This window comes from Mesorhizobium sp. B2-5-7 (genome assembly GCF_006440875.1).
Taxonomy (GTDB): domain Bacteria; phylum Pseudomonadota; class Alphaproteobacteria; order Rhizobiales; family Rhizobiaceae; genus Mesorhizobium; species Mesorhizobium australicum.
Map to the genome: position 1 here is coordinate 555,660 of NZ_VFUO01000002.1, position 111,287 is coordinate 666,946.

110 protein-coding genes, 2 tRNA genes and 1 riboswitch (2 of these 113 cut by a window edge) are annotated in these 111,287 nt (G+C 63.6%); of the genes, 51 read left to right on the forward strand and 61 right to left on the reverse strand.

Annotated features, from left to right (window positions below; all coding sequences use genetic code 11):
* Positions 1–637: the 5' portion of an NmrA family NAD(P)-binding protein gene (locus FJ543_RS10155; RefSeq protein WP_140875542.1), read on the reverse strand. Its footprint begins 233 nt before the window's first position; 637 of the gene's 870 nt are visible here — the first part of the coding sequence; its start codon is at positions 635–637; its stop codon lies off the left edge, out of view.
* Positions 638–740: 103 nt separating this feature from the next.
* Between FJ543_RS10155 and FJ543_RS10160 the strand changes: the two genes are divergently transcribed.
* Positions 741–1,631, forward strand: a complete 891-nt coding sequence (locus FJ543_RS10160) for a LysR family transcriptional regulator (protein ID WP_140874934.1) — start codon at positions 741–743, stop codon at positions 1,629–1,631.
* Positions 1,632–1,695: 64 nt separating this feature from the next.
* Here FJ543_RS10160 and FJ543_RS10165 read toward each other — a convergent pair.
* Positions 1,696–1,772 (reverse strand) — tRNA-Arg (locus FJ543_RS10165).
* 86 nt (positions 1,773–1,858) lie between these two features.
* Positions 1,859–3,022 (reverse strand): M20 aminoacylase family protein, encoded by a 1,164-nt coding sequence (locus tag FJ543_RS10170; protein ID WP_140823995.1) that lies wholly within the window; start codon positions 3,020–3,022, stop codon positions 1,859–1,861.
* A gap of 236 nt (positions 3,023–3,258) precedes the next feature.
* Here FJ543_RS10170 and FJ543_RS10175 point away from each other — a divergent pair, with 236 nt between their 5' ends.
* Together FJ543_RS10175 and FJ543_RS10180 are read left to right on the forward strand one after the other, a co-directional pair.
* On the forward strand, positions 3,259–4,425 hold the full coding sequence (locus FJ543_RS10175) for a D-alanyl-D-alanine carboxypeptidase family protein (RefSeq protein WP_015315489.1): 1,167 nt from the start codon (positions 3,259–3,261) through the stop codon (positions 4,423–4,425).
* Positions 4,426–4,492: 67 nt separating this feature from the next.
* Entirely contained in the window at positions 4,493–5,593 is a 1,101-nt protein-coding gene (locus FJ543_RS10180) for a GTP-binding protein (protein ID WP_140874936.1), read from the forward strand.
* Positions 5,594–5,597: 4 nt separating this feature from the next.
* Here FJ543_RS10180 and FJ543_RS10185 read toward each other — a convergent pair whose 3' ends face one another.
* The 5 genes from FJ543_RS10185 to FJ543_RS10205 form a co-directional block, all read right to left on the reverse strand.
* Positions 5,598–5,840, reverse strand: coding sequence for a sulfurtransferase TusA family protein (locus tag FJ543_RS10185; protein WP_015315491.1), 243 nt, complete (start codon positions 5,838–5,840; stop codon positions 5,598–5,600).
* Positions 5,841–5,850: 10 nt separating this feature from the next.
* Positions 5,851–7,182: a murein L,D-transpeptidase family protein gene (locus tag FJ543_RS10190; protein WP_140874938.1), complete on the reverse strand. Its 1,332-nt coding sequence runs from the start codon at positions 7,180–7,182 to the stop codon at positions 5,851–5,853.
* A 243-nt stretch (positions 7,183–7,425) separates the two neighbouring features.
* A complete protein-coding gene (locus FJ543_RS10195) occupies positions 7,426–8,376 on the reverse strand; it encodes an acetyl-CoA carboxylase carboxyltransferase subunit alpha (protein ID WP_140616795.1) in 951 nt (316 codons plus the stop codon).
* A 98-nt stretch (positions 8,377–8,474) separates the two neighbouring features.
* The gene (locus FJ543_RS10200; protein ID WP_015315494.1) at positions 8,475–9,392 is read right to left on the reverse strand and encodes a site-specific tyrosine recombinase XerD; all 918 of its coding nucleotides are present in this window, start codon (positions 9,390–9,392) and stop codon (positions 8,475–8,477) included.
* A 36-nt stretch (positions 9,393–9,428) separates the two neighbouring features.
* On the reverse strand, positions 9,429–9,581 hold the full coding sequence (locus tag FJ543_RS10205; protein ID WP_015315495.1) for a hypothetical protein: 153 nt from the start codon (positions 9,579–9,581) through the stop codon (positions 9,429–9,431).
* A gap of 211 nt (positions 9,582–9,792) precedes the next feature.
* On the opposite strand from FJ543_RS10205, the gene FJ543_RS10210 reads away from it, so the two are divergent.
* The 4 genes from FJ543_RS10210 to FJ543_RS10225 all read left to right on the forward strand — a co-directional run bounded on the left by FJ543_RS10210 (position 9,793) and on the right by FJ543_RS10225 (position 13,395).
* Positions 9,793–10,404 (forward strand): shikimate kinase, encoded by a 612-nt coding sequence (locus FJ543_RS10210; protein WP_140874940.1) that lies wholly within the window; start codon positions 9,793–9,795, stop codon positions 10,402–10,404.
* Complete coding sequence (gene aroB / locus FJ543_RS10215) at positions 10,401–11,537, forward strand: 3-dehydroquinate synthase (protein WP_140874942.1); 1,137 nt, start codon at positions 10,401–10,403, stop codon at positions 11,535–11,537. Before FJ543_RS10210 ends, aroB begins: the two co-directional genes overlap by 4 nt.
* 1 nt (position 11,538) lies before the next feature.
* A complete protein-coding gene (locus FJ543_RS10220) occupies positions 11,539–12,429 on the forward strand; it encodes an HlyC/CorC family transporter (RefSeq protein ID WP_015315498.1) in 891 nt (296 codons plus the stop codon).
* Between the two features lie 162 nt (positions 12,430–12,591).
* A complete protein-coding gene (locus FJ543_RS10225) occupies positions 12,592–13,395 on the forward strand; it encodes an alpha/beta hydrolase (RefSeq protein ID WP_140874944.1) in 804 nt (267 codons plus the stop codon).
* A gap of 69 nt (positions 13,396–13,464) precedes the next feature.
* On the opposite strand, the gene FJ543_RS10230 is transcribed toward FJ543_RS10225, so the two are convergent.
* Genes FJ543_RS10230 through FJ543_RS10240 form a run of 3 tightly spaced genes read right to left on the reverse strand, consistent with a single transcriptional unit; the run spans position 13,465 to position 18,301 of the window.
* Positions 13,465–15,009, reverse strand: coding sequence for a SpoVR family protein (locus tag FJ543_RS10230; protein ID WP_140874946.1), 1,545 nt, complete (start codon positions 15,007–15,009; stop codon positions 13,465–13,467).
* A 9-nt stretch (positions 15,010–15,018) separates the two neighbouring features.
* Entirely contained in the window at positions 15,019–16,332 is a 1,314-nt protein-coding gene (locus FJ543_RS10235) for a YeaH/YhbH family protein (protein ID WP_015315501.1), read from the reverse strand.
* 19 nt (positions 16,333–16,351) lie between these two features.
* Positions 16,352–18,301: a PrkA family serine protein kinase gene (locus FJ543_RS10240; protein WP_140720200.1), complete on the reverse strand. Its 1,950-nt coding sequence runs from the start codon at positions 18,299–18,301 to the stop codon at positions 16,352–16,354.
* Between the two features lie 291 nt (positions 18,302–18,592).
* Here FJ543_RS10240 and FJ543_RS10245 point away from each other — a divergent pair, with 291 nt between their 5' ends.
* Positions 18,593–20,146 carry an acetolactate synthase large subunit gene (locus FJ543_RS10245; protein WP_140874948.1) on the forward strand — a complete coding sequence of 518 codons (1,554 nt, stop codon included), beginning with the start codon at positions 18,593–18,595 and terminating at the stop codon, positions 20,144–20,146.
* A gap of 41 nt (positions 20,147–20,187) precedes the next feature.
* Here FJ543_RS10245 and FJ543_RS10250 read toward each other — a convergent pair whose 3' ends face one another.
* Positions 20,188–20,490 carry a BolA family protein gene (locus FJ543_RS10250; RefSeq protein ID WP_015315504.1) on the reverse strand — a complete coding sequence of 101 codons (303 nt, stop codon included), beginning with the start codon at positions 20,488–20,490 and terminating at the stop codon, positions 20,188–20,190.
* Positions 20,491–20,669: 179 nt separating this feature from the next.
* Between FJ543_RS10250 and FJ543_RS10255 the strand changes: the two genes are divergently transcribed.
* The 4 genes from FJ543_RS10255 to FJ543_RS10270 all read left to right on the forward strand — a co-directional run bounded on the left by FJ543_RS10255 (position 20,670) and on the right by FJ543_RS10270 (position 25,338).
* Complete coding sequence (locus tag FJ543_RS10255; protein ID WP_015315505.1) at positions 20,670–21,299, forward strand: J domain-containing protein; 630 nt, start codon at positions 20,670–20,672, stop codon at positions 21,297–21,299.
* 123 nt (positions 21,300–21,422) lie between these two features.
* The gene (gene cobS, locus FJ543_RS10260; RefSeq protein WP_015315506.1) at positions 21,423–22,409 is read left to right on the forward strand and encodes a cobaltochelatase subunit CobS; all 987 of its coding nucleotides are present in this window, start codon (positions 21,423–21,425) and stop codon (positions 22,407–22,409) included.
* 11 nt (positions 22,410–22,420) lie between these two features.
* On the forward strand, positions 22,421–24,319 hold the full coding sequence (gene cobT, locus FJ543_RS10265; protein WP_140616805.1) for a cobaltochelatase subunit CobT: 1,899 nt from the start codon (positions 22,421–22,423) through the stop codon (positions 24,317–24,319).
* Positions 24,316–25,338, forward strand: coding sequence for an esterase-like activity of phytase family protein (locus FJ543_RS10270; protein ID WP_140874949.1), 1,023 nt, complete (start codon positions 24,316–24,318; stop codon positions 25,336–25,338). Before cobT ends, FJ543_RS10270 begins: the two co-directional genes overlap by 4 nt.
* Positions 25,339–25,476: 138 nt before the next feature.
* On the opposite strand, the gene FJ543_RS10275 is transcribed toward FJ543_RS10270, so the two are convergent.
* The 3 genes from FJ543_RS10275 to rpmB all read right to left on the reverse strand — a co-directional run bounded on the left by FJ543_RS10275 (position 25,477) and on the right by rpmB (position 27,299).
* Positions 25,477–26,157, reverse strand: coding sequence for a hypothetical protein (locus tag FJ543_RS10275; RefSeq protein WP_140874951.1), 681 nt, complete (start codon positions 26,155–26,157; stop codon positions 25,477–25,479).
* Between the two features lie 3 nt (positions 26,158–26,160).
* On the reverse strand, positions 26,161–26,844 hold the full coding sequence (locus FJ543_RS10280) for a queuosine precursor transporter (protein ID WP_140874952.1): 684 nt from the start codon (positions 26,842–26,844) through the stop codon (positions 26,161–26,163).
* 158 nt (positions 26,845–27,002) lie between these two features.
* Positions 27,003–27,299, reverse strand: coding sequence for a 50S ribosomal protein L28 (gene rpmB / locus FJ543_RS10285; protein WP_010911765.1), 297 nt, complete (start codon positions 27,297–27,299; stop codon positions 27,003–27,005).
* A 257-nt stretch (positions 27,300–27,556) separates the two neighbouring features.
* Between rpmB and FJ543_RS10290 the strand changes: the two genes are divergently transcribed.
* The 3 genes from FJ543_RS10290 to FJ543_RS10300 are packed head-to-tail and all read left to right on the forward strand — an operon-like array spanning position 27,557 to position 29,991.
* Entirely contained in the window at positions 27,557–28,345 is a 789-nt protein-coding gene (locus FJ543_RS10290) for a DUF3108 domain-containing protein (protein ID WP_015315511.1), read from the forward strand.
* A 42-nt stretch (positions 28,346–28,387) separates the two neighbouring features.
* A complete protein-coding gene (locus FJ543_RS10295) occupies positions 28,388–29,320 on the forward strand; it encodes an EamA family transporter (protein ID WP_140874954.1) in 933 nt (310 codons plus the stop codon).
* Complete coding sequence (locus tag FJ543_RS10300) at positions 29,317–29,991, forward strand: lysoplasmalogenase family protein (RefSeq protein WP_140874956.1); 675 nt, start codon at positions 29,317–29,319, stop codon at positions 29,989–29,991. Before FJ543_RS10295 ends, FJ543_RS10300 begins: the two co-directional genes overlap by 4 nt.
* On the opposite strand, the gene FJ543_RS10305 is transcribed toward FJ543_RS10300, so the two are convergent.
* Positions 29,988–30,416 carry a cupin domain-containing protein gene (locus tag FJ543_RS10305; protein ID WP_140874958.1) on the reverse strand — a complete coding sequence of 143 codons (429 nt, stop codon included), beginning with the start codon at positions 30,414–30,416 and terminating at the stop codon, positions 29,988–29,990. The genes FJ543_RS10300 and FJ543_RS10305 overlap by 4 nt on opposite strands.
* Positions 30,417–30,432: 16 nt before the next feature.
* Complete coding sequence (gloB, locus tag FJ543_RS10310; RefSeq protein ID WP_140874960.1) at positions 30,433–31,200, reverse strand: hydroxyacylglutathione hydrolase; 768 nt, start codon at positions 31,198–31,200, stop codon at positions 30,433–30,435.
* A gap of 189 nt (positions 31,201–31,389) precedes the next feature.
* Between gloB and FJ543_RS10315 the strand changes: the two genes are divergently transcribed.
* Together FJ543_RS10315 and FJ543_RS10320 are read left to right on the forward strand one after the other, a co-directional pair.
* Positions 31,390–32,175, forward strand: a complete 786-nt coding sequence (locus FJ543_RS10315; protein ID WP_015315516.1) for a methyltransferase domain-containing protein — start codon at positions 31,390–31,392, stop codon at positions 32,173–32,175.
* Between the two features lie 137 nt (positions 32,176–32,312).
* A complete protein-coding gene (locus tag FJ543_RS10320; RefSeq protein WP_015315517.1) occupies positions 32,313–34,136 on the forward strand; it encodes an ABC transporter ATP-binding protein/permease in 1,824 nt (607 codons plus the stop codon).
* A gap of 123 nt (positions 34,137–34,259) precedes the next feature.
* Here FJ543_RS10320 and FJ543_RS10325 read toward each other — a convergent pair whose 3' ends face one another.
* The 3 genes from FJ543_RS10325 to FJ543_RS10335 all read right to left on the reverse strand — a co-directional run bounded on the left by FJ543_RS10325 (position 34,260) and on the right by FJ543_RS10335 (position 37,384).
* Positions 34,260–35,195, reverse strand: a complete 936-nt coding sequence (locus tag FJ543_RS10325) for a glycosyltransferase family A protein (protein ID WP_140874962.1) — start codon at positions 35,193–35,195, stop codon at positions 34,260–34,262.
* Positions 35,196–35,478: 283 nt separating this feature from the next.
* Positions 35,479–36,093: a methionine biosynthesis protein MetW gene (gene metW, locus FJ543_RS10330; RefSeq protein ID WP_015315519.1), complete on the reverse strand. Its 615-nt coding sequence runs from the start codon at positions 36,091–36,093 to the stop codon at positions 35,479–35,481.
* A 121-nt stretch (positions 36,094–36,214) separates the two neighbouring features.
* Positions 36,215–37,384 carry a homoserine O-acetyltransferase gene (locus FJ543_RS10335; RefSeq protein ID WP_015315520.1) on the reverse strand — a complete coding sequence of 390 codons (1,170 nt, stop codon included), beginning with the start codon at positions 37,382–37,384 and terminating at the stop codon, positions 36,215–36,217.
* Positions 37,385–37,501: 117 nt separating this feature from the next.
* A riboswitch (SAM riboswitch) is annotated at positions 37,502–37,579 on the reverse strand.
* 138 nt (positions 37,580–37,717) lie between these two features.
* On the opposite strand from FJ543_RS10335, the gene hisC reads away from it, so the two are divergent.
* Positions 37,718–38,827, forward strand: coding sequence for a histidinol-phosphate transaminase (hisC, locus tag FJ543_RS10340; protein WP_140874964.1), 1,110 nt, complete (start codon positions 37,718–37,720; stop codon positions 38,825–38,827).
* Between the two features lie 23 nt (positions 38,828–38,850).
* Positions 38,851–39,786 (forward strand): prephenate/arogenate dehydrogenase family protein, encoded by a 936-nt coding sequence (locus tag FJ543_RS10345; protein ID WP_181166418.1) that lies wholly within the window; start codon positions 38,851–38,853, stop codon positions 39,784–39,786.
* Here the strand turns inward: FJ543_RS10345 and FJ543_RS10350 are convergent.
* Entirely contained in the window at positions 39,783–40,715 is a 933-nt protein-coding gene (locus FJ543_RS10350) for a sugar kinase (RefSeq protein WP_140874966.1), read from the reverse strand. The genes FJ543_RS10345 and FJ543_RS10350 overlap by 4 nt on opposite strands.
* Positions 40,716–40,717: 2 nt before the next feature.
* Positions 40,718–41,716: a DUF2125 domain-containing protein gene (locus FJ543_RS10355; RefSeq protein WP_140874968.1), complete on the reverse strand. Its 999-nt coding sequence runs from the start codon at positions 41,714–41,716 to the stop codon at positions 40,718–40,720.
* 135 nt (positions 41,717–41,851) lie between these two features.
* Here FJ543_RS10355 and FJ543_RS10360 point away from each other — a divergent pair, with 135 nt between their 5' ends.
* Both FJ543_RS10360 and FJ543_RS10365 read left to right on the forward strand, forming a co-directional pair.
* Positions 41,852–42,373, forward strand: coding sequence for a gamma-glutamylcyclotransferase (locus tag FJ543_RS10360; protein ID WP_015315525.1), 522 nt, complete (start codon positions 41,852–41,854; stop codon positions 42,371–42,373).
* Between the two features lie 127 nt (positions 42,374–42,500).
* On the forward strand, positions 42,501–43,448 hold the full coding sequence (locus FJ543_RS10365) for an aldo/keto reductase (protein ID WP_140823975.1): 948 nt from the start codon (positions 42,501–42,503) through the stop codon (positions 43,446–43,448).
* 66 nt (positions 43,449–43,514) lie between these two features.
* On the opposite strand, the gene FJ543_RS10370 is transcribed toward FJ543_RS10365, so the two are convergent.
* A complete protein-coding gene (locus tag FJ543_RS10370; protein ID WP_015315527.1) occupies positions 43,515–44,303 on the reverse strand; it encodes a 1-acyl-sn-glycerol-3-phosphate acyltransferase in 789 nt (262 codons plus the stop codon).
* A 77-nt stretch (positions 44,304–44,380) separates the two neighbouring features.
* Complete coding sequence (locus tag FJ543_RS10375; RefSeq protein WP_140823974.1) at positions 44,381–45,286, reverse strand: LysR family transcriptional regulator; 906 nt, start codon at positions 45,284–45,286, stop codon at positions 44,381–44,383.
* 103 nt (positions 45,287–45,389) lie between these two features.
* Between FJ543_RS10375 and FJ543_RS10380 the strand changes: the two genes are divergently transcribed.
* Genes FJ543_RS10380 through FJ543_RS10390 form a run of 3 tightly spaced genes read left to right on the forward strand, consistent with a single transcriptional unit; the run spans position 45,390 to position 47,127 of the window.
* Positions 45,390–45,941 carry a carboxymuconolactone decarboxylase family protein gene (locus FJ543_RS10380; RefSeq protein WP_015315529.1) on the forward strand — a complete coding sequence of 184 codons (552 nt, stop codon included), beginning with the start codon at positions 45,390–45,392 and terminating at the stop codon, positions 45,939–45,941.
* Positions 45,942–45,999: 58 nt separating this feature from the next.
* Positions 46,000–46,470, forward strand: a complete 471-nt coding sequence (locus FJ543_RS10385) for a DUF1348 family protein (RefSeq protein WP_015315530.1) — start codon at positions 46,000–46,002, stop codon at positions 46,468–46,470.
* A gap of 24 nt (positions 46,471–46,494) precedes the next feature.
* A complete protein-coding gene (locus FJ543_RS10390) occupies positions 46,495–47,127 on the forward strand; it encodes a pyridoxamine 5'-phosphate oxidase family protein (RefSeq protein WP_015315531.1) in 633 nt (210 codons plus the stop codon).
* 6 nt (positions 47,128–47,133) lie between these two features.
* Here the strand turns inward: FJ543_RS10390 and FJ543_RS10395 are convergent, their stop codons facing one another.
* From FJ543_RS10395 to ftsE, 3 genes are all read right to left on the reverse strand, one after another.
* Positions 47,134–47,859, reverse strand: coding sequence for a YdcF family protein (locus tag FJ543_RS10395; protein ID WP_140662847.1), 726 nt, complete (start codon positions 47,857–47,859; stop codon positions 47,134–47,136).
* Positions 47,860–47,968: 109 nt separating this feature from the next.
* On the reverse strand, positions 47,969–48,961 hold the full coding sequence (locus FJ543_RS10400; RefSeq protein WP_015315533.1) for an ABC transporter permease: 993 nt from the start codon (positions 48,959–48,961) through the stop codon (positions 47,969–47,971).
* Positions 48,954–49,613 carry a cell division ATP-binding protein FtsE gene (gene ftsE / locus FJ543_RS10405; RefSeq protein WP_010911739.1) on the reverse strand — a complete coding sequence of 220 codons (660 nt, stop codon included), beginning with the start codon at positions 49,611–49,613 and terminating at the stop codon, positions 48,954–48,956. Before ftsE ends, FJ543_RS10400 begins: the two co-directional genes overlap by 8 nt.
* Before the next feature lie 189 nt (positions 49,614–49,802).
* On the opposite strand from ftsE, the gene FJ543_RS10410 reads away from it, so the two are divergent.
* The 3 genes from FJ543_RS10410 to FJ543_RS10420 all read left to right on the forward strand — a co-directional run bounded on the left by FJ543_RS10410 (position 49,803) and on the right by FJ543_RS10420 (position 51,656).
* Positions 49,803–50,447 (forward strand): cadherin-like beta sandwich domain-containing protein, encoded by a 645-nt coding sequence (locus FJ543_RS10410; protein ID WP_015315534.1) that lies wholly within the window; start codon positions 49,803–49,805, stop codon positions 50,445–50,447.
* Positions 50,448–50,622: 175 nt separating this feature from the next.
* The gene (gene hpt, locus FJ543_RS10415; protein ID WP_015315535.1) at positions 50,623–51,165 is read left to right on the forward strand and encodes a hypoxanthine phosphoribosyltransferase; all 543 of its coding nucleotides are present in this window, start codon (positions 50,623–50,625) and stop codon (positions 51,163–51,165) included.
* Positions 51,166–51,284: 119 nt separating this feature from the next.
* Positions 51,285–51,656 (forward strand): response regulator, encoded by a 372-nt coding sequence (locus tag FJ543_RS10420; RefSeq protein WP_015315536.1) that lies wholly within the window; start codon positions 51,285–51,287, stop codon positions 51,654–51,656.
* Here FJ543_RS10420 and FJ543_RS10425 read toward each other — a convergent pair whose 3' ends face one another.
* Positions 51,657–52,604 (reverse strand): DMT family transporter, encoded by a 948-nt coding sequence (locus tag FJ543_RS10425; RefSeq protein ID WP_015315537.1) that lies wholly within the window; start codon positions 52,602–52,604, stop codon positions 51,657–51,659. It abuts the gene before it with no gap.
* Positions 52,605–52,823: 219 nt separating this feature from the next.
* Here FJ543_RS10425 and FJ543_RS10430 point away from each other — a divergent pair, with 219 nt between their 5' ends.
* The gene (locus FJ543_RS10430) at positions 52,824–53,681 is read left to right on the forward strand and encodes a LysR substrate-binding domain-containing protein (RefSeq protein WP_015315538.1); all 858 of its coding nucleotides are present in this window, start codon (positions 52,824–52,826) and stop codon (positions 53,679–53,681) included.
* A gap of 40 nt (positions 53,682–53,721) precedes the next feature.
* Here the strand turns inward: FJ543_RS10430 and FJ543_RS10435 are convergent, their stop codons facing one another.
* Positions 53,722–56,319, reverse strand: a complete 2,598-nt coding sequence (locus FJ543_RS10435) for a TIGR02302 family protein (protein WP_041163661.1) — start codon at positions 56,317–56,319, stop codon at positions 53,722–53,724.
* Between the two features lie 211 nt (positions 56,320–56,530).
* Positions 56,531–57,472, reverse strand: coding sequence for a threonine/serine dehydratase (locus FJ543_RS10440; RefSeq protein ID WP_015315540.1), 942 nt, complete (start codon positions 57,470–57,472; stop codon positions 56,531–56,533).
* 50 nt (positions 57,473–57,522) lie between these two features.
* Here FJ543_RS10440 and FJ543_RS10445 point away from each other — a divergent pair, with 50 nt between their 5' ends.
* Positions 57,523–57,825: a metalloregulator ArsR/SmtB family transcription factor gene (locus tag FJ543_RS10445; RefSeq protein ID WP_015315541.1), complete on the forward strand. Its 303-nt coding sequence runs from the start codon at positions 57,523–57,525 to the stop codon at positions 57,823–57,825.
* A gap of 34 nt (positions 57,826–57,859) precedes the next feature.
* On the opposite strand, the gene lysA is transcribed toward FJ543_RS10445, so the two are convergent.
* The 3 genes from lysA to argH form a co-directional block, all read right to left on the reverse strand.
* Positions 57,860–59,128: a diaminopimelate decarboxylase gene (gene lysA / locus FJ543_RS10450; protein WP_015315542.1), complete on the reverse strand. Its 1,269-nt coding sequence runs from the start codon at positions 59,126–59,128 to the stop codon at positions 57,860–57,862.
* A gap of 69 nt (positions 59,129–59,197) precedes the next feature.
* Positions 59,198–59,404: a lipoprotein gene (locus FJ543_RS10455; RefSeq protein ID WP_015315543.1), complete on the reverse strand. Its 207-nt coding sequence runs from the start codon at positions 59,402–59,404 to the stop codon at positions 59,198–59,200.
* Positions 59,405–59,498: 94 nt separating this feature from the next.
* Complete coding sequence (argH, locus tag FJ543_RS10460; protein WP_015315544.1) at positions 59,499–60,899, reverse strand: argininosuccinate lyase; 1,401 nt, start codon at positions 60,897–60,899, stop codon at positions 59,499–59,501.
* 34 nt (positions 60,900–60,933) lie between these two features.
* On the opposite strand from argH, the gene FJ543_RS10465 reads away from it, so the two are divergent.
* Positions 60,934–61,614, forward strand: coding sequence for a TlpA disulfide reductase family protein (locus FJ543_RS10465; RefSeq protein ID WP_140616834.1), 681 nt, complete (start codon positions 60,934–60,936; stop codon positions 61,612–61,614).
* 65 nt (positions 61,615–61,679) lie between these two features.
* Here the strand turns inward: FJ543_RS10465 and FJ543_RS10470 are convergent, their stop codons facing one another.
* Positions 61,680–64,133, reverse strand: a complete 2,454-nt coding sequence (locus FJ543_RS10470; protein WP_140616835.1) for an EAL domain-containing protein — start codon at positions 64,131–64,133, stop codon at positions 61,680–61,682.
* Positions 64,134–64,295: 162 nt separating this feature from the next.
* Positions 64,296–65,330, reverse strand: coding sequence for an endonuclease/exonuclease/phosphatase family protein (locus FJ543_RS10475; RefSeq protein ID WP_140874969.1), 1,035 nt, complete (start codon positions 65,328–65,330; stop codon positions 64,296–64,298).
* 236 nt (positions 65,331–65,566) lie between these two features.
* Here FJ543_RS10475 and FJ543_RS10480 point away from each other — a divergent pair, with 236 nt between their 5' ends.
* The 5 genes from FJ543_RS10480 (at position 65,567) to FJ543_RS10500 (ending at position 70,837) form a co-directional block, all read left to right on the forward strand.
* Positions 65,567–66,919: an extracellular solute-binding protein gene (locus FJ543_RS10480; RefSeq protein WP_015315548.1), complete on the forward strand. Its 1,353-nt coding sequence runs from the start codon at positions 65,567–65,569 to the stop codon at positions 66,917–66,919.
* A gap of 155 nt (positions 66,920–67,074) precedes the next feature.
* Positions 67,075–67,959: a sugar ABC transporter permease gene (locus FJ543_RS10485; protein ID WP_015315549.1), complete on the forward strand. Its 885-nt coding sequence runs from the start codon at positions 67,075–67,077 to the stop codon at positions 67,957–67,959.
* Positions 67,960–67,966: 7 nt separating this feature from the next.
* Entirely contained in the window at positions 67,967–68,881 is a 915-nt protein-coding gene (locus FJ543_RS10490; RefSeq protein ID WP_140712884.1) for an ABC transporter permease subunit, read from the forward strand.
* 13 nt (positions 68,882–68,894) lie between these two features.
* On the forward strand, positions 68,895–69,995 hold the full coding sequence (locus FJ543_RS10495) for a sn-glycerol-3-phosphate import ATP-binding protein UgpC (protein WP_140874971.1): 1,101 nt from the start codon (positions 68,895–68,897) through the stop codon (positions 69,993–69,995).
* A gap of 32 nt (positions 69,996–70,027) precedes the next feature.
* Entirely contained in the window at positions 70,028–70,837 is an 810-nt protein-coding gene (locus FJ543_RS10500; RefSeq protein WP_140874973.1) for a phosphodiesterase, read from the forward strand.
* Positions 70,838–70,880: 43 nt separating this feature from the next.
* Here the strand turns inward: FJ543_RS10500 and FJ543_RS10505 are convergent, their stop codons facing one another.
* From FJ543_RS10505 to FJ543_RS31435, 6 genes are all read right to left on the reverse strand, one after another.
* The gene (locus FJ543_RS10505; RefSeq protein WP_140712890.1) at positions 70,881–71,963 is read right to left on the reverse strand and encodes an ABC transporter ATP-binding protein; all 1,083 of its coding nucleotides are present in this window, start codon (positions 71,961–71,963) and stop codon (positions 70,881–70,883) included.
* Complete coding sequence (locus FJ543_RS10510; protein WP_181173955.1) at positions 71,960–73,540, reverse strand: iron ABC transporter permease; 1,581 nt, start codon at positions 73,538–73,540, stop codon at positions 71,960–71,962. The genes FJ543_RS10505 and FJ543_RS10510 overlap by 4 nt, the downstream gene beginning before the upstream one ends.
* Before the next feature lie 171 nt (positions 73,541–73,711).
* On the reverse strand, positions 73,712–74,719 hold the full coding sequence (locus FJ543_RS10515) for an iron ABC transporter substrate-binding protein (RefSeq protein ID WP_140874977.1): 1,008 nt from the start codon (positions 74,717–74,719) through the stop codon (positions 73,712–73,714).
* A 121-nt stretch (positions 74,720–74,840) separates the two neighbouring features.
* Complete coding sequence (locus tag FJ543_RS10520; protein WP_140874979.1) at positions 74,841–76,193, reverse strand: hypothetical protein; 1,353 nt, start codon at positions 76,191–76,193, stop codon at positions 74,841–74,843.
* 9 nt (positions 76,194–76,202) lie between these two features.
* Positions 76,203–77,252 (reverse strand): hypothetical protein, encoded by a 1,050-nt coding sequence (locus tag FJ543_RS10525; protein ID WP_140720256.1) that lies wholly within the window; start codon positions 77,250–77,252, stop codon positions 76,203–76,205.
* Positions 77,253–77,327: 75 nt separating this feature from the next.
* Complete coding sequence (locus FJ543_RS31435) at positions 77,328–77,465, reverse strand: hypothetical protein (RefSeq protein ID WP_181166415.1); 138 nt, start codon at positions 77,463–77,465, stop codon at positions 77,328–77,330.
* A gap of 233 nt (positions 77,466–77,698) precedes the next feature.
* Here FJ543_RS31435 and FJ543_RS10530 point away from each other — a divergent pair, with 233 nt between their 5' ends.
* The 3 genes from FJ543_RS10530 to FJ543_RS10540 all read left to right on the forward strand — a co-directional run bounded on the left by FJ543_RS10530 (position 77,699) and on the right by FJ543_RS10540 (position 81,037).
* The gene (locus tag FJ543_RS10530; RefSeq protein ID WP_015315559.1) at positions 77,699–78,250 is read left to right on the forward strand and encodes a sigma-70 family RNA polymerase sigma factor; all 552 of its coding nucleotides are present in this window, start codon (positions 77,699–77,701) and stop codon (positions 78,248–78,250) included.
* Position 78,251: 1 nt separating this feature from the next.
* On the forward strand, positions 78,252–78,890 hold the full coding sequence (locus FJ543_RS10535; protein ID WP_140823960.1) for an NrsF family protein: 639 nt from the start codon (positions 78,252–78,254) through the stop codon (positions 78,888–78,890).
* A 164-nt stretch (positions 78,891–79,054) separates the two neighbouring features.
* Positions 79,055–81,037, forward strand: coding sequence for a PAS domain S-box protein (locus FJ543_RS10540; RefSeq protein ID WP_015315561.1), 1,983 nt, complete (start codon positions 79,055–79,057; stop codon positions 81,035–81,037).
* A 12-nt stretch (positions 81,038–81,049) separates the two neighbouring features.
* On the opposite strand, the gene FJ543_RS10545 is transcribed toward FJ543_RS10540, so the two are convergent.
* From FJ543_RS10545 to FJ543_RS10575, 7 genes are all read right to left on the reverse strand, one after another.
* Complete coding sequence (locus FJ543_RS10545; RefSeq protein ID WP_015315562.1) at positions 81,050–81,928, reverse strand: 3-hydroxybutyryl-CoA dehydrogenase; 879 nt, start codon at positions 81,926–81,928, stop codon at positions 81,050–81,052.
* A 209-nt stretch (positions 81,929–82,137) separates the two neighbouring features.
* The gene (locus tag FJ543_RS10550) at positions 82,138–83,067 is read right to left on the reverse strand and encodes an electron transfer flavoprotein subunit alpha/FixB family protein (RefSeq protein ID WP_140874981.1); all 930 of its coding nucleotides are present in this window, start codon (positions 83,065–83,067) and stop codon (positions 82,138–82,140) included.
* Between the two features lie 20 nt (positions 83,068–83,087).
* Positions 83,088–83,837: an electron transfer flavoprotein subunit beta/FixA family protein gene (locus FJ543_RS10555; RefSeq protein ID WP_140787732.1), complete on the reverse strand. Its 750-nt coding sequence runs from the start codon at positions 83,835–83,837 to the stop codon at positions 83,088–83,090.
* 233 nt (positions 83,838–84,070) lie between these two features.
* Entirely contained in the window at positions 84,071–84,871 is an 801-nt protein-coding gene (locus tag FJ543_RS10560; RefSeq protein WP_015315565.1) for a rhomboid family intramembrane serine protease, read from the reverse strand.
* Positions 84,872–84,902: 31 nt separating this feature from the next.
* A complete protein-coding gene (locus FJ543_RS10565) occupies positions 84,903–85,484 on the reverse strand; it encodes a cob(I)yrinic acid a,c-diamide adenosyltransferase (protein WP_015315566.1) in 582 nt (193 codons plus the stop codon).
* A gap of 18 nt (positions 85,485–85,502) precedes the next feature.
* Entirely contained in the window at positions 85,503–85,694 is a 192-nt protein-coding gene (locus FJ543_RS10570) for a twin transmembrane helix small protein (protein ID WP_015315567.1), read from the reverse strand.
* A 26-nt stretch (positions 85,695–85,720) separates the two neighbouring features.
* Complete coding sequence (locus FJ543_RS10575; RefSeq protein WP_140874983.1) at positions 85,721–86,587, reverse strand: SDR family oxidoreductase; 867 nt, start codon at positions 86,585–86,587, stop codon at positions 85,721–85,723.
* A 58-nt stretch (positions 86,588–86,645) separates the two neighbouring features.
* On the opposite strand from FJ543_RS10575, the gene FJ543_RS10580 reads away from it, so the two are divergent.
* Entirely contained in the window at positions 86,646–87,497 is an 852-nt protein-coding gene (locus FJ543_RS10580) for a YihY/virulence factor BrkB family protein (protein ID WP_015315569.1), read from the forward strand.
* Here FJ543_RS10580 and FJ543_RS10585 read toward each other — a convergent pair.
* Both FJ543_RS10585 and gluQRS read right to left on the reverse strand, forming a co-directional pair.
* Positions 87,467–88,369: a DMT family transporter gene (locus FJ543_RS10585; RefSeq protein ID WP_015315570.1), complete on the reverse strand. Its 903-nt coding sequence runs from the start codon at positions 88,367–88,369 to the stop codon at positions 87,467–87,469. The two genes, FJ543_RS10580 and FJ543_RS10585, sit on opposite strands and share 31 nt — an antisense overlap.
* Before the next feature lie 149 nt (positions 88,370–88,518).
* Positions 88,519–89,394 carry a tRNA glutamyl-Q(34) synthetase GluQRS gene (gene gluQRS / locus FJ543_RS10590; protein ID WP_140874985.1) on the reverse strand — a complete coding sequence of 292 codons (876 nt, stop codon included), beginning with the start codon at positions 89,392–89,394 and terminating at the stop codon, positions 88,519–88,521.
* 75 nt (positions 89,395–89,469) lie between these two features.
* On the opposite strand from gluQRS, the gene FJ543_RS10595 reads away from it, so the two are divergent.
* Positions 89,470–90,111 (forward strand): DNA-3-methyladenine glycosylase, encoded by a 642-nt coding sequence (locus FJ543_RS10595; RefSeq protein ID WP_140874987.1) that lies wholly within the window; start codon positions 89,470–89,472, stop codon positions 90,109–90,111.
* 128 nt (positions 90,112–90,239) lie between these two features.
* Positions 90,240–90,797 (forward strand): HNH endonuclease, encoded by a 558-nt coding sequence (locus tag FJ543_RS10600; RefSeq protein WP_006328497.1) that lies wholly within the window; start codon positions 90,240–90,242, stop codon positions 90,795–90,797.
* Between the two features lie 157 nt (positions 90,798–90,954).
* Here the strand turns inward: FJ543_RS10600 and FJ543_RS10605 are convergent, their stop codons facing one another.
* Positions 90,955–91,473, reverse strand: a complete 519-nt coding sequence (locus FJ543_RS10605) for a disulfide bond formation protein B (protein WP_140874989.1) — start codon at positions 91,471–91,473, stop codon at positions 90,955–90,957.
* 85 nt (positions 91,474–91,558) lie between these two features.
* On the reverse strand, positions 91,559–92,143 hold the full coding sequence (locus FJ543_RS10610) for a YqaA family protein (protein WP_140874991.1): 585 nt from the start codon (positions 92,141–92,143) through the stop codon (positions 91,559–91,561).
* A gap of 179 nt (positions 92,144–92,322) precedes the next feature.
* Between FJ543_RS10610 and FJ543_RS10615 the strand changes: the two genes are divergently transcribed.
* Positions 92,323–92,407: transfer RNA gene (locus FJ543_RS10615), tRNA-Leu, on the forward strand.
* 461 nt (positions 92,408–92,868) lie between these two features.
* On the opposite strand, the gene FJ543_RS10620 is transcribed toward FJ543_RS10615, so the two are convergent.
* On the reverse strand, positions 92,869–93,336 hold the full coding sequence (locus FJ543_RS10620; RefSeq protein WP_015315575.1) for a MarR family transcriptional regulator: 468 nt from the start codon (positions 93,334–93,336) through the stop codon (positions 92,869–92,871).
* Between the two features lie 47 nt (positions 93,337–93,383).
* Here FJ543_RS10620 and FJ543_RS10625 point away from each other — a divergent pair, with 47 nt between their 5' ends.
* Positions 93,384–94,919, forward strand: a complete 1,536-nt coding sequence (locus FJ543_RS10625) for an FAD-dependent oxidoreductase (protein ID WP_140874993.1) — start codon at positions 93,384–93,386, stop codon at positions 94,917–94,919.
* A gap of 200 nt (positions 94,920–95,119) precedes the next feature.
* Here FJ543_RS10625 and FJ543_RS10630 read toward each other — a convergent pair whose 3' ends face one another.
* The 5 genes from FJ543_RS10630 to FJ543_RS10655 all read right to left on the reverse strand — a co-directional run bounded on the left by FJ543_RS10630 (position 95,120) and on the right by FJ543_RS10655 (position 99,420).
* A complete protein-coding gene (locus FJ543_RS10630) occupies positions 95,120–96,400 on the reverse strand; it encodes a GNAT family N-acetyltransferase (protein WP_140874995.1) in 1,281 nt (426 codons plus the stop codon).
* On the reverse strand, positions 96,400–97,800 hold the full coding sequence (locus FJ543_RS10635) for a lipopolysaccharide biosynthesis protein (RefSeq protein WP_015315578.1): 1,401 nt from the start codon (positions 97,798–97,800) through the stop codon (positions 96,400–96,402). Before FJ543_RS10635 ends, FJ543_RS10630 begins: the two co-directional genes overlap by 1 nt.
* A gap of 154 nt (positions 97,801–97,954) precedes the next feature.
* Positions 97,955–98,161 carry a DUF1127 domain-containing protein gene (locus FJ543_RS10640; protein ID WP_015315579.1) on the reverse strand — a complete coding sequence of 69 codons (207 nt, stop codon included), beginning with the start codon at positions 98,159–98,161 and terminating at the stop codon, positions 97,955–97,957.
* A 61-nt stretch (positions 98,162–98,222) separates the two neighbouring features.
* Positions 98,223–98,720, reverse strand: a complete 498-nt coding sequence (locus tag FJ543_RS10645) for a hypothetical protein (RefSeq protein WP_015315580.1) — start codon at positions 98,718–98,720, stop codon at positions 98,223–98,225.
* A 427-nt stretch (positions 98,721–99,147) separates the two neighbouring features.
* On the reverse strand, positions 99,148–99,420 hold the full coding sequence (locus tag FJ543_RS10655) for a DUF4242 domain-containing protein (RefSeq protein WP_023770749.1): 273 nt from the start codon (positions 99,418–99,420) through the stop codon (positions 99,148–99,150).
* A 213-nt stretch (positions 99,421–99,633) separates the two neighbouring features.
* On the opposite strand from FJ543_RS10655, the gene FJ543_RS10660 reads away from it, so the two are divergent.
* Positions 99,634–102,219, forward strand: coding sequence for an AAA family ATPase (locus tag FJ543_RS10660; protein WP_140874997.1), 2,586 nt, complete (start codon positions 99,634–99,636; stop codon positions 102,217–102,219).
* A 55-nt stretch (positions 102,220–102,274) separates the two neighbouring features.
* Here FJ543_RS10660 and secA read toward each other — a convergent pair whose 3' ends face one another.
* A complete protein-coding gene (secA, locus tag FJ543_RS10665; RefSeq protein WP_015315583.1) occupies positions 102,275–105,007 on the reverse strand; it encodes a preprotein translocase subunit SecA in 2,733 nt (910 codons plus the stop codon).
* 261 nt (positions 105,008–105,268) lie between these two features.
* Between secA and FJ543_RS10670 the strand changes: the two genes are divergently transcribed.
* Complete coding sequence (locus FJ543_RS10670) at positions 105,269–106,204, forward strand: peptidylprolyl isomerase (protein WP_140874999.1); 936 nt, start codon at positions 105,269–105,271, stop codon at positions 106,202–106,204.
* Positions 106,205–106,263: 59 nt separating this feature from the next.
* On the opposite strand, the gene FJ543_RS10675 is transcribed toward FJ543_RS10670, so the two are convergent.
* The gene (locus FJ543_RS10675; protein ID WP_140713089.1) at positions 106,264–106,863 is read right to left on the reverse strand and encodes a TetR/AcrR family transcriptional regulator; all 600 of its coding nucleotides are present in this window, start codon (positions 106,861–106,863) and stop codon (positions 106,264–106,266) included.
* Between the two features lie 222 nt (positions 106,864–107,085).
* On the opposite strand from FJ543_RS10675, the gene argJ reads away from it, so the two are divergent.
* The 5 genes from argJ (at position 107,086) to FJ543_RS10700 (ending at position 110,266) form a co-directional block, all read left to right on the forward strand.
* Positions 107,086–108,327 (forward strand): bifunctional glutamate N-acetyltransferase/amino-acid acetyltransferase ArgJ, encoded by a 1,242-nt coding sequence (argJ, locus tag FJ543_RS10680; RefSeq protein ID WP_015315586.1) that lies wholly within the window; start codon positions 107,086–107,088, stop codon positions 108,325–108,327.
* A gap of 29 nt (positions 108,328–108,356) precedes the next feature.
* Positions 108,357–109,109 (forward strand): GNAT family N-acetyltransferase, encoded by a 753-nt coding sequence (locus tag FJ543_RS10685; RefSeq protein ID WP_140787931.1) that lies wholly within the window; start codon positions 108,357–108,359, stop codon positions 109,107–109,109.
* An 8-nt stretch (positions 109,110–109,117) separates the two neighbouring features.
* Positions 109,118–109,540, forward strand: a complete 423-nt coding sequence (locus FJ543_RS10690; RefSeq protein WP_140616862.1) for a (deoxy)nucleoside triphosphate pyrophosphohydrolase — start codon at positions 109,118–109,120, stop codon at positions 109,538–109,540.
* 121 nt (positions 109,541–109,661) lie between these two features.
* The gene (locus FJ543_RS10695) at positions 109,662–109,976 is read left to right on the forward strand and encodes a hypothetical protein (protein WP_015315589.1); all 315 of its coding nucleotides are present in this window, start codon (positions 109,662–109,664) and stop codon (positions 109,974–109,976) included.
* Positions 109,977–110,086: 110 nt separating this feature from the next.
* Complete coding sequence (locus tag FJ543_RS10700) at positions 110,087–110,266, forward strand: Flp family type IVb pilin (RefSeq protein WP_015315590.1); 180 nt, start codon at positions 110,087–110,089, stop codon at positions 110,264–110,266.
* A gap of 20 nt (positions 110,267–110,286) precedes the next feature.
* On the opposite strand, the gene FJ543_RS10705 is transcribed toward FJ543_RS10700, so the two are convergent.
* On the reverse strand, positions 110,287–111,159 hold the full coding sequence (locus FJ543_RS10705) for a methyltransferase domain-containing protein (RefSeq protein WP_140616864.1): 873 nt from the start codon (positions 111,157–111,159) through the stop codon (positions 110,287–110,289).
* Positions 111,160–111,225: 66 nt separating this feature from the next.
* Between FJ543_RS10705 and FJ543_RS10710 the strand changes: the two genes are divergently transcribed.
* Positions 111,226–111,287, forward strand: partial view of a ComF family protein gene (locus FJ543_RS10710; RefSeq protein WP_015315592.1) — the 5' end (the start) only. Its footprint extends 751 nt past the window's final position; 62 of the gene's 813 nt are visible here — the first part of the coding sequence; it begins with the start codon at positions 111,226–111,228; its stop codon lies beyond the right edge, outside the window.

Sequence of the window (111,287 nt, forward strand, 5' to 3'; positions counted from 1 at the left end):
CCGACCAAATCGCCGCTACATCCGAGCCAGTCAGCGTATCGGGGCCGACCAGATTGATGATTTCGATCGGCAGCTTGCCCGGGGCCTGGTCACGACGGACCAGCTCGACGGCTGCGACCTCGGCAATGTCGCGGGCGTCGACCATGGCGATGCCCTTGGCTCCGATCGGCATCGGATAGATCCCATGGTTGAAGATGACATCCTTGATCATGAGTTCATTGTCGATGAAGTAGGCCGGGCGCAGGATAGTGGCGCTGAAGCTCATCTGTTCGATCATCCGCTCCGCGCCGGACTTCACGGCGAAATGCGGCACGTTGACGAAACGATCGCTGTGGATCACCGACAGGTAGACAACCCGCTCGACGCCCGACTCGCGGGCAATGTTCAGGGTGATGAGCGCCTGGGTGAATTCGTCCCCCGACACCGCGTTGAGCAGGAACAGTGTGTTGACGCCGGCAAACGCTTTGCGCAGCGAGTCGATATCGAGCAGCTCGCCTTGCACGACCTCTACAACGGCCGGAAAGTCAGCCTTCGAGATGTCGCGAACGAGGACGCGCACATCGGCGCCGCGCTTGACGAGCTGCTGGACGACTTGCCGGCCGACACGGCCGGTGGCGCCGGTAACGAGGATAGTCATGATTGTTTCTCCGAGTTGGGTTGCTTGACGACCCCAATATGAGTGGTTCACACATGGGCCAATAGGTGTGATATTTGAACGCAGCGTATCACTGGTGGAACACATGGATCTGCTTGCTCTCGCTGATTTCGTCATCGTGGCGCGCCACGGCGGCTTCGGGCGTGCCGCCCGCGCTGCCGCTCGCCCTAAGGCGACGCTGTCGCGTCGGGTCGCGGAGCTTGAGACCAGCCTTGGTCTGCGCCTGTTGGAACGCGGCGCACGCATGCTCAAGCTGACGGAGGAAGGGCGCGCGCTGTACGAACGTGCGGGTCGGCTGCTTACCGAGCTCGACGAGACAGCCGCAGCGATCTCCTCGGGAGGTGAAAGGCCGCGAGGCAGGTTGCGGATCAGCGCGCCACTGGTCTTTTCGCAGACCGCGATGGGAAAGATCGCCGCCGGGTTCGCCCTGAAGTATCCGGAAGTGAGGCTCGATGTGTCGACGGAAGACCGCTCCGTCGACATGATCGAGGAGGGATTTGATCTGGTGATCAGGGTCAATCCCGATTCGGATGACAGCCTCGTCGGACGAGTCTTCCTGCGCGATCGGCTGGTGGTCGTGGCAAGCCCTGACCTCGCGCGGCCGCCCGGACACCACCCCGCTCCCGCGGTCGTGCGCACGGCCGGCGATCGACCGATCTGGGCCGTGAAGACGCCCACTGGCCGGGCAACTATCGCGATCCAGCCAGTTCTGACCCTGTCATCGCTGATCATGGTCCGGGGTGCGGTGCGAGCGGGGGTCGGTGCGGGCCGCCTCCCCGTGTCGCTTGTCAGCCACGACATAGCCGACGGCTCGCTGATCCATTGGGGTGATGTCGAGGGAGGCGACATCACCTTGTGGGCGCTCTACCCGTCCAGGCGGCTGCTAAGCGCTCGGGTGTCCGCGTTCCTCGACTACCTCAAGCAGGCATTCCCGATGGGGACGCCCGATGAATTGGCCGCCTATGTCGGCAAGTGACGTGTAGAAAGCGGGTCGCCAACAGGGCAGCTTACTGCACGTAGCCATCGTAAAATTGAAAGCATGGTGATCCCGACAGGAATCGAACCTGTGACCTACAGATTAGGAATCTGCCGCTCTATCCTACTGAGCTACGGGACCACGCGGCCCGACACATAGCCGCTTCGGATCGTTTCGCCAAGAGGGCCGGCCGAACGCAATTCGGCCGGCGCTTTATAAGACCGGCCTCAGGCGGCTAGCGCCGTCTCCGCCAGTTTCACCCAATAGCTCATGCCGTGCGGGATGGCTTCGTCGTTGAAGTCGTAGGCCGGATTGTGGAGACCGGCGGTCTCGCCATTGCCGATGAAGATGAAGGCTCCAGGCCGGGCTTCCAGCATGTAGGAGAAATCCTCGCCGCCCATCACCGGCTGGATCTCGCGGTGCACCTGGGCATCGCCCGCCACGTCGGCGGCCACATCGCTGGCGAAGACCGTCTCATCCGCATGATTGAATGTCACCGGGTAGTTCGCGTCGTAGTCGACCTCGATCGTCGCGCCATAGGCGGTGGCAAGTCCCGCGCAGATGGCGCGGATCCGCTCTTCCGACTTCCTGGCCACTTCCTTCTTCAGCGTGCGCACGGTGCCGGCGATCTCGGCCGATTCCGGGATGATGTTGTAGGCGTCGCCGGCGTGGAACTTGGTCACCGACACCACCACCGCCTCGACCGGATCGGTGCTGCGCGAGGCGATCGTCTGCAAGGCGCCGACCAACTGGCTGGTGATGACGATCGGATCAATCGTGCCGTGCGGCATCGCCGCATGGCCGCCCCGGCCTTTCACGGTGATAGTGAATTCGGCCGTCGCCGCCATGATCGGGCCCGGACGGATGGCGAACTGGCCGACCGGCAGGCCGGGCATGTTGTGCATGCCGAACACTTTAGCGATGTCGAAACGCTCCATCATGCCGTCCTTGACCATCTCGTTTCCGCCGCCGCCGCCTTCTTCCGCCGGCTGGAAAATCACCGCCACGCAGCCCGTGAAGTTGCGCGTCTCGGCGAGATATTTCGCCGCACCGAGCAGCATCGCGGTGTGGCCGTCATGGCCGCAGGCATGCATCTTGCCCGGAACGGTCGACGCGTAGGGCTTGCCGGTGATCTCCTTGAGCGGCAGTGCATCCATGTCGGCGCGCAACCCGATTGTGGGGCCTTCCCCCTGACGGCCGCGAATGATGCCGACGACGCCCGTCTTGCCGAGGCCGGTCACCACATCGTCGCAGCCGAACTCTTTCAGCTTTTCGGTGACGAAGGCCGCCGTCTTGAAGACATCGAAGTTCAGTTCTGGCGTCTGGTGCAAATGCCGTCGCCAGCCGGCGACTTCGTCCTGCATTTCGGCGGCGCGGTTGAGGATCGGCATGATGGTTCCATTTCGTTGTTGGTGCAGCCGGCTTCAGCCTGGTGGTTTGCAATTGGGCGCGGGGTGCCTTGCAATTGTGATTGTCAGGCGCTTTGCCATGTTGGCGTCACATAGGGTAAATAGCACCGCAATAATGCGGTCCGGTTTTGAGGGTCGGATCCTTATGCTGGCGGTCACGTAATGAAATCTTACGGAGCCAGGGGCAATCAGGGCAAGAGGCGATTTCGGATTCGATCATGCGGTACAGGCATTTCCTCAAACTATTCCCGGCTGGCGCAATCATGCTGTCCGTCCTGGCTGGGCCAGCGCTGGCCAATCCGGTGGTGGTCTTCGACCTGAAGAGCGGCCAGATCCTGCAGCACCAGGATGCCTTCAAACGCTGGTATCCGGCCTCGCTCAGCAAGCTGATGACCGCCTATGTGACCTTCCGGGCGATCGCGGCCGGAGAAGTCCAGCTCGATTCGCCGATCAAGGTGACCAAACATTCCGCCGGCGAACCGCCAAGCAAGATGGGTTTCAAGCCCGGCTCGGTGATGCGGCTCGACAATGCGCTGAAGATGATGCTGGTCAAGTCGGCCAACGACATCGCCATGGCGGTCGGCGAGAATGTCGGCGGCTCGCAGGCCGCCTTCGCTGAAAGGATGAATGCCGAGGCGGCCAGGCTCGGCATGAACGGCACCCATTTCGTCAACCCGAACGGCCTTTACTCGCCCGACCAGTACACGACGGCACGCGACCTTTCGATCCTGGTGATGGCGATCCGCCGCGAGTTCCCGCAATATGCGCCGTGGTTCTCGATCGAGGGGCTCGCGGTCGGCAATAGGGCCATTCCGAACTACAATCTCCTGATCGGCCGGTATCCCGGCGCCGACGGCATGAAGACCGGCTTTGTCTGCCCGTCGGGCTTCAACATGATCGGGTCGGCGACCCGCAACGGACGTACGCTGGTGGCGGTCGTGCTTGGCGAGAAGTCGGCGGTCAGCCGCGCCGAAGCCGCGGCCAAATTGCTCGATCAGGGCTTTGACGCACCTGCCGCCGGGTCCACCACCGTCACCACGCTCGCTCCCTACGGTGATCTGATCTCGCCCAACGACATGCATGACGAAGTCTGCAAGAAGAAGAGGAAGGCGGAGCAGTCCGAGGCGCCGCCGCCGGCCGCCGCCAAGGACCAGCCTAAATCGCCCTATCGGGAGAAGCTCGACCATGTGCCGACACTGGTTGCCGTCGGCCTTGGCGGCGCCACGGGTCCGGCGCCGAAGGCGATCCTTGACGAGGGCGCGCAGGAATATGCCGACGTGCCAATCCCGACCTGGCGGCCCGACAAGCCGGTACCCGCCGGCACGGGCCCGAAAGTCGTGGGTGCCGCCGCCCAAGGCGACCAGCCGGCCAAGGTCGCGAATTAGAGCACGATCTAAAAAGTGAAATCCGGCTTTCGCGAGAGATCATGCCCAAATTAGAAGGCAGAACCAGATGAGCGGTTTCCCGATCCCAGTCTCGGTGCTAACCGGCTTTCTCGGCGCCGGCAAGACGACATTGCTCAACCGGCTCCTGAAGGATCCGGCGCTCGCCGACACCGCGGTCATCATCAACGAGTTCGGTGAGGTGGCGATCGACCACCTGCTGGTCGAGCAGGCCTCCGACGGCATCATCCAGCTTTCCGACGGCTGTCTGTGCTGCACGGTGCGCGGCGAACTTGTCGACACGCTGGCCGACCTGGTCGACCGGCTGCAGACCGGCCGTATCGCCCGGCTTGGCCGCGTCATCGTCGAGACCACGGGATTGGCCGACCCGGCGCCGGTGCTGCAGTCGATCATGGCCCATCCGGCGCTGGTCCAGGCCTTTCGGCTCGACGGCGTCATCACCCTGGTGGATGCGGTCAACGGCAATGCTACGCTCGATGCGCATGTCGAGGCGGTCAAGCAGGTCGCCGTGGCCGACCGCATCGTGCTCTCCAAGGCCGATCTGGCCACCGATCACGGCGACCTCGCCACGCTGCGCGCGCGCTTGCGGCAGATCAATCCCGGGGCGCGACTGCTCGATGCCGGGGAGGCGAAAACCGGGGTGGCCGCATTGTTCGACTGCGGTCTCTACAATCCTGCGACCAAGTCCGCCGACGTGCGGCGCTGGCTCGGCGAAGAAGCCGCGCATGATCACCACCACCATGACCATGACCATGAAGGGCATGACCATGCCCATCGCCACGATCAGCGCGTAAAAACCCATTCGCTGGTGCATGACGGGCCGGTGCCGTTTTCAGCCATCGAGATGTTCCTCGATCTCCTGCGTTCCACACATGGCGAGCACCTGCTGCGGATGAAGGGCGTCATCGAATTGCAGGAGGATCCGTCGCGGCCCTTGGTCGTGCATGGCGTCCAGAAGATCCTGCATCCGCCGGTGCGATTGCCGTTCTGGCCGGACAGCCAGCGCGGCACGCGGCTGGTGCTGATTACGCTCGACATGCCGGAAGACTATGTGCGCCGGCTGTTCGCCGCCTTCACCAACCGGCCGTCGGTCGACACGCCCGACCGCGCGGCGCTGGAAAACAATCCGCTGGCGATCGCCGGACGTTAGCCTCCTACGATTGGTATTCGCCGCGTTCGACCAGAAAGCGATGGCCACCGGACATCGCCGCCGTCTCGATCAATTGATGTCCGCTGTCGGCGCAGAAGGCAGGAATATCGATAACAGCCAGAGGGTCGGTGGTTTCGAGCCAGAGCCTGCTGCCGGGCTGCATCCCGGCCAGGCGCTTTTTCGCCTTGAGGACCGGCAAAGGGCAGTTCAGCCCCTTGAGGTCGTAGATAGCTATCAGTTCGGCCAAGGTGAAAACCTCAGCCGCCGAACATGCCGAGCAGCTTGTTCTTCAGCTTCGTAACCCGGCTTTCGTCGGCGCTCGCAGCCTGCGTCTCGGCTGCCGGCGCGGCCTCCGCCGGAGCCGCGATGGTCGCAGTGGCAACCGGAGCTTCCTTGGCGGCCTTGGCTGCTTCCTTCGCAGCCACGGCTTGCGCCTTGGCAGCTTCCTTTTCGGCCAACGCTTGCGCCTTGGCGGCCTCCTTCGCCGCTTTTGCCGCTTCTATGGCCGCCACCCGCTCTCGCTCGGCCTTCTCCTTGGCGGCCTTTTCGGCCTCGAGCGCGGCCATCTTGCGACCGGCGGGCGAATCGATGCGGCCCATGCGCGCCGTCTCGGTGACCGAACCGTCGGTGTTGAGCGACGGCGGATCGATCGGCACGCGCTCGCCACGCGCCCGGCGCTTGGACCAGTCGGAGACGATGCTGGCTTCCTTGATGCCGGCAATCGTCGGCTTGGGTGGCGGCACGCTGGCCTTGAGCGCGCTATTGAAGGCCGCGTCATAGGTGCTTTGATAGGCGTTATAGGCGCTCTTAAGCGAATCCGGCTGCGTGGTCGCCGGGCAGGGGCCGGTCGGATTGAAGGTCTGCCCATCGGGAGCGACCTGGTTGAAGACGTAGCGCTTCTCGCAGACGTCGACTTTCGGTGGCACCTTGGTGACCTCGAAATTGTCGTAGCCGACCTTGAGCATCTTCCAGAATTCGTAATTCGGGTCGTTGCGGTAGCGCGCCATGTTGGCGGCCGTCATGCGGAACGGAAAAGCCTGGATCTGGAACTCGGTCTGACCACCCTGGAAGGCGTCGCGGCCGAAGGCGTAGATCTGCTCGATCTGGGCGTCGGTCATCGAATAGCACCCCGACGACGAGCAGGCGCCGTGGACCATCAGGTTCTGGCCGGTGCGGCCATTGGCACGATCATAGGCGTTGGGAAAGCCGATGTTGAACGACAGATGGTAATTCGAGCGCGGATTCATCTGCGACGGGCGAACCGTGTAAAAACCTTCCGGCGCCTGGCGGTCGCCTTCGGTGTATTTCGGGCCAAGCTTGCCCGACCATTTGCAGATGTCGTAGCTCGCCACCATGTCGTAGCGGCCGTTGGTCTTGGCCTTCCAGATCTCGAGCTTGCCTTCTTCCTTGAAGATGCGCGCCATCACCGAAGAGGTGCGGACCATGCCCTTGGCTCTCATATCGGCAAGGATCTTGTCGGGCAGCGGCTTGTTGGCTTCCGGGGCAAAGTCCTTCATCGACGAATCGTTACAGCCCGCGACGGCAATCGAAGCGGCAAGAACTCCAGTACGGGCAAGCTTGGCAAACATGGGTAAGGCTATGTCTTTTCTTTCGGGCCAATGGCTTCGAAACGGCCACACCCGGATGCTGAACACTGACGGACCGTAGGCCCGTTAACCTTGAAAATTCCTTACCGCAAGGCTCGGCCAATCTCCCACGGTGATTTCATTGAACCGAATGGGGCGGCATTTTTGTGGCGAAATTGCTCATCGCCGCCACATTGGGCGTGGACAGGCAGCTTCCGTCAGCCCTGTTCCGCCGCCCAAGAGGCGTCAGAGGCTGCGGCCCATCGCCAGATATTTCTCGCGGCGCTGTTCGCGGAAATCGATGTTGGCGCCGGCGAATTCCTTCATCGTCTTGGCGATGAGATCGCCGGTCGCGGCAATCACCGTTTCGGGCGCGCGCTGGGCGCCGCCCATCGGCTCGGGGATGATGGCGTCGATGACCTTCAGTTCCAAAAGATCCTGCGCGGTGATCTTCATGTTGGTCGCCGCGTCCTTGGAGCGCGTCGTGTCGCGCCACAGGATGGAGGCGGCACCCTCGGGCGAAATCACCGAATAGATGGCGTGTTCGAGCATGTAGACGCGGTTGGCGGTGGCAATCGCGATGGCGCCGCCCGAACCGCCTTCGCCGATGACCACCGAGATGGACGGTACTTTCAGGCCAAGGCAGGCCGAGGTCGATCGGGCAATGGCTTCGGCCTGGCCGCGCTCCTCGGCGCCAACGCCGGGATAGGCGCCGGCCGTGTCGACCAGTGTCAAAAGCGGGATCTTGAAACGGTCGGCCAGTTCCATCAGCCGCACCGCCTTGCGATAGCCTTCGGGGCGCACCGAACCGAAATTGTGCTTCAGGCGGCTCGCCGTGTCCGAACCCTTTTCCTGGCCGAGAATCGCGATGGGCTCGCCGCGGAAACGGGCAAAGCCGCCGACGATCGCCTGGTCCTCGCCGAAATTGCGGTCGCCGGCGAGTGGCGTGAAGTCGCTGAACAGGCCCTTGATGTAGTCGATGCAGTGCGGCCGGTCGGAGTGGCGCGCCACCTGCACCTTCTGCCACGGCGTCAGCGCCTTGTAGAGTTCGCGCAGCGCGTCGCGCGAGCGCTTCTCGAGCCTGGTGATCTCATCGGCGACATCGACCGCCTCGCCGTTCTCGGCAAGCTTCTTGAGCTCGAGGATCTTGAGCTCAAGATCCTGCACCGGCTTTTCGAAATCGAGGTAATTGTACATGCTTGGGCGGACCGATACGTCGGAAGGCAATGACCGCGGAACCGTTGAAACCAAGGCTCCGGGCGGTGAAATGTCGTCCTCACATAGCGATATGAGGCCTAGTCGGCAAGCGGATGATGATCGTTGACCAACCGCACCAGCCGCTCTTCCAGCACATGGGTGTAAATCTGTGTCGTCGATATGTCGGCATGGCCAAGCAGTTGCTGAACGGCTCTCAGGTCGGCGCCGTTCTGTAGAAGATGGCTGGCGAAAGCATGGCGCAGCACGTGCGGCGAGATCTTGGCCGAGGCGATGCCGGCGCGCGCGGCCAATCCTTTCAGGTCACGGGCAAAGACCTGGCGCGAGAGATAGCCGCTGTCGGATGCCGCCGGAAACAGGAACGGGCTGTTGGCGAAAGCGGGCAGCTTGGCCCGGGCGTCAAGCCAGCTCCGCATCGCCGCACGCGCCTTGGCCGACAGCGGCACCATGCGTTCCTTGTCGCCCTTGCCGCGTACCATGAAGAAACGGTCATCGCGCTGCGCCACCGTCACCGGCAGGCCGACCAGCTCGGAAACGCGCAGTCCGGTGGCGTAGAGCACTTCGACCAGCGCATGCAGGCGCAAGGCCGCCAGCCTGTCGGCGTGACCGAGCCCGGCATCGCCGGCTTCCTGCGCGGCGCGATCGATCAGCCGGCCGGTTTCGGCCTCGCTCATCGTCTTGGGCAGCGGACGGCCTTTTTTCGGGCTGTCCAGCGTGCCGGTGGGGTCATCCGCGCGCAGGCCCTCGGCGTAGAGGAACTTGAAGAACTGGCGGATCGCCGACAGTTTGCGCGCCTGCGAGGTCGGCGCGAAGCCGCGCGCGGCGATATCGTCAAGATAGGCCCTGATGTCGGCGGCGCCGGCGCGGGCAAGTCCGCCATCGATCCCGCCGGAAGCATCCTCGAGATCGCGGCGATAGGAGGAAAGCGTGTTCTCCGCCGCTCCCCGCTCGGCGCTCATCATTTCCAGGAAGGCCTCGATGCGAGCGGCGCTGTTCATGTCCTTGAGGCGGTTCCGAGTCGGTCTTCTTGGGGTTCAGTTTTTCTTCGGATTGAGCTTTTCCGGCGGAATACGCACGCTCATCTCGGCTTTTTTCGGCTCGACGAACATCACCAGCGCGAACATCGTACCGTAGGCAATGCCGGCCAGAATCGCGAGGGTCACGACAAAGCGAAACAGTGTCGGCATTCAGTTCTCGCCCGTCTTCTTGTTCTGCGTTTCCAAACCCTGTGCCCTTATGGGACGCCTATCCGGCCAATTCAAGGAAGAAGCGGACCCCTGTTAGCAACTTCCGATGCAAGCGTCGCTCTGTCCATATCGGCCCATCGCACTTGGCACGCTTGACGCAAACCGGCTTTTCATGTCGATACGCCGGCAAAGAGGGCCGAAGAAACAGCCGATGAACGCGCTACAGGCAAATCCCCCAGGCGAGACCCATGCCGCGCTGCTTGGCCGGCTGGACAGCCGGTCCATCGTCTTTGTCGGGCTGATGGGCGCTGGCAAGACGGCGATCGGCCGCAAGGTGGCGACCATGCTTTCGCTGCCCTTCATTGACAGCGACCAGGAGATCGAAAGCGTGTCGCGGATGACGGTTCCGGAGCTGTTCGAGCGCTATGGCGAAACCGAGTTCAGGGCCCTGGAACAGCGTGTCATCCTGCGCGTGCTGGAAAACGGCCCGCAGGTTCTGTCGACCGGCGGCGGTGCCTTCATGAACGCGCAGACGCGCGAGGCCATCGCCGCCCATGGCGTCTCGGTTTGGCTGAAGGCCGAGCTCGACCTTCTGATGGACCGCGTTTCCAAGAAGCAGAACCGGCCGCTCTTGAAAAGCGCCGATCCCCGCGCCGTGCTGGAGCGGCTGATGGCGGAACGCTATCCGGTCTATGCCACCTCTGACGTCACCGTGCCGACCCGCGACGATCGCAAGGAGGTCATCGCGGCCGAGGTGATCGAGGCGCTCTGCCGGTATTTCGGCATCGATGCGATAGCCGCGACGGGCGAGGTCGAATCATGAGCGCGGATCAGCCAGTCACAGTCACAGTCGGTCTGGGCGACCGCGCCTACGACATATTGATCGGCTCCGGCCTGCTGTCGCGCGCCGGCGTTGAGATTTCGCGCCGGCTGCCGGGCACGCGCGCCGCTGTGGTGACCGACGAGAACGTCGCCGCCGCGCATCTCGATACGCTGAGGGCCGGGCTCGAGAAGAGTGGCATCCAGCCCGCGATCATCACGATGCCGCCCGGCGAAAAAACCAAGAGCTTTGCCCATCTCGAGGCGGTTGTCGACGGCGTCCTGGCCGCCAGGCTGGAGCGCGGCGACGTCGTCATCGCGCTTGGCGGCGGCGTCATCGGCGATCTCACCGGTTTTGCCGCCGGGATCGTGCGACGCGGCATGAATTTCGTGCAGGTTCCGACATCGCTTCTGGCGCAGGTCGATTCCTCGGTCGGCGGCAAGACCGGCATCAACAGCCCGCGCGGCAAGAACCTCGTCGGCGTCTTCCTCCAGCCCAGGCTGGTGCTGGCCGATACCGAAGTGCTCGACACGCTGCCGATCCGCGAATTTCGTGCCGGCTACGCCGAGCTTGCCAAATACGGGCTGATCGACCGGCCGGATTTCTTCGCCTGGCTGGAAGCGAATTGGGAAAAGGTGTTCGCCGGCGGACCGGAGCGGGTCGAGGCCATTGCCGAAGCCTGCCGTGCCAAGGCCGATGTCGTTGCCCGCGACGAGTTCGAGACCGGCGACCGCGCTCTGCTCAACCTCGGCCATACGTTCGGGCACGCGCTCGAAGCCGCCACGCGGTATGACGGGACGCGCCTCGTCCACGGCGAGGGGGTCGCCATCGGCATGGCGCTAGCGTACCGGTTCTCCTCTCGGCTCAATCTCGCCAGCCCCGACGACGCGGCCCGCGTCGAGGCGCATCTGCGTGCCGTCGGGCTGCCGTGGCGGATGGCCGACATTCCGGGCGACTTGCCCGATGCGGATGCGCTGCTTTCATTCATCACGCAGGACAAGAAAGTGTCGCGCGGCGCGCTGACCTTCATTCTGACGCGCGGCATCGGCGAGGCCTTCATCGCCAAGGATGTGCCGGCCCCGGAAGTGCTGGCGTTCCTCAGGGAAAACCATCCAGGCAACGGGAAAGCCGGCTGAGATGGACACTGGCTGGGTCGTCTTCGCCGTTCTTGCCATCCTCGTCATCCTGGTCGTTGCCGTGCGCACCCGCCTGCTTGCCATGTTCGGCTATGAACTGTCGCGCATCGAGCCGCAGCGGTCGAGCCAGGACGAATTGCGCGGCGCGGTCGACGATTTCCGCCGCGACGGCCAGGTGGTGCGTGAGGATCGCGACCGCATCGGTGGCCTGTTCGACCTCGAAGAGCTCGAAGTTTCCGACGTCATGGTCCACCGCACGAATATGCGCTCGGTCAATGCCGACAATGCGCCGGAAGCGGTGGTGCGCGAGATCCTGCAGAGTCCGCACACCCGCATGCCGCTCTGGAAAGGTTCACTCGACAATATTGTCGGCGTGCTGCACGCCAAGGATCTGCTGCGCGCGCTGAACGAAGTCGGCAATGATTTCTCGCGGATCGACGTGATGAAGATCGCGTCAAAACCGTGGTTCGTGCCCGACACCACGACCTTGCAGGAACAGCTCAACGCCTTCCTGCGCCGCAAGACGCATTTTGCCGTCGTCGTCGACGAATATGGGGAGGTCGAAGGGCTGGTGACGCTGGAGGACATTATCGAGGAGATTGTCGGCGAGATCGCCGACGAGCACGATGTCGACATCCAGGGCGTCAAGCAGGAAGCGGACGGCTCCGTCGTCGTCGAAGGCACGGTGCCGATCCGCGACCTCAACCGGGCGCTCGACTGGAACCTGCCGGACGAAGAGGCGACCACCATCGCCGGCCTCGTCATCCACGAGGCGCAATCGATCCCCGAGGAGAAGCAGGCTTTTACCTTCCACGGCAAGCGCTTCGTCGTAATGAAACGCGACAAGAACCGGATTGCCAGGGTCAGGATCCGGCCGGCCGGCGACAGCTAAAGCGTTTCAGTGTTTGATAGGATCGCCGAGCCGCTCTAACTCTTTGTTCTTACGCAGTTCCAGACGGGAAACCGCTGCGCACTTTTCCTGGAATTGCCATCGAGCCGTCGCCTTGCCAATCCTTCGCTGGAACTCCCGCCCGCCGGGATGCATTCTTCGCCGATGACGATCGATCGGCGAACCTTGCTCCTGGCCTCGGTGGCTGCCTTGTTGCCAACCGGCACGAGAGCGGCGCGAGATACGCCATCCGTCGAAACTGTCGACTACGGTCCGGCCAAGCTCGATATCTACGCGCCCGATGGCGCGAAAGACCTGCCGGTGGTCTTCTTCGTCCATGGCGGCGCCTGGCGGACCGGCAAACGCAGCCAGGTGAACGCCAAGCCGGCCTTCCTGCTTGCCAACGGCTTCTGCTTCGTCTCCATCGACTACCGCATGCTGCCGCAGGCTGATGTCGCCATCCAGGCGGGCGACGTGGAGAGGGCCTATGCCTATGTCAGGACCAACATCGCCCAATATGGCGGCGATCCCGACCGCATCGTCGGCATGGGGCATTCGGCCGGCTGCCATCTGGTTGCCCTGACCGGCATGCGCGGCGGATTGCCCGGCGTCGCTGGCCTGCTTCTCGACGATACAAGGGCCTACGATCTCGCCGCCCTTGCCGGAAGTGGCGGCATGGTAAGGGCCTATTCGCGTGTCTTTTCCGATCCTTCGCAGTGGGCGGCACTGTCACCGGCGAGCTATGTCGACGGCCGCAAGCATCCGCCGACCTTCATCGCCTATTCCCGCGCCGACGGTCGCGGCGAGCAGTCCACGGCCTTTGCCGAGCGCCTGCGCGCCAGCGGAACCGAGGTGACGCTGTTCGACGGCAGCGCCTATACGCACATGTCGATCAACCGCGATTTCGGCGAGGACGGCGACGCGCTGACCGCTGCCGCGCTGGCGTTCCTGAAATCGACGGTCGGTTGAGCGCACCGGCTGTTCGTGGCGTGTTCCACTCGTTGTGCCTGGCAGCCGCCGATGCGGCCGGGCGGAAATTCAACAGTCATTGCTTGACCGTTCGCTGAGCGTCGCACCGGTTTCGGCGTCGACCGAAGCGAGGCTGACCTCATAACCCCAGAGGCTTCGGACATGGCGCAGGGTCGCGTCGCGGCTGCCACTGTCGAGCAGTACGCCCTCCTTCACCTTATGCTGCAGCCGCAAATGCCGGTTACCGAGCAAATCGACATCCACCACCTGGATATCCGGCCGGCTCGCGCCGATGTCGTAGCTCTGGGCCAGCGCGGCACGTATCTTTTGGTAGCCGCGCTCATTGTGGATCGAGGCCACCTCGTAATGTGCGTCGTCGGCCTGATCGGCGAGGACAAACATTCGCCATTTCCGTATCAGGGCAGGGCTGAGGTGCTGGCGGATGAAGGATTCGTCGCGGTGGTTGGCCCAGGCGTCCAGGAGCACATCGCGCCAGTCACCGCGGCCCGCAATGTCGGGAAACCAGTCGCGGTCCTCCGCCGTCGGCGCGGTCGAAATGCGCTGTATGTCCTGCATCATGTCGAGGCCGAGCGCGTATGGGTTGATACCGGAGAACCGGGGGTCGTCGAAGGCCGGCTGGAAGATCACATTGGAATGGTTGCGCAGGACCTCGAGCATGGCGCCCTCGCTGATCTGGCCGCGGTCGAACAATGCGTTCATGAGGGTGTAGTGCACGAAGGTGGCGCAGCCTTCATTCATCACCTGCGTTTGCCGCTGCGGATAGAAATACTGCGCGACGATACGCACGATGCGGATGATCTCGCGCTGCCAGGGCTCGAGGACAAGGCTGTTCTTCTCGAGGAAATAGAGCAGATTTTCCTCGGGTAGGTTGAGCGATTTCTTCCGCTCCGCCAAGCCTTCGTCCTTCTTCTCGGTCTTGCTGCTGTCCTGCGAGGGAGGCAGCGTGCGCCACAAGTCGTTGTAGGAGCGTTCTTCATACTCCAGGCGCTCGCGCAGCCCTTCACGCTGCCGCTCCGACGACAGCTTTGGCGGCCTGTGATATCGGAACACGCCTTGTTCCATCAGCGCGTGGGCGCAGTCGAGAATGCTTTCCACGGCCGACAGTCCATGCCGCTCCTCGCATCGGGCAATGTAGCCCTTGGCGAACTCCAGATAGCTCAGAATTCCCCCGGCGTCGGTCCACTGCAGAAACAGATGATTGTTCTTGAAGAAATGATTGTGTCCGAGCGCCGCATGCGCCGTCACCAGGGCCTGCAAGGCCATGGTGTTTTCCTCCATCAGGTAGACGATGCAGGGATTGGAGTTGATGACCAGTTCGTAAGCCAGGCCCCGTCCACCCTTGCGGTAGAGAAAATCCTGGTACAGGAAATGCTTGCCGAACGACCAATGACGGTACATCAGCGGCATGCCGACCGATGAATAGGCGTCGAGCATCTGTTGCGAGGAAATGATTTCCATCTGCACCGGATAGGTGTCCAGCTTGAGTTCCTCGATGGCGATTGCCGCGATCGCCTCGTAGGCGTGCGACAATTTCTGGAAATCCCAGTCGGATCCGGAAAAGAGCAAACCCGGTTTGCTGGCTGTCCTGGCCATGGTTTCCCCTCAGGCGCTCTTCCGGAGCGCGGGCTGTTTGGCGAAGAGCTGACGAAAGACAGGATAGATATCGGCGGCCGTGGCTATGCGGCTCATCTGGAAGTTCGGCCAGTTCGATTCGATGGCGCTGTAGGCTCGCCAGAGCGACGTCCCGTTTTCAGTCGCGCCGAAGATGTGACTCTCGCGTTCGTCGATGATCTCGACATAGGCGAAATACTGGCACAGGCGCATGAGCTTGCCGTTCAGCAGGGCGATGCAGCGCTCGGAATCGGTGGCGAAATTGTCGCCGTCCGAGGCCTGGGCGGCGTAGATGTTCCACTCGCTCGCGGGGTAACGCTGCTCGATGACGCGATGCATCTCCTCGAGCGCGGTGGAAACGACGGTGCCACCGCTTTGCGTGCAGTAGAAGAAGGTTTCCTCATCCACCTCCTGCGCCTCGTGCGTGTGGCGGATGAAGACGATTTCGGTGCGTTCATAACGTCGCTTCAGGAACAGGTGCAGCAGCACGAAGAAGCGCTTGGCCAGGTCCTTCTCGCGCTCGCCCATCGAGCCTGACACATCCATCAGGCAGAACATGACCGCTTTCGCATTCGGCACCGGGCGCTGGTCGAAGCGGTTGAACCGGATGTCGACCGGGTCGACGAAGGCAATCCGCCGGCGCCGGCGCTCCAGCCGCTCGATCTCTTCTTTGAGCGCCACGACGCGCTCGCGCGTTTGAGCATCAGGCGGTGCGGCCTCCAGCAAGGCGAGTTCCTGCATGATCGCGTCGACCGCCGCTTGCTTGGGGCGCCTGAGCGCAATGCGGCGGCCGTGGCTGTTGCGCATCGTGCGGCCGACATTGATGTTGGTTGGCGAACCGGTGGCGGCGAAACCCGCCCGGCGCGGCTTGAAGGCAAGGATCTCCTTGAGGTTGAGCTTGACCAGGTCGGGCAGTTCGAGATCCTCGAAAAAGAGATCCAGCACCTCCTCGCGCGAAAGCACGAAACGGAAGTCGTCCTCGGACGCGGTTTTTCCCGGTGACGAACCGCCCATGCCTCCGCCCTGGCCGGGCTTGGGGATCAGGTCGCCTTGGGAGAATTGCCTGTTGCCCGGCAGGATGTGCCGGCGCCGGCCGGTGTCCCTGGCGTCGTTGAAGGTCGGCTCGCCAGTGCCTCTTTCGGGCATCGGCACGACATGCTCCGCGTCCACGTCGGCGATCCGCCCGGCGCGGATCTGGTCGCGAATGCTGCGCTTGAGCTCCTCGCGGGCACGCCTGAGAAAGCGCTGGCGGTTGCCAAGGCTTTTGTCCTTCGGATTCAGGCGGCGGTCGATAAAGATCGGCATGCAACCATTCGGACTGCTCTCAGCCCGCCTTGTTCACCCGCATGTACCAATCGACCAGCCGGCGCACCTGCCGTTCCGTATAGCCGCGCTCCACCATCCGCTGGACGAATTCATTGTGCCGCTTTTCGGTGACGCTATCCTGCTTGGAACCGAAGCTGATCACCGGCAGGAGGTCCTCGACCTGGCCGAACATGCGCTTTTCGATGACCTCGCGCAGCTTCTCGTAGCTCGTCCATGACGGGTTGCGGCCATGGTTGCGCGCCCGGGCACGCAGCGTGAACTTCACCACCTCGTTGCGGAAGTCCTTCGGATTGGCGATGCCTGCCGGCTTTTCGACCTGCGACAGTTCGTTGTCCAACACCTCACGGTTGAGGATCTGGCCGGTGTCGGGGTCCTTGTAGTCCTGGTCCTCGATCCAGGCATCGGCATAGGCGATGTAGCGGTCGAACAGGTTCTGGCCATATTCGCTATAGGATTCCAGATAGGCCTTCTGGATTTCATGGCCGATGAACTCGGCGTAACGGGCAGCCAGCTCCGACTTGATGAATTCGAGATAGGCGGCCTCCGTCTCCTTCGGAAACTGCTCCCGTTTGATCGCTTCTTCCAGGATGTACATAAGATGCACGGGGTCCGCCGCGACCTCGTTGGTATCGTAGTTGAACGTCTGTGACAGGATCTTGAAGGCGAAGCGCGTGCTGACGCCGGTCATGCCTTCGTCGACGCCGGCGGCGTCGCGATATTCCTGGACTGACTTCGCCCTCGGGTCGACTTCCTTGAGGTTCTCACCATCATAGGCGCGCATTTTGGTGTGCAGCGGCGAATTGTCGTGCTCGGCAAGGCGGGTCGAGACGCTGAACCGGCTGAGGATGTCCAACACCTCGGGCGCGCAAGGGCTGGCGGCCAATTCACTCTCGCGCAGCAGCTTCTCGTAGATTTGCCTCTCTTCGGTGATGCGCAGGCAATACGGCACCTTGACCACGAGGATGCGATCGAGAAACGCCTCATTGTTCTTGTTGTTCTTGAACTGTTGCCACTCGGATTCGTTGGAATGGGCAACGATGATGCCCTGGTAGGGAAAGGCACCAAAATTCTCGGTGCCGTTGTAACTGCCTTCCTGGGTCGCCGTCAGCAATGGATGCAGCACCTTGATGGGCGCCTTGAACATCTCGACGAATTCGAGCAGGCCTTGCGTCGTTCGGTTCAGCCCGCCGCTGTAGGAATAGGCGTCAGGGTCGGACTGGCTGAAATTTTCCAATTGCCTGATGTCGACCTTGCCAACCAGGGCCGAGACGTCCTGGTTGTTCTCGTCGCCAGGCTCGGTCTTGGCGATGGCGATCTGGCGCAGCCGCGACGGCATCAGTTTGACGACGCTGAATTTGGAAATGTCGCCGGACAGTTCGTCGAGGCGCTTGGCCGCCCATGGTGAGATAAGTCCGTTCAGGCGGCGCCGGGCTATCCCGTATTTGTCCTCCAGGAGATCGCTCATGCGATCGGGATGGAACAGGCCAAGCGGCGATTCGAAAACCGGACTGATCTGGTTGCCGACCTTCAGCGTGTAGATGGGGCGCTCCTCCATCAATTTCTTCAACCGTTCGGCCAAGGAGGATTTGCCGCCCCCGACCGGACCCAGGAGGTAGAGGATCTGCTTGCGTTCCTCGAGGCCCTGGGAGGCATAGCGGAAATACCCGGCGATGCGCTCGATCGTATCTTCCATCCCGTAAAAGTCGGAGAAGGAGGGATATATCTTGACGGTCCGGTTCGAGAAAATACGGCCTAGCCGCTCGTCCTTGCTGGTGTCGACCAGGTTTGGTTCGCCGATCGCCTCGACCATTCGTTCCGGCGCCGAGGCATACATCGATTTGTCCTCGCGGCAGGCGAGCAGATATTGCTGGAGACTTATCTCTTCCTGGGCGGCGTTCGCATAAATTTCCGAAAAGAGATGGAAGACGTCGGATTGGTTCTCACGCATGATCGTTGCCTTCGGAGCCATTCTGATGGGGCTCGCATATTCAACTGCGGGAAGGCATTGTTTGTTCCGTCGCTCCGGCCCGAATGGCCGTCCATCAACCGCGATTTCGGCGGAGATGACGGCAATGCGCCGAACGCCGCCGCGCCAGCGTTCCTGAAATCGACGGTCGCCTGATCCTGCCGACCGTCGCTCGCCCATTCCGTGGCTGGATCATGCCAAAAACGGCGGCGGGATATTGCCGTGCCGATATCCGCGGGTGCAATTGCTCTTCGTGAATGGGAGAAAATTCGCATGAATGGCGCCGATGTTCTGTGCGACGTGCTGTTGGCCAATGACGTGAACGTCTGCTTCGCCAATCCCGGCACATCCGAAATGCATTTTGTCGCGGCCCTCGACCGCAAGCCAGCGATGCGCTGCGTGCTCGGCCTGTTCGAGGGGGTGGTGACGGGTGCGGCCGACGGCTATGCGCGCATGACCGATCGTCCCGCCGCGACGCTGCTGCACACCGGCCCGGGCCTCGCCAATGGGCTGGCCAACATGCACAATGCAAGGCGCGCCTTCAGCCCGATGATCAATATCGTCGGGGACCATGCCTCCTACCATCTGCCGCTCGACGCGCCGCTCACCAGCGATATCGAGGGGCTGGCGGCGCCGATGTCGAAGTGGGTGCGCCGCATCGGAGGGCCCGCCGATGTCCAACCGGCCACGGAGGCGGCCTTTCGCGCCTCGCTGACACCGCCGGGTGTCACGACGCTGATCCTGCCGGCGGACGCGGCCTGGGGCGACGCCGACGCGGTTTCGCCCGGCAAGGTGGAACTCGCATCGCCGCCAGCCATCGACATCGACGCCGTGCGAGCGGTGGCTACCGCGATCCGTGCCGCTTCCGGGCGCGCCGGCATGATCGTTCGGGGGCGGGCGGCGCGGGCCGATGCCCTCGAGATCGCCGGCCAGATTTCAGCGGCCTGCGATGTCAGGCTGTTCAGCGAGGTTTTGATCGCGCGTATGCAGCGCGGGCGCGGGCGCGTCGCGCCGACGCGCATTCCCTATCCGGTCGACGCGGCGACGGCAGCGCTCAGGGATATCGATGTCCTTGTGCTGGTCGGCGGCAAGGAGCCGGTCGCCTTCTTCGCCTATCCGGGAAAACCGGGAAGGCTTGTTCGTGACGATTGCCAGGTGCTGACGCTCGCCGCCCATGGTCAGGATCTGCATGCGGCGCTGGAGGCGCTTCGCGACGAGCTGGGCGTCAAGCAATCGCAACCGGCGTTGGTTGCAAGCGCCTTTCCCGAGGAAGCAACGCCAACCGGCAGTTTGACGGAAGATGCCATTGCACTCTCCGTCGCCAAAAAGCTGCCGGGCGACGCGATCGTCTGCGACGAGGCCGTCACTTCGGCGCGACGTTTCTTCGCGCTGTCGGCCTTTGCCGCGCCGCACGACTACATGATGGGCACGGGCGGGTCGATCGGCGGCGGCATTCCGCTGGCGACAGGCGCGGCGATCGCCTGTCCCGGCCGCAAGGTGATCAATCTGGAGGCCGACGGTAGCGGCATGTACACGGTGCAGGGCCTGTGGACGCAGGCGCGGGAAAAGCTCGACGTGGTGACGATCGTCTTTTCCAACCGCACCTATGCGATCCTGCATGGCGAAATGCGCAATGTCGGGGTGAACGCGATCGGCGAAAATGCCAGGCGCATGCTCGACCTCGACCATCCGGCGCTGGACTGGGTTTCGCTGGCCAAAGGCATGGGCGTGGAGGCGGCGCGTGCCGACACCTGCGAGCGGTTCGACGCGCTGCTCGATGCCGCCTTGTCGCGGCGCGGGCCATTCCTGATCGAAGCGATAATCTGAGCAGCGCGAGACGAGCTACAGGACCAGCTCCGGGATTTGGCTTACCAGCGGGTCTGTTCGCCCGGCGCCGCGGGCTCGATAGCCAGCGCGTGAACGCCCGCCTTCAACTCGTCGGCCAGCAGTTCGTTGACGGCGCGGTGGCGCTCAACGCGGCTCATGCCAACGAAATTCGCCGAGACGATGCGGACACGGAAATGTGTCTCGCCGGTACCATCGAACTCGGCGTGGTGACCGGATTCCACGTGATGATGGCCGGCGTGGAGATGGCTTTCGTTGAGGATGACCAGCCGCTCGGGCGAAAATGCCTTGTTGAGCTTGTCTTCCATGGTCGCCTGTATGGACATCGTCTTCTCCCTTCACCACATATGGTTGGCGCGCCGCCGTGAAAACCCGAAATAGGTTTCGCCGGGCCGTTGGCGCGCAACAAAATCGGTCATCCGCCTGCTTTAAGCCGCGATTCAGCGGTTAGGGCGATCATCGCGAAAATGTCAATTCTTGTTTCGCATCTGCGAACGCCCCATAAATGGGTAAGATGAAGCCGTATCCCAAATATTTCGAGAAGATTCGCGTCCGCCCCGACAAGGACGCGGAGGTGAAGGCGCACGCGCCGATCTGCCAGTGGGATGGCTGCAAGGAGGCTGGGACGCATCGCGCGCCGGTCGGGCGCATGAAGGAGGGCGAGTATTTCCGCTTCTGCTTCGACCATGTGCGTGAGTACAACAAGGGCTTCAACTACTTCTCCGGCGTGCCGGACACCGAGGTGGCGCGCTTCCAGAAGGAAGCGATGACCGGCCACCGGCCGACCTGGAAGATGGGCGTCAACGGCGCCTCGACGCGTTCCTCGCCCGACATGGCGCAGATGCGCTCCGGCCGCGCAGGCTACTACAACCGCATGCGCGATCCGTTCGACCTGTTCAAGGGACCGAAGGATCCGCGCGAGGCGCGCGAGCGCAAGGCCAAGCCGCTTGAGGCCAAGGCGCTGGAAACGCTTGGCCTTGATACAAAGGCGACTGGCAAGGACATCAAGGCGCGCTATAAGGAACTGGTGAAGCGTCACCATCCGGATGCGAATGGCGGCGACAGAGGTTCGGAAGACCGGTTCCGCGATGTGCTTCAGGCCTATCGCGTGCTCAAACAGGCGGGCCTGTGCTGAGCGACCCTATGGTTCGTGTCGTTTTCCAACTTTCATAAGGTTGGAAAAGGCTCTAAGACCGCCCCCGAACAAAATGGATTGCCGGCGAAACGCGACGTTTCGCCCGTGGAGACGTTGAGAGATATGAACAAGGTCGATCGCGACATCGCCAACCTGCCCGACACGACGGTGTCGGTGAAGGAGAAATTCGGTTTCGAGTCCAAGATGGTGGTGCCAGCGTACTCGGTCACCAGCGAGCATGTGCCCGATGTCGATCCCGATTATCTGTTCGACAAGGCGACGACCTTGGCGATCCTCGCGGGCTTTGCCTACAACCGCCGCGTCATGGTGTCGGGCTATCACGGCACCGGCAAGTCGACCCATATCGAACAGGTCGCCGCCCGCCTCAACTGGCCTTGCGTGCGCGTCAATCTCGACAGCCATGTCAGCCGTATCGATCTTGTCGGCAAGGACGCGATCGTGGTCAAGGACGGCCTGCAGATCACCGAATTTCGCGACGGCATCCTGCCTTGGGCCTACCAGCACAATGTCGCGCTTTGCTTCGACGAGTATGACGCCGGCCGTCCGGACGTGATGTTCGTCATCCAGCGCGTGCTGGAATCGTCCGGCCGCCTGACGCTGCTCGACCAGAGCCGGGTCATCCGCCCGCATCCGGCGTTCCGGCTGTTTTCGACCGCAAATACGGTTGGTCTGGGCGACACCACCGGCCTTTATCACGGCACCCAGCAGATCAACCAGGCGCAGATGGACCGCTGGTCGATCGTTACCACGTTGAACTATCTGCCGCACGACAATGAAGTGAACATCGTGCTGGCCAAGGCCAAGCATTATCGCGACACCAAGGGCAAGGACATCGTCAACAAGATGGTGCGCGTCGCCGACATGACGCGCTCGGCCTTCATCAATGGCGACCTGTCGACGGTGATGAGCCCGCGTACCGTCATCACCTGGGCCGAGAATGCCGAGATCTTCGGCGATGTCGGCATGGCGTTCCGGCTGACCTTCCTCAACAAGTGCGACGAGCTGGAGCGTTCGGTGGTTGCCGAGTTCTACCAGCGCGCCTTCGGCCAGGATCTGCCCGAGAGCGCGGCCAATGTGGTGCTGGGCTAAGCAGAGCCTCGATGGCGGGTCCGGGCGACAATACGCGCAACAAGTCCAAGACGGGGTCTGAAGCCGACAGCTTCAAGCGCGCCGTCACCGTCTGCATGCGCGCCATTGCCGGCGACAAGGAAATGGAAGTCGGCTTCGCCAAGGACAGGCCGGCGCTGGCGGGCAGCCGTGCGCGGCTGCCCGAACTGCCCAAGAAGGCATCGAAGTCCGACATCGCGATTACCCGCGGGCTCGGCGATTCCATGGCGTTGAAGCGCGCCTGCCATGATGTGCGCATCCACAGCAGACTGGCGCCGGAAGGCAAGGCCGCCCGTGCCATCTACGACGCGGTCGAACAGGCCCGCGTGGAGGCGATCGGCAGCCGCGCCATGCAGGGCGTCGCCGACAATATCGGCTCGATGCTGGAGGACAAATACACCAAGGCCAACCTCGTCGACGTCAAGGACAAGGCCGACGCGCCCATCGAGGAGGCGCTGGCGCTGATGGTGCGCGAAAAGCTGACCGGCCGGCCGGTGCCGAAGAGCGGCGAGCGGCTGGTCGAACTCTGGCGGCCCTGGGTCGAGGAGAAGGCCAAGGCCGACCTCGACGGCCTGTCGGAAAAGCTCGAGGACCAGCAGGCCTTCGCCCGCGTCGTGCGCGAGATGCTTGCCTCCATGGAAATGGCCGAGGAACTCGGGGACGACCAGGAGACCGAAGATTCCGAGGACAATGACGACAACCAGCCGCAAGGCGAGGAACAGAGCGAGGAGGGCGGCGAAGACGATTCCGGCTCCGAGCAGTCCCAGTCCGAGGACGCCGAGGCATCGGCCGACGACGAGCAGGCGGCCGAGACCGAAGCCTCCGATGCCACCGCCGACGATCTGTCCGATGATGACGATGCCGATGCCGAGACGCCCGGCGAGGCTAGGCGCAACGACAATCCCTTTACCAATCTGCCGAAGGAAATCGACTACAAGGTTTACACGTCAGCTTTCGACGAGACGGTCGGCGCGGAGGAGCTCTGCGAAGAGGAAGAACTCGACCGGCTGCGCGCTTTCCTCGACAAGCAACTTGCCAATCTGTCGGGCGTGGTCGGACGGCTCGCCAACCGGCTGCAGCGCCGGCTGATGGCGCAGCAGAACCGGTCCTGGGATTTCGACCTGGAAGAGGGCTATCTCGACCCGGCGCGGCTGGTGCGCGTCGTCATCGATCCGATGCAGCCGTTGTCGTTCAAGCAGGAGCGCGACACCAAGTTCCGCGACACGGTGGTGACGCTGGTGCTCGACAATTCCGGCTCGATGCGTGGCCGGCCGATCACGGTCGCCGCCACCTGTGCCGACATTCTGGCGCGCACACTGGAGCGCTGCGGCGTCTCGGTCGAGATCCTCGGCTTCACCACGCGGGCCTGGAAGGGCGGACAAGCGCGCGAGAAGTGGCTGAAGGACGGCAAGCCGCCGAACCCCGGCCGCCTCAACGATCTGCGTCATATCATCTACAAATCCGCCGATCATCCATGGCGGCGGGCACGCCGCAACCTTGGCCTGATGATGCGTGAAGGCCTGCTCAAGGAGAATATCGACGGCGAGGCGCTGCTGTGGGCCCACAACCGGCTGATTGCCCGGCCCGAACAGCGCAAGATCCTGATGATGATCTCGGACGGCGCGCCGGTCGACGATTCCACGCTGTCGGTCAATCCGGGCAATTATCTCGAGCGGCATCTGCGCGCCGTCATCGAATTGATCGAGACGCGCTCACCGGTCGAGCTGCTGGCCATCGGCATAGGCCATGACGTCACGCGCTACTACAGGCGCGCCGTCACCATCGTCGATGCCGAGGAACTGGCCGGCGCCATGACCGAGCAACTGGCTTCGCTGTTTGCCGAGGAAAGCGCGAAGGATACGCGTCGCGGCGGCATGCGGCGCGCCGGATGATCTTTTCGCGAGGCGGGTTTAGGCAAACGCTTTTCGCCGCCATCGTCCTGCTCGCCGGTGTGGCTCCGGCAGGTTCGGCCGGCTCGGCTCCAGTCGAACCTGTCGCCGTCTCGGCACGCCCGATCACCGAATTCCACATTGGCCGCGCCGACAAGCAATTCGGTCCGCTCGAATTCGTCGGTGGGCTGGAAATGACCTCGCCATCGCGCGATTTCGGCGCGTTGTCGGCCTTTCGGTTTCTGAAAGCCGGCAGCGATTTCATCGGTGTTGCCGACACCGGTTACTGGTTCTTCGGCTCGGTGGCCCGCGACGCCGACAGGCGCCCCCTCGGCATCCGGAATTTTCGCATGCAGCAGATGGCCAACCAGAGCGGGCAGCCGATCGACGAAAAATGGGAAGTCGACGCCGAAGGCCTCGCGGTCAAGGACGGTATTGCCACTGTCGGTTTCGAGCGCAACCACCGCGTCTCCCAGTTCAAGATCGACCCGGACAACATGAAGGCGCCATTCAGGCAGCTGGATTTCCTGGTGCCGGCGTGGGAGTTGCGGCAGAACCGCGGCTTCGAGACAGTCACCCATTCAAATGCCAATGGCCAGCATGAAGGCGGCCTAGTCGTGGTCTCGGAGAAGAGCCTCGACAAATCAGGCAACATCTACGCCGCCATTATCGAAGGCCCGCATAGGGGCGTCTTCACTGTCAAGCGCAACGACGATTTCGACATCACCGACGGCGCCTTCCTGCCGAATGGCGACCTCTTGCTGCTGGAGCGCAGTTTCACGATGGCGGGGGGCCTCAAGATGCGGCTGCGGCGCATTTATGGAGAGAGCGTCGAGAAGGGCGCGGTCGCCGACGGGCCGGTGCTGCTGCAAGCCGACATGGGCTACCAGATCGACAATATGGAAGGGCTCGATGTCTGGAGCCGGGATGACGGCGCGTTGATGGTGTCGCTGATCTCCGACGACAACCACTCGATCCTGCAGCGCAATCTCTATCTGGAATTCATTCTGCACCAGGATTGAGGGGCAGCCCCTTCGCGACGCTCATTGGCGATGTTTTTATGCGTCGGCCATTTCCGAGAATCCTGCCCTGACAAGCCAAGGGTTGCGCGGGGCTCCAGAAGTCCAGATAGATCCAAACACTGCTGCTGACGGCTCTGGTCAGGACCGCGAGCTGTTGGTGGCGATCCAGATGACATGGCGCGCACCGCGTTTGCCGTTGGCGCGCGTGTTGACTTCCTCGACAGCGAAATCTGCCTGTTTCAACCGCCGCGTGAAGCCGGCATCCGGCCCTTGCGACCATACGGCCAGGACTCCACCCGGTCTTAGGGCGGTGCGTGCGGCGGCGAGGCCAGCCACGCTGTAGAGCGCGTCATTGCCCTTGTGGACGATGCCTTCGGGGCCATTGTCGACGTCGAGCAGGATCGCGTCCCAGGCAATGGGTGCGGACCGTACGAGCTGACCGACATCGGTTTCGTGGATGGTGACGCGGGGATCATCGAGCGAGCCGGCAAAAATCTCGGCCATCGGGCCGCGCGCCCAGGCGACGACGGCCGGCACCAGTTCCGCGACGACGATCTCGGCATTGTCGCCCAATTCGGCGAGGGCAGCGCGCAGCGTAAAACCCATGCCGAGCCCCCCGATCAGGATTCTCGGCCGACGATGACCCGCAATCCGCTGGCAGGACAGTTTTGCCAACGCTTCTTCGGAGCCGCTCAGCCGGCTGTTCATCAGCTCGTTGGTACCGAGCATGATCGAGAATTCAGAACCGCGCTGTTTCAGCCGCAGTTCCTGCTGGCCATCAGGCGTTTTCGCGGAGTCCAGCTGGATCCAGGGAATCACGACTTAGGCCGCGGCAACGGCCGGCTGGCTCCAGCGGGCGGCGAGAAGCCGGTAAGGGATCAGAGCCACGACAGCGATGATCAGTTTCACGCTGAGGTCGCCGAGCGCCCAGGACATCCAGCGCATGGCGTCGACATGAAACACGCCCATCAATGGAGCGCTCTCCAGCGCAAACCCGTCGCTTGGGCCGACGAAGGCAAAGGCGGCTGAAAAGGCGACGCCGAAGAACACGAGGGTGTCGAACACCGATCCGACCAGCGTGCCGACGATCGGCGCCCGCCACCAGCTCTGCCGGCGCAAACGGTTGAACGCGGTCACATCGAGCAATTGCGCGGACAGGAACGCCGCTCCGGAAGCCGCCGCGATGCGCACCAGCCGGTCGGCTGATGTCTCGAATTCGATCAGGCCATGGCGGAACAGGAAGGGCGGGACGAGGATCGAGCAGACCACCGCCGTCATGAAGCCGACAAAGACGATCCGGCGCGCCACGGCAGGCCCGTAACGGCGGTTGGCGAGGTCCGTGACCAGGAAAGAGAAGGGATAGGTGAAAGCGCCCCAAGTCAAAACATCGGCGAGCGACAGGCCACCGATGTGGCCTTGCATGGGAAACTGCACGAGGACGTTCGATGCCACGACGACAAGCGCCATGGCAGCCACGAAAGGCAGGTACCGCAAAAAAGAAGACATTTTTTTATCCTGGGTAATGGAACCAGCGGAGCATCATGCCGAGGCAGCGCTCGCTTCGGTACTTGAGCATCGGAGTGTCGAACCTTGCGGATCTATCCGATGCTCAGCGGCCAGCAAGGAGGTTGGCCAGGCGGTCGTCCCCCGCCTTTATCTGGATGTTACGCAGCAACCTGCTCGGCAAGCTTCTTGGCGATCTGCTTCTTCAAGAGACGCGCGCGCTGCGACAGTTCCTTGACGTCGGCCTTGGCCAGGAAGGCGTCGAGGCCGCCGCGATGTTCGACCGAACGCAGCGCGTTGGCCGAGATGCGCAGGCGTACATTCTGGTTCAGCGCTTCCGAAATGAGCGTCACATTGACGAGGTTCGGCAGGAAGCGACGCTTGGTCTTGTTGTTGGCGTGGCTCACATTGTTGCCGGTCTGGACTGCCTTGGCAGTGAGTTCGCAGGTGCGGGACATGGTTCTAACCTTCAGTTCTCTCGGGGCCTGTCAAACCTTTGTACCCGCGCCGGGTGGCGCGCGGTTCTGGTCAGGCGGCCTTATGGAAAAGTTGGCGTTCCATAGTTGCATTTCACCGGGTCGTCAAGCTCCGGCTTCCGCACGGAAGCGCCCGGCTTTTCATATTAAGGCCGGATTTCACCGTATAAGCGGTCTCATAGGGACACGCCAGACCGGAGTCGCCCGCCTCCGGCCGAAACCAAGGATCCGATCCCGCCATGCCTCGTTCGTCTCACGCGCTTGTTGCCGCGCTTGTCATTGCCTTGCCGACCGCTGCGTCCGCTGCCTCGCCGCAGTCGTTCAAGGGCGAATACACGGTGTCGTTCCTTGGTCTCTCGATCGCCAGATCGACCTTTTCCAGCCATTATGAGAACGGTGCCTACGCGATCGAAGGCAGTGTCTCGGCGGCGGGTCTGGCCAAGCTGTTCGACGACACGCGGGGCACGATCTCGTCAAAAGGCACGATTTCGGGCCAGAAAATGGTGCCGCAGGCGTTTCGGGCCGACTACACTTCCGGCAAGAAGGCGTCTTCGATCGACATTCGCTTTAGCAATGGCAACGTGACCTCGACGCGGGTGATCCCCGCTCCGGGCAAGCGCGATCCCAAGGCCTGGGTGCCGCTCGGCGCCGGCGACCTGGCATCGGTGCTCGATCCGATGGCGGCGACCGTCATCCATGCCGACAGCCTCGACCAGGTCTGTGGCCGCAAGGTCAAGTTCTACGATGGTGAGATGCGCGCCGACCTGACGCTGACCTACGCCTCGAAAGGAACGATCTCGGTGCCGGGCTACAAGGGCGACACCGTCACCTGCCAGATGGGTTTCGAGCCGGTGGCGGGCTATCGCAAGGGCCGCAAGGCGCTCAATTATCTCAAGAACAAAAGCCGCATGATGGTGACGTTTGCACCGCTCGGCCAAACCGGCGTATATGCGCCGATCCACGCCACGGTCGGAACGCAGATCGGCACCTTGACCATCAGCGCCAGACGGTTCGAAGCGGTACAATAAGGCACGCCACCGGGACAGAACGGGCGCGCCACTGGAGACAAAATGGGGCGCGCGACACTGATCGGCTTTTCGGCGGTCGCCATGTGGGCATTGCTCGCGTTGCTGACGGATGCGTCCGGCAAGGTGCCGCCATTCCTGTTGTCGGCCATCACCTTCTCGATCGGCACAGGCGTAGGGTTTGTCGCGCGACTGTTCATGCCGGCCACCGACAGGAGCCAAAAGATCCCTCCTCAGGTCTGGGTGATCGGCATTGCCGGCCTCTTCGGCTACCACTTCTTCTACTTCACCGCGCTGCGCAACGCGCCGGCGGTCGAGGCGAGCCTGATTGCCTATCTCTGGCCGTTGCTGATCGTGCTGGGCTCGGCGCTGATGCCGGGCGAGAAGCTGGCCTGGAACCATGTCGTCGGCGCGCTGCTCGGCCTTGCCGGCACTGTGCTGATCGTCACCAAGGGCGGCGGCCTGGCCTTCGATGCGCGCTACGCCTTCGGTTACGCCATGGCCGCCGTCTGCGCCCTGCTATGGTCGTCCTATTCCTTGCTGTCACGACGTTTCCCGTCGGTGCCGACCAGCATCGTCACCTGGTTCTGCGCGGCAACCGCCGTGCTGTCGCTCGTCTGCCACCTGGCGCTGGAACAAACGGTTCTGCCTGACGGCGCCGGCCAGTGGCTGGCCGTGCTCGGGCTCGGCCTGATGCCGGTGGGCGCGGCCTTCTATGCCTGGGACATCGGTGTCAAGCGCGGCAACATCCAGGTGCTGGGTGCCGCGAGCTACGCGGCGCCGCTGCTGTCGACGCTGGTGCTGATCGCGGCCGGCGTCGCCGAACCGTCGCTGCGCATTCTGGTCGCCTGTGTGCTCATCACCGGCGGCGCGGCGCTAGCGGCAAAATCGCTGTTCCTGCGCAAGCCGGCCACGGAGAGCGGAGCCGGGACATCCGAAGGCGGAGCCAGGGCATCCGAAGGCGGAGCCAGGGTATGACGATGCCGTTTGCCGGGGGCATCGACGGCAACGCCAATGCGACGCTGATCTTTTCGCTGGTGGCGGCGGTGATCTATGGCTTCACGCTTGGCACGCCGCCGACGCTGGGCCGCTCGGCGGCAAAGACACTTGCCGTCGCGATGCTCGCGGTACTTGCCGCAATACAAGGCGGGCCGCTGCTGCTGGTCGCCGCCCTTGCGCTGAGCGCCATTGGCGATGCCTTCTTGTCGCGCGACGGCGAAAAAGCCTTTCTGGGTGGACTGGCCAGTTTTCTCGTCGCCCATATCGTCTATGTCGCGTTGTTGCTGCGCAGCGGTGCCGGATTGGAGTTGCTTGGCGCCGAGCCCTGGCGCAGCGCGATCGCGCTGGCCATGGCGGTGTTCGCGATCGTCATGCTGGCCGCGCTTTGGCGCCGCGTTGGTCCCGGCTTACATATACCGATTGCCGTCTATGTCGTGGCGATCCTGGCGATGGGCATGTCGGCGCTAACGACAAGCAATGTCTGGGTGATCGGTGGCGCCGTGCTGTTCATGGCATCGGACGGGCTGCTCGCCATGGAGAAATTTTTAGTGGCCGCCGTCTCGCAGCATCGCGCCTGGATGCGTTTCACCGTGTGGGTTCTGTACTATGCCGCCCAACTGGCGATCACGCTGGGATTCCTGCTGGGCTAAATCGGCTTCGGCTGCCAGCCCGGCTCGGCCAGTTCGAAGGCGGCGAAATCAAAACCCGGCGCCACCGTGCAGCCGACCAGCGTCCATTCGCCCAGTGTACGCGCCGATTGCCACCAGCCCGCCGGCACGACGATCTGCGGCCGTTCACCCGCCGCGAGCTCGATGCCGAGCACCTGCTCGATAATGGCGCCGCTTTCTTCCCACATCGACAGCGCCAGAGGCGCGCCGGCATAAAAGTGCCAAAGCTCGGCGGCGTCCCTGACCCGATGCCAGGCCGAAACCTGATGCTGTTCCAGCAGGAAATAGATGGCGGTCGAATGGCCGCGCGCACCGCCGGCTTCGTCGCGAAAGGTTTCCGCGTACCAGCCGCCTTCCGGATGCGGCTTCAGGGCGAGTGTTGCGATGATTTCCGCGGAACTGGTCATCGGCAGAAAGCTGGCATCAGAAATTGTCCTTGCGCTTGCGGATTTCGGCGAAGACCTCGGCATCCCCGGCCTTTTCCATGCCAAGATGCTTGCGGATTGCCGGATCGTGCCAGCGCAGGAAGGGATTGGTCGACAGTTCCTCGCCGATCGTCGTCGGCAGCGTCGGCTTGTTGTCGACCCGCAGCGCCTCGATCCGCGCGGCGCGCTCCTTCAACGCCGAATTGGTGGGGTCGACGCTCAGCGCGAAACGGGCATTGGCGAGCGTGTATTCGTGGCCGCAATAGATTGTCGTCTCGGCGGGAAGGGCCGCGAGCTTCCGCAGCGATTCGTACATCACCGGCGGCTTGCATTCGAACAGCCGTCCACAACCCAGCGCAAACAACGTATCCGCGGTGAACGCCACTTTCGACAACGGCAGATGGTAGGAGACATGGCCAGCGGTATGCCCGGGCGTGGCGATCACTTCGATGCGCTCATGGCCGAGATACAGGACGGAGCCTTCTTCGACGGTTTCATCGATGCCGGGGATCTTGGCCTTTTCCGCCTCCGGGCCGACGATGCGCAGCTTGAAGCGCTCCTTGAGCGCCAGATTGGCCTCGACGTGATCCATATGATGGTGCGTGGTCAGGATCATCGTCGGCGTCCAGCCGGTGCGCTTGATCGCGGCCAGGATCGGCGCTTCCTCGGGCGCGTCGATAATCGCGGTCTGGCCGCTTTCGGGGTCATGCACCAGCACGCCGAAATTGTCGGTACGGCACATGAATTGTTCGATTTCGACCGGCATCGCATTTCTCCATTTTCCGCCGCAGACATAGGGCGCCGCTGCGTGAATGTCATCCCGGATGAGAAAGCGAATGTCATCCCGGATGGCGAGCAAAGCGAATGTTATCGTGGGATGTCAAATTGACATCCGCCGTGACCGCCGCTTCGGCCTTTTGTTGAATCCGGCTGACATCACGGCTACATCCCTGACATGCATTCCGACATCGTCGACCTTCGTTCCTTCTATTCGACAACGCTCGGCCGGTTCGCCGAGCGCTCGATCACCATGGCGCTGTCGTCGATATGGGCCGCGGTGCCCAATGAGCGGCTGGTCGGTCTGGGCTATACCTTGCCCTGGCTGGAACGCTTCGGCACCGACGCGGAGCGGGTCTTCGCCTTCATGCCGGCGACCCAGGGCGCCGTGGTCTGGCCGGCGGCCGGGCCAACGGCGACGGCCCTGGTGTTCGACGAGGAACTGCCACTGGTCGATTCCTGCATCGACCGCATGCTGCTCGTCCATTCGCTCGAACACGTCGAAAACCCGCGTGAAACGCTGAACGAGATCTGGCGGGTGCTGTCGCCGGCCGGGCGCGTCGTCATCGTCGTGCCAAACCGGCGCGGTGTCTGGGCGCGCTTCGAACATACGCCGTTCGGCAATGGGCGGCCCTTCTCACGCGGGCAGCTCACCGAATTGCTGCGTGAGGCGAATTTCACGCCCGCCGCCTGGTCGGATGCGCTGTTCTTCCCGCCATCGCGGCGGCGTTTCATGATGCGCTTCCACAATGTGCTGGAGCGCGCCGGCCGGAGGCTGTGGCCGATCTTTTCCGGCGTCATTGTCGTCGAAGCGCAGAAACGGCTCTATCAAGGCGTGCCGGTGGCCCAGCGTGCGTCCCGCCGCGTCTTCGTGCCGGTGCTGTCGCCGCATGGCGCGACACGGCTCGGCCGGCGGGCCGAGGCAAGGGGTGTGGCATCGCCCCGGCAAGTGACACCTTCGTGATCGCGATGGAAACTTGCATCGCGCCGCGTCTTTCCGACCTATCTGTCGTGCTGGGCTCGCGGAGTGGTTGAGGGGCTGCCGCCGTCGGCTCCCTTCATCCGGTTTCAGCTTCGCTACTGAACGCAAGGACCTCGGCCATGGCTGATCAATTGGACAATCAGGCCACCATTCAGCCGGTCGCCGTCGCCAGCAGCCTGCGCGATCAGGTGGCGACGATCAAGCGGGCGCTGATCGGATCGCCGGTTCGCAAGTGGTTGCTGTGGACGTCGCTCGGCATCATGGGCGTCATTATCGCGACGTCGATCGGCCAGGTCTTGCTCAACCGCTGGAACCAGCCTTTCTACGATGCCCTCGCGCGCCGCGACATGGCGGCCTTCCTGCATCAGCTGATGGTCTTTGCCATGATCGCCGGCGGACTGCTGGTGCTCAATATCGGCCAGACCTGGCTCAACCAGATGATCCGGCTGAAGTTGCGCGAGGCGCTGACGCTGGACCTGATCGACCAATGGATGCGGCCGGCGCGCGCCTTCCGGCTGGCCAATGCCGGCGCCATCGGCGTCAATCCCGACCAGCGCATGCAACAGGATGCCGCGCATCTCTCGGACCTGTCGACCGATCTTGGTGTCGGCCTGCTGCAGTCGTTCATCCTGCTCGTGTCCTTTGTCGGTGTGCTGTGGGAACTGTCTTCGGGCTTCGTCTTCCACGTCAACGGCTGGTCGCTGGCGATACCGGGCTACATGGTTTGGGCCGCGTTCCTCTATGCCGGTACCGCCTCGTGGCTGAGCTGGCTGGTCGGGCGGCCGCTCATCAGCCTCAACAGCGACCGCTATACGCGCGAAGCGGAACTGCGCTCCTCGATGGTGCGCGTCAACGAGAATGTCGATGCCATCGCGCTGTACCGTGGGGAGGATGACGCCAAGCGACGGCTGCAACTCGACCTCGGCACGGTGCTGGGCGCCATGCGGCGCATCTACACCGCCCAGATCAATCTGTCCTGGGTAACCGATACCTATGGCTGGATCACGGTCGTGGCGCCGATCCTGGTCGCCTCGCCGGTCTATTTCTCGGGGGATATCAGCTTTGGCGGGCTGATGATGGCGGTCGGGGCCTTCAACCAGGTCCACTCCTCCCTGCGTTGGTTCATCAACAACATCGGCAGCATTGCCGACTGGCGCGCCACGCTGATGCGTGTCGCCGACTTCCGCATCGCGCTCGATGAAACCGATGTGCTGCACGACAAGGAGAAGCGCATCGAATTCGCCGACAACGCCAATGGCAACCTGACGTTCGAGAAGCTTCAGGTGGCATCGCCGGACGGATGCACCAAGCTCGCCGACCAGCATGTCGAAATCCATGCCGGCGAGCGCGTCATGATCACCGGTGAACCGGGCGCCGGCAAGACGCTGTTCTTCCGCGCCATTGCCGGGCTGTGGCCGTGGGGCAGCGGGCGGATCGGCCTGCCGGCGGGGGAAACCATCATCTTCGTGCCGCGTGTGCCCTATTTGCCGGCCGGCACGCTGCGCGAGGTCCTCAATCACCCGAACGGGCATGCGCCGGCGAACGACGCAGACATTTCAGCGGTGCTTGCCGAGGTCGGTCTTGGACGGCTGTCGTCGTCGCTCGACCGCGTCGGACGCTGGGACCATGAGTTGGGCGATGACGAACAGCGATTGCTGGGCGTGGCCAGGCTCGCCTTGCGACAGCCAAAATGGGTGATCATCGACGAAGCCATGGATGCGTTCGACGGACCCTCGCTGCGGCGCGTGCTGTCGCTGCTGGAGAAGCGCCTGCCCGGCGCCGCGATCATCAACATCGGGCGCGGCCAGCACAACAATCAGTTCTTCCCGCGTTCCCTGACGATCGTTAAGGATTCCGACGCGCCCGCGCTGAAACCTGCCCACGTCAGGGCGGGTGCCATCGAGCCGCCGCCAGCCGCGGCAAGCCTCCACCACAGGAAGTAGCAGTTTTTCCCCCGTTGCGGCCCGTTGCCTGGCCGCCAAGGCCCTGGCGGTCTCCATCTCGCTGCCGGACGAGAAGGAATGCGCCCTGCAACGCGCCGTGCTCGATCGCTGAGCTGTCGCCGGTCAGGCCGGTGGAATTCCAAACTTGCCACGAACTTCATCGTAGAGGTCGCGCCGCCAGCGGCGGCCGTGGAGATAACCGTTGATCAGTTCCGGCAATGAATAACCAAGCGCGTCAGACGAGCGGTTGGCCATGTATCCCGCAAATGCCTGTGGTATTCGCCCCCGGAGAATATCGGCGATGATCTGCCGCGTGATCATAAAGGGAGGGACATGGGGGTAGGAGCGAGCGATGTGCGGATGCTTACTCATCAGGATCGCGTAGGCTTCGACATAGCCGTCCCTGCGGCCTGAAATCGAATTCTGCGAATTGTGCTTCGTCCAGTCGATATCTTCCGATAATTGCGCGCCGAAGCGCTGTGCGAAGCGCAGCAGAAGCTCGCGGTCCTGCATCCGGGGAATGTCGCTGTCATAGCCGCCGATGGCCAGCAAAGCCTCGCGCCTGGCCGTTATAGCCGATCCGGCTATGAAGGCCGTCTGCGCAACCACCGCCCGCTCCAGCATTGGCGGGTTCAGGAAAGCGCCGCGGTTGACGCAGGCGGTGCCGCGGCCACCCTTCACCGAGACATATGAGGAGAGCAGGACTTCGAGCGCTGGATTGTCGTCGAACCATGCCAGCGTCCGTTCGAGCCGGTGTGGCAGGAAGAGATCGTCCGAATCAAGAAAAGTCACCACGGGCGCCCGGGCTAGCTCGATGCCGGCATTCCTGGCGGCATTGGCGCCGCGCCACTTCGCGCCGACATAGATCAGCCGGGGGTCATGGATGCGGGCGAGCGCCGCCTCGGTCCCGTCCGTCGAACCATCGTCGACGACGATATGTTCAAATCGCGGCATGCTCTGGGAAAGCACGCTTTCGACGGCGCGGAGCACCGTTTCGCGCCGGTTGTGAGTGGGCGTGATCACCGTGATGAGGGGAGCCTGTTCGGTCTTCCCGATCATATCACGTCGGCCGCCTCCAGCGCGTAAACACCCTTCGCGCCAGGTCCTTTGATCATCGGGATGGCTAAATGGATCGGACTTCCCCCTGGATGGGCCTCATCGGATTCGGTGCGACGCTACAAAAAACAACCTGCCATGTCACCCCGTCGTGCCGTCGTTCGACCGACCAGGCATGATGAATTCCAGCTCATGGCGCTTCAACTGCAACACTTTCGCACCCGCTGAAAGACGCGCGGCCACCCTCAAGGATTGGCAGTCGCGCCTGCGGGCGTCGCCCATTTCATTATCGCTTCAGCAGGAACACTGCTTGTTGGCCAAAGAAATTCCAGAACCACCATGGCATCGACAGGCCGATCTTCTGGCCGTTGGCGTCGAGCGCGGTCGCCTTCTCCACTGTCGCGCCAAGCTCTTCGCACAAATTGACGAAGTCTCGGATCGTGCAGAAGTGGATGTTGGGCGTGTCGTACCAGGAATAGGGCAGGTCGCTGGTCACAGGCATGCGGCCCTTGACGAACAGCGACAGGCGCACCCGCCAGTGACCGAAATTGGGGAAAGACACGATTGCCCGGTTGCCGATCCTGAGCAGCTCGTCGAGCACCAGCTTCGGGTTGCGGGTGGCCTGCAGGGTCTGCGACAGGACAACGAAGTCAAAGCCCTTGTCGGGATAGAATTCGAGATCGGTGTCGGCGTCGCCCTGGATGACACTGAGACCGCGCGCCACGCATTCGTTGACGCCACGCTGCGACAGCTCGAGTCCGCGACCGTCGACCTGCTTGGTGTCCTGCAGCAATTCGAGCAATGAGCCGTCGCCCGAGCCGACGTCGAGCACACGCGATTGCGGCGGGATGAGGTTGGCGACGACCTCGAGGTCGACGCGTTGGCTGCCGTTGACGCTCATGGCTTCGCCTCGTGGACGGCGCATGGCCTTGGTCCGAAACGTCTGCAACTTTTCGGGGTCATGGCTTCGCCGTCCTGTTTGGCGCATGACCTTGATCCGAAACGTCTGCAACTTTTCGGGGTCATGCGCTGAGCCCCCTGGCGCGCGCGGCCGAGCCGATGAAGCCGTTGATGGCGGCAAACAGTTCCGGCTCGTCGAGCAGGAAGGCGTCGTGGCCGCGATCGGTCTCGATCTCGACGAAGGATACCGAGGCGCCGGCGGCGTTGAGTGCGTGGACGATGGAGCGGCTCTCTTCGGTCGGGAACAGCCAGTCCGATGTGAAGGACACCAGGCAAAAGCGGGTTTTCGTGCCGGCGAAGGCGTCGGCCAGCCGGCCGCCATGGTCGGCGGCGAGGTCGAAATAATCCATCGACCGCGTCATGTAGAGATAGGAGTTGGCATCGAAGCGGTCGACGAAGGTCATGCCCTGGTGGCGCAGATAGCTCTCGATCTGGAAGTCGGCATCGAAGCCGAAGGTCAGCGCTTCGCGGTCCTGCAAATTGCGGCCGAATTTGCGGTGCAGGGCGGCTTCCGACAGATAGGTGATGTGGGCGGCCATGCGCGCCACCGCCAGCCCTTTCTCCGGGCGCTTGCCGTGTTCGAAATATTTGCCGCCATGCCAGTCCGGATCGGCCATCACAGCCTGCCGCCCGACTTCGTGGAAGGCGATGTTCTGTGACGAATGGCGCGCCCCGGTGGCGATCGGCAGCGCCGAGAACACGCGCTCGGGATAGCTCGACGCCCATTCCAGAACCTGCATGCCGCCCATCGAGCCGCCGAGCACGCAGAACAGTTTCTCGATGCCGAAATGGTCGATCAGCATCTGCTGCGCGCGCACCATGTCGCGGATGGTGATGACCGGCAGGTCGAGGCCATAGGGTTTACCGGTGGCCGGGTTGGTCGAGGCCGGGCCGGTGGAACCCAGGCAGCCGCCGATGACATTGGAGCAGATGACGAAGAAACGGCTGGTATCGATGATCCTGCCCGGTCCGATCAGCACTTCCCACCAACCGGGCTTGCCGGTTACCGGATTGGTGCTGGCGACATGCTGGTCGCCCGTCAGCGCGTGGCAGACGAGGATGGCATTGGAGCGGGCATCGTTCAGCGTGCCATAGGTCTGGTAGGCGATCTGGAACGGCGACAGCAGCGTGCCGGCGTCGAGCTTGAGCGGCTTGTCGGGTCCGAAACGTAACACCGGGCTCGACGGTTGGTCGGCCTCGTTGTTGGTCTTTCCTGCACGCAGAGCGGCCATCACGTCTCTCTTGCTGCACCGTGCGCTCGTGGAAATCGCTGCCGATCTCCGCCGCCGATGCGTCCGTCCGGCCGGTCGCGGACAACAAAAAACCGGCATTGCCTTCGCAAAGCCGGTTACGTCACGCAAACGGCCCTTTAGCGAATTGTTTAACGTGGCTGCAAGCCGACCGGCCAAATCACCACGGAACTGTCAATCGTCTTTCTAGAACCCGCCTGCCTCGCCGTCAATGGCGGCGGCTGGCACCACTGCCACCTCTCGACATTGCGTGCCATGGCTTGTATTTCCGCAGCGGCCTCCGGATGGAGGCGTTTTCGACGGATTTTGCAAGATATGAACCAGACACCGGATCAGGCACGTCCAACTCCGCGCGCGGGCATCATGGACATAGAGGCCTATGTGCCCGGCAAAAGCTCGGCGGCCGCCGGTGTGGCCAAGGTCTACAAGCTGTCGTCGAACGAGAATCCGCTTGGGCCTTCGCCGAAGGCGATCGAGGCCGCGCGCGAGGTCGCCGGCAAACTCGACATCTATCCCGACGGCAGCGCCAAGCGGTTGCGCGAGGCTATCGCCGAGGTGCATGGCCTCAACGCGCAAAACATCATCTGCTCCAACGGGTCGGACGAGATCCTCGGCCTGTTGGCGCAGACCTATCTCGCGCCCGGCGACGAGGCTATGTTCACCGAACACGCCTTCATGGTCTACAAGATCTACATCCAGTCGGCAGGTGCCACCCCGGTCGTGGTCAAGGAGACCGACGAGCGCGCCGACATCGACGCGATGCTGGCGGCCGTCACGCCGCGCACGAAAATCGTGTTCCTGGCCAATCCCAACAACCCGACCGGCACCTATGTGCCGTTCCAGGAGGTGCGCCGCCTTCATGCCGGACTGCCGGGAAACGTGCTGCTGGTGCTCGACGCGGCCTACGCCGAATATGTCCGCCGCAACGATTACGAAGCCGGCATCGAGCTGGCCGGCAGCGCCGAGAACGTGGTGATGACCCGCACCTTCTCCAAGATCGGGCTCGGCGGCGCGCGCATCGGCTGGATGTATGGTCCCCTGCATATCGTCGACGCCATCAATCGTGTACGCGGCCCCTTCAACGTCAATGCGACAGCGATCGAGGCCGGCATCGCCGCGATCCGCGACCGTGCCCATGTCGAGCGTAGCGTGGCGCATAACGAGACCTGGCTTACCTGGCTGAGCGGCGAAATGACTAGACTTGGGCTGCGCGTGACGCCGAGCGTCGGCAATTTCCTGCTCATTCATTTTCCCGACGATCAGAAGCATTCCGCAGCGGCGGCTGACGATTATCTGAGCGCGCGCGGCTATATTCTGCGGCGCGTTTCAGGTTACGGCTTTCCCAACGCGCTTCGCATGACCGTTGGCACTGAAGAGGCCAATCGCGGCGTTGTCGCCGCGCTCACCACATTCCTGAAAAGCTAGAACGTCTGAAGAGCTGGAACACCATGGCATCACCGATGTTCGAAAAGATCGCGCTGGTCGGCATCGGCCTGATCGGCTCGTCTCTGGCCCGCGTCATCCGACGCGAGGGCTTGGCTCGCCATGTCGCCATCTCGACGCGCAGTGCGGCAACGCTCAAGCGAGCCGAGGAACTGGGTCTCGGCGATTCCTACACCACCGATGCCGGGGACGCGGTGCGTGATGCCGATCTGGTCGTTGTCTCGGTGCCGGTCGGCTCATCCGGCGCTGTAGCGGAGGAAATCGCGCCGGCGCTGAAAAAGGGGGCGATCCTCACCGATGTCGGCTCGACCAAGGCCTCGGTCATCGCGCAGATGCAGCCGCATGTGCCTGAAGGCGTCCATTTCATTCCTGGCCATCCGCTGGCGGGCACCGAAAAATCCGGCCCGGATGCCGGGTTTGCCGACCTGTTCGACAACCGCTGGTGCATTTTCACGCCGGTGCCGGGCACCGATCCGGAAGCGCTGGAACGGCTGTCGGAATTCTGGCGCCGCTGCGGCGCCAACATCGACACGATGGACCCGCAGCATCACGACATGACGCTGGCCATCGTCTCGCATCTGCCGCACATCATCGCCTACAACATCGTCGGCACCGCCGACGATCTGGAATCGGTGACCAAGACGGAAGTGATCAAATATTCCGCCTCCGGTTTTCGCGATTTCACGCGTCTGGCTGCCTCCGATCCGACCATGTGGCGGGACGTGTGCCTGCACAACAAGGATGCCATCCTGGAAATGTTGGCGCGGTTCTCGGAAGACCTGGCGTTCCTGCAGCGCGCCATCCGCTGGGGCGACGGCGACAAGCTCTTCGACCTGTTCACCCGCACCCGCGCCGTGCGCCGCTCGATCATCGAGGCGGGCCAGGATATCGACGCGCCCGATTTTGGCCGCCAGGCGGTCGAGCATCCGGCAAAGAGCTAGGTGATTTCAACCGGCCAGGCGGTTGCCATCATGGCGAGCGTCTCCGCCCGATCCGGCGCGCCCAGCCGGCCGCCGAAGCGCAGGCACTTGAGCGCGGCGGCCGCGCTGGCAAAGCGCAGTGCGTGCTCGACCGCCATGGCTTCCGCCAGACCGACGGCAAAGGCGCCATGAAAGACATCGCCGGCGGCCAGCGTGTCGACCGCCTTGACCCTCGGTGCCTCGACATGGCGGGATGATCCGGCGCTTCGGTCGAACCACCAGGTACCCGCCGCGCCGCCGGTGACCGCGACGAACGCATCGGTGCGGGACGCCAAATCGATGCAGGCGGTCTCCAGATCCAGCGCGTGGCCGCATATGATGCGGACCGCCGGCTCCGAGGCGACGATGTGCGAGGCGAGCGGCAATAATCGTTCCAGCACCGCCAGGGGCGCGGTATCGGCATCGAGTATGGCTGGGCGGCCGGCGGCCCGCGCCGTCTTAAGGGCAAGCGCCGCGGCGCCCGGCCAGCGCACGTCGGCCAGTACGGTGTCGAATGCCGTTATGTCGGTGAACGGCAAAACCTCGGGATCGGCCTGCGCGCGCGCGTCGTAGAAAGGCACGATGATCCGCTCGCCATGCGCATCGACCAGGATCGAGGCCAGTGCCGAGCGGGCGCCGCTGACGCGGCGTACATGGCTGCAATCGACGCCCTCGGCCTCTATCCCGGCAATCAGCAGATCGCCGACCGGATCGTCGCCGGCGCTCGCCCATAGCGACACCTCGGCACCCAGGCGATGCGCGGCGCAGGCCGCGCTCGTGGCCATGCCCGAGGCGATCTGGATGCCGTCCGAGGCGATGAATTTTCCCTGATGCCTGGGCAGCGATTCGACACGAAGAATGGTGTCAAGCGTCAGTGCGCCGACGCTCAGCAGCTTTGCCGGCCTCTCCATCGTTAATTGACCGGTTTGATCTTGCCCAGCGGAATGAAGCCGAGGGAAGCCTTGCCCTTGACCACTTTCAGCGGCATCGACGGTTCGCTGCCAAGCAGCGCCAGGGCGCCAAAACCCTGCTCGATCGCATTCTTCTGCTCGGGTATGGCGCCGGCAAGAATAGATGCCACCGCCTTGGGATCCTTGATCCTGATCATCAGGTCGGCGTCGACGAGACCCTCGGCATCGACCGACAGCGGCCCGGAAACGGTGACCCGCGCCGTGCCGGACGACAGATCGAGGTTGCGGATTTCGATCCGCTGGCCGCGCAGGCTTTTCACCTGCGTGCCGATCAGCGCCACGCCGTTCTTCAGTGTCACGTCGCCGCTGGCATCGAGCGCCGGCAACACCCGCCCGCCGATCGCGTCGGCATCGATCTCGAGATCGCCAAAGCTGCCGACATAGTCGAGATCGCCGTTGTTGGGCTGCAATTGGCCTGACGCCTTGCCGGCACTGAACAGTTCCACCGGATCGGTGTCGTCGGCCGGGTCGGTCTGGCCGGACAGGCCCTCGGCCTGCAGCGCTACGCGCCGCGGCAGCGGGTACCACAATTTGACGTTGGCCTGCAGATTGTCCCAGTCGATCCAGAGTGGCATCATGCCGGGGACCGAGGTCCGGAGCGGACCGCGTAGATTGGCAACAGGCGACAAGGGCTGGACGATCTGGGCGACGGCGTTGAAGGAGCCGGCCGAGGCGGCAATGTTCTTGGCGTCGTCTTCATACGCCAGACTGTCGCAGGAGACCGTGAAGCTCAGTGGATAGCCACCGACCTGGAGATTGGCGCAGCCGGCCTCGATGCCGCTCTTGTTGAGCGTGGCAACCGCCTTTTCGGCCTCGGACCGGACCCTGCTGGCCAGATAGAACCAGCCGGCGCTGTAAATGGCGAACAGCACGAGGATGAACGCGGCAAGCCACCACAGGCGGCGACGGTTACCCGGTTGGCGTTCGTCACTTGACGTCATGCTTTGGCTCTCATTAACGCATGGATGGTGTGGACGGATTCTCAGGTTCCGAACACTAGGTAGACAGAGACGGATGGAAAAAACACCGGTTACCGGTGCGGTGCTGCCATTCTTTTTGCAATCAGGCGCGGTGATATGGGCGATTTTTGGGTGTTCGGCTACGGTTCGCTGATCTGGCGACCGGGTTTCGCTCATGTCGAGACACGACGCGCCCGCCTGCATGGCTATCGCCGCTCGCTCTGCGTCTATTCCTTCGTGCATCGCGGCACGCGCCAGCGGCCCGGACTGGTGCTTGGCCTCGACCATGGCGGCTCCTGCGTCGGCCTTGCGTACCGCGTCCCTGGCGAATTGCGCGACGAGGTCATTGCCTATCTGCGCGAGCGCGAACTCGTCACCAGCGTCTATCTCGAGCGGACGCTCAAGGTTCGCCTCGACGGCGGTGGCACGGTGGAAGCCGTGGCCTACGTCGTCGACCGCAAGCATGAGCAATATGCGGGCGCGCTGGACGCGGCGGAGGCGGCGGCCGTGGTGCGCGGCGCGGTCGGCCGATCCGGTGACAACGAGGATTATGTGCTGAGCACGCTGAAGCATCTGGAAGCGCTCGAGATTCGCGACCACTGGCTGGAGGATGTGGCGCACCGGATAGCGACTTTGTGAAGCGCTGGCTCCGCGGAAAAGGGTGGCCAGGCCTTTGACCTCGATGCGGCAAGACCTAGGTTAGGCTCCGAACCCAGCCAGCGGGCGGCATCCGTCCGGTCCCAATCAATCATCACGGAGATCCGTCTTGCAGAAACGCCGTCTCGGTCGCACCGACCTTTCCATCGCGCCGCTGGTTCTGGGTGGCAATGTCTTCGGCTGGACCGCCGACGAGAAGACTTCTTTCGATCTGCTCGATCGCTTTGTCGGGGCTGGCCTCAATGCCATCGACACGGCCGACGCCTATTCGCGCTGGGTTCCCGGCAACAAGGGCGGTGAATCGGAAACCATCATCGGCAAATGGATGAAGGATCGTGGCAATCGCGACAAGGTCGTGGTGGTCACCAAGGTCGGCTCGGACATGGGGCAGGGCCACAAGGACCTGTCGGCCGCCTATATCGAAAAGGCTGTCGATGCATCGCTGAAGCGGCTGCAGACCGAATTCATCGACCTTTACCTGTCGCACTGGCCGGATCCGACCACGCCCTATGAGGAAACCCTCGGCGCCTATGAGAAACTGCTCGCCAAGGGCAAGATCCGCTATGCCGGCTGTTCCAACCTCGACGCCGGCCAGTTGCGCGCGGCACTTGACGTGGCAAGCCTGCGCGGCCTGCCGCGCTACGAGGTGCTGCAGCCGGAATACAATCTCTATGACCGCTCCTCCTTCGATGGCCCGCTGCGCGATCTCTGCGTGGCGGAGGATATCGGCGTCATCACCTATTTCAGCCTGGCCAAGGGCTTTCTCAGCGGCAAGTACCGCAGCGAGGCCGATCTCGGCCAAAGCGAGCGCGGCGGCGGGGTGAAAGACTACCTCAATGCGCGTGGCATGCGCATCCTGGCGGCGCTGGACGCGGTGTCGGCCAGGCATTCGGCCAAACAGGCGGAAGTGGCGCTTGCTTGGGTTATCGCGCGGCCCGGCATCACCGCGCCGATCGCCAGCGCGACCAAGCCTGAGCAGATGGACAGCCTGATCCGCGCGGCGTCGCTGAAGCTGTCCGCGGACGATATGGCCGAACTCGACAAGGCCAGCGCCTGAGGCCGCGACGCTGGTGCTGACCAAGGTGCTGGCGGTATACGGCTGACGGCCGGTGGTCAGGACGCTTCAGGCCTTCGCGCCGAGCTCCCGAAGCCGCTTCACCGCCGTTGGCGGCAGGGCCGGCGGGTTTGATGCGCGGGATGCCTCGAGGAGAAGCTGGTCGCAGGCAGCTTCGGTCTCACCGATCAGCCGCGCCATGAACTCGTCCTTGCCCAGGCCAGGCGGTATAGGCGGCAGGAAGCGCGCCTTGACGGTGCCGGGATAGCGCAGGAACTTGCGGCGCGGCCAATAGAGGCCAGCGACATGGGCGACCGGCACGACCGGAACGCCAAGCTGCGAATAGATTTCGACGATGCCGTATTTGTAGGCCGGCTCGTCGCCCGGCGCCCGACGGGTGCCCTCGGGATAGATGATCAGCTGGCGCGGGTTGCGCGCCATTTCTTCCTTGGTCGCCGCAACCACCGCCTTCAAGGCCTTGGAGCGGCTGCCGCGATGCACCGGGATCATCCGCATCTTCAAGATGTACCAGCCGAAGAAGGGGATCCAGGTCAGCTCGCGCTTGAGGATGTAGAGCGGGTCCTGGAGGAAGGGGAAGAAGGCGATGGCGTCCCAGAACGACTGGTGCTTGGGCGCCAGGATGAAGGAGCCCTCGGGCAGGTTTTCCTGCCCGGTGATGTCGTTTTTGGTGCCGGCGATCTTGTCATAGAGCCACATCGAGGTGCGCGACCAGAATTTCGGCACGAACCAGGCGCGGTGGCGGGGCGACAGGAAATAGTACGGGGTCCAGAGGATCATCTGGACGATCAGATTGACGTAGAAGACGAAATTGAACGCCAGCGATCTGACATAGAGCATGGGGGAGGTCCGGTGAGGAAGTGTGCGTTGGTTACACCAAGCGCGGAGAAAAAGGAAACGGTGCGATACTGCCCGTCCTACCAGGTCGCCTGCGCCAGGCGTTCCCTCAGGCGGGGGGCGGCGAAGTCGAGGAAGGCGCGCAGTTTCACCGGCAGCCGGCCCTGGCCCGCATGCACCAGGTTTACCGGCCAAGGCTCGGGTTCGAAATCCCTGAGCACGGGGCGCAGTGTTCCCGAGCGTGCGGCGGCGACAATCTGGTAGGAAAGCACCCGTGTCACTCCGACACCGGCGATCGCCGCATCAATCGCCGCCTCGGCGGTGTTGACCCGGAGCCTTGATCGGACCGGCACGACAAAATCAGCCTTGTCCACGGTGAAGGTCCAGGTGGCGAGCGAGCCAAGGCCCTCGAAGGTAATGCAGCTGTGCGCCTCGAGATCTCCTGGAATTTCTGGAATGCCGCGTCCGGCCAGATAGGCAGGGCTCGCGCAGACAACATGACCGATCGAACCGACCCTGATGGCGACCATGCGCGAATCCGGCAGCCTGCCGATACGGACGGCGAGGTCGATATGATCCTCGGCCAACTGGCTTATCCTGTCGCCGAGCGTCAGGCGGATATCCACCAGGGGATAGGCGGCGAGGAAGTCGGTGACGACCGGCAGCACGTGAAGACGGCCGAAGACGATCGGCGCGGTGATGATCAATTCCCCTGTCGGGGCGCTGTATTCGCCGCCGGCGGTGCGTTCGGCGTCGCCGACCTGGTCGAGGATGCGGCGGCAGGCAGCGAGATAGGCATGGCCGGCGTCGGTCAGTGTCAGCCGCCGCGTCGAGCGGTTCAACAGGCGTGTCTTCAGGTACCGCTCCAGTTCGGAGACCTTGCGGCTGACTGTTGCCAACGGAACGTCCGAATGGCGCGCGGCGGCGGAAAGGCTGCCGCCCTCCGCCGCCGCGACGAAAAGGGACATGGCTTCGAGACGATCCATCATTTCTTCCAGAAAATGGAAGGGTTGGTTGCAAATATGGCATCTACATCCGCAACATGGAAGGCTGCATATAACGGGGGCACACCTCAACCAGGAAATCTCTATGCCCCGCATCGCTACGCCTTCGTCCATCGCTGCCGCTCCCGCCGCCGCGCAGCCCATGCTGCAAGTGGTGGAAAAACAGCTTGGTGTCGTGCCGAACCTGTTTCGGATGGTCGCCAACAGTCCGGCGGCGCTGGAAGGCTATCTCGGCATGATGGGCGCGCTGGCCAGGGGCCGGCTTCCGGCGCCGACGCGCGAGCGCATCGCGCTGGCGATCGCCGAGATCAATGGCTGCAACTACTGCCTGTGCGCGCACACCTATCTCGGCAAGACGCTCGCAAGCCTCGACGATGCCGAGATGATGGCCAATCGCCATGGCGGCTCCATGGATCCCAAGGCAGCCGCGGCGGTGGGTTTTGCCGCCCGGGTTGCGCAAAGCCGCGGACATGTCGCCCAGGAGGATATCGCCGCTGTCAGGCTCGCGGGCTATGACGACGGAGAGATCATCGAGATTGTCCAGCATGTCGCCCTGAACGTCTGGACCAACTATATCAATGAGGTTGCCCAGACCGAGATCGATTTTCCGGTTGTTTCCGCCCGCAATGCTGCCTGAATCCGGATAGGAGCGGCGATGCCCGCCGGTCCCCACCTCATGCCGCAGAGGAAATCCCATGTCTGAGAGCCGCCCGCCGCTTCCGCCCTTCACCGCCGAGACGTCAGCCCAGAAAGCGCGCATGGCCGAGGATGCCTGGAACTCGCGCGATCCGGCGCGGGTGGCGCTCGCCTATACGGCGGACAGCCGTTGGCGCAACCGCGCCGAGTTCCTGCAAGGCCGCGATGCCATCCAGGCGTTCCTGACGCGCAAATGGAGCCGCGAACTCGACTACCGGCTGATCAAGGAGGTCTGGGCCTTCCACGGCAACCGCATCGCCGTGCGCTTCGCCTATGAATGGCGCGACGACAGCGGCTCATGGTTCCGCAGCTACGGTAACGAGAACTGGGAATTCGACGACCACGGGCTGATGCGGCTGCGCATCGCCAGCATCAACGACCTGCCGATCGCCGAGGCCGAGCGCAAATATCACTGGCCGCTCGGCCGGCGGCCGGACGACCATCCGACGCTGTCGGAGCTCGGTCTTTAGAAGCATTCAGGCAAGGAGGTTTCGATGAACGCACACGCTTTTACCAGCGATGTCGCCTTCACGCCGACGGTCAAGGCGATCCAGGCGCGCAAGGGCTCGCGCCAGTCCTACGCCCGCGTCGAGGAGCGCGGCGGCTGGCAGTCGGCGATCACACCGGACCTCGCCGCATTCATCGAAATGCAGACCAGCATCTTCCTGTCGACGGCCAATGGCGATGGCCAGCCCTACATCCAGCACCGCGGCGGCCCTGCCGGCTTTCTCAAGGTGCTCGACGAGAAGACAATCGGCTTCGCGGATTTTTCCGGCAACAGACAATTCATCACGCAGGGCAATCTGGCCGACAATCCGAGGGCCTTCCTGTTCCTGATCGACTACATGATGCGCCAGCGCATCAAGATCTGGGGTACGGCGCGCGTTGTCGAGGACGATGCCGAGTTGACGACGAGGCTGATGCCGCCGGACTACAAGGCGCGTCCCGAGCAGATCATCCTGTTCACCGTCTCGGCATGGGATGCCAATTGCCCGCAACATATACCGCAGCGCTTCGAGGCGGCTGATGTGGCAGCCGCGCTTGGCGAGCGCGACCGGCGCATCCAAGACCTTGAACAAGAGATCGCGCGCCTCAAGGGCGTTTCAGGGGCTGTCGCCAAGCAATGACGCGGCTCAGCCGCCGGCGGCGGTCTCGGCCAGGGCGATTCCCTCAGGCGTCGGCTTCACCGGGATAAACCCGCGAGCCAGCGCCAGCAGGTACTTGGTGTATTCGGTGAACAGCACGCGCACCGCGCGCGGCTTGGTCAGCCAACTGCCATTATCCAGGTTGGAATTGACCACCGGGTAGGGTTCGAGCTTGGCGCCATGCAGCAGCCGGCCCATCTCCAAAAGGCTGCGCGGCATGTGATAATTGTTGGTGACCAGGATCACCGTGCCATAGGCATGGTTTTCCACCCATTTGGCGCTTTCCTCGGCATTGCCGATCGTGTCGAGCGCGGCGCGATCGATGTCGACACAGCAGGAAAACAGTTTCTTGTCGCCGCCGGTGGCCGCCTGAAGCTGGCGCCGGCTGGCCGAGGGGTGCACGCCGCTGATCAAGAGCCGCTCGCCCTTGCCGGATGCGAGCAGCTCCATCGCGGCGTCGAGGCGCGACTGGCCGCCGGTCAGCACAATGATGGCGTCGGCCTTGGCCGGGTTGGCGGGCGTGGTCAGATGACTGACCTTGCTGGCGAACCAGCCAAAGCCGCCAGCGAACACTGTTGCAAGCACAAGCAGGGAGAGAGCGGAGAGGCGCAGGGCGGTCCTTAGATGGCTAACCTTGCCATGGCCGCGCCAACGGTCAACCACCACTGGCAACTGTCCAGCCGTCCCGGTCGAATCCCGCACGTCCATGGTCATATAGTTAATCCTCAAATGCGGCCTTTGATAGGTAAAAGACGCACTTTGCGTTACGCGAATTCTTTCTCCGTGATCGCCCTGTTTCCGTCCAAGCCAAGACGAGGTCCTTTCATGCATCGGGTTGGCGAACGTCGATGTCGCTGAGATAGGCAACGACGGTGACGTGCGAGGTTGCCGCCGTCAGCGCGCCAATCACCAGCACCATCAGGACGACACCTGCGTAACCCGCCGAGCCGATGGCGAAGTTGCCGAACAAAGCGGTCGCCTGATCGGCCTGCGGCGTTGCCATGTTGCGTGACGACCACCAGGAGAACACGATGAAGACGAGCACCGCCGCCGCTCCGCCGGCGGCCGCGCCCTTCATGCCGGTGACCAGAAAATGCCGGCGGAATTCGCGTGCGATGAAGCGCGCCTCGGCGCCGACGAAATGCAGCACCTCGATGATGTGGCCGTTGCCGTCCATGGCCCCACGGGTCGCGAACACCACGGTCAGCACCGTCGCCGACAGCATCAGGGCCAGAACGGCGACGCCTATGGTCACCGTGGTGCGGGCCATGGCCACCAGCCGGTCGACCCAGGTGCGGTGGTCGTCGAGCGATGCACTCGGCAGTTTCAGCGTGATCGCGGCGCGCATGGCGGCGAAGTCAGGCGGGCTGCTCTCGTCGATGGTGACGATGATCAGGCGCGGCACGGGCAGGTCGTCGATGTTGAGGCCCGAACCCAGCCAGGGCTCCAGCAGCCTTGCGGTCGCTTCGCGGTCGATGATCCGGGTCGACTTCACGCCAGGGAATTCGCCGGCGATCCGCGAGGCCTGGGTAAGCGCCGCCTCCATGTCGAGGCCGTCGGCCGGCTTGATCTGGATCGTCGCCTCGCGCGAGATCTGGTTTTCCCAAACCGAGGCTGTGTCGCGCACCAGGGTCACCGCGCCGAAAGTCAGGCAGGACAGGAAAGTCATGATGGCGATGACCAGCACCAGCGCGCGGCCGGCAATGTTCTGCGCCGGCACGATCGGCGCCATCTTGCGTTGTGCGCGCGGCCTCGCCTCCACCGCCTCGGCATCCTGCTCCTCGAAATGGTCGGCCGATAGCTCGGTCTCAGTCATAGATATCAAGCCTTCCGCCGGCCAGGATCATGCGGCGCGCGTCAACCTGCTCCATCAGGCCAAGGTCGTGCGTGGCGATCACGACGGCGGTGCCAAGCCGGTTGAGCTCGATGAACAGCCGCAGCAGCCGCCGCGCCAGCGGCGGATCGACATTGCCGGTCGGCTCGTCAGCGAGCAGGATCTCCGGTTGCTCGATCAGGGCGCGCGCGATCGCGGCGCGCTGCTTCTCGCCTCCGGACAGGACCGGCGGCAGCACATGCATGCGCTCGCCCAGCCCCACCCATTTCAACAACTCGGTGACATCGGTGCGGTAGCTCGCTTCCTCGCGCCCGCGCACGCGCAGCGGCAGCGCGACATTCTCATAGGTGGTCATGTGGTCGAGCAGGCGAAAGTCCTGGAACACCACGCCGATGCGGCGGCGCAGATGCGGCAGTTCGGTGCGCGAGATGCGCGAGCGGTCCTTGCCGAAGATGGTGATCAGTCCACGCGTCGGTTTCAGCGACATGAACAAAAGGCGCAGCAATGTCGTCTTGCCGGCACCCGAAGGCCCGCTCAAGAACTGGAAGGAGCGCTCCGGTATGTGCAGGGAGATGTCGCGGAGGATTTCCGGACCCATGCCATAGCGGAGGCCGACATTTTCGAAGCGAATCAATTTCGACGACCTGAATTTCCTGGCCGCGGCGAACCGGCCTGTTTTGTGAAAAGACCATCGGCCGGCATGGTTAACCGGCGGTTAATTCCTGGCTCGTTTAGGCTCTTCAAGAGGGCTCCGGTGGGGAAGCGTTAACCATTTGTGTTTACGCAAAAGAAACGAAAAGCGAACACGCGCAATACTGGGGCCATGATGGCTGACGAACGAACCGCGCGCCCGGTTTCCGGCGAAATCATGACCGATCCCGCGGCAATTGCCGCGGTTGACCGGATCTTGCGCGCCCCGGCGGCTGATATCATCGATGCGGATTATATGGTGTTGCCGCGGCCGGCCCCACCAGTCGGAAATGTGACGCCGCTGCCGCGTGCGATTGTCCCCCCGGCCATCGAAGGCATGGACATGCTGCGCAAGCCGGAAATGCCAGCGGAACGGCCGCCGGCCTCGCGCGGCGGTCCGATCTTCTGGATCGCCGGCATCGGCGCCGCCCTTGCCGCCTTCTGGGTCTCGGGCGGCCATGCGCTGGTGCGCCAGGCACCGTTCCTGCCCGGCGCGCGAGCGTCGGCGCTGACCATTTCAGGCGTGACGTCACGCATCGATGCCTCCGGCGCCAATCCGGTGCTGTTCGTCGACGGCGAGGCCGCCAATGACGGGACGAGGCCCGCGACAATGCCGCCACTCGAAATCCGGGTGACGGGCAATGACGGCCGCACAACCCGCTATACGCTGGGGACATCTGGCCATTCGCTGGCATCGGGCGAAAGATTCGGCTTTGCCAGCCGGCTCGACGTGCCTAAGAACGGGGTAAGGACCGTTTTGGTCACCTTCGCCGAATAGCGTGTGTCGATATTCAGGTGAAGCCGGCCTGCAAACGGTGGTTCCCTGCGCTTCCGGTGCTCACGTACGCTCCGCTCCGGTTCTCGGAAACCACTGCTTTCGGCTCGGTCTGACCTGACTCTCAACACACGCTCGGTGTGAAGGCGTTTCGGAAAAAAACTGGAGGGGGCGAGAAATGCCAAACGTGCGCGGCAAGGACATCGAAGTGCTGTTTTCGGCATCGGCGATCGCGCGGCGCAATCTCGAACTCGCCAAGGAGATTGCCGGGCACGACTATCACGATCTCCTGGTGATTTCGGTGCTGAAAGGCTCGTTCATCTTCGCCGCCGACCTGATCCGCGCCATGCATGATGTCGGCCTGTCGCCGGAAGTCGAGTTCATCTTCATCTCCAGTTATGGCGCCGGCACAACCAGCGGCGAGGTGAGGGTGCTGCGCGACATCGACAACGAGGTCGCCGGCCGCGACGTGCTGTTGATCGACGACATTCTGGAATCGGGCAAGACGCTGAGCTTCACGCGCGACCTGATGCTGTCGCGCGGCGCGAAAAGCTGTTCCATCGCCGTGCTGCTCGACAAGCGCATGCGCCGCCAGACCGCGCTGAATGCCGATTATGTCGGCTTCGACTGCCCCGATTATTTCGTCGTCGGCTATGGCATGGATGTGGCGCATGCTTTCCGTGAATTGCCGTTCGTGGGTGTGGTGAAAGGCGATGTGTAAGGCGAGTGCCTCGCACCGGTGAATCCTGAAAAAGGCCTTAACGGTGTCAGGAAAATTAGTCTGGGCGAGCGCCTGGGTTTTCAGGAAAAGTCAACGTTTCGCCACCAAATATGCCGGCCATGGCAAAGCTTTTGATCGTCGAGGACGATGAGTCCGTCCGCACCCTCGCAGCCCGCGCGCTCGAACGCGCCGGCCACGCAATCGATATCGCCGCCGATGGCGCGCAGGGGCTTTCGCTGATCCGCGCCGCAAAAGGCGGGTACGATCTCGTCGTCTCCGACATACGCATGCCGGAGATGGACGGCATCGAGATGGCGGTTGCGGCAGCCGCGCTTTTTCCCGCGATGAAGATCATGCTGATGACCGGCTATGCCGACCAGCGCGAGCGCGCCGATGAATTGAACGGCATCATCCTCGATGTTGTGCAAAAGCCCTTCACGCTCGCCGAGATTCGCTCTCGCGTCGAACGGGCGCTGATCTGCTTCGCCTGATCAGGCTGGATCCCTGGCGACAAGCGCCGGTGCCGGGCTGGCGCGGCGCTCGGTGTTGAATGCCAGCAGACCGGCGCCGATGATGAGCGCCGCGCCGATCACCGTCGCTGACCTGGGCACCTCGGCGAAGAACAGGAAACCCCACAGCGGCGACCACAGGATGCCGGTATATTCGAAGGTGGCGACGCGGTTGGCCTGCGCCAGCCGGTAGCCTTGCGAGAGCAGGATCATGCCGGCCGAGGCGACGAAACCGCAGGCGGCCATCTTGAGAAAATCCGGCAGCGTCGGCGCGATCCATGGTCGCACCAGGAATTCGAGGCTCGGGTGGACGGCGTGGGTTATGCCCGCAATGTGGAACGTGCCGGCGACGACGGCCGCGCCGACGAGATAGGCGCCGTTCTGGTAGAAGGCCATGACAGTGGACGATTCGGTATCGCCGATCTTGCGAGCCATCAGCTGCGAGAAGGCGTAGAGCACGGCCGAGCCCAGCGACAGCAAGGCCGCCCAGTCGAACAGCCCGGCGCCGGGGCGCAGCATCACCAGCACGCCAAGCATCCCGATCAGCACGGTCGACAGCGTCTGCCAGGAAACGCGCTCGCCGAGATAGGGGCCGGCCATCGCCATGATGCAGAGCGGCGCCATGAAATAGAGCGCCACGGCGTCGGCCAGCGGGAGGGCGGCGATGGCCAGGTAATAGACCGTGTAGGAGGTGAACTGGATGAAGGCGCGTATCGTCAGCAGGCCGAACCGTTTCGACAGGATTGCCCGCAGCCCGACATCGGCGTGAACCAGAACGATCAGAATCGGCAAGGCTACGATCGAGCGGATCGCCATCACCTCGGTCACAGGGTAGCCGCTCGACACGGCTTTGACGAGCGGATCCTGCAGCGAGAAGACCAGCACGCCCAGGCACAGGCTCAGGATGCCGCGCACCATCCTATTCTGCATCCGTTCAGGCTCCCGCGCATCCGATCCGGCGACGCTCACCAGATCAAAAAGAACCCGCCACCGTTTTCGGGTAGCGGGCACGAGTGAGGACTCTTGATTGGTCCGCAGCCGATTTCGCGACTGCATATCCAATGGGTGAGGCGATTATCGTTCGGCGTTTGACATGTTGCAAACGAATTGGAATGATGCCAGTGATCAAATCTACTTATGATGGATGCCATGCGGCCAACCCTTGATAGTGATCTCCTGCGTACCTTTGTCGCCATCGCCGAGGCCGGCAATTTCACGAGGGCCGCCGAGCAGGCCGGCCGCACGCAATCGGCCGTGTCGATGCAGATGAAGAAGCTCGAAGAGCTGGTCGGCGACAGCCTGTTCGAGCGAGGTTCACGCGGCGTCGCGCTGACGCGGCGTGGCGGCGAACTCATCGTCAATGCCCGCCGTATCGTTTCGCTGCTCGATGAAACGGCGGCGTCGATGGCGGCGGCGCCGCTCGGTGGGCCGGTTCGCATCGGCATTCCGGAGGAATATGGCCACGCCATCCTGTCGCGCGCGCTCGGCGCATTTTCGAAGCGCCACACCAAGGTCGAGGTCACCGTACGCTACGCGCATTCGGAGGCGCAGATCGCGGCGCTCGCCGCCGGCGAGCTGGATTTATGCGTGGTGTTCGAATGGCAGGATCCTTCCGGCGGCGAAGTGCTGATGCATGATCCGACGGTCTGGGTGACGTCGAACCTGCATCACATGCATGAGGAGCGCCCGGTGCCGATCGCGCTCTATAACCGCGCCGGCTGGTGTAAGGACTTCGCCATCAAATCGCTGGAGCAGCGCGGCCTTGCCTACCGCGTCGCCTATACAAGCGATACCAATGGCGGCCTGAAGCTTGCCGTCACCTCAGGGTTGGCGATCGCGCCGATCTCACGCAGCAACATTCCGGCGGACTGCCGAGAGCTGACGTCCGCGGACGGGTTCGGCGACATCGATTCCTCCAATGTGGTGATGCATCGCAACCCGAATGCGTCAGGCGAAGCAATCGACGGCATGCAGGAGGCAATTCGCGAGGCGTTCGTCAACAGGTAGACGGCTCCATGGAAATGAAGCTGGTCCCTCTCGCCGCTTCCTATTTCAGCTCCAGCAGCCGTTCCAGATAGCTGCGCTCGATGTCGGGGCTGAGCGCATTGCCGAGCCGCTTGCGGATCGCTTCCAGGATCTGGCGCGCGCGCTGGACGTCGATCTCGTCGGGCACTTTCACCGAATCGCCAAAATCGGGACCCTGGCTGGCGCGCGGCCGGCCGAGCGGGTCACGGTCGGCATCCTGCTGGCGGCCGCCTTCCTGGCTGCCGCCCTGGTCGCCCTGCATGGCCTGCATCTGTTTCATCATGTCCTTGGCGCCTTTGCGCAGCGCCTCGAGCGCCCGGCCCTGGTGGCCGACGGCCTCGTCGCCTTGGCCCTCGCCAAGCGCCTGCTCGGCGCTGCCCATGGACTTGCCGGCCTCGCCAAATCCTTCATTGGGCTCCATGCCCATGCCCTCGAGGCCTTTCTTCAGCTGCTCCAGATCGCTCTTCAGCTGGCCCTGGCCCTCCTGCAGCTGCTTCAGCGCATCGGCGAATTCCTGCGGCGTCATCGGCTTTGGCTCGCCATTCTCGCCGGGCTTGCCGTTTTCGTCAGATTGACCTTGCTCATCGGTCTGGCCAAGCTGCTCGTCGCGGTTGCGGCCGCGCTGGCGCTCGCCGCGCTGCATCTGATCCATGCGGAAGGTGTCGTTCATCATCTCCTGCTGCCGCCGCAGGATCTCGCCAAGCTTGTCCATCTGCTGACGCATCTGGCTGTCCTGCTCGCCCCCCTGCTGCTGGCGACCGGCCTGGAGGTTGTTCATCATGTCCTGCAACTGAGACAGCAATTGCTGGGCCTTGTCGCGATCGCCCGACTTCGCCAGATTTTCGATCTGGTCCATCATGCGGTCGATGTCGCTCTGGCGCAGCTCCTGGCCGTTCTGCTGCATCTGCGGCGCGTTCGGGTTCTGCTTGGCGCGTTCGGCGAATTCCTGCAGGAACTGGTTCATCGCCTCGCGCAGTTCCTTCATCGCCTTCTCGATCTCGGCATCGCTGGCGCCATTCTTGATGGCGTCCTGCAGTGCCTGCTGGGCTTGGCGCAGCCGCTTTTCGGCCGCCGAGAGATTGCCCTCCTCGATGCCAAGCGCGATCTCCCAGAGGTAGGCAACCTCGCTGCGCAATTGGTCGTCGTTCACCGCCAGCTTCAGCCGGCTCATCGCGCTCATGATGGCGAGGTAGTGGGACATGGTATCAAACGTGTCTTCGGGCCGCAGCGTGATGGCCTCCATCAGGTCGAGCACGCGCGGCTTGGCATTGGCGTCGAGCGCAAGCAGGCGGCGCTGTTCGATCACCGCGCGTGCCAGCGGGTTGGTGAACGGCCGCTCGGGCATCGCGAGCGTCTTGGTTTCGCTTGAGGCGGTGTGGCCGGCGTCGTCGGTGGCGACCAGCGTCAGCTTGATGCTGCTGCCGGCCCAGACATGCTCGGTCAGGTCTTTCGTGGTCTTGGCGGCATTCAACTTGCCGCCGCGGCGCGGCAGTGTCAGCAGCATTTCGGGCGGACCATAGAGCGGATGCGCACCCGGCGGCTGCGGGTCGGCCAGCGCGAAGACCGCCTTGGCGGTGGCGGCGCCGTAATCGTCATCGATCTGATAGTTGAGCTCGAAGGCGCCGTTGGCGGCGCGCTTGGGCTCGCCGACGAAGCGGATCTGCGGCGGCTTGTCCGGGATGACGGCGAAAGCCCAGCGGCCAAGCTGATCCTCCCCCGATTTCAGCGTCAGCGTCCCGTCGCCGGTCAGCTTGCTGGCGAACTGGCGCACCTTCGAAGGCGAGGCGGACGACACCGCCGGGCTTGCTGCCGGCTTGGCGGCGGCTTGCGGGCTTGCGGGGTCGATGGCGCGCGCATTGCCGTCCTTGTCGGCATAGGCAAGCGTTTCCTCGCCCGAGCCTCCGGTAACGCGCAGGGAGACGTCGCTTCCCTCGGGGACATGAAAAGTCGGCGTCGCCTGGTTGGCGTCGGCAGTCAGGAAGATCGGCGGCTTGCCGGTATAGGCCGGCGGCGTCACCCATGCGTCGATGCGCGGCGGTACGGCGTCGAGCGTGCCATGTGCGCTGAACCCATCTGTCAGCCGGCCGCCGGTCGGCCCGAAGGAGAAGGCAAAGGCAGTGACCAGCAGGAGCGCCGCCACGGCGCGCAATCCCCACGGGTCGCGCTCCGGCACGCGCGTGCGCGGCAGATCGGCGCCGAGATTGTCGAGCTTTCCAGCCATTCGCTTCTGGTGCTCGCGCCAGAGCGCCTGCGAGAAACTGCTTTCCTGGCCGCTGGGCCGGTCGCTCTGCACCTGCACCGGGCTGTGCAGCAGTCTGTTGGCGGCTTCGATGCGGCGATCGATCTCGGCCGCGCCAGGTATGCGGAAAAAGCGCAGCGGATAAAGCGCCGCCAGACCTGCCAGGCAAAACATGGCGATAAGGCCGATGCGCACCACGTCCGGCAGCCGGGGAAAAATACCGAACCAGGAGACGCTGAGAAACAGGCCGACGACGATAATGAGCGGAAGCAGCAGCGGCCAGCCACGCTCGATCGCCATCGAGACCCGCGTCGCCAGCCGGCTCAAGGCCAGGCGTCCGGCCAGGCCGCGACTGCTGCTGAAGGTGGGTCGTTCGGTCATCGGCCCTTCCTGGAGCCCTGTTCCGTCCTGAAGGACCGCAATGGGCTCTATCTCTTTGGGCATGATCTGTTCCGAAACTTGGATTCTATTTTTCGGGATCATGCGGCGAGGCGGACGGGATAGCCCAAGCCTCACGACTCGAAGAATACCAGTAAACACGGCAAAGGCGAGGCAGTTTGAGAAAACGTGAAGCCTGCCGAAATGGTTGCAATCAGAAATTGGCGGGGTTTGCGTTGGCCCCACAGACCAGCACGGCGACCCGTTCGCCCGGTGTCGGCGCGTAGCGGCCGGACAGGATCGCGGCAAAGGCGGCGGCACCACCCGGCTCCGAGATGATGCGCACGCGGTTCCAGAGCGCCTTCTGGGCGGCGATGATGTCGTCGTCGCTGACCAGGATGGAGCGTTCGACGAAGGCTTCGGCGATCGGGAACATCATCTCGCCGACCCGCTTCGGCGCCAGCGAATCGGCGGCGATGCCTTCCGCCGGCGCGTCCACCGGATGGCCGGCCTCGAAGGCGCGATGAAGCGTCGGCGCACCCTCGGGCTCTACGGCGACGATGCGGATGCGGCCGGCATACCAGGCGGCGATGCCGCCGATCAGGCCGCCACCACCGACGGCGACCAGCAGCGTGTCGATCTCAGGCAGATCGCGTTCGATTTCGAGCCCGAGAGTGCCTTGGCCGACCAGCGTCTCCTCCTGGTTGAAGGCGTGGATCTGCAAGGCGCCGGTTTCCTCGGCGAACCGTTCGCTGGCGGCCAGCGCTTCGGCATAGCGGGCGCCGCCGACAACGAGGTCGGCGCCATAGGCCCGGATGCGGTCCAGCTTGGCCTGCGGGCTCACTTCGGGAACGAAGATGGTTGCTCTGTGGCCAAGCCGCATGGCGGCGTAGGCGACGGCAGCGCCATGATTGCCGCCCGATGCGGCAACGACGCCGGCCTCGGGAACCGGCCGCTCCAGGAGGTTGGTGAAGGCGCCGCGGGCTTTGAACGAGCCGGAATGCTGCAGGCATTCGAGCTTGAGGTCGATCGCCAATGGCCCCCGATCGAAGTCGGCCATGTCGACGCGCAGAACCGGTGTGTGCCTGATATAGGGGCGGATGCGCGGTTCCATCGCGGCGATGCGTCCGCGTGTGACGACGTTGCCCTGCGACATCAAAATCTCCTTGGGATTGACAGCAATTAGTAACTTGGCAAAATGGCTAAATGCAAGAGGTTGATGTCTTCAAGGCGATCGCCAACGAGCGCAGACTGCAGATTCTCGACTGGCTCAAGAATCCACGTGCGCATTTCCGGGCACAGGCGGATGGCGATCTGGTCGAGGACGGCGTCTGCGCGCTGCTGATCGCCGAGAAGCTCGGCATCACTCAGGCGACGCTTTCCGAGCATATGCGCGTGCTCGTCCAGGCCGGCCTGCTCAGAACCAAGCGCATCAGGCAATGGACCTTCTACCGCCGCGACGAGGACAGGATCGCCGACGCAAGGGCACTCATCCAGAACCGGTTATAGCGCAGAACCGGTTATAGCGTCGCGGCAGGGCGGCTTACGCAAGCCAGTCCGGCACCGAATCCAGCCCGATCAGCTCGTCATAGGTCAGGCGCGGACGCACGACATGGAAACGGTCGCCGTCGACCAGCACCTCCGGCACCAGCAGGCGGGTGTTGTAGGTGCCGGCCTGGACCGCGCCATAAGCGCCGGCGGTGGAAACGGCGACGAGATCGCCCGCCATCAGCCGGGGCAGGTCGCGGTCGAGGCCGAGATAATCGCCGGTCTCGCAGACCTGGCCGACCACGTCGACCACCATGCGCGGCGCGTCGGCCGGCGGCTGCACGACCGGCTTGATCTCGTGGAAGGCATCGTAGAGCGTCGGCCGGATCAGGTCATTCATGGCAGCGTCGACGACGAGGAAATTCTTGGCGTCGCCCTCCTTCACGAAAATCACTTCAGAGACCAGGATGCCGGCATTGCCAACGATCAGCCGGCCCGGCTCGAACATCACCTTCAGACCCAATTTGGTGACATGCTTGCGGACGATCTGGGCATAGGCGTCGGGCAAGGGGGGCGGGTTGTTGTCGACGCGGTAGGGAATGCCGAGACCGCCGCCGAGATCGACATGCTCGATGGCGTGGCCGTCGCCGCGCAGCGCTCCGACCAGGTCGACCAGCAGGGCGAAGGCGTCGTCGAAGGGCTGCAACTCGGTGATCTGGCTGCCGATATGGGTATCGATGCCGGTGACCTTAATGCCCGGAAGCGTTGCCGCGCGGGCATAGACCTGGCGCGCCCGCTGCCAGGGAATGCCGAACTTGTTTTCAGCCTTGCCGGTTGAGATTTTCTTGTGGGTCTTGGCGTCGACATCGGGATTGATGCGCAGCGAGATAGGCGCCACCTTGCCGAGCGCCACGGCACGTGCCGACAACAGTTCGAGTTCCGGCTCGGATTCGACGTTGAAGCAGAGAATGCCGGCTTGGAGCGCAAAGTCCATTTCGCGGGCGGTCTTGCCGACGCCCGAGAACAGGATCTTGCCGGCCGGGACTCCTGCGGCGAGAGCCCGGCGCAATTCGCCTTCCGAGACGACGTCGGCGCCGGCGCCGAGCTTGGCCAAGGTCCGCAGCACCGCCTGGTTGGAATTGGCCTTCATGGCGTAGCAGACCAGCGTATCGAGCCCGGCAAAGGCCTGGACGAAGACACGGTAGTGCCTAGTCAGGGTCGCCGTCGAATAGCAATAGAACGGCGTGCCGACCTGTGCGGCGATATCAGGGATCGCCACGTCCTCGGCATGCAGCACGCCATCGCGGTAGTCGAAATGGTTCACGAGAGTGGTTCCGGAAGTTGAGGCACGATGCGATCGGGTTTGGAAAGACCAATCCCGCCTTCATCGGAGCTAGATCAGCGGGTCGAGAATGAACTTCTTGTCCACGACCGGTTTTTCCGGTTCCGGCGGCACGGGCTGGTGGGCCTTCTCGGCATCCTTGCGTGCCTGGACAGCCGCCTCATAGGGCGTGTCCAGGCCCGCCTTGCGGCCGCAGGCGGTCACGGAGGCAAGCGCCGCAAGCAGCGTCAGCGTCACCAAAATCCTGCTTCCGGTCATCGATCCATCCGTCCGAAACTCTCTGTCCGCCGCTGCTTTTAGCCGAGTTCTCGGTGCATTGCACCCCGGATATTGCTGATCGCGATATCCGGCATTACGCCTTGGCGAGACGCTTTTTCCAATAGCGGATCTGCTTTCTCACTTCCGACGGTGCGGTGCCGCCGAAGCTGGTGCGGCTCTTGACCGAGTTCTGCACCGCCAGCACCGAGAATATGTCGGAAGTGATGCCTGGGTTGATCGACTGCAGATCCTCCAGCGAAAGCTTTTCCAGGCTGACCTTCCTGTGTTCGGCCAGCGCCACCGCGCGGCCGGTGACATGATGGGCCTCGCGGAACGGCAGGCCCAAAGTACGCACCAGCCAGTCGGCGAGGTCGGTGGCGGTGGCGTGGCCGGAGCCGGCGGCCTTCTTCATCGCGGCGGCATTGACCGTCATGTCCGCAACCATGCCGGTCATCGCGGCCAGCATCAGGTCGAGCGTCTCGGCCGCGTCGAACACCGATTCCTTGTCTTCCTGCATGTCCTTGCCGTAGGTCAAAGGCATGCCCTTCATCACCGTCAGCAGGCCGACCAGATGGCCGTTGACGCGGCCTGTCTTGCCGCGAACCAGTTCGGCCGCGTCGGGGTTCTTCTTCTGCGGCATGATCGAGGAGCCGGTGGAGAAGCTATCCGACAGCCTGATGAAGCCGAATTGCGGCGTCGACCAGATGATGATCTCCTCGGCCAGCCGCGACAGGTGAGTGGCGCAGATCGCCGCCATGGCAAGGAATTCCAGCGCGAAATCGCGGTCTGAGACGCTGTCCAGCGAATTGCGCATCGGCTCGCGAAAGCCGAGCGCGCTCGCGGTCTGGTGACGGTCGATCGGGAAGCTGGTGCCGGCAAGGGCGGCGGCACCGAGCGGGCTCTCGTCCATCCGTTCGATGGCGTCGCGCACGCGTGACAGGTCGCGCGAAAACATCTCGACATAGGCCATGCAATGATGGCCGAAAGTGACCGGCTGCGCCGCCTGCATGTGGGTGAAACCCGGCATGACGGTCGCCGCATGTTCCTCGGCTCGCGCCAGGAGGGCCATGATCAAGCCTTTCAACGCCTCGGCGACACGAAAGCATTCGTCCTTGACCCAGAGCCTCAGATCGACGGCCACCTGGTCGTTGCGCGAACGGGCGGTGTGCAGCCGGCCGGCCGCCGGACCGATGAGATCGGCAAGGCGGGCCTCTATGTTCATGTGGATGTCTTCCAGCCGCGTCGAAAACTCGAAGCTGCCGCCCTCGATCTCTTTCAGGATCGTGTTCAGACCGTGAGCGATTTTTTCTTGATCGGCCGCCGAAATAATGCCCGTTTGCGCCAGCATCTCGCTATGAGCGATCGAGCCTCTTATGTCCTGCGCGTAGAGTTTGCGGTCGAACGAGATCGACGCGTTGATCGCTTCCATGATCGCGGCCGGACCCGAGGCAAATCGTCCGCCCCACATCTGGTTGCTGGTCTTCTTGTCGCTCATGGCTATAACCCGTGCTTCGGAGCAGTTTGAGAATATGGCAGACGGAAACAGATTTTTCCCGGCCCGGCGCCTGATCCTCGCCGCCCTGGTGGCGGGAGCGCTGGCCGGCGCGGTCGCGGTATATGTCAGCGAGAGCCGGTCTGGCAACAACGCCGCGCCCCAAGCAGCCGCCGGCGACAGCAAGGACGATGTCGCCTGCGCCGCCAAGAGCGATCGCGCCAAGAAGGTCGCGGCCGCGGCCACCGGCGAGGTCGCGGCACTTTTGCCGGCCGATCCGCCGCAGTCGATGAGGAGCCTCGCCTTCCACGGTCCGGACGGCAAGCCGATGACGATCGCCGATCATGCCGGCAAGACCGTGCTGCTCAATCTCTGGGCCACATGGTGCGCGCCCTGCCGTGCCGAAATGCCGGCGCTCGATGCGCTGCAAAAGGAGAAAGGCAGCGACGCCTTTCAGGTCGTCGCCGTCAACGTCGATGCCGGCGACGACGTGAAACCGAAGAAGTTTCTCGCCGATACCGGTGTGCACACGCTCGGCTACTACCGCGATTCGACGATGACACTGTTCAACGACCTCAAGACGCGCGGTCTGGCGCTCGGCCTGCCCGTCACCATGCTGATCGATGGCGAAGGCTGCCTGATCGCCCACATGAACGGTCCAGCCGAATGGGCCGGCCCCGATGCAAAGCGGCTGGTCGAGACGGCGCTCGGGTCGTGAGCCAGAGCACCTCCAGGATAGTGTGTAACGGTTCTCCGTCCGGAATTGCGTAAAAACAAAGAGCTCTAGGCCGAGCGTACGCTCGGCTTGAGCAATACGAGGCTGCCATCCTGGCGGTCGGCGCCTCGCGCCCGAACACGCTTGCCGTGGCCGGTCAGGTCTCCGAACGCCTCGATCGGCGCCGGCTTGCCGAGATAATAGCCCTGGCCGATCTCGCAGGCCTCGGCGTCGAGGAACTTCAACTCGCCGAGCGTCTCGACGCCCTCCGCCAGCACCGGCAGACCCAGGCCGCGCCCCAGCCCGAGCACGGCGCGCACGATCGCCGCAACCTGGCCGTTGGTGTCGACGGACTTGATGAAGGAACCGTCGATCTTGATCTTGTCGAAAGGGAAGGCGCGAAGGTTGGAGAGGGAGGAATAGCCGGTTCCGAAATCATCCATGGCCACGCGCACGCCAAGCGCCTTGACCTGTCGCAAACTCGCCAGCGCGCGCGGCATGTCCTTCACCAGCGCCGTCTCGGTGATTTCGAGTTCCAGCCTGGCTGCCGCGAGACCGGACTTGAGCAAGGTCTCGTGCACCTTTCGGCTGAAGTTCGGATTGTGCAACTGCACCGCGGAGACGTTGACGGCCACCGTCAGTGGATTTTCCCAACTGGCGGCCTCCTGGCACGCTGCGGTCAGCACCCAATCTCCGATCTGGCCTATGGCGCCGCTGTCCTCCGCCAGCGGAATGAATATGGACGGCGGAACATCGCCGCGTTCGGGATGCCGCCAACGGATCAAGGCTTCGAAGCCGACCATTTTGCCGCTGCTGATCTCTTTCTGCGGCTGGTAGACGAGATAGAATTCGTCGCGCGCTACTGCCTGGCGCAGTTCGTGCTCCATGACGCGCTTGTCGCGAGCCTCGGCGCCCATCGACGCCTCGAAATAGCGATAGGTGTCCCTGCCTTCGGTCTTGGCGCGATAGAGCGCGGTATCCGCATGGCTGATGAGGCTGGCCTGGTCTTCCGCGTCCAGCGGATAGAGCGCGATGCCGATGCTCCCCGATACCAGCCCGCCACCCGCCGAGAGCCGGTTCTCCTCGCGCATCGCGGCGAGCACCGCGTCGGCGATCCGGCTCGCCGCCTGCGGGTCGGGCAGGTTGGGGGCGATGATGGCGAATTCGTCGCCGCCCAGGCGCGCCAGCATCTGTCCGTGGCGAAGAACGCCGGAGACACAGTTCGCCACCTTCTGAAGCATCGCGTCGCCGGCGCCATGCCCATAAAGATCGTTCACCTCCTTGAACCGGTCGAGGTCGAGCAGCAGAAGCGCAAGATGCCCGCCCCTCGCGCCCTTGCCGGCTTTTGCGTCTCGGCTCGTGGCGGCGATTTCGGTATCAAGCCGGCTGGAAAAGCTACGGCGGTTGGCGAGCCCCGTCAGCGGATCGAAATGAGCGAGGCGAAGGATTTCCTGTTCCGCCTTCTTGCGTTCGCGAATGTCGCGGACGGCGACGACATTGTGAGGCTTGCCGCAATAGTCGATGCTTCTGGCGATCAGTTCGACGGGAATTCTCATCCCGTCGCGATTGCTTAGTTCCGCCTCCCACGGCTGTCCCTGGAAGTTGATCAGGTCGGATGCGGTGCGCTCATCGAAGAGGTCGCCAAGTTCCCTTCCGTTCAGTGTCGTGGCGACCATGCCGGTCAGCCTGGCCATGCTGTCGTTGACACTGACGATGCGATTGCCATCGCAGACGATCAGGCCTTCCACCGCGGCGTTGGCTAAGCCGTGCATGCGGTCGACCTCAAGCTTTTGGCGGCGGAAGCGAAGGTCGATCCACAGCGCGGTGGCCGAAAGCACCAGGATCACCAGAGTGGCCGCAGCGGCGGCGAAGGCCTGCGAGGTCGGTGCGACGGTGTGTTGGGATATGGCGATTGAGGAATCCGGGAAGATCGAGACGGCAGCCATGGCGATGAAGTGCAGGCCGCAGATTGCCAGCGTCAGCAAGACCGCACCGGCAAGCGTCGCAGGCAGCGACGAGCCGCGCAGGACGACGCGCAAAGCCAGCGCCGCGAGCGTCACGCCGGCCAGCAAGGAGACGGCGACGAGGAGCAGGTTCCATTCGATCCGGCCCTCGACCTCGAATGCCGCCATGCCGATGTAGTGCATGGCGGCAATACCGCCGCCCAGAACGGCGCCGCCGACCAGATGGTAATCAAGCTCGTCGCGCAAGGTGGCGACCCACATGCCGGCCGCCGTAACCGCCACCGCGCCAGCGAGCGAGAGTACTGAAAGTCCGGGATCATAGGCGTTGGGGATTCCCGGCGTGAAGGCAAGCATGGCGATGAAGTGCGTTGCCCAGATGCCGAAACCGGTCGAGGTGGAGGCGATCGTCAGCCAGGCAAGCCGATTTCGATCCGTCGAGCGACCTATGTGATGAAGAAGATTGACGGCTGAAAAACAGGAAATTCCACAAATCAGCGCTGCCAGTGCAACCAACCTCAGATCGTGCTGGTTCACGATGCAGTTATAGACCGTCAGCATCTTATTCCCCCTGGCCCGCAGGAAATAAAGAAAGAAATATGACTGATTAATGCTTGGCTGTTGAAGGATCGATAAAGCCGCCTGCAACCATAGCGTGCTTTTGCGGCGCAAGCTGACCGCAAGAGCACAGGCCAGGTCAGCCGCATCGATTGAAGACGACGGTTATTTCAGGCGGACGGTCACTGTCAGGGCGTCATGATCCGAGCTTGGGCTGCCATCCGGCAACACCGCCGGAAGAACCGCCGGCGCGCTGGCCGCGAGGCCGCGCGTGAAGAACCAGTCGATTCGGCCAACCGGGGTGCCGGCGGGCCGACGCTGGGTGGGCAGGTCCAAATTGTTGGCGGCCTGCCAATCATAGCCGCGCTCGGCAAGGGCCGCGAACAGCGGCTCGTGACGCTCGGCATGGATCAGCCGGTCCGGTTCGGCCATGACCCGAGCCATCCACGCCCGTGGGTCGTCATGGCGCTCCTCGTGGCTTGCCGTCAGCGTGTTGAAATCGCCGCCGAGCAGTACCGGCGCTTGCGCATCATAGTTGTCGATTGCATCGAGGAGTTTGCGTGTCTGAGCGGCCCTGCCAGCCGGATCGGTTCGGTTTTCAAGGTGCACCGAGACGACCGTCATCCTGCGGTCGCCGATGCGCACCTGGCCGCCGATCGCCATGCGTCCGCCGATGCGCGGTTGGCCGCGCTCCGGCCGAAACCAGCCGCCGGCGGCGTCCAGGCGCACCAGGAAGGGTCGCAGCAGCGGCATGCCACTGGTCACGGCATTGCCGTGAAAGCCTTCCGCGTTGGAGGCTTCACCGGTTGCCATGCGCTCGGCCTCGTTGCCGCCAGCGAGTTCGACGAACTCGACACCATAGGCGAAGGCATGGCCGAGCCGGTCGGCAAGCACGCTGAGCGGATGGCCGTTGCCGGAACGTGCCATGCCCTTGTCCACCTCGGACAACAGCACGATTTCGGGGGCCTGCCCGGCAAGCGTTCGTGCAATGGCATCGACATGACGGAGCCGCTCGACGTTCCAGGCCACCACCTTCAAGGCCTCGCCGACGTTCGCGCGCGACGCCTTGCCGCCGATTTCGATCTGGCCAAGAGCCGGAATGGCGGCTGCATGCCGCAAATGGGTGGCGCTATCGCGCGGGCCTTCGCGCATCGCCTGCCTGTCGGTGATGGGCACGTGCGCCAGCTGCTTCACCAGCATTTCATCATCCCTTTTAGCCGGATAACAATGACGGCCTTTACGTCCTTGGAAGTCGCCCTAGCTACCTAAGGCGCCGGTGTGACGTTTTCATGCCGCTGTAGCCGCCGGAGGGGAGAAAAGACCAGCTGTGCACAGGCCCGGGAGGCCACAACAGAACTGTCACATACCTTCTCTAAGAGAGCGGGCAAGGACTTGCGCAAGACCCTTGTCAACAGTCATTCAAGAGGGAAGAAATCATGACGATCATCAAGCGGGGCTTTGCTGCCCTTGCCGCTGGCGTGCTCAGCTCCGCGCTGGCGATGCCTGCCTTCGCGGAACCGACAAAATTCGATTTCTGGTTTGGTCTTTCGGGCGATCTCGCCCGGGTCGTGGACACGCTGTGCAAGAATTTCAACGCCTCGCAGAAGGACTATGAAGTCGTCTGCACCAGCCAGGGCAATTACGACGCCACCTTGCAGAACACCATTGCCGCCTTCCGCGCCGGCAAGCAGCCCACCGTCGTTCAGGTCTATGACGTCGGCACCGCCACCATGATGCTGTCGGGTGCCTACAAGCCGGCCGACAAGCTCATGGAAGAAAACGGCTACAAGATCGACTACGCCGATTATTTCCCCGGCATCGCCCGCTATTACGCCACCTCGAAAGGCGAGATGCTGTCCTTCCCGTTCAACTCGTCTACGGCGTTGATGTACTGGAACAAGGACGCCTTCGCCAAGATCGGCAAGACCGAAGCGCCGAAGACCTGGGAAGACGTCGGCGCCGACCTCAAGGCAATGAAGGACGCCGGCTATGAATGCCCGATGGCGATCAACATCTCGGCCAATGAAAGCTGGCAGCTGATGGAGCAGTTCTCCGCCATTCACAACCAGCCGATCGCTACCAAGAACAATGGCTATGACGGCCTCGACGCCCGCCTCGAAGTCAACAAGACCAAGTTCGTGCAGTACGTCACCGACCTCAAGAAGTGGTATGATGCCGGCCTGATCAAGATCAAGTCGAAGGATCTCGGCCAGGATATGGTCCAGGCCTTTGCCACCGGCACCTGCCAGGTCATCCTGACCTCGGTCGGCGATCACGGCACGGTTGGCCGTACGCAGAAGGAAGGCATGAACTGGGACGTCGCCGAACTGCCCGTCTATGCCGGCACGGAGCGCAAGAACTCGCTCGTCGGCGGCGCATCGCTGTGGGTTCTCTCGGGCAAGTCGGATGCTGAATACAAGGGCGCGGCCGCGTTCCTCAACTTCATCCACGATCCGAAGACCGCCCTGTTCTGGTCGACCAACACCGGTTACATCCCGGTGACCAAGTCGGGCTTCGACTACATGAAGGGCCAGGGCTTTTACGACAAGGCGCCTTACAAGGGCCGCGAAGTCGCGATCGCCAGCCTGACCGCCTCCGAGCCGACCGAAATCACCCGCGGCATCCGCCTGGGCAATTTCACCCAGATCCGCGCCGAGTTCGGCACCCAGATGCAGGCGATCTTCGCCAACAAGGTCACCGTGCAGGAAGGTCTCGACACGCTGGTCAAGAACGGCGACGCCATCCTCGACCGCTTCCAGCAGACATATCCAGGCAAGACCCTGCCCTGATCCAGGGATTTCCCAGACCGCCCGCCGACCCATTTGAGCATGATCCCGAAGACCGGTTTCCAGTTTTCGGGATCATGCCTGGGTCGACGGGCGGACATTTCGTTATTAATCTCTCGCTTGCTTTAAGCTGACCACCCTGCGGCAACGGCGGACCGATGGAAAAACGCGTCACTTTCGGCAGTTGGACAATCGGCATTCTTTTCGCGGTGCCGCAGCTCCTGCTGATCTTCACCTTCTTCTACTGGCCTGCCGGCCAGGCCGTATACTGGTCGCTGACGCTGCAGCAGCCCTGGGGCGGCGGCAACATCTGGGTCGGTCTCGACAATTTCCGCTCGATCCTGGCCAACGCCGATTACTGGAACTCGATCACAGCCAGCCTTGTCTTTGCCGGCATCAGCACCGGGCTTGCGATGTTCGTCGCGCTCGTGCTCGCCGCGCTCACCGACCGCCAGCTAGCCGGCTCATGGCTGTATCGCGTGGTGCTGATCTGGCCCTATGGCATCGCCGCGCCCGCCCTGGCGCTGGCATTCCGCTTCATCCTGGCGCCGGAAGCCGGCTTCATGGCCGTCGTCAACCAGGTCTGGCCCGGCTTCTGGGATCCCGGCCTGGACGGCGCCGACGCCATGGCTTCGATCATCATCGCCTTTTCCTGGAAGTATGTCGGCTACAACTTCATCTTCTTCCTCGCCGCGTTCCAGGCGATCCCGCGTTCCCTGATCGAAGCCGCCGCGATGGACGGCTCTGGTGTCATGAGGCGCTTCTGGGACATCCAGTTTCCGCTGATCACCCCGACCATCTTCTTCCTGCTTGTCATCAACATCACGGAAAGCTTCCAGGATTCCTTCGGCATCGTCGACATCATGACGTCCGGTGGGCCGGCGAATGCCACCAATCTGATGGTCTACAAGATCTACTCCGACGGCTTCAAAGGCCTCGATTACTCCGGCGCCGCCGCGCAGAGCATCATCCTGATGCTGCTCATCATCGTGCTGACCATTTTCCAGTTCCGCTTCATCGAGCGGCGCGTCCACTACAGGTGAGACTGATATGGTCGAGCGCACCCCGTTCCTCAATTTTTTCACGCACCTGATCTTGTTCGTCGGCTTCGTTTTCTGCGTGGCGCCGTTCGCCATCGTGGCGATCGCGGCTTCGCATAATCTCAGGGATGTCAACGACGTGCCGATGTCGCTGCTGCCGGGCAGCGATTTCTGGATCAACATCAAGACCGCCTGGGTGACGGCCGACCTTGGTCCCAAGCTGCTGAACAGCTTCATCGTTGCGACCGGCGTTGCCGCAGGCAAAGTGATCGTCTCGGCGCTGACCGCCTTCGCGATCGTCTATTTCCGATTTCCCGGCCGCACGCTGATCTTCTGGCTGATCTTCATCACTCTGATGCTGCCGCTTGAAGTGCGCATCGTGCCGACCTACGCAGTGGTCGCCAACGTGCTCGAGCCGTATCAGGCTATCCTGGACGTGACCGGCCTGAGCTGGCTGATCGAAACGGTTTCGGGCGTGCAGGTCCAGCTCAGCGTTGGGCTGCTCAACTCCTATCCCGGCCTGATTCTGCCGCTGGTCGCCACGGCGACCGGGACGTTCCTTTATCGCCAATTCTTCCTGACCGTGCCGGACGAATTGACGGAGGCCGCACGCATGGATGGCGCCGGGCCACTGCGCTTCTTCATCGATATCCTGTTGCCGCTGTCGCGCAACAACATGGCGGCGCTCGGGACCATCATGTTCCTGTGGGCATGGAACCAGTATCTATGGCCGCTGCTCATCACCACCGACCAATCGCATGCGATGGCGGTGACCGAGCTCAAGCAGCTCATCCCCAATGTCGGCGGCACTCCGGAGTGGCATATCGCCATGGCCGGCACTCTCATCATTATGCTGCCGCCGATGATCGTCGTGGTGCTGATGCAGCGCTGGTTCGTGCGCGGCCTGATCGCCACCGAGAAGTAACAAGGAGACAAAAATGGCCTCCATCGCAATACGCGGCGTCAAGAAGAACTATGCCAAGACGCAGGTCGTGCACGGCGTGGATCTCGACTTTGCCTCGGGCGAATTCGTCGTCATCCTCGGGCCGTCCGGCTGCGGCAAGTCCACGCTGCTCAGGATGATCGCGGGGCTGGAAGAAATTTCCGACGGCACGATCGCCATCGACGGCACGGTGGTCAACAAACTCGAGCCGCGCGAGCGCGGCTGCGCCATGGTGTTCCAGAATTACGCGCTTTATCCGCACATGAGCGTGGCCCAGAACATCGGCTATTCGCTGAAAGTCGCCGGTGTTCCCTCGGCCGAGCGCAACCAGCGCATCCAGGCGGTGGCCCGCACACTGGAACTCGAGCAACTGCTCGACCGCAAGCCGATGGCGCTTTCGGGTGGCCAGAGGCAACGCGTCGCCATGGGCCGCGCCATGATCCGCGAGCCGAAGGTGTTCCTGTTCGACGAGCCTCTGTCCAATCTCGACGCCAAGCTGCGCGTGCAGATGCGTTCGGAGATCCGCAAGCTGCATCGCCGGCTGAATGCCACCTCCGTCTTCGTCACCCACGACCAGGTAGAGGCCATGACATTGGCCGACCGGCTGGTGGTGATGAATGGGGGACGGGTCGAACAGGTCGGCACGCCAGGTGAAATCTACACCCGCCCGGCCAGCCGCTTCGTCGCCACCTTCGTCGGCGCGCCTGCCATGAACATCCTCGAAGGCACCGCCGAACTCGACGGATTGTCGCTGCTCGGCGGCAGTCGGCGCCTGGCGATGGCTCGCGCCGGCCTGCCGGTCGGCACGAAAGTGGCGATGGGCATCCGGCCGGAAGCGGTCCGGCTGGTGGCACCAGGCACGGCCGGCGCGCTCGATGCCACTGTCGACCTGGTCGAGGAATTGGGCGCGGGGCGGGTGATCTATGTCGACCTCGACGGCGCGCCGTTTTCGGTGATGACCTCGGAGCCCGTTCACCCCGAGCCCGGCAGCACCATCGGCCTGAAGATCTCGCCTGACGACATGCACTTCTTCTCGTCGGAGACAGGCACCCGTCTCGATGTCTTCAAGGCTTCGGTGCCAGAGCCAGCGCTTTGATTTCCAGCACGCGCGCCGCCAAAGAGACGTACATGAAAATCATCCAGGTCACCGACGTGCATCTTGGTCAGCAAGGTGAGCGCCGCTTTGGGGCCGACCTGCACCAGCGGCTGGATCAGTGCATCGCGCACATCAATGCGCATCACGCCGACGCCGCGCTTTGCGTCTTCACCGGCGACCTGACGGAGACCGGTGCGCCGCGGAGCTATGCCGATTTGCGCGCTGCCCTGACCACGCTGTCGGTGCCGTATAGGCTGCTGCCGGGCAACCATGACCGGCGGGCCAATCTCATCGCCGCGTTTCCCGACGTTCCGGTCGACGAAAACGGCTTCGTGCAATCGGTCCACGATACCGGCAACGAAGTGCTGTTGTTTCTCGACTGCCTGGCGGAAGGGCGCATCGAGGGCGAACTGTGCGAGAGGCGGCTTGCCTGGCTCGACGCCCGGATGGAACAGTCGGGCGGCCGGCCCGCTTACGTGTTCCTGCATCATCCGCCGGTCGCGCTCGGCCTGCCTCAACTCGATCCGCTGGCGCTTCAACAGCCCGAGCGGTTGCTCGACTTGTTGCGGGGCCATGGCAACGTCCGGCATATCTTCTTCGGCCATGTGCATCGAGACATTGCCGGCACCGTTGCCGGCATCCCGTTCTCGGCGCAGCGCGGCCTGCATGCCCGCTTCGAGCTTGCCCTCGAGCGATCGAGCGAGATCGTCGAACAAGCGCCGCCGTCCTACGCCGTCATCCTCATCGACAGCGCCAACGAGTGCGTGGTGGTGCACGGTTGCGATTTTATCGAGCAATGGCCGATCTATTCAGCCGAAACCGGCGAACGCATCACGGCGTAAGCTTGCCACTTCGCTTGGGTTCAGCGGCTTAAAATCGTCGGGCTCAAACGAAGACGTGCGCCTTGCCCGATACGGTCAGCCGCACGATCTCGCCGACCGCCGGCGCGTCCATGCCGGATTTGCGTAGGATCAGCGGTGTGCCGCCGATGGCCGCGGCGTCGGGCGGATCGGAATTGTTCAGGAGCCGCACCGCGATCGTGCATGTCGAGCCGGCGAATTCCGATTCCGTCACCTCGCCGAACGGCATGTCCGATGTGCCCGACATGCCCTCGCGCGAGGTGCGTTTCAGGCCGATCTGCTCCGGCCGCAGCATGATACGGGCGACATCGCGGCTGTCCGGCGCGTCGACGGCGATGCGGCCCAGCGGCGAACTGGCGAAGCCGCCCGAAATGCTCGCCGGCAGGATGATGGCATCGCCGAGAAACTCGGCGATCATCCTGTCCTTCGGCTTGAGATAGAGCTCGCGCGGCGTGCCGACCTGGGAAAATTTCCCATCGCGCATTACCGCCACCTGGCTGGCGAAGGACAGCGCCTCGGCCTGGTCGTGCGTCACCAGGATGGTGGTGATGCCGGCCGCCTCCAGAAGTTCGGCCACCGCCTTGCGCATCGAGGCGCGCAGGCCGGTGTCGAGTGCCGAGAACGGCTCGTCGAGCAGCATCAGCCGCGGCTTCATCGCCATGGCGCGGGCCAGCGCCACGCGCTGCTGCTGGCCGCCGGAGAGCTCGTGCGGGCGGCGTTTGAGGATCGCCTTGTCGAGTCCCACGATGTAGGCAAGTTCGACGATGCGCTCGGCGCGCCTGTCGTCGTCCCGTGCCATGCCGAAGCCGATATTGTCCGAGATGGTCAGATGCGGGAACAGGGCGCCGTCCTGCGCCACCACGCCGATGCCGCGGCGATGCGCCGGGACAGCGGCGCCGCCATTGGCCAGCTCCTGGCCGTCGAGTACGATGCGGCCTTGGTCAGGCGCCTCGAAGCCGGCGATCAGCCGCAGCAAGGTCGTCTTGCCGCAGCCGGAAGGTCCCACGATCGCCGTGCGGCTGCCGCTGGCGACGTTCAGGTTGACGCCGGCTAGTGCGGCGACCGGGCCGTAGTGCTTGTGCAGATTACCGAGTTCGAGAAAGCTCATCGTCCTGCCATCCGCTTCGACTGGACGTAGAGCAGCCAGGTCAGGGGCAGCGACATCGCCACCATGATGAAGGCGTAAGGAGCCGCCGAGGCGTAATCGATCTCGCTGCTGTAGGACCAGAACGCCATGGCCAGTGTGCGGGTGCCGTTCGGCGCCAGCATCTGGGTCGCGGTCAGTTCGTTCATGATGCCGAGCGCCACCAGGGCCATGCCGGCCGCCGCACCGGGCGCCGACAGGCGGATCGTCGTCGACCACAGCGCATTGAGCGGCCGCCGGCCGAGGCTGGACGCGGCGCGTTCGAGCTCGACCGGCGCTTGCGCGATCGATGCACGCAGGCTGACCAGCGCGCGCGGCAGGAACATCAGTGCATAGGCGACCAGGATGGTGAACAAGGTCTGGTAGAGCGGCAGTGCGATGCGCACCGTGATGGTGACCAGTGCCAGCGCGATGACGACACCCGGCAGCGAGCCGACGATGTAATTGCATCCCTCGAGCAAGCGCTGCAACGGACCTGGCGCGCGGATAGAGATCCAGGCCATCGGCATGGCCGCGACCGTGGCAAGCAGGGCGCCAGCGAGCGACAGGAACAGCGTCTGGCCGAGTGCCAGGCCGATCTCGTCGAAGCGCCAGACATCGGCGCCGCCGGCGGCGAGCCAGCGCCCGATGGTCACGAACGGAACGCCAAGCGCCAGCAGTGCGGTGACGGCGAGCAGCAGCAAGCTGGGCAGGGTGGCGCGGCCGAGGTTCATTCGTTGCTGGTACCGCGCGGCACCCGAGCCGACACGGGCATAACGCTCCTCGCCGCGGACCAGCACTTCGAGGCCGAGCAGCACGAAGCAGCAGGTCACCAGCACGCCGGCCAGCATGCTGGCGGCCGGGCCGTTGAAGGTCGACTGGAACTGATCGACGATCGCGGTCGTGAAGGTGTCGAAGCGGATGAAGACATAGAGACCATATTCGGCCAGCAGATGCAGGCCGACCAGCAGCGAGCCGCCGCATATTGCGAGCCTGAGCTGCGGCAGCACGACGCGCCAGAACACGCGCCAGGGTCCATGGCCAAGTGCCGCGGCCGCGTCCTCGAGAGCGGGATCGAGACGGCGCAGGGCCGCCGACACCGGCAGATAGAGGAAAGGGAAATAGGCGATCACGGACACCAGCACGCCAGCCCACAGGCCGTGCAGCCCGGGCACCAGGGTGATCCAGGCATAGGAGTGCACGAAAGCGGGGATGGCGAGCGGCGCCACGCAGAGCCAGGACCAGAGCCGGGCACCGGGCAGGTCGCTGCGTTCCGTCAGCCACGCCAGCGTCACCGACAAGGTGATGGCGATCGGCACCGCCAGCACGACGAGCAGGCCGGTGTTGACCAGCAGTTCGCCGACACGCGGCCGAAAGACCAGTGCCGAGACCGTCTCCCAGCCGGTCTGCACCGCAATCCAGATGATGAAAGCGAGCGGCAGTAGCGCCAGCAGGGAGACAAATATGGCGGCGGCGACAAGCCAAGGCGCAGCCCGCCGCTGCGCCCGTCGACGCATCTTGGGCGGCAGGCCGGGACGCGCGAGATCGACCGCGGACTGCATCAGTTCAGGCGCCATACCGTTGCGACGCGGCAGCGGCAATCATGGGACCACGGTCGCGGTCAGGAACGAAGCGTGTCGTCATGGACGAATGCATCTCGAAACAAAACGCTCCCGCGAAAGGTGAATTCCCGCGGGAGCACGATCTGACGTCCTTATTAGGAAGAACGGCAACTAAAGCAAGCCGGCTGCCGTCATCAGATCGGTGACCTTCCTGGAGTTCAGCGTCGTGGCATCGACCTTCGGCGCCTGCAGGTCGGCCAGTGGCACCAGCTTCGGATTGGACGGCGCGCCCTTGCCGACCGCGTATTCGAAGGAGGTTCCGTTCTTCAGCACGTCCTGGCCGTTCTTGCCGGTCACCCATTTCAGGAAGGCCTGGGCTTCCTTGGGATGCTTGCTCGAGGCCAGCACGCCGCCGCCGGAAACCGATACGAAAGCGCCCGGATCCTGGTTCTTGAAATAGTGCAGCGCGACGTTCTTGGAGTTTTCGCCGGTTTTGGCCTGATCGCCAAAGTAGTAGTAGTGGTAGATCACGCCGCCTTCGATCTCACCGGCATTGACCGCCTTCATCACGGTGCTGTTGCCCTTGTAGGCGGTGAAGTTCTCCTTCATCGCCTTCAGCCAGTCGGCCGTGGCGGGCTCGCCCTTGAGCTGCAGCAAAGCGCTCACGATGGCCTGGAAATCGGCGCCGGAAGGCGAAGCCGCCCAGCGGCCCTTCCAGCTCGGGTCGGCGAGATCGAGCATCGACTTGGGCAGCTGGTCTGCCTTGAGCTTGGTGGTGTTATAAGCAAACACGGTGCTGCGCGCGGCCACGCCCACCCATTTGCCGCTGGTGGCCTGATAGTCTTGCGGGACTTGAGCCAGCGTATCGGCGTCGACCGGCGCGAACAGGCCGGCATTCTCGACCAGCACCATGGCCGGCGAATTTTCCGTCAGGAACACGTCGGCGGGCGAGGCAGCGCCTTCGGCGACGATCTGGTTGGAGAAGTCGCTGTCACCGCCGTTGCGCAAGGTGACCTTTATCCCCGTCTCCTTGGTGAACCCTTCCGCCCATTCCTTCGCCAGGCTTTCATGCTGGGCGTTATAGACGACGATGCCGGCATCTTCGGCCGTCGCCGGACCAGCGGCGAGGCTGATTGCAAGCGCGGCTATGCTGGCAAGGGCAAGAAGGGGGGATTTCATAAGGGTACTCCTCGGGTTGTCCCGCACTGGGGTGCGTCCGAGTACCAATTCATGAATGCACTAGTCAAGATTGAAAGACGACGGGCATCATCACGGTTTCGCGTGTCGGACGCCGATGGCATCACCCAATATGCGGGGCTGGTGGCTGCTCCTGCGGGATGCAGCCATCGACCATCGGATGAATGGTCCACCGCTGGTCCAGCCCCTGCTGTGTTCGTTTGGTCTCGGGATCGAACGCTTCGTTCAGCATGGCGCACCAGGTCCTGCGCAGATTGTCGCAGCGCGCCCGGAACGCTGCGCTGCCAAGCCCGTCACGGATATCCTGCGCGGACAGGTCGGTGGTCTCGCCCGGCGGTTTGGGCGGAACCGTGCCCGTGTCGGCAAAGTCCGGATCCCACTGCAGATAGTGTTTCGCGTCGACACTGGCGGCCGCATCGAATTTGACCACCGCCATCAGCGGATGAAACTCGTGCCAGCCCTTGTGGTAGCCGTCATAGACATGTTCGCCGAGGACGGCGACATGATCGCCCATCCTGATGGGGCCGAGCACCTTGTCGCCGACATTGGCGTCCTCGACATTGCCGGGGTTCCAGTTGAACAATCCCTGCAGGACCGGCTTGACCCCGCCGAAATAGGATGCCGCTCCGCCGATGGCGCCGCCAACGGCCGCTCCGAGCAATCCTCCCAGGAACGAGCCGATGGCGCAGCCCAGCGCACCCAGGAAGAACGATCCTATGGCGCAGCCGACAGCCGCTCCGACACTGGCGCCGGCGGCCGCCGCGGCCACCGTGACGACCAGGGCCGCCGTCAGCAGGATGACGATGGCCGGCGCCCATTGGCGCATCTTGATCCAGAAGTCGCCCTCGGCCTCGCAGTGCAGGCCCCAGCGGGCATGATCGTCGGCCGGTGCGTAGCCCAGATCCGTCTTTAGGTCGTCGCGTGGCAACAGCAACTCATGACCCTGAAAGCCGTCATTGAGAATATCGTTGGCCGGATGGGCCGCGACGCAGGCGGCGAATTCCGCCACGATGGTGCCGTCGGCATTGTAGCGATTGGCCGCCGCCAAGGCCGCCTCGTTGGTCTCGGCGTTGAGAATTTCGGTCGTCGGATGCGGCATCAGTATGACGTCGAAATACTGGTCGTTGTCGAAGGCGCCGAGATCGCTGCGGAACGGATTGTAGGAGACGATGCCGACGGCGCATTTCGGGTTGTCCTTGTCGAGGCAGACCAGGCGATGGTTGAGCCATTCCCCGGCGGCCTTGTCGATCGTCGCGGTGGCGGACGCCAGAAATGCAATTGCCGCGGCAAGTGCCGCACCGACCGGCCCCAGCAGCAGGCCGAAGGCGGCCGCCAACCCGGTGATCACGATGATCTGCAGCGCCTGGCCGGCGAGGAAAGCCAGCCGATCGTCCTCGTTGTAGGGCTTGCCACCGGCCGGATAGAGAAAGCAGCTCGTATAGTGCTTGTAAGCCATCGGAGCGCCTCAGCCTTTCGTGGCGGTGAGCGTCACGCCGCCGGTCATGGTGCGCGATCCGCTCTCGCCGATCGTGAAGACGTGGACGTTGAAGGTCTTTGAGCCGCGGAACGCGGTGTCCTTCGGTTCGATTTCGACAGCGATCTCGGTCAGCTGGCGCGGCTGCAGCAAAAGCGTTCTTGGGACGATCCTGACCGACCAGTCGTCCGGCACGGGAAACCGGCCATACGCCTGTTCCTCGAGGGCCTCGGCCCAGCGCGCCTTGCTTTCGGCGAGCCGCGGCTGTGGGGTGTCCGTGCGCTCGTCTCGACCCTGGCCGCGTGGCGGGATACATGGCCGCAGCTTCGGCAGAGCGTAGCAGTCCGCCTCGATCTGGAAACGCCGGACGACCGAGGCCTCGTTGCGCACGCTGAAGACGAACTTCGCCGGTGAGCGCATCTCGGCAATGTTGACGTTCTTCTGGCCAAGGTTGTTGCTGGGGTTGGCGTCATCGCCCCAGGAAAGCTGTGCTTGAAGGCAGTAGTGGCCGCCGGTGGCGGGCGTGGTCCAACTGAACTCGGCATAGGCAGGGCAATCGATCGTGCCCTTGGCTCCGAGATTTATGGCGACGTTGGCGATCGGACGGGAAATGGTCTGGGCGCCGAATGACAGGTAGGACAGTGCCACCCCGACGCCCACCGCTGGGGCGTCATAGGACCCGTTCCAGACGCGCACGCGAACGCGATATGCATGTGCTGGCTGAAGCGCGCCGCTGACCGGCAAGGTGCCGTCGAAAATGTCGATGTCGGGATTGTCCCAGGTGACCGCGAGCCCCTGCGCCATCAGATAGTACTGGGCATATAGAAGAGGATCGGCGCGCTTGTAGATGTCGGGCGGTAGCTGGATGCAGCAGTCGTTCTGCGCCGGGCTGGGCAGCCGCTGGCCCTTGGCCAGCCGGCACAGCAGCCTGCATATCGTGGCAAACAGCACCTTCAGCCCGGCGGCCAGACGCTTCCAGAATTCGGCGGCGAACAACAGCAAGGCCGCGGTTCTGATGTGGTTGACCAGAGATCCTGCCATGTCGTGTTTCCCACGCTGAGAGGACGCAACGGTAATGTTTTCCTGGCGGACCTGTCTCCGCCGGTTGTCCAGAGGCTATTTCTTCAGTGATCCCTGTCTTCTGTAGAAGTAGACGGCGGCGACAAGGACCATGGCCGCAATGACAAGGCTGCTCTCGAAAGTTCCCGAGCCATTGTCGGGAGAAAATCCAAAAATGCGTTCAATGAAATCCATTTCGGCCGCCCTCCGATTCCTTCGACGCTACAGAAGGGTTTACCTAACGTCAATCAAAGGTTGGTCCCGCGCCGCTCCTCACGCATGAGCTGGGGAACCAGAGAACCCAGTCAGGGAATTCAGCGGGCCATCCCGCAAACTTTCGTGATTTGCCCGTAGTTTGGCTTGGACATTATTTCGCCGGCCACGTAACAAATCAGTGCCGAGGCGCGAAGATCGGGGAGTGAACTCTTGTGAGCGGCAAGGACGAGGCCGAGCTTTCCCGGCTGATGCGGGCCGCGATCGCGGGGGATGAAAAGGCCTATGCCGACTTTCTGCACCGGATTGCCGCGCTGGTGCGCGGTTTCGTCAGGCGCAAGATCGTGCAGGGCGGGGTCGATCCCGAGGATGTCGTGCAGGAAACCTTGCTGGCCATTCATGTGAAACGGCACACCTGGCGCCAGGACGCGCCGGTGCTGCCCTGGGTCTATGCGATTGCCCGTTTCAAGCTGATCGACGCGTTCCGGCGGCGCGGACGGCGCATCGAGATCGATGTCGACGACATCGCCGAGACGTTCGCCGAGCCCGAAACGGAAACCGTCAGCGAGCGGGACATCAACCGGGCGCTCGACGGGCTGCCGCCGGCACAGCGTTCGGTGGTTTCAGCCGTATCCGTGGAGGGCCGCTCGATCGGCGAGACGGCGGCTAAGTTCGGCATCAGCGAGACGGCGGTGCGGGTGTCGCTGCACCGGGGACTTACCGCCATAGCCAGGCGATTCGGGCAGGGGCGGTTCGGGCGGGAATGACATGAAGACCGACGATCTCATCAAGGCGCTCGACGCCGATGCCCGCAGCAAGGCGATGCCATTGCGCTCGGCCTGGTGGCTGGCGGCTGGCGCGGCCGCCTTGGTCGCGGCCGCTGTCTTCATGATGACGATCGGGCCGCGCCCCGATTTCATGGTGGCCGCGCACACGGTGCGTTTCCTGTCCAAATTCGTTTTCACCATCGTGCTCGCCATCAGCGCCTTTGCCCTGATCCGTGCCCTGTCGACGCCGGGCGCGGCGACAGGCCGGGCTATGGCGGCGATGATCGCGGCGCCGCTGCTGGTCGCGGTGGCCGTGGTGCTGGAGCTCTTCATGGTGCCGCAGGCCCTGTGGAGCACGCGCATGATCGGCTCGAACATGATGATCTGCATGGGCTTCATCCCGCTGATCGGCATCGGCCCGCTGGCCATCTTCCTGTGGATGCTGCGCTATGGCGCGCCGACACGGCCGGTGCTTGCCGGCGCGGTCGCGGGGCTGCTTGCCGGCGCGCTGGCGGCGACTTTCTATGCGGCGCACTGCTTCGACGATTCGCCGCTTTTCGTTGCCACCTGGTACACGATCGCCATCGCGGCTCTCGCTTTGCTTGGTGCGCTCGGCGGGCGGTTTTTCGTGCGCTGGTAGCAGGATACCCTCGCCTACACCCCGTGAATACCGATCCTTAATCATGCCGGCAATTGTTTGCCGGTTTTCCATGTCGCCTATGCCCTTGGCGCAACCTTTCCTTAAAATCGATCCTTCAGGGTTTTAACGGGAAAAAGCGATTGCCCACGGGGGTGGCACGAATCGTGACATTGCGAGGTATCATCGGGCCGGGACGGCACAAGCATGCAGCTCTGGCGCTGCTTGTGGCCGGTCTGGCCGTAGTGGCCGCCTCGCTTGTGCTGTCAGGACTGGACCTTGGCGCGCAAGCCCTCAGACTTTGCCTCCAAATATCGGTCGCTGTGACGGTCTGCGCGCTTTTCGCGGCCTATCTGTTCATCGGTCGAATCTCGGAGGATCGACGGCAGATCACGGACAGCGAGCAGCGGTTCCGCCGGGCCATGGAGGACTCGGCGATCGGCATCGCTATCGTCGGTCTCGACGGGCGTATTCTCCAGACCAATCCGGCCTTTGCCGCCATGCTTGGCTACAGCCGCGACGAGATCGAGGCGCTGACCTTCTTCCAGCTCACGCATCCCGACGATGTGCAGATCGGCAGCGAAACGATGGCCGGCCTGAAGGCGGGCACCGTCGATGCCTTTCACTTCGAGAAGCGTTATCTCAAGAAGGACGGCACACCCGTCTGGGCTCATCTTGCCGGCTCGGTTATTCGCGACGAGAAAAGCGGCCGGCCACTCTATCTCGTCTCGCAGATCGAGGACATCGACGCGCGCAAACAGGCCGAGGCGCGCATCACAGAGGCCGAAACGCGCTGGAACTTCGCGCTGGCCGGCGCCGGTCAAGGTGTCTGGGATTTCGACATGCGCAAGGGGGGCACCACCTATTCCTCCACCTGGGTCAAGATGCTGGGCTACGGGGATGGCGAGCTCGATGGTGACCCCGATCGCTGGCTGACGATGATCCATCCAGACGATCGCGCCACGGTCGCGGAGGCCGATCGCGCCCATCTCGCCGGCGAGACGGAATTTTTCGAAGCCGAGTTCCGCATGCGCCACAAGGACGGCCGCTGGATCTGGATCCTCGACCGCGGCAAGGCCATCGAGCGCGATGCGGACGGACACCTGGTCAGAGCGATCGGCAGCTTGATGGACATCACCCGGCGAAAGCAGGCCGAAGAACGGCTCATCGTCTCGGCGGCGATGCTGGCCGACGAGAAGGAGCGGCTGAGGGTGACGCTGCAATCGATCGGGGATGCCGTCATCTGCACCGATGCCGCGAACCGCGTCACTTTCATGAACCCGGTGGCCGAAAAGTTGACCGGCGTTTCCAGTGACGATGCGCTGGGCAAGACGCTGAGCCATGTCTACTGGGCAGTCGACGAGGAGACCGGCCACAGGATCGGGATGACGCGGCCGGTGACAGGCGAAGAGGCGCGCTCCGACCAGAACAGCCGCGCGGTCCTCATCCGCCGCGACGACACGCGCTGCAGCATCCGCCAGGTCGTGTCGCCGATCCTCAACGAACGCAACGAATTCTGCGGTCTGGTGATCGTCTTCCAGGACTTCACCGATGCGCGTGCCCTGCAGCGACAGCTTGCCCATGCCGCCGCGCACGACGCACTGACGGGCCTTGCCAACCGCTCGAGCTTCATCCGCGCCATGGAGGGGATGGTCGATCAGGCGCGCAAGGACGGCACGACGACAGGGGGCCGCCATCAGTTCATGTTCATCGACCTCGACCATTTCAAGCTGGTCAACGACACGGGAGGTCACGCTGCCGGAGACGCCCTGCTGAAGCGGGTCGCTGACGCCGTGCGCGGCGTGCTTGGTCCTGAAGACATCGTCGCGCGCCTGGGTGGCGACGAATTCGCCGTGATCCTGAAATCGGCTTCCACCACCGACGCGAGGATCGCGGCGCGTTCCATCATCGATGCGATAGCGGGCCTGAACTTCACCTGGGATGGCCGGCCGCACGGGATCGGCGCCAGCATCGGGTTGACCGCGATCTGCGCCAATTGCGGCGAAGTCGACGAGATCATCGCAAGGGCCGACGCCGCTTGCTATGCAGCCAAGGCCGCCGGCCGGGGATGCGTTTCGGTGGCGCCGGACGGCAAGGTCAGCGACGATGACAGGTCAGAACCGCCCAAGCCACTCGCCGCGGCCTCGTGAGCGGCAATCACGTCAGCGCGTCGGAACGGGATGCTCGCCGCGATAATCGTAGAAGCCGCGCCCGGTCTTGCGGCCGAGCCAGCCGGCCTCGACATATTTGACCAGCAGCGGGCAAGGCCGGTACTTCGAATCCGACAGGCCGTCATGCAGCACCTGCATGATCGACAGGCAGGTATCCAGGCCGATGAAATCGGCAAGCTGCAGCGGTCCCATCGGATGGTTGGCGCCGAGCCGCATGGCGGTGTCGATGGCATCGACCGAGCCGACGCCCTCATAGAGCGTGTAGATCGCTTCGTTGATCATCGGCAGAAGGATGCGGTTGACGATGAAGGCCGGGAAATCTTCCGAGACGGTGATCGTCTTGTCGAGCTGCTTCACATAGGTCTTGGCCGCCTCGAAGGTCTGGTCCTCGGTGGCGATGCCGCGCACCAGTTCGACCAGCTTCATCAGCGGTACCGGGTTCATGAAATGTATGCCGATGAACCGCTCTGGCCGGTCGGTCTGGGCAGCTAGCCGTGTGATCGAAATCGACGAGGTGTTGGTCGCCAGGATCGCTTCGGGATTGAGCTGAGGACAGAGCTGCGCATAGATCTTGCGCTTGACGGTTTCGTCCTCGGTCGCCGCTTCGATCACCAGATCGGCGCCGGCGAGATCGGCCATCGTCGGTGCCGACGCGATGCGTGCCATGGCCTGATTGCGCAGCTTCTCGTCGAGCTTGCCGGACCCCACCTGACGGGCCATGTTGCCGCTGATTGTGGCAATGCCCTTCTCGATGCGGTCGGGCGATATATCGTAGATCAGCACCTTATAGCCCGAAAGCGCGGAGACGTGGGCGATGCCGCCGCCCATCTGGCCCGCACCAATGATGCCGATCGTCTCGATCTTGCTCATTACCCGATCCCGTCCGGAGCGTTTTTCGCTGGATCGCGAACCGCCCCATCTCTTTGTTTTCCCGCAATTCCCGGCGCAAAAACCACTGCGCACTGCTGCTGGAATTGCTTTCAGCCTTTGTGGCCTGCTTATTGTGCGGTGCAAACTAAAAGGGTGGGGCGACTTCGTCTACCCCACCCTTCGCAATTTAATACGGTTGCGCGGAAGCGTCAAAGCGCCTTCTGCAACTCCGGCAGGATGACGAAGAGGTCGCCGACGAGGCCGTAATCGGCGACCTGGAAGATCGGCGCTTCCTCGTCCTTGTTGATGGCGACGATGACCTTGGAATCCTTCATGCCGGCAAGGTGCTGGATGGCGCCGGAGATGCCGACCGCGATGTAGAGATCGGGGGCGACGACCTTGCCGGTCTGGCCGACCTGCCAGTCGTTCGGCGCGTACCCGGCATCGACGGCGGCGCGGGAGGCGCCGACGGCGGCACCGAGCTTGTCGGCGACCGGCAGGATGACCTCCTGGAATTTCTCCGAGGAACCGAGCGCGCGGCCGCCCGAGATGATGATCTTGGCCGAGGTCAACTCCGGACGGTCGGTCTCCGACAGCTTGTTCTCGACGAAGGTGGACAGGCCGGGATTGGCTGCCGCATTGACCGTCTCGACCGAAGCCGAGCCACCGTCGGGCGCGGCCTGGAAGGAGGCGGTGCGCACGGTGATGACCTTCTTGGCGTCGCTCGACTGCACCGTCTGGATGGCGTTGCCGGCATAGATCGGCCGCTTGAAGGTATCGGGCGAGACCACTTCGATGATCTCGGAGACCTGCGCGACATCGAGCAGGGCCGCCACGCGCGGCGCGATGTTCTTGCCGGCCGACGTCGCCGGCGCGATGACCGTGTCGTAGGCGCCAGCCAGCGAGACGACCAGTGCCGCCGTCGGCTCGGCCAGGCGCTCGGCGAGTTCGTCGGCTTCGGCGAGCAGCACCTTGCTCACGCCCTTCAGTTTCGCTGCTGCGTCGGCGGCAGCCCTGGCGCCTTTGCCGGCCACCAGCACATGAACGTCCGAGCCGATCTGCAGGGCGGCCGAAAGCGCTTTGGCGGTCTGGTCGGAAAGGGTGGCGTTGTCGTGTTCAGCGATGAGGAGAATTGCCATGTTGTCTGTTCCTTCCGATCTCAGAGCACGCCGGCTTCGTTCTTGAGCTTGTCGACCAGTTCGGCGACGCTCTTGACCTTGACACCCGCCTTGCGGCCGCTCGGCTCCTCGGTCTTGATGACCTTGAGGCGTGGCTTGACGTCGGCGCCGTAATCGGCCGGGCTCTTCTCGTCGAGCGGCTTCTTCTTGGCCTTCATGATATTGGGCAGGGAGGCATAGCGCGGCTGGTTGAGGCGAAGGTCGGCGGTGACGATCACCGGCATCTTCAGCTCCACCGTCTGCAGGCCGCCGTCGACTTCGCGCGTCACCTTGGCATGATCGCCCTCGATCACGACCTTGGAGGCGAAGGTGCCCTGCGCCCAGCCGAGCAGGGCCGCCAGCATCTGGCCGGTCTGGTTGGAATCGTCGTCGATCGCCTGCTTGCCGAGAATGACAAGGCCTGGCTGTTCCGCCTCGACGACGCCCTTCAGCACCTTGGCAACACCGAGCGGCTCGGTCTGCTCGTCGGTCTTGACCAGGATGGCGCGGTCGGCGCCCATGGCGAGCGCGGTGCGCAAGGTTTCCTGCGCCTGCTGCGGACCGATCGACACGACGATGATCTCTTCGGCCTTGCCGGCTTCCTTGATCCGGATCGCCTCTTCCACCGCGATCTCGTCGAACGGGTTCATCGCCATCTTGACGTTGGCCAGTTCCACCGCCGAACCATCAGCCTTCACGCGCACCTTGACGTTCGCGTCCACAACCCGCTTCACGGGCACAAGGATCTTCATTTGCCTGTCACCTCTTCACGCTAGTTGGGCGCGCTATAGCAGCCTGCGCCCCTTCTGAGTTGTCGAAAGCCGACATTCCTGACTGAATTCCGGCCAGACGGAATTCTGGCCGGATGGAAATTCTGGTCTTTGCCCGCCCTGGCTGCTCCTTAAACGCCTTGGGCCGCGGCGGAGACGTTTCCGTAATTGTGGCAACCCCTGCCGTCAATACGCTGAAAGCCGCTCAAATCGGTTCAGTTTGGGCCAGAAGGATTTCCACGTCCCCAGCGCGTCGTGGTGGCGGCCGTTTGGGGCGCCGCTGGTTCGCCGACCACCGGCGGCTGTTCAGGGCTCGGTACCACGGCATCCTCGTCGGCGGGTGCGAACAGCGGCACGCCGCGGCTGCGCAGGACCAGCACCAGAACCGCGCCGGCAATGATGCCGCCGATGTGGCAGGCCCAGGATATCTGATCCTCGCCGCCGGCCGCGAACATCACGATCTGGAACAGCACCCACAGGATGAGCGGAATAAAGGCTGGAATGCGCAAAGGGATGCGGGCGAAGGCAAGCACCCACACCTTCACCCTGGGATAGAGGATCAGGTAGGCGACGACCACGCCGGCGATGGCACCCGACGCGCCGATCAGCGGCGCCTGCGAATCCCAGGCGACCAGCCCCTGGAAGGCGGCTCCGGCGATGGCGCACAGCAGATAGAAGATCAGGTAGCGGATGTGGCCGAGCGCGTCCTCGACATTGTCGCCGAAAACCCAAAGGAACAGCATGTTGCCGCCGAGATGGAAAATATCGGCATGCAGGAAGGAATAGGTGAGATAGCTCAGGCTCTCGGGGATGATGACAAAGCGGGGGTCGAGTTCGGCCGTGTCGTGAACGACGGACGGGATGAAGCCGAGACCAAGCACGGCGGCATTGGTGAAGTTCTCGCCGCCGAGCGCCGTGGCGCAATAGATCACGGCGTTGGCGACAATCAGACCGATGGTCACATATTGCAGCCTGATGTGGCGCAGCCTGTTGGTGTCGTAAAGCGGGATGAACATCGGTCGCCGGCCCCTCCCGCCTCTGGTCCGTTCAGCGGTTCTTGCCGGGAACCCATAGCACGTCGGCATTTCCGTTGTCATTGACCGCCCGGGCGGCGACAAACAGGAAATCCGAGACGCGGTTGATGTATTTCAGCCCGTCGCGGTTGACGTGTTCGGCCGGGTCCTGAGCCAGGGCGACCATCAGCCGCTCGGCGCGCCGTGCCACCGTGCGGGCGAGATGAAGCGCCGCCGCTGCCGGCGTGCCGCCGTTCAGCACGAAGGATTTCAGCGGCTGGAGCTTCTTGTTGAGGACGTCGATATCGTGCTCGACACGGTCGGTCTGCGTGGCAACGATGCGCAACGGCTCGTAGCCAAGCGGCTTGCCGTCATCAGGCACGGCGAGGTCGGCGCCGAGGTCGAAGAGATCGTTCTGGATGCGCGAGAGCATGGCGTCGATCGCCTGGTAGCTCTGTTCGGTATGCACGCGAGCCATGCCGATGCAGGCATTGGCTTCGTCGACCGTGCCGTAGGCGTCCACCCTGAGATCGGATTTCAGCCGCCGCTCACCAGTGCCAAGGCCCGTAGTGCCATCATCGCCGGTGCGGGTGTAGATCTTGTTGAGCTTGACCACATCGCCTCCCGAAAAGCCTCACTTGCGGGTGAAATACACGGCCAGCAGGATCAGCGCCAGCGCCACGGCCTGCAGCAGGACGCGGGCCTGCATCAGCTTGTTGGAGGTCACACCGGAGCCGCCGCGCATCATGTTGATGAGCCCCCTGATCAGCACGACCACCACGGCGGCCATGACCAGAATGGCAAGGATGTTGAAGGCAGTGGCCATTTTTGCGTTTCCAGTTCTTTGCTTGTTCAGGCGCGCTTGGCGAGCAGGCGGTGGAGCATCGAGGCCGGCAGGATGCGTTTAAGCATGGCGCCGATCCTGGCCGACATTGTTACCACATAGTGCGGGCGCGGGCGCCGCGACAGAAGTGCATGGCGGAGCACCTTGTGGACCACTTCAGGCCCGGGCTTCCGCGTCGATTGGCTGCCGCCGGCGCGCATGCGCTCCACTTGCGCGGCATAGTCGGCGCGATGCGCGGAATTCTCATGGTCGATATTCCTGAGGAACCAGGGCAGGCCATTGCTGGCGATCTTCGATTTCACCGGCCCCGGCTCGATCAGCGAGACATGGATGCCGCTGCCGGCCAGTTCCTGGCGCTGGCACAGCATCAGGGCCTCCAAGGCATGCTTGGAGGCCGAATAGGCGCCGCGGAAGCGCACAGGCACGAGACCGAGGATCGACGAGCAATGGACGAGGCGGCCGTGGCCCTGGCGTCGCATCACCGGAACCAGGCGGCGGGTCAGGTCGTGCCAGCCGAAGAAATTGGCCTCGAACTGCTCCCTGAGCGCCGCAACGGGCAGATCCTCGACGGCGCCTGCCTGCGCGTAGGCGCCGTTGTTGAACAGCGCGTCGAGCCTGCCGCCGGTGCGGTCGAGCACCGCCGTCACCAGGGCGGCTATTGAGTCCGGTTCGCTATAGTCGAGGTAAAAAGCCTCGACGCCGTCGACTTCGAGGGCGGCGATGTCCTCCGGCTTGCGCGCCGTCGCGAACACCCGCCAGCCCTCAGCCTTCAATGCACGGGTGCAATAGGCGCCTATGCCGGAAGATGCACCGGTGACGATGATGGTGCGCAACTCTGCCGCTGGAGAATTCGGGGTTTGACGAAGGGTTGCCATTTGCCGCATTCATTTCCCATATTCGCGGCGTCGAGACAATCGAGGGGAGCGCGCGTCCTTGCTGCGGAACATTGTCGCCCTGCGCCGCGTGCTCTACGACGCGCTCGGCCACTTCAATACCGATGACGGCTGGGCGATGGCCAGCCATCTGGCGATCACTTCGCTGATGGCGCTGTTTCCATTCCTGATCTTCGCCACGACGCTGGGGAGCTTCCTTGGTGCCCAGGCCTTTGCCGACACAGCCGTGCACCTGGTCTTCGACACTTGGCCGGACCAGATCGCCAAGCCGATCGCGCACGAGGTGCTGAACGTGCTGACCGTCAGGCGCAGCGATCTGTTGACTTATGGCGTGCTGCTTGCCGCCTACTTTGCCTCCAACGGCATCGAGGCGCTGCGCACCTCGCTCAACCGCGCCTATCGGGTCACGGAAACGCGCGGCATCATCTATCGCCGGGTGCAAAGCATCTTCTTCGTGCTGATCGCTACCGCCGGGTTCCTGGCGATAAGCGTGCTGCTGGTGTTCGCGCCCCTGCTGGCGCGGTTGGCGGAAGCCCATTTCGAATGGATCAAACCCTATACGGGCACGATCACGCTGTGGCGGTACGTCATCGCCTCAACCGTCATCATCGGCGGACTGTTTGCCGTCCATTACTGGCTGCCGGCCGGCAAGCGCCGTTTCGTCTCGCTGATACCCGGCATCATCTTCACACTGGCCGCATGGCTTATCGGCTCGACCATGTTCGCCACCTATCTCGACCATTTCTCGTCCTATGTGACGACCTATGCCGGTCTCGCCTCGATCATGATCGCGGTGGTCTTCCTCTACATCGTCTCGGCGATCTTCATCCTCGGCGGCGAGCTCAACGCCGCGATCAGCCGTTATCTAGAGGCGCGTGCCCGGGTCGGCTGAAGTTTGCCTGTTCGGGCGGTTGCCAGGCCCACGCCGAAAGTGGTGATGGCCATGCCGACGATCTGCAGCGCGTTGAGCTGCTCGTTGAACAAGGCCCAGGCGATGACGGCCGTCACCGCCGGCACCAGGTAGAACAACGAGGCCACTTTCGACATCTCGCCGTCGCGGATCATCACCATCAGAAGAAAGATGGCGCCGAGCGACAGCACCAGCAGCAGCCAGGCCATGGCGAAGACCAATTCGCCATTGATGACGACGGTTTGCGTTTCAAAGGCAAGCGAAGCCAGGATCATCAGCGAAGCGCCGCCGACATATTGCCACATGGTAGCCGCCACGAGGTCGCCGCCGGACGCAAAACGCTTTTGCCAGATCGTGCCGGCGCTCATTCCGAGCACCGAGACCAGCGAGGCGGCCAGCGTCGCCGCCGTCACCCCGCCACCGAGCGCCCCGAGTTTCGGCCACAGCACGATGACGATGCCGACCAGCCCGATAGCGAGGCCAAGCCAGTGGCGCGGCAGGATGGCCTCGCCCAGAACCTTGCCGGCAAGCACCGCGGTGATCAGCGGCTGCAGGCCGACGATCAGGGCCGAAAAGCCGGCCGGCATGCCTCGATGGATGGCCCAGAAGACGGCGCCGAGATAGATGCCATGCATCAGCACGCCGGCGCCGGTGGCATGCAGCGCCTCCTCGCGGGTGGCTCGTTTCGAGCCCAGCACCAGCATGAGCACGGCCAGCAGGATGGCGGCGAGCACGAAGCGCGCGGCGAGGAAGGTGAACGGCTCCGCCCATGGCATGGCGTAACGCGCGCCGATGAAGCCGGTCGCCCACAGGACAACGAAGGTGGCGGGGATGAACCGCTTGATGCTGGACATTTTCCGGGATCGCCGCGCTGGTGAGAATTAACCGTGAGGATGCTCTAGTCCTGTTCAACCCCGCGCGCAAAACGAAACGATTGATCCATGCGTCAAGGGGGTTGAACGGGTGGCGTGTCCGGAGAGCGTTTCTCCTGATATAATGCTGGTCAAAGCCCTACCATCCTTCTGATTTCTTCCGGCGAAGCGCCTGCATCGCGCAAGGCGGCAAGGCCGGTATCCCTCAGGCTCTTCGACAGTTTTCGCCCATCCGGCCCGAGGATCAGCCGATGATGGAAATAGGCGGGTGGCTGCAATCCCAGAATCTCCTGCAGCAGGCGCTGCACCCCGGTCGCGGAAAACAGGTCCTGTCCGCGCACGACATGGCTGACGCCTTGCAGGGCATCATCGATGACTACGGCGAGGTGGTAGCTGGTCGGGATGTCGCGGCGCGCCACGATAACGTCGCCCCAATCCTGGGGACGCGCCTCGACGGAGCGCGTCGTGGATAGCGTCTCATCGCTGAATTCGGCCCATGCTAGGTCCCTGCCGGCACGCGCCATGGCGGCGCCGACGTCCAGCCGCCAGGCGAAGGGCGCATTCTCGGCAATCCGCCGCTTGCGTTCCTTCATCGAAAGCGCCTTGTCGGCCGGGGGATAAAGCGGCACACCGTCGGGATCGCGCGGCCAGTCGCGCCCGCGCTTTTCGCCATCGGCGATGAAGGCGCGTATCTCGCCGCGGCTCATGAAGGCGGGATAGACGAGTTCCTCGCGGATCAGGCGCCCGAGCACCGTTCCATATTCTGCAAAATGCTCGGACTGGCGGCGCACGGGCCTTTCCCAGTCGAGGCCCAGCCATTTCAGATCGGCGATCATGCCCGCCTCGAACTCTGGCGCGCAGCGCGTGGTGTCGATATCCTCGATGCGCAGCAGCAAGCGGCCGCCACTGGTATTTGCGAGCTTCTGGTTGAGCAGCGCCGAATAGGCGTGGCCCAGATGCAGTTCGCCGTTGGGGCTGGGCGCGAAGCGGAATGTCAGGAGCGTCATGTCTCGAGCGGCAATCGGGTTGTGCTGTGGTTTTGGCGGTTGCTACCTTGCTGCACATCTTCGGACAAGGATACCATGCAGCGCATCGCGACACTGGACGACGTTGAGCGGGGGCTGGACGCGCTTTGCCTCATCGACCCGCGCCTGGGGAAAGTGCGCGGCATGGCCGGCGAGGTGCCGCTCAGGCTTTCGGAGCCGGGCTTCAGGAGCCTGGCCTCGATCATCGTCTCGCAGCAGGTGTCGCGGGCGAGCGCCGATGCGATCTTCGGCCGGCTGACGAAACTCGTCGATCCGCTGACGCCGCGGGCGATCCTTGCCGCCGGCGAGGACATGTTTCGCGAGGCCGGCCTGTCGCGGCCCAAGCAGCGCGGCCTGATCGCGGTCGCCCAGGCCGTGGCCGATGGGCTCGATCTGCATCACCTCTGTTCGCTCGATGCCATGGAGGCGATCGCCAGGATGACGGCGGTGCCCGGTATCGGTCCGTGGACGGCGGAAGTGTATCTGTTGTTTGCGGCCGGGCATCCCGACATTTTCCCGGCGCGCGACGTCGCCCTGCAGAGCGCTGTCGGCCATGCGCTCGGCATCGACCCTCGTCCAGCGGAGAAAACACTGATCGCGCTGGCCGAATCATGGAGCCCGTGGCGAGGTGTCGCATCGCGGCTTTTCTGGTCCTATTATCGCGAAACCAGGGGCCGGGACGCCGCGCCGCCGGCCTGAATCCGCAAGAAAGCCTAAAAATCATGTGTTTTTGGCGCTTCGTGCCAGCGACAATCCGCTTCACATCCCTGTCATGTCAGGCTTACAGTATCCACGCCGAACGGTTCTAGAACTAGGAGGTCAACAAGGTGACGGTTGCCGTATCTCCGGATGGGCTTCCAGCGCTGGTGCTGAATGCGGATTACCGTCCGCTCAGCTATTACCCCTTGTCGCTCTGGTCCTGGCAGGACGCCATCAAGGCGGTGTTCCTCGACAGGGTGAACATCGTGGCCGAATACGAGCACGCCGTATCCTCGCCGACCTTCTCGATGAAGCTGCCGAGCGTGGTTAGCCTGAAGGCCTATGTGAAGCCGTCCAGGCATCCGGCCTTCACCCGTTTCAACGTCTTCCTGCGCGACCGTTTCCAGTGCCAGTATTGCGGTACCCCCGAGGACCTGACCTTCGACCATGTCATCCCGCGTCACCGTGGCGGCGCCACGACATGGGAGAATGTCGTGGCCGCCTGTTCGCCCTGCAATCTGAGGAAGGGCGGCATGATGCCGGCTCACGCCAAGATGTGGCCGCTGCAGAAGCCGTTTCAGCCGACGGTGCATGATCTGCACAATAACGGCCGCCTGTTCCCGCCCAACCATCTGCATGAAAGCTGGATGGATTATCTCTACTGGGATGTCGAACTGGAGCCTTGAGTTCGTTCGAAGAATTCGGGAGGTTGGCCGTCTGGAGCAATTGTCTGCGCTTCCGATGTTCACGGACCAAATGTCCGCTGCGCTTCGGTTCTCGACAGTCACTCCATGCGACACAGCCTGCCGAATTCTTTGAACGATCTCGCGTCGGCTCTGTAGCTCAATCGCGGGCCAGCGCGCCACGGAAGGCGACGGCGGCGAGGATAAGGCTGGCAATGGCGTTCCAGCCGGCCAGTGACAGGCCGAGAATGCGCAAGGCGGCCTTGTCGCAGGAGGGCGGCACGAATTTGTCAAGCGCGTCGAGGACGCCCTTGCCGCCGGTGTCGACCGGGCCGGCGCCCGCGGTGCAATCGGCCGGGCCCTGCCACCAGGCCCATTCGACGCCGGAGTGATAGACGCCGAGATAGAGCCCGTACAGCATCAAGAGGCCGCCAATGCCCAGCAGGCCGCGCGTCACCCATGCCGGTGCGCGCAGCATCGATGCGATCGCCGCCAGCACCATCAAGGGCACGCCGATGTAATACGGCGTGCGCTGTTCCAGGCAGAGGTGGCAGGGGATGTAGCCGCCAATGTGCTGGAAGCCGAGCGCCGAGCCAACGGTCGCTGCCATCGCGACGGCGAGAAACAGGGCCGCGCGTGTCCGCTGGCGGCCGGTATCGGCATTCATGGTCGCTGTCATGGCGTCTTTCGTCCGTTGTGTTCGCCGTCCGCAAGGTCTGCTCGCCGCGCCGCCAAAACCGTTGCGCGGTTTTAAGCATCAAACCTCAGAGGGCGTATTTGATCAGAATATAGAGCAAAATCAGGGCGACAGCGGCGGCGCCGACGATCAGGCCCAGGCGCTTTTCGATGAATTCGCGGATTGGCTCGCCATAGCGGCGCAAAAGCCACGCCAGCAGCAGGAAGCGGGCGCCGCGCGCGATGATGGCCGAGACGGTGAAGACAACAAGGTTGATGTGGAGCGCGCCGGCCAGAATAGTGACCACCTTGATCGGCGGCAGGTGCGCAACGCCGGATGTGACGAGCAGCACCAGCATTAGCCCGGTGCCGGAAGACTGCCACTTCTCGAACGTGGCAAGGCCGCCGAAGTGCTCCAGGATCGGCCGTGCTATTGTGTCGTAGGCATAGTAGCCGATCAGCCAGCCGGCGATGCCGCCCAGCACGGACGCAACGGTGGCGGTCAGCGCGTAGCGATAGGCGCGTTCCGGGCGCGCCAGCGCCATGGGCAGGAACAGAACGTCTGCCGGTATGAAGAACACCGAGCTCTCGACGAAAGCGATGAAGGCCAGCCACCATTCGGCGGATTTGCGCGCCGCCAGCGACAGGGTCCAGTCATACAGTCCGCGAAGCATCGGCTCTCCTATGGAACGGCCCGTCTGTCTAGAAAGGTTTTTCGCGCTGCACAATGGCTGCGGTCTTACAAATTGGAAAGGTGCCGTCTGGTCGCGGCAGAGGCTGGTTTGGAAATTGGCCTGTTGACGAACAGGCCTCCGACCGTATAGTCCGCGCCCATCCAGGCCGCGCGGCCTGAGCCCCTATGGCGGAATTGGTAGACGCGCTCGACTCAAAATCGAGTTCCGCAAGGAGTGCTGGTTCGATCCCGGCTAGGGGCACCATCCTTCAAAATCAGAGCAAAGCTTAGCCATTTTGGGGGCAGTTATCGCGGGAGGCGCTCAGGCCATGCTTGCCGCCGCCACTTAGCCACGGAACGAGAAGGCGGCATAGAAGAAGCTCGACATCCGAGAATCCGGTCTCGCAAACCAGATCCTCTTCGGCGCCGGAAAGCAGCGGCAAACGGCCGGCCATTTCTGCCCAGGCCGCGGCCTTCCCCAATCGACGTCGGCGAAGGCGGACGAACGCGCCAACCAGCGCTTCGCCGTTCCGTTCGGCACGCTGTGGTGGGCGACAACAAGGCGCGCGCCGGTTTCAGCCGCTCGCTTCTGTCGAGAAAGTGCAGCGTAAGCAGACATGTCGCGCCTGCTGCACTTTTCATCAGACGTGTGTATAAGACACATATTACTGAGTGAGGGCGCAGGTCGTTCCTTGCAACGTGCGACACTTGCTGTTGGGTTATGGTCTAATCCTTCATCGTATCGACGAGCATTCGCATCAAGCGGACTAGATCGTCGAAGTCCTTGCGGTCCCAGTCGGCGAATTTCGCAACGGCTATTTGCTCCCGCGCCGCATCCAGCGCGTCCGTCGCCGCTTTTCCCTGCGGTGTGACAACGGCCTCGCGAACTCTCTTGTCAGCGGCGCTCAAGCGCCGCGTGACCAGTCCCAGCTCCTCCAGTCGTGACACCTGTCGACTGACGGTCGTGTAATCGCGACCGACGCGGCCAGCCAGATCGACAACGCCGATCGGGCCAAGTCTCTCGACAAGAACGAGCAGCGGGAAGAGGGCACGCTCGAGCGTGAGGCCCGCCTTGGTGAGCAATTCCACATCCCGCTCGGGTCGGTTCATGATGGTGACGATGTCAATCAGCGAGCGATGCAGCTCGGGCAACAACACTTTAATATGTGCGTTATGCACTTTCTTTATTGACACCGGCTTGGCTCCCTTTAATATGTGCATTATGCACATTGGAGCCGAAAATGGAAGAGCGAGCTGAAATTGACGTCCTGATCTGCGGCGCGGGAGCGGCCGGGCTGACGCTGGCAATCGACTTGGCGAGGCGAGGCGTGTTGTTCCGCATCGTTGAGCAGATGGAACGTCCCTTCGCCGGCTCGCGCGGCAAGGGCTTGCAGCCACGCACGCAGGAGGTGTTCGAGGATCTGGGCATAATCGACCGCATCATGGCAGCCGGCGGTGTCTATCCGCCGATGAGGGAGTATCGCAGCGACGGCGGCTATGACGAAAAGGCAGTTTTCGAAGCGCCCGAACCCTCGCCCGACGTCCCCTATTTCATCGCGCTCATGATCCCGCAGTTCCTTACAGAGGGCGTGATGCGCGAGCGCCTCGCGGAGCTGGGCCATCGTGTCGAGTTCGGCACCGCATTGATCGACTTCGAGCAGGACGATGATGGCGTCAGCGCCCGCCTTAAGTCGTCTGGCGGCGAGGAGCGGGTCCATACGCGCTATCTGGTTGGTGCTGACGGCGGCCGCAGCTCGATCCGCAGTGCGCTGGGCATCGACTTTCCCGGCAAGACGCTGGGTGTCCGTGCAATCGTGGCGGATGCCCATCTGAGCGGACTCGACCGCGCTGCCTGGCACCAGTTCAATGACGGCGACATGGAGCGGCTCGTCATGATCTGCCCGCTCGCCGGCACGGACCTGTTCCAGGTGCAGGCGCCGATCCCGCTGGACGGCGAGCCTGACCTTTCCGCGGATGGATTGACGCGGATGATCGCCGAGCGGACTGGCCGTAGCGACATCGATGTTCAGTCCGTGGCCTGGGCATCCGCCTACGCGATGAACGCGCGTCTGGCTGACCGCTACCGGGTCGGACGGGTTTTGCTAACCGGGGACGCCGCGCATATCCATCCGCCAACGGGCGGACAGGGCCTCAACACCAGCGTTCAGGACGCCTACAATCTCGGTTGGAAATTGGCCGCAGTCTTGGCTGGCGCCCCCGAAGGGCTGTTAGACACCTATGAGGAGGAGCGACGCGCCGTTGCGGCGGATGTCCTGGGGCTTTCGACCCAGTTGCTCGACCGTCAGCGCGAACAAGGCGGCATGCGGCGCGGCCGCGACACACATCAGCTCGACATCGGCTATCCCCACTCATCACTTTCTCACGACGGAGGTGGTCAGACGATACGCCCGCGGGCCGGTGAGCGCATGCCGGACGCGACCCTAACTGGCGCCGCTGGACAGCCCCGCCGTCTGTTCGACGTGATGACCGGCATGCACTGGACCCTGCTTCTATCGAGCCCTGACTACTGGCCGATCGTGGCTGCGCGCGCGGGCCTGCGAGTGGTCACGGTGGGCGAAGGCGCGGAACTGCGCGACCCCTCCAATCAGCTCAGCTTGGCCGAGGGCGGCTGCCTGCTCATCCGGCCGGACGGCTATGTCGGCGCCACTTTCGATGCCGCGAGTTCCACCCTGGTCGGTGACTATCTGGCGAAGGTACTTCCTTCCGAGAACGCCTGCTCTCAGTCAAACGGGAGGGTCGACGTTGCACCAACATGACGGACTTGCGAGATCAGGACGGCCTGCGGAGGCCGTCCCCGGACACGACAGCCGCTGGAACGCATGTCGGCCGTTCGACTGTCCTAGGCCCGCCATGCCAGAGGACATTTCTGAATGGGATTGCAAGGCCGACCAGTAGTGCGACCCACCGGGCAGGTTGTCGCCATCTACGGTTTTGCATCACCCACCCCAGCGCGGGTCTAGCGCCGTCTGAGCAAACTCTTCATCCGGTTGCGCAGCAGGCGCGCCATGTTGCGGGTTTCGCGGTAGAGATGCAGCTGCGAGGCGGCCTGGCGGGCGAGACGGTCGGCGTCCCTTGTCAACCCGATCACCAATGTGCCGACCGGCTTGCGCTCGCTCCACAGCCGGCTCATCACCGGGTGGTCGGGCACGGCGCAGGAATCGGTCATCATGATGTTGGGATCGTCGAGATGCTGCCTGGTGACCTCGATCATCAGCAGCGTGCCCGGCGAATAGGCGGCCAGCCTCTCGTCATAGGCCGTCTTCCAGGTGTAGGCGACGCCAGCCTCGACGAAGACGATCAGGCAAGCGATGGTGCGGCCGTCGAGCGTCAGCGAATGGATGCGGCACATGTCCTGTTCGGCGAGCCGGTGCACCGCCTCGCGGGCGAAGGCGGCGCGGAAGCGGTCGATCGCCATGGCGGTGCGCTCGCGGCCTTTCCAGCCGGACGCCTCCAGCGTCAGGAAGTGCTCGATGGCGTGGCGGATTTCCTCGGGGCCGCGTGCCACGACATGTTCGAGCTTGCCGAGATCGCCGAGGCGCCGCTTCAGGCGGCGGAATTCGCGATAGTGGTGCGCGCGCAGCGAAGCCTTGAGATAATCGTCGCCGTCGAGTTCGCTCTCCAGCACCGGGCGTGAAGTCTGGCCCGTGGTGACCAGCGCCAGGCCACGCGTCTCGGCCACGGTGGCGACCAGGCTCGACACCGGACCGTCGAGCCTGATGTCGGGCAGGACCAGAACTTTCGGCAGCTTGAGATGCGGGCGCGACAGCATCGAGAAGAAGTCCTCGACCACGCCGACCGGATCGTCGCGGTCGATCAGCGGCGTGCCGAGCGGGCCGAATGGGCTCGACCAGGTGCGCATGACCGGCACGCCGAGCGGCACCACCGGCCGTTCCACCGAGATCGGCACCAGCAGCCGCAGCCGGTTGCGGTATTCATCGCCGTCGCGGATCACGGCAAGGCGCACCTCGCGATCTTCCAGCCGGGGCATGGCCGGCGCCAGGAAACGCGGGTTGAAGAAGACGTTCGGCTCGATCGTGCGGGCGCAGAGATAGTCCAGTTCCTCGACCAGGTCGAAGCCGGCCGACGCCGGGTAGATGGCGAGTTTGCGCTCGGGCCGGTTGTTGGCGAGGATCTCGATATGAGCGGGATCGGCGTCGCGCGCCAGCCCGGCAAGGCCGGACACCATGGCGCCGGCGGGACCGCCGCTGGTTTCCTCGAGCAGAGGGATGGCGGCCATCAGGCGGCTCCTTTGGCTGGCACGAAGATCGCCATGACGATGCCGAGCTTGCGCCAGACCGTGAAGGACAGTGCGCCGGCCTCGAAGATCATGGCAAAGGCGGTGGCCATGGCTGCGCCCCACAGGCCGAAAAGCGGGATCAGCACCACATTGAGCCCGATGTTGAAGGCCAGTGTCATGGCATAGACGGCGGCGCAGACATTCTGGTTGCCGCTCATGGTGAGCAGGCTTTCGCAGGGGCCAACGGCGGCGCGCGCCACGACGCCGAAGACGAGCAGGAACAGAAGCGGATAGCCCGATGTGAATTCGGGGCCGAACAGCACCAGCATCGGTTCGCCCAGCGCCAGCACCAGGAAAGCCATCAGCAGCGAGGGCCAGAAGGTCCACGATACCGTCTCGCGGGCGAAGGCGGCAAGCTTTTGCGGCTCGCCATGGGTGAACTGCGCGTAGCGCTGGGCAACGCCGGCCTTGACCGCGAAATAGACGAAATGCACCAGCGCCAGCGTCTTGACCGTGGCGAAATAGACGGCGACGTCATTGGGATCCATATAGGCGCCGACCATCAGCACATCGGCGTTGGTGAGCAGGAAGAAGAAGCTCTCGACCAGGAAGATCGGCAGCGAGACGACGAACCATTGCGCGAAATGCACTTTCATCGGGCCGGCCGGAATTTGCCTTTCCATGCGCTGGGTGACCCCGATGAGCTGGGTCAGCGTGGTGGCGTAGGTAGCGGCGATCGAGGCGAAGATCGCCGTCCGCGCGTCGGCGGCGTAGCCCGCCCAAAGCATCAGCGCCATGAACAGCAGGATCAGCACCGGCCGGATCAGGTAGGTCGGCGACAGCGCGAACAATGCCCATGAATTGGCGCGCGCCAGCCCTTGCAGCAAATCCGACAGCGCGATCATCGGCAGGCAGATGACGCCGAGGATGAACGGTATCACGTAGTAGTTTTCGATCCAGGGCGCGGCCAGCCAGACGCCGAGGGCGCCGAGCCCGGCGATGACCGTCGAGGCGATCAGCACGAACAGGCGGCTCGCAACGACGATGCCGCGCAATTCATCCATCAGGCCGCGCTCGCGGTATTCGGGGATGAAGCGGATGACCGATGTGTGGAAGCCGAGGCAGGCGAGGTTGCCGACGATGACCATCGTCACCCAGACCAGCACGAAGATGCCGTATTCGAAGGAACCCATCCAACGCGCCATCAGCACCTGGCTGATGAAGGCGATGACGGCACTGACGATGCGGATGGAGAAGGCGATGACCGACATGCGGCCGGCCTCGCCGCGTTCGTCGGCGGTGAACAGCACGGCGTCGAGGCGGCCAAGCAAAGGCTCCACGCGCAGCGCCAAACGCTGCGGCAAGAACCGCCCGGCAGTCGTGGCCGCGGAAAAGCGCACCCCGATTTCTCTCCGTTTTCCGCCTCTTTTCAGGCTTTGGTGTAGCGAAGACACCTTAAGAAAGCGTGGGTGGGGAGGGCGTGCGTAATGGCTGAGGGTCGACGAACGGTGAAGGTGCCGCACAGGCGCGGCGCCGTTTGTCGCCCAGTCGGATCTACCGGCGGCGCGCCTCTCCGCGCGTTGCGACATGGTCGATCGCGCAACGGCTGATACCGATGTCCTTCAGCATGAAACCGGGCATGGCCTCCAAGCGACGCCGGCCATGCCGCAGGTGCCATCCGTGTGCAAGCCAAGCGGTAACGGCCATCAGGCGCGAAGGCCGGGTGCGCGGCCTCGCCAGGACGACATCGATTTCGGGCATGATTTCTCCTCGCGATGCGCGCGAAAGGCCTGCCGGGACTGGACCGGCAGGCCGGGTGCCGTCAGTCGGCCTTTTTCATGGCGTCGCACGAGACGTTCGGGTTCATGTCGGCGAAGGCGCCGGTCGGGTTTTGCTTCCAGGCCCAGACATGAAGTTCGTAGAAAGGGCCGAGGCCATAGCGGTTGGGAGCGCTGTTGAAGTTGAACAACTGGCCTCCGAGCGAGGCCGGACCCTTCGCGGTGATGTATTCGACGGCCACCAGCTTCAGCGTGCCATCGGACATCGGCTCGTACATCACGGCCTCCGGCTTGGCGAGGTCGATCGCATCGTCCTTCAGATAGGCGCCATTGACGTAATGAATGCCCATGGCGCCGCCAGTGATGCCACTGGCGCAAGGAATCGGCGCATAGCCCTCGGCGGTGGCCGCCGCGACGTTCACGAAGCGGCTGTTGGCCGCCCGCACCTCGTCGGCAAGCGGATTGTCCTTCCCCGCCGATGCGGCGGTGGAGGCGATCGACGTGATGAACAGCGCGGCAAGGCGCCAGAAATTGACGTTCATTTTGTTCTCCATTGATTGTTGATGATCCGGCAGGCGCCCAGGCCGGCCAGCAAGGCCAGGCCTGGCTGCAGACGCCCGCGGCATGGGATTGGCAGTACGGGACGGGTTCGATCCTCGTCCATCCCGTCTAACCGGACCGCGGTCTCATTGGTGCCACCACCAATATTCCCAGTAGTCCCGCCGCATCTCGTGCTCCGGCAGACCGACGTCCCGTCTCAAATAATCGTCTTGCGGAGGCAGGCGCCCGCGCCGGCCTCGCAATGGCGATAGCAGCGCGGAGACAATCCGCGATGCGAGACCGCGCCGGTGGGGTGCAGGGTCGAACGCCATGCCGGCGGCCGTTTCGGGAGGGAACAACAGGGAAAACCGCCCGCTATCATTGCCCAGGACAATTTCACGCTCATGGCTCCATCCTTGCTCCATTGGATCAGCGATAAAAGTAGGGGTCCAGGACCCTCACCTCCGTGATCTTGTCCACCGGCAGGGAATTCTTCTGCGCCGTGCTGCGGATGGCCTCCGGCGAGGGGGCGTCGTAGATGCAGAAACTCTTGCTCTTGTCGGGCGAGACGAAGGACTGCACCCAGGTGACCCCCTTCTCGGCATTGCGCATGATGATGCCGCCAAGCGCCGTTGCGCCGATGTCGTTCATCGGCAGGTTGAGTCCGTCGGGGAATGTCCGTTCGATCAGATAGCGAGGCATGGAATGGCTTCCTTTTACGATTGATTCACGCTCGAAATGAGCGCGGTCGGAGAAAAACCATGGCCTTCGAAAGCGCGCATCGGAGCCTTTCCCCATATTTCGCGGGACGATTCCCTATGTTTTCGACGTTCGATCTTGGAGCCACACTGCGGATACCGAAGCGTGGGTATCCTGGGGGATGGGGCAGACGACGATACTCATGGGCCAGTAACGATGCTTCTGGAGCGGCAGGCGCAACTTGATCAGTTGGAGGAACTGCTCGCGGCGGCGGCGCGCGGTCGCGGCCGCGTGGCGGCATTGCTGGGCGAGGCCGGCGCCGGCAAGACGGCACTCGTCGAGGCGTTCGTAAGCGGTGTTGGGCAGCACGTTTCCATATTCCGCAGCGCCTGCGAGGATCTGTCGATCCCCGATCCGCTGGGACCGCTCTACGATCTGGCCCGGGATGCGCAGTGGGCACTGCCCCGGGCGATCGATGACCGGCAAGGCCAGCGGCTGCCCCTGTTTTCAGACGCTCTCGAGGTTTTCGAGGCGAGGTCTCGGCCGGGCCTGCTGGTCATCGAGGATATGCACTGGGCCGACGACGCGACCCTGGATTTCGTCCGTTTCCTGGGCCGACGCATCGCCAACACGCATATGCTGGTGCTGTTCACGGCACGCACCGACCGCAGCGAAGGGCAGATGCGCGCGCGTCGGGTGCTCGGTGAAATTCCGGCCGCCAACGTCCAGCGTATCGAAGTGCCGCTGCTTAGCGAAGCGGCGGTGTTGTCGCTTGCCGAAGCCGCCAACCGCGACGGCAGCGCAATCTATCGCGCCACCGCGGGCAACGCCTTCTTCGTCACCGAGTTGCTGGCTGCCGAAAGCGAGATGATCCCGCCGGCCAGCGTCCGCGACGCTGTGCTGGCGCGTGCCGAGCGCCTGTCGCCGGGCGGGCGCTCTATGCTCGACGCGGTGTCGGTGTTTCCACGCCGCGCCGATGTCTGGGCGCTGCGCGGCCTCTGTGGTGTCGCCAGCGCAGGCCAACTGGCGGAATGTGTCTCGAACGGCCTGCTCGACGATCTCGGCGATGGCTATGCCTTCCGCCACGAGATCGCCCGTCGCGCCGTCGAGATGGCGCTGACGCCAAGCCATCGGCGCGAATTCAACCAGCGCGCGCTTTCCGCACTGCAGGAAAACGCCGAGGTGGCTACGGCAAGACTTGTCCACCATGCGGTGGAGGCCCAGAATTTGGAAGCGGTGCGCGAGCTTGCCCCGCTCGCGGCGCGCGAGGCTTCCCGCGTCGGCGCGCATCGCGATGCGGCCGGCTATTACGAGGTCGCCCTGCGGCACGCCGACAGCCTGCCCATGGGCGACCGGGCGAGGCTTTACGAAGGCTATGCCTTTGAATGCCATCTGATCGGCCGCATCGATATGGCCATCGAGGCGCAGGGCCAGGCGCGGCGGTTGCAGCAGGCGTTGGGCGACACGCTCAGGGAGGGCGACAGCCTCAGATGCCTGTCGCGCTTCGCCTATCTGGTGGGTGACCGAGAACAGGCGGACCTGTTCGGGGCACAGGCGGTGGAATTGCTGGAACAGGCGCCGGCCAGTCCGGAGCTTGCCATGGCCTATTCCAATCTCTCGCAGCTGGCGATGCTGGCCGAGAAGCTCGACGAGACGCTGCTGCTCGGCTGCAAGGCAGTCGGTTTGGCCGAACGGTTGAACAAGCCGGAGATAGTCTGTCATGCGCTCAACAATCTTGGCTCCGCCGAGCAGTGGCTTGACCTGGCCAAGGGCCGTCTGCACCTCGCCCGCAGCCTTGACATCGCGCTCGGGCAGAATTTCCAGGAGCACGCCGCACGCGGCTTCACCAATTGCGCCTGCGCCGAAATGAACCAGCTCGACCTTGTCCGGGCGCAATCCTTTCTCGACCGGGGCATTGCCTATTGCGTCGAGAATGATCTCGCGACCTGGCGCGACTATATGCGGGGCGTGCAGGCGCAATTGCTTTTGCGACGCGGCCTTTGGGACGATGCGGCCGCGATGGCTCACGACGTCATCGACGATAGTGCGACCACGGCCCTGGTGCGTTACCCATCCTTGGTCGCGCTGGCGAAATTGCGCATAAGACGAGGCGATCCGGCCGCGCCGTTGCTGGACGAAATGAAGCGGTTCCTAGACAAAGGAATGGAGCTGCAGCGGCTGGTCCCCTACACGGCGTCGATGGCCGAACTGGCATGGCTCGGGCAAGGCGACACCGAAGAGGCACTTCGCCTGATCGATCTGGCCGAAAGCCTGTCGCCGACGAGGGCGATGTTCGCCGAGTTGGCCGTCTGGCGGCTGCTCTTGTCACCTGAAAGCGATCCTGGCGACACGACCGGCATGGCGGAGCCCTATCGCCTGCTGCTCACCGGCGACTGGCGTGGTGCCGCGATGCTGTGGGCCCGGCTGGGCGCTCCGTTCGAACGGGCGCTCGCCCTGCTGTACGGCGACGAGCCGGCGCTGCGCCTGGCCCTGGACATATTCGAAGGGCTCGGTGCCCGGCCGGTGGCCCAGCACGTCCGCGCCGTCATGCGGCAGAATGGCGTCCATAACATCGCCAGGGGACCGCGGCAGAGCACACGCGCCAATCACGCTGGCCTGACGCTTCGCCAAATGGAGGTTCTGCACCTGATCGAGCGCGGTTTCTCCAATAAGAGAATCGCCGAGCACCTAACCATCTCACCGAAGACCGTCGATCATCATGTCTCAGCGGTGCTGGGCAAGCTGGACGCCGTTTCGCGCGGCGAGGCAACCGCCGCGGCGCGCGATTCCGGGCTGATCTGACAATATGGGAGCCGCCCCGGATCAGAAGTCCGGGGAACACCGATCCTGCAGGTCTTTACGCGAAAGTCCCGTGGCAGTGCTTGTATTTCTTGCCGGAGCCGCAGGGGCAGGCTTCGTTGCGGCCGACCTTGCCCCAGGTTGCGGGGTTGTTAGGGTCGCGGTCCTCGGGAGCGACGATGGCGGTGCTTTCCTGGCGTACCAGAAGGGCCGTTTCGCCGCCTTCGAAATCATTCTCGCCAGTGGTGCCGTCAATATGCGTGCCGAACATGTCGGGCGCTTCAGGCGGCGGCGCTTCGGCGGCCTGGCGGACCAGTTCGACGCGCATCAGCTGCGCGGTGACGGCCTGGCGCAGATTGCCGAGCATCGCCTGGAACAGCTCGAACGCCTCGCTCTTGTATTCCTGCAGCGGATCGCGCTGGGCGTAGCCGCGGAAGCCGACGACCGAACGCAGATGGTCGAGATTGACGATGTGCTCGCGCCACAGATGGTCGAGCGTCTGCAGCACCACGGAGCGCTCGACATAGTTCATCACCTCGGGACCGAAACGGTCGGCGCGTTCTTTTGCCGCGGCGTCGGCGGCTTGAGAGATGCGCTCGCGAATGTCGTCCTCGGCGATGCCTTCTTCCTTCACCCAATCCTCGATCGGCAGGTCGAGATTGAGGAATTCGGCGACCTCGGCCTTCAGGCCGGCGACGTCCCACTGTTCGGCATAGGCGTTTTCGGGAATGGCCTTGGCGACGATCTCGTCGATGACGCCCGCGCGCATCTCGCCGATGGTCTCCGAAAGGCCCTCGCCGTCCATCAGCTCGATGCGCTGCTCGAACACCACCTTGCGCTGGTCGTTGGAGACGTCGTCATATTTCAACAGGTTCTTGCGGATGTCGAAGTTGCGCGCCTCGACCTTCTTCTGCGCCTTTTCCAGCGCCTTGTTGATCCAGGGATGGATGATGGCCTCGTCTTCCTTGAGACCGAGCTTCTGCAGCATGCCGTCCATGCGCTCGGAGCCGAAGATGCGCATCAGATCGTCCTGCAGCGACAGGAAGAATTTCGATCGGCCGGGGTCGCCCTGGCGGCCAGAGCGGCCTCTGAGCTGATTGTCGATACGGCGTGACTCGTGGCGCTCGGTGGCGAGCACGTAGAGGCCGCCGGCGGCCAGCGCCTTTTCCTTCAGGCGCTCGACGTCGGCATTGATTTCCTTTTCGCGCGCTTCGCGTTCGGGGCCTTCCGGCATGTCGCCCAGCTCCTCGGCAATGCGCATCTCGGCATTGCCGCCGAGCTTGATGTCGGTGCCGCGGCCGGCCATGTTGGTGGCTATGGTGATGGCGCCGGGCTTGCCCGCCTGGGCGACAATTGCCGCTTCCCGCTCGTGATGGCGGGCGTTCAGAACCTCGAAATCCGTGAAGCCTTCCTTGCGCAGGCGCTCGGCCAACTGCTCGGACTTTTCGATCGAGGTCGTGCCGACCAGTGTCGGCTGGCCCTTGGCGCTAGCTTCGCGGATCTCCCTGACGATCGCCTTGTACTTCTCCTCGACCGTCCGGTAGACCTCGTCGTCCTCGTCCTTGCGGATGACCGGCAGGTTGGTCGGGATCTCGGTGACTTCGAGACCGTAGATGTTGCCGAATTCCTCGGCTTCGGTCAGCGCCGTGCCGGTCATGCCGGAAAGCTTCTTGTAGAGGCGGAAGTAGTTCTGGAAGGTGACGGAAGCAAGCGTCTGGTTCTCCGGCTGGATCGCCACGTGTTCCTTGGCTTCAAGCGCCTGGTGCAGGCCTTCCGAATAGCGGCGGCCGGGCATCATGCGGCCGGTGAACTCGTCGATGATGACGATCTCGCCGTTGCGCACGATGTAGTCCTTGTCGCGCTGGAACAGCCGGTGCGCCTTCAGCGCGTTGTTGACGTGGTGGACGATGGCGACGTTCTCGACGTCGTAGAGCGACTCGCCCTTGAGCAGGTCGGCATCGCGCAGCATGTTCTCCAGCTTCTCGGTGCCTTCCTCGGTGAAGATCGAGGTCTTCTGCTTCTCGTCGATCTCATAATCCTGCGGCTGCAGCTGGATGATGAAGGTGTCGATGGTGTTGTACATTTCCGAACGGTCCTCGAGCGGACCGGAAATGATCAGCGGCGTGCGCGCTTCGTCGACCAGAATGGAATCGACCTCGTCGACGATCGCGTAATTGTGACCGCGCTGCACCATCTGGGCGCGCTCGTACTTCATGTTGTCGCGCAGATAGTCGAAGCCGAGCTCGTTGTTGGTGGCGTAGGTGACATCGGAGGCGTAGGCGACGCGACGCTCCTCGTCCGACAGGCCGTGGACGATAACGCCGACCGAGAGGCCGAGGAATTTGTAGACGCGGCCCATCCATTCGGAGTCGCGGGTGGCGAGGTAGTCGTTGACGGTAACGACATGGACGCCGTTGCCGGCGAGCGCGTTGAGGTAGACCGGCAGCGTCGCGACCAGGGTCTTGCCCTCGCCGGTGCGCATCTCGGCGATGCCGCCATTGTGCAGCACCATGCCGCCGATCAGCTGGACGTCGAAGGGGCGCATGCCAAGCACGCGGCGCGCGGCCTCGCGGGCGGTTGCGAAGGCTGGGATCAGCAGATCGTCGAGGCTGGCGCCGTTGGCGATATCCTGGCGAAATTTTTCCGTGCGGCCGGCAAGCTCGGCATCGGAGAGCGCCCGCATCTCGTTTTCCATGGCGTTGATCGCCTCGACACGGGGGCGGGTCGATTTGACCCGACGGTCGTTGGAGGAACCGAAAACCTTACGGGCGAGACCGCCGAGACTGACCATCCAATGGTCCTTTCGATAGAATTCTCAATCTTGAGACAGGCGCCGGCCGGCCCCATCACATCCACGTGAACGCACCGCCTGAATACGGGCAAACACAAAAAGCGCCCGGAAAACGGTTCTGGACGCCAAGTCGATGGACAGATAAGAGGGGGCTCAACTGATGTCAACGCCGCGCTGGCCCTGTCGGTCGCGCCAAATTCCGCCACAATCTGGCTGATCTGGAAGCCACCCTCCCTACAATCCCTGACCGGAGTCATCCTTATGTCCTTGTTGTTCAGCCGTGCGTCGCTTGCCAGCCTTGGCCTGGCCCTCGGCCTGTCGGCTCTTTGCCTGTCGCCTGTCACGGCGCAGGAGACCGCTCCCGCTCCGGCCGCCCCCGCCGCGCCGGCGGATGCGGCTGCCCCGGCCGCAGCGCCGGTCGACCCGAATACGGTGATCGCCACCGTCAACGGCCAGCCCTTGACCGAAGCGGATCTGGTGCTTGCCGAAGGCGAGCTGTCGCAGCAGTTCGCGCAGTTGCCGCCCGAGCAGCGCCGCGCCGCGGCACTTTCGGCGGCCATCGAAATCCGCGTCATGGCAGCCAAGGCGGTCACCGACGGTCTCGACAAGGATCCTGACTTCCAGCGCCGCATGGCTTTCCTGCAGCAGCGCGCCCTGCATGGCGAGATGGTCGAGAAGGGTGTGGTCGACAAGGTCACCGACGCCGAGGTTCGCGCCCGCTACGACCAGGAAATCGCCAACACGCCGCCGGTCAACGAGGTGCATGCCCGTCACATCCTCGTGAAGACGAAGGAAGAGGCCGAGGCGATCATCAAGCAGCTCGACGGCGGCGGTGATTTCCAGAAGCTCGCCAACGAGCACACCAGCGATCCCTCGGGCAAGTCCAATGGCGGCGATCTCGGCTGGTTCGGACCTGGCCAGATGGTGCCGGAGTTCGACAAGGCGGCCTTCGCGCTCGAGGTCGGCAAATACACCAAGGAGCCGGTGCAGACGCAGTTCGGCTGGCATGTCATCAAGCTCGAGGACAAGCGCGCCAAGCAGCCGCCGGCCTTCGACGACGTCAAGGACCAGGCCAAGCAGGCGGTCATCCGCGACAAGTATTTCGCGCTGGTCAAGTCGCTGCGCGCCGGCGCCAAGGTCGAGATCCCCGACGCCAATCTGAAGAAGGCCGTCGACACGCTGGAAAGCGCCAAGTAGGACGCAATCGTGAAGGCGCGGCGAGTGATTGCTCGCCGCGCCTATTTTTTTGCCGTTTTTTAGCGCCTGGGCGTGACGATGCCTCGCGTGACATAGCCAACAGCGGTTCGTATCGTGGCTTCATTCACGTCGAGGCGGTTGGTCAAAAGATGCTTCCAGGCGAAGGACCCGATCAGATCGGCGACCACCTCTGAATCGATATCGTCGGCAATTTCACCCCTTGCCTTGGCGCGGTCCACGATCTGGCTGTTGTGAGTCCGGCGCCCCGTGGCATAGCCGGCGAGCGCCGCGCCGGCGGTCTCGTCCGATTGCGCCTCGGCAATCAGCGACCTGTACACGCTGCCCGAAGGCGTGTCGCGCCAATGCGCGAACAGGTTTTTCAGGAAGCCGACGAGGTCTTCTTCCAAGCTTCCGCTGTCTGGGATGTCGACGCGTTTCTGGCGCTGATAGACTTCGAGCAGCAATGCCGCCTTGCTTGGCCACCAGCGATAGATGGTCGGCTTGCCGGCGCGCGCGCGGCGCGCCACGGCCTCGATCGAGAAGCCGGCATAGCCGCCTTCGACCAGCACTGCCTCGGCCGCCTCCAGAATGGCGTCCGCGCTGTCGGGATTGCGCCGCGCACCGATCGATCTGCGCGCCGTATCCGCCTCCTCGGCCATGCCTTTCGTCCTCGTTTCAATTCGCTGGCAACGATAAGTGATCCCGCCTGCCCAATGTGGAAGATCATAGCGCCACGGACCCCGGCGACGCCAACAGATTTGAAATGCAAGCTTGATCCTGAACGGGTTTGCCCTCCGCGGGAGCGACGAAAACGCGCTTGCACCGGCTCGCCGTATCGGGCAAACCGGCCTTCCCTTGCGATTTTCCCGCCCGAGGTCTGCATGTCCACGACGATTTCCCCGCTTGCGCCGAAGAAATACCCCAAAATGCCAGAAATCGAAGGGGTGCGCATCGCCACCGCCGAAGCAGGGATAAAGTACAAGGGCCGCACCGACCTGCTGGCCATGGTGTTCGATGCAGGCACCGCGGTCGCCGGCGTGTTCACCAGGTCGAAATGTCCCTCGGCGCCGGTTGATTTCTGCCGCCAGAACCTTGGCTCGGGCAAGGCGCGGGTGCTGGTCGTCAATTCCGGCAACGCCAACGCCTTCACCGGGCAGAAGGGCCGCGAATCCACCGCGCTGACGGGCGAAGCGGCGGCGAAGGCCGCGGGCTGCACGGCAGGCGAGGTTTTCCTGGCCTCGACCGGCGTCATCGGCGAACCGCTCGACACGGCCAAGTTCAGCCATCTGCTCGCCGGGCTGGTCAGCGACGGCAAGCCGGACCTGTGGACAGAGGCGGCAAAGGCCATCATGACCACGGATACATATCCGAAAGTGGCGACGGCGACGGTCAAGCTCGGCGACGCCGATGTGACCATCAATGGCATTTCCAAGGGCGCCGGCATGATCGCGCCCGACATGGCGACGATGCTGTCCTTCATCGCCACCGACGCGCCGATCGCGGCTCCTGTCCTGCAGGACCTGTTGTCGCGCGGCACGGCCAAGACGTTCAATGCTGTCACCGTGGACAGCGATACCTCGACCAGCGACACGCTGCTGTTGTTTGCCACCGGCAAGGCGGCAAAGCGCGGCGCGCCCGAGATCACCGATCCCAGGGACGCCCGCCTTGGCCAGTTCCGCCGGGCGCTCGGCAAGGTGCTGAAGTCGCTGGCGTTGCAGGTGGTGCGCGACGGCGAGGGCGCCCGCAAGCAGGTCGAGGTCACCGTCACCGGGGCCAAGTCGGCCCGCTCGGCCAAGCGCATCGCGCTGTCGATCGCCAATTCGCCGCTGGTCAAGACGGCGGTCGCCGGCGAGGACGCCAATTGGGGCCGCGTCGTCATGGCCGTCGGCAAGGCCGGCGAGCCCGCGGATCGCGACCGGCTGTCGATCTGGTTCGGCGACAATAGGCTGGCGCATGAGGGTGAGCGCGACCCCAGCTATTCGGAAGAAAAGACCTCGGCCTATATGAAGCGCGACGACATCCGCATCCGCGCCGATATCGGCATCGGCCGCGGCAAGGCGACAGTGTGGACCTGCGATCTCACCAAGGAATATGTCGCCATCAATGGCGACTACCGGAGCTGATCGCCTTGGTTTCGCGTCATCCCGCAAGCATGCTCGCGACCGTGCGCCGCTATGAGGCGGCCGGCTTTCGCGCCTGGCCCGCGGCCGCCGTCCACTATGACGGCACCTGGGTGGTGCGCCTGACCGCCGGTCATCCGGCCAAGCGGCTGAACTCGGTCAATCCGCTCGATCCCGGCGACATCCAGCACATCGCCGACCGCATCGGCCGCGCGAGCCGCCGTTTCGACGCGTACGGCCGGCCGCTGACGTTCCGCATGTCGCCATTGTCGGGTCCCGATCTTGCCAGTCATCTCGACAAGGAGGGCTGGAGTCGGTTCGACGAATCGCTGGTCATGCGGCTGCCGCTGGCCGACGCGCAGCTCGACGCCGCCATGGACCAGATCCCGCTCAAGGACATCAGCCGCTTCATCGGCGCATTGCTCAAGGTCAGCGGCTCGGACGTGTCGCTGCGGCCGGGCCTGTCGGAGATCATCGGCGCTATCCAGCCTGAAGCCGGGCTGTTCGCACTCGAGGATGGGACGGAGCCGCTGGCGACGCTGATCTGCGTGCATGACGGCGATCTCGCCGGCCTGTTCGAGGTCGCTACCGACAAGGCGGCGCGCAACAAGGGCCACGGCCGCAACCTGATCCTGTCGGCGCTGAAATGGGCGAGGCTGCGCGGCGCGCGGGAAGCCTGGCTGCAGGTCGAGGCGGGCAACGCGCCGGCGCTGGCGCTCTACAGCGCGCTCGGCTTCGAGGAAGTCTATCGCTATCACTACCGCCGGCCCGCTGTTCATGGGTGAAGTCGGGCATGAATGATGTGAAATCCAGCGGCAAGCGCCTGCTCCTGGTCGCCGCTTGCGCGCTGGTCGATGCCGATGGTCGCGTGCTGCTGGCGCAGCGGCCGCAAGGCAAGCAACTCGCCGGCCTGTGGGAGTTTCCCGGCGGCAAGGTCGAGGCCGGCGAGACGCCGGAACAATGCCTTATCCGTGAACTGCAGGAGGAGATCGGTATCGAGACCGAGATCCCATGCCTGGCGCCGCTGACCTTCGCCAGCCATTCCTATGACGACTTCCACTTGCTGATGCCGCTTTTTGTCTGCCGCCGCTTCCGCGGCATCGCCCAGCCGAGGGAAGGGCAGGCGCTGAAATGGGTGCGGCCCAAACAGATGCGCGACTATCCGATGCCGCCGGCCGATGCGCCACTGATCCCCTTCCTGATCGATCTCCTTTGAGGATTTGATTGGACCACCGTCCATATCAGCCAGCGTTAATGGAAGATTTATCTCATCATGAAAAATTGATGCATGGCCGTTTTTTCGTGCGGCCGCCGTCATTTCGCTGGGGAGCGATAGAATGAGCCTGGACAGGGATTGGGATTCGATCCGGCCCGAGCGCGGCTTTCGTGTCGCTGATGCGGGCATGGGCGTCCTGCGCCTCACGCTGCTGTTCGGATCGGCCGCCGTGGCGCTGGCGTTGATCGCGACCCCTTTCCTCGACAGCCAGGCGCGTTCGCAAACGGCCCGCGACGGTTTCCCCGGCCTGGACATGACGGCTACCGGTTCGATCAGCCATCGCAGCACCTATACGGTACGCCGCAGCGTGCTGCAGGCCGATCCGGGAGGCGTCTGCATTATCCGTTCCGATGGCAAAAGCAGTGGCGACTGCTGACAAGGCCAGGACATTTCCGACGGTCGGCGACTTCACCGCCTGTTAAGCCTTTGCCGTTAACCTTTCTTAACAGATCCGCGGTAAAAGTTTCGGCAACGGGGATCGAGGTCATGAAAACAGTGCTGGTGCGTTTTCTGGAGGACGAAAACGGCGCCACGGTCGTCGAATACGGTCTGATCATTGCCGTGCTATCGTTGACGATCATCGGCGGTATCGGCCAGGTCTTCAACTCGCTGACCTGGCTGTTCAGCGACAACTCCAGCAGGCTTGCCAACGCCTTTGCGCAATGAGGCTGGTGCCTGCGAATAGGTCAATGCCCATCAGGTCCCTCCAGTATAGTCTTCAGCGAAACCTTGGCTGAACCGGGTTTCAGCGGCTTTTGCTGCGATGCATCGGGCGCCCAGCCGGACATCCAGACCGTCGAGAAGCTTGCCCTGATACGACCGTCGGGGTCGGAAAAGCGTTCGGCGTAGATTTCCGCGGCGCGGGCAAACAGCTGGCGCGTGCCCGGCCGCCGGCTGCGATCGGCCAGCGCGCTGGTTTCGCCCATGGCACGCAGATCCGCCATCAGGGCAAACAGGTTGGCATAGCGCACCGTCACCGTCTCGACGTCGGCGACCGGCAGCGCGAAACCGGCGCGCTGCAGCAACGCACCGGCATCGCGTACGTCGGTGAAGGGGATGACGCGAGGGCTGACGCCGCCGTAGAGCTCTGTCTCGGCGGCAAGCAGGCTTTCGCGCAGTTCCGCAAGCGTGCCGGCGCCTGCGAAAGCGCCGAGAAAAAGTCCGTCCGGCCGCAGCGCGCGACGGATCTGGATCAACATGCCCGGGATGTCGTTCATCGCCTGCAGCGACAAAAGCGATACCACCAGATCAAGACTTTGCGGCTCGAACGGGACCGTCTCCGGCGGCGCAATCAGGCCGGCGGCACCGTTCAGGAAAGCCGCGGCCGTCTCGACACGGGCGAGATCCGCCACCTTGCCGCTCCGCGCAAGGACATCGGCCGCGGCCGATGTCTGGCAAAACAGCACCGCCGCCTTGGCGAACTTTCGCTCGACGGCGCCCAGCCGGTCGGCGAGATCCTCGGCGGCACGGCGCATGAGGAAGTCGGCGCCGTCAACCGGGCGGATGAGCGCGCGCCGCTTGTGCGCCAGCCACAGAGAGGTGTCCATTATAGGCTGCAAGGGATTGATCCTTGTATGTCGGCGCCTTGATGTGATTGGTATTGGTGGCGCCGAGGAACCAATCACGTGGCCGATCCGATGCCCAAGATCAAGTCCGTCGAGATCAGGAAGCTGGCCGGGTCTGCTGC

Bases quoted from the DNA above. Each gene is read 5' to 3' on its own strand.
- FJ543_RS10420 (WP_015315536.1), top strand. From the start codon at position 51,285: ATGGCAAAGCTTTTGATCGTCGAGGACGATGAGTCCGTCCGCACCCTC.
- rpmB (WP_010911765.1), bottom strand. From the start codon at position 27,299: ATGTCCCGCACCTGCGAACTCACTGCCAAGGCAGTCCAGACCGGCAAC.
- FJ543_RS10490 (WP_140712884.1), top strand. From the start codon at position 67,967: ATGGTCGAGCGCACCCCGTTCCTCAATTTTTTCACGCACCTGATCTTG.
- argJ (WP_015315586.1), top strand. From the start codon at position 107,086: ATGTCCACGACGATTTCCCCGCTTGCGCCGAAGAAATACCCCAAAATG.
- FJ543_RS10645 (WP_015315580.1), bottom strand. From the start codon at position 98,720: ATGAACGTCAATTTCTGGCGCCTTGCCGCGCTGTTCATCACGTCGATC.
- FJ543_RS10300 (WP_140874956.1), top strand. From the start codon at position 29,317: ATGACGATGCCGTTTGCCGGGGGCATCGACGGCAACGCCAATGCGACG.
- FJ543_RS10230 (WP_140874946.1), bottom strand. From the start codon at position 15,009: ATGGCCAGGACAGCCAGCAAACCGGGTTTGCTCTTTTCCGGATCCGAC.
- FJ543_RS10555 (WP_140787732.1), bottom strand. From the start codon at position 83,837: ATGAAGATCCTTGTGCCCGTGAAGCGGGTTGTGGACGCGAACGTCAAG.
- FJ543_RS10605 (WP_140874989.1), bottom strand. From the start codon at position 91,473: ATGACAGCGACCATGAATGCCGATACCGGCCGCCAGCGGACACGCGCG.
- FJ543_RS10160 (WP_140874934.1), top strand. From the start codon at position 741: ATGGATCTGCTTGCTCTCGCTGATTTCGTCATCGTGGCGCGCCACGGC.
- FJ543_RS10610 (WP_140874991.1), bottom strand. From the start codon at position 92,143: ATGCTTCGCGGACTGTATGACTGGACCCTGTCGCTGGCGGCGCGCAAA.
- FJ543_RS10255 (WP_015315505.1), top strand. From the start codon at position 20,670: ATGGGTAAGATGAAGCCGTATCCCAAATATTTCGAGAAGATTCGCGTC.
- FJ543_RS10500 (WP_140874973.1), top strand. From the start codon at position 70,028: ATGAAAATCATCCAGGTCACCGACGTGCATCTTGGTCAGCAAGGTGAG.
- FJ543_RS10245 (WP_140874948.1), top strand. From the start codon at position 18,593: ATGAATGGCGCCGATGTTCTGTGCGACGTGCTGTTGGCCAATGACGTG.
- FJ543_RS10380 (WP_015315529.1), top strand. From the start codon at position 45,390: ATGCCCCGCATCGCTACGCCTTCGTCCATCGCTGCCGCTCCCGCCGCC.
- FJ543_RS10350 (WP_140874966.1), bottom strand. From the start codon at position 40,715: ATGGAGAGGCCGGCAAAGCTGCTGAGCGTCGGCGCACTGACGCTTGAC.
- FJ543_RS10295 (WP_140874954.1), top strand. From the start codon at position 28,388: ATGGGGCGCGCGACACTGATCGGCTTTTCGGCGGTCGCCATGTGGGCA.
- FJ543_RS10595 (WP_140874987.1), top strand. From the start codon at position 89,470: ATGCAGCGCATCGCGACACTGGACGACGTTGAGCGGGGGCTGGACGCG.
- FJ543_RS10270 (WP_140874949.1), top strand. From the start codon at position 24,316: ATGATCTTTTCGCGAGGCGGGTTTAGGCAAACGCTTTTCGCCGCCATC.
- FJ543_RS10320 (WP_015315517.1), top strand. From the start codon at position 32,313: ATGGCTGATCAATTGGACAATCAGGCCACCATTCAGCCGGTCGCCGTC.
- FJ543_RS10280 (WP_140874952.1), bottom strand. From the start codon at position 26,844: ATGTCTTCTTTTTTGCGGTACCTGCCTTTCGTGGCTGCCATGGCGCTT.
- FJ543_RS10550 (WP_140874981.1), bottom strand. From the start codon at position 83,067: ATGGCAATTCTCCTCATCGCTGAACACGACAACGCCACCCTTTCCGAC.
- FJ543_RS10205 (WP_015315495.1), bottom strand. From the start codon at position 9,581: ATGCCGACACTGTTTCGCTTTGTCGTGACCCTCGCGATTCTGGCCGGC.
- hpt (WP_015315535.1), top strand. From the start codon at position 50,623: ATGCCAAACGTGCGCGGCAAGGACATCGAAGTGCTGTTTTCGGCATCG.
- FJ543_RS10505 (WP_140712890.1), bottom strand. From the start codon at position 71,963: ATGAGCTTTCTCGAACTCGGTAATCTGCACAAGCACTACGGCCCGGTC.
- FJ543_RS10535 (WP_140823960.1), top strand. From the start codon at position 78,252: ATGAAGACCGACGATCTCATCAAGGCGCTCGACGCCGATGCCCGCAGC.
- FJ543_RS10545 (WP_015315562.1), bottom strand. From the start codon at position 81,928: ATGAGCAAGATCGAGACGATCGGCATCATTGGTGCGGGCCAGATGGGC.
- FJ543_RS10465 (WP_140616834.1), top strand. From the start codon at position 60,934: ATGGCAGACGGAAACAGATTTTTCCCGGCCCGGCGCCTGATCCTCGCC.
- FJ543_RS10370 (WP_015315527.1), bottom strand. From the start codon at position 44,303: ATGCTCTATGTCAGATCGCTGGCGTTCAATTTCGTCTTCTACGTCAAT.
- FJ543_RS10480 (WP_015315548.1), top strand. From the start codon at position 65,567: ATGACGATCATCAAGCGGGGCTTTGCTGCCCTTGCCGCTGGCGTGCTC.
- FJ543_RS10495 (WP_140874971.1), top strand. From the start codon at position 68,895: ATGGCCTCCATCGCAATACGCGGCGTCAAGAAGAACTATGCCAAGACG.
- FJ543_RS10485 (WP_015315549.1), top strand. From the start codon at position 67,075: ATGGAAAAACGCGTCACTTTCGGCAGTTGGACAATCGGCATTCTTTTC.
- FJ543_RS10190 (WP_140874938.1), bottom strand. From the start codon at position 7,182: ATGTTTGCCAAGCTTGCCCGTACTGGAGTTCTTGCCGCTTCGATTGCC.
- FJ543_RS10325 (WP_140874962.1), bottom strand. From the start codon at position 35,195: ATGATCGGGAAGACCGAACAGGCTCCCCTCATCACGGTGATCACGCCC.
- cobS (WP_015315506.1), top strand. From the start codon at position 21,423: ATGAACAAGGTCGATCGCGACATCGCCAACCTGCCCGACACGACGGTG.
- FJ543_RS10455 (WP_015315543.1), bottom strand. From the start codon at position 59,404: ATGACCGGAAGCAGGATTTTGGTGACGCTGACGCTGCTTGCGGCGCTT.
- FJ543_RS10515 (WP_140874977.1), bottom strand. From the start codon at position 74,719: ATGAAATCCCCCCTTCTTGCCCTTGCCAGCATAGCCGCGCTTGCAATC.
- FJ543_RS10525 (WP_140720256.1), bottom strand. From the start codon at position 77,252: ATGGCAGGATCTCTGGTCAACCACATCAGAACCGCGGCCTTGCTGTTG.
- FJ543_RS10560 (WP_015315565.1), bottom strand. From the start codon at position 84,871: ATGTTCATCCCGCTTTACGACACCAACAGGCTGCGCCACATCAGGCTG.
- hisC (WP_140874964.1), top strand. From the start codon at position 37,718: ATGAACCAGACACCGGATCAGGCACGTCCAACTCCGCGCGCGGGCATC.
- FJ543_RS10410 (WP_015315534.1), top strand. From the start codon at position 49,803: ATGATGGCTGACGAACGAACCGCGCGCCCGGTTTCCGGCGAAATCATG.
- FJ543_RS10195 (WP_140616795.1), bottom strand. From the start codon at position 8,376: ATGTACAATTACCTCGATTTCGAAAAGCCGGTGCAGGATCTTGAGCTC.
- FJ543_RS10435 (WP_041163661.1), bottom strand. From the start codon at position 56,319: ATGACCGAACGACCCACCTTCAGCAGCAGTCGCGGCCTGGCCGGACGC.
- FJ543_RS10700 (WP_015315590.1), top strand. From the start codon at position 110,087: ATGAAAACAGTGCTGGTGCGTTTTCTGGAGGACGAAAACGGCGCCACG.
- FJ543_RS10200 (WP_015315494.1), bottom strand. From the start codon at position 9,392: ATGAACAGCGCCGCTCGCATCGAGGCCTTCCTGGAAATGATGAGCGCC.
- FJ543_RS10170 (WP_140823995.1), bottom strand. From the start codon at position 3,022: ATGCCGATCCTCAACCGCGCCGCCGAAATGCAGGACGAAGTCGCCGGC.
- FJ543_RS10305 (WP_140874958.1), bottom strand. From the start codon at position 30,416: ATGACCAGTTCCGCGGAAATCATCGCAACACTCGCCCTGAAGCCGCAT.
- FJ543_RS10475 (WP_140874969.1), bottom strand. From the start codon at position 65,330: ATGCTGGTGAAGCAGCTGGCGCACGTGCCCATCACCGACAGGCAGGCG.
- FJ543_RS10250 (WP_015315504.1), bottom strand. From the start codon at position 20,490: ATGTCCATACAGGCGACCATGGAAGACAAGCTCAACAAGGCATTTTCG.
- FJ543_RS10360 (WP_015315525.1), top strand. From the start codon at position 41,852: ATGGGCGATTTTTGGGTGTTCGGCTACGGTTCGCTGATCTGGCGACCG.
- FJ543_RS10375 (WP_140823974.1), bottom strand. From the start codon at position 45,286: ATGGATCGTCTCGAAGCCATGTCCCTTTTCGTCGCGGCGGCGGAGGGC.
- FJ543_RS10220 (WP_015315498.1), top strand. From the start codon at position 11,539: ATGGACACTGGCTGGGTCGTCTTCGCCGTTCTTGCCATCCTCGTCATC.
- gluQRS (WP_140874985.1), bottom strand. From the start codon at position 89,394: ATGACGCTCCTGACATTCCGCTTCGCGCCCAGCCCCAACGGCGAACTG.
- FJ543_RS10225 (WP_140874944.1), top strand. From the start codon at position 12,592: ATGACGATCGATCGGCGAACCTTGCTCCTGGCCTCGGTGGCTGCCTTG.
- FJ543_RS10425 (WP_015315537.1), bottom strand. From the start codon at position 52,604: ATGCAGAATAGGATGGTGCGCGGCATCCTGAGCCTGTGCCTGGGCGTG.
- aroB (WP_140874942.1), top strand. From the start codon at position 10,401: ATGAGCGCGGATCAGCCAGTCACAGTCACAGTCGGTCTGGGCGACCGC.
- FJ543_RS10440 (WP_015315540.1), bottom strand. From the start codon at position 57,472: ATGTCGCAGGGCAACGTCGTCACACGCGGACGCATCGCCGCGATGGAA.
- FJ543_RS10290 (WP_015315511.1), top strand. From the start codon at position 27,557: ATGCCTCGTTCGTCTCACGCGCTTGTTGCCGCGCTTGTCATTGCCTTG.
- secA (WP_015315583.1), bottom strand. From the start codon at position 105,007: ATGGTCAGTCTCGGCGGTCTCGCCCGTAAGGTTTTCGGTTCCTCCAAC.
- FJ543_RS10575 (WP_140874983.1), bottom strand. From the start codon at position 86,587: ATGGCAACCCTTCGTCAAACCCCGAATTCTCCAGCGGCAGAGTTGCGC.
- FJ543_RS10670 (WP_140874999.1), top strand. From the start codon at position 105,269: ATGTCCTTGTTGTTCAGCCGTGCGTCGCTTGCCAGCCTTGGCCTGGCC.
- FJ543_RS10180 (WP_140874936.1), top strand. From the start codon at position 4,493: ATGAGCGGTTTCCCGATCCCAGTCTCGGTGCTAACCGGCTTTCTCGGC.
- FJ543_RS10355 (WP_140874968.1), bottom strand. From the start codon at position 41,716: ATGACGTCAAGTGACGAACGCCAACCGGGTAACCGTCGCCGCCTGTGG.
- metW (WP_015315519.1), bottom strand. From the start codon at position 36,093: ATGAGCGTCAACGGCAGCCAACGCGTCGACCTCGAGGTCGTCGCCAAC.
- FJ543_RS10625 (WP_140874993.1), top strand. From the start codon at position 93,384: ATGGAAGAGCGAGCTGAAATTGACGTCCTGATCTGCGGCGCGGGAGCG.
- FJ543_RS10335 (WP_015315520.1), bottom strand. From the start codon at position 37,384: ATGGCCGCTCTGCGTGCAGGAAAGACCAACAACGAGGCCGACCAACCG.
- FJ543_RS10175 (WP_015315489.1), top strand. From the start codon at position 3,259: ATGCGGTACAGGCATTTCCTCAAACTATTCCCGGCTGGCGCAATCATG.
- FJ543_RS10240 (WP_140720200.1), bottom strand. From the start codon at position 18,301: ATGCGTGAGAACCAATCCGACGTCTTCCATCTCTTTTCGGAAATTTAT.
- argH (WP_015315544.1), bottom strand. From the start codon at position 60,899: ATGAGCGACAAGAAGACCAGCAACCAGATGTGGGGCGGACGATTTGCC.
- FJ543_RS10235 (WP_015315501.1), bottom strand. From the start codon at position 16,332: ATGCCGATCTTTATCGACCGCCGCCTGAATCCGAAGGACAAAAGCCTT.
- FJ543_RS10655 (WP_023770749.1), bottom strand. From the start codon at position 99,420: ATGCCTCGCTATCTGATCGAACGGACATTCCCCGACGGACTCAACCTG.
- FJ543_RS10400 (WP_015315533.1), bottom strand. From the start codon at position 48,961: ATGACTGAGACCGAGCTATCGGCCGACCATTTCGAGGAGCAGGATGCC.
- FJ543_RS10690 (WP_140616862.1), top strand. From the start codon at position 109,118: ATGAATGATGTGAAATCCAGCGGCAAGCGCCTGCTCCTGGTCGCCGCT.
- FJ543_RS10470 (WP_140616835.1), bottom strand. From the start codon at position 64,133: ATGCTGACGGTCTATAACTGCATCGTGAACCAGCACGATCTGAGGTTG.
- FJ543_RS10695 (WP_015315589.1), top strand. From the start codon at position 109,662: ATGAGCCTGGACAGGGATTGGGATTCGATCCGGCCCGAGCGCGGCTTT.
- FJ543_RS10685 (WP_140787931.1), top strand. From the start codon at position 108,357: ATGCTCGCGACCGTGCGCCGCTATGAGGCGGCCGGCTTTCGCGCCTGG.
- FJ543_RS10520 (WP_140874979.1), bottom strand. From the start codon at position 76,193: ATGGCTTACAAGCACTATACGAGCTGCTTTCTCTATCCGGCCGGTGGC.
- FJ543_RS10315 (WP_015315516.1), top strand. From the start codon at position 31,390: ATGCATTCCGACATCGTCGACCTTCGTTCCTTCTATTCGACAACGCTC.
- FJ543_RS10210 (WP_140874940.1), top strand. From the start codon at position 9,793: ATGAACGCGCTACAGGCAAATCCCCCAGGCGAGACCCATGCCGCGCTG.
- FJ543_RS10675 (WP_140713089.1), bottom strand. From the start codon at position 106,863: ATGGCCGAGGAGGCGGATACGGCGCGCAGATCGATCGGTGCGCGGCGC.
- cobT (WP_140616805.1), top strand. From the start codon at position 22,421: ATGGCGGGTCCGGGCGACAATACGCGCAACAAGTCCAAGACGGGGTCT.
- gloB (WP_140874960.1), bottom strand. From the start codon at position 31,200: ATGCCGGTCGAAATCGAACAATTCATGTGCCGTACCGACAATTTCGGC.
- FJ543_RS10660 (WP_140874997.1), top strand. From the start codon at position 99,634: ATGCTTCTGGAGCGGCAGGCGCAACTTGATCAGTTGGAGGAACTGCTC.
- FJ543_RS10430 (WP_015315538.1), top strand. From the start codon at position 52,824: ATGCGGCCAACCCTTGATAGTGATCTCCTGCGTACCTTTGTCGCCATC.
- FJ543_RS10585 (WP_015315570.1), bottom strand. From the start codon at position 88,369: ATGTCCAGCATCAAGCGGTTCATCCCCGCCACCTTCGTTGTCCTGTGG.
- FJ543_RS10445 (WP_015315541.1), top strand. From the start codon at position 57,523: ATGCAAGAGGTTGATGTCTTCAAGGCGATCGCCAACGAGCGCAGACTG.
- FJ543_RS10510 (WP_181173955.1), bottom strand. From the start codon at position 73,540: ATGCAGTCCGCGGTCGATCTCGCGCGTCCCGGCCTGCCGCCCAAGATG.
- FJ543_RS10570 (WP_015315567.1), bottom strand. From the start codon at position 85,694: ATGGCCACTGCCTTCAACATCCTTGCCATTCTGGTCATGGCCGCCGTG.
- FJ543_RS10345 (WP_181166418.1), top strand. From the start codon at position 38,851: ATGGCATCACCGATGTTCGAAAAGATCGCGCTGGTCGGCATCGGCCTG.
- FJ543_RS10630 (WP_140874995.1), bottom strand. From the start codon at position 96,400: ATGGCCGCCATCCCTCTGCTCGAGGAAACCAGCGGCGGTCCCGCCGGC.
- FJ543_RS31435 (WP_181166415.1), bottom strand. From the start codon at position 77,465: ATGGATTTCATTGAACGCATTTTTGGATTTTCTCCCGACAATGGCTCG.
- FJ543_RS10385 (WP_015315530.1), top strand. From the start codon at position 46,000: ATGTCTGAGAGCCGCCCGCCGCTTCCGCCCTTCACCGCCGAGACGTCA.
- FJ543_RS10390 (WP_015315531.1), top strand. From the start codon at position 46,495: ATGAACGCACACGCTTTTACCAGCGATGTCGCCTTCACGCCGACGGTC.
- FJ543_RS10640 (WP_015315579.1), bottom strand. From the start codon at position 98,161: ATGCCCGAAATCGATGTCGTCCTGGCGAGGCCGCGCACCCGGCCTTCG.
- FJ543_RS10395 (WP_140662847.1), bottom strand. From the start codon at position 47,859: ATGACCATGGACGTGCGGGATTCGACCGGGACGGCTGGACAGTTGCCA.